Genomic DNA, 112,892 nt, shown 5'->3' with positions numbered 1-112,892 from the left:
GCCGGGTCCGGGAAGCGCAGCTTGGCGACCTTGTCGGAGACGCGGACGGCCTCCAGGCCGGAGAGCAGCCGCTCGGCGCGCTTGGCCATGTTCTGCGCGGCGACCGTCTTGGTGGCCTTGGCGCGCATCTTGTCGGCCTGCGAGTTCAGGGCCGCGGCCTTCTTCTCGGCGTTCTGGCGCTCGCGCTTGCGGCGCTTCTCGTCGGCCTCGCGCTGCTGCTGGTAGAGCTTCCAGCCCATGTTGTAGACGTCGATCTGGGCGCGGTTGGCGTCGAGGTAGAACACCTTGTTCACGACGGTCTCGACCAGGTCGACGTCGTGGGAGATCACGATGAAGCCGCCGCGGTAGTTCTTGAGGTAGTCGCGCAGCCAGACGATCGAGTCGGCGTCGAGGTGGTTGGTCGGCTCGTCGAGGAGCAGGGTGTCGGCGTCCGAGAAGAGGATCCGGGCGAGCTCGACGCGGCGGCGCTGACCGCCGGAGAGGGTGTGCAGCGGCTGGCCGAGCACCCGGTCGGGCAGGCTGAGGGCGGCCGAGATGGTGGCGGCCTCGGACTCGGCGGCGTACCCGCCCTTGGTGAGGAACTCGGTCTCCTGGCGCTCGTACTGCCGCAGCGCCTTCTCGCGGGTGGCGCCCGCGCCGGTGGCGATGCGCTCCTCGTTGGCGCGCATCTTCTTGATCAGTACGTCGAGCCCGCGCGCGGACAGGATCCGGTCGCGGGCGAGTACGTCGAGGTCGCCGGTGCGGGGGTCCTGCGGGAGGTAGCCGACCTCGCCGGAGCGGGCGATGGAGCCGGCGGCGGGCTGGCCCTCGCCGGCGAGGCACTTGGTGAGGGTCGTCTTGCCCGCTCCGTTGCGGCCGACCAGGCCGATGCGGTCGCCCTTGGCGATGCGGAAGGAGGCGGACTCGATGAGGACGCGGGCGCCGGCGCGCAGCTCGACGCCGGTGGCGGTGATCACGGAAATACTCCAGGGCGGGATGGGGACGGCGGAAGGCAGGGACGCGAAGCTTCGACGCCGCTAATCCGCGAGGAGATTTGCCATGGGAGACATTCTACCGGGCGTGCGCAACTAGTTTCCGGGCCGCCGGACGGCCGGCGTCCTTTCCGCCGACTGTCAGCGGCAGCTGCCATGCTGTGTCGTGGGTCACATTCACGTACGCACGAGAGGGGAGTGATCGTCATGGCAGGCGTTCCGAGCATCTATCCCACGCTGGTCTTCCGCGACGCGAAGGCGGCGATCAAGCTGCTGACCGAGGCTTTCGGATTCAGCCAGGTCGCGGTGTACGAGGGTGAGGACGGCTCGGTGGTCCACGCGGAGCTCTCGTACGGCAACGGCATGGTGATGCTGGGCAGCAAGGGCAGGGGCGGGGTCTTCGCCACGGCCATGGCGGACGGCGGCCCGGCGGGCGTCTACGTCGTGGTGGAGGACGTCGACGCCCATCACCGGCGGGCCGTGGAGCACGGCGTGGAGATCCTCATGGAACCCACCGACCAGAACTACGGCTCCCGTGACTACATCGCCCGGGACGGCGAGGGCAACATCTGGAGCTTCGGGACGTACGCGCCGCAGGTCTGAATCCCCCGTCCCCGCGGCGCGTACGCGCGTAGCTGACGCTCAGGCTCCGCCGGTGTGGACCTGGAAGGCCGCCCGGCGTACCGCCTTGGCGAGGGCCGGGTCGGGGTGAGCGGCCGCCAGGGCGACCAGGACCTGCACGGTGCGCGGGTGGCCGACCGCGCGGACCTCGTCCAGCAGCCGGGGGACGGTCGTGCGGACCGCGGAGTCGAGGTGACGGGCCAGCAGCTCGGCCTCGCCGTGGTCGGCGATGGCCGCCGCGGTGTCCACCCAGAGCCAGGTGGACTCCTCGGCGGTGAGCACGTCCTGGGCGTCGTCGGGGTCCACTCCGTCGTGCTCGGCGAGCCACAGCAGGGCGTAGGGCCGCAGGGCGGGTTCGCGTACGGCCGCGCGCACCTCGGACTCGGCCGGGGCGCCGACCACGCGCAGCGCCTCGAAGGCGAGCCCGCGCAGCAGGGCGTCCTCTCCCCGGGCGGCCTGCAGCAGCTCGGTGACGGCGTGTCCGACGGGCCGGGCCGCGAGCCAGGCCCGGTACTCGGCGCGGGCCGGTCCCGGGGTGAGCCGGGCGCAGCCGTGCAGCATGGCGGCGGCGGACTGCTCGATGTTCCCGGCCGGGCTCTGCGCGGCCACGCAGATCTGCTCCAGCTTGACCCAGACGGCCCAGCTGCCGAGGGGGGTGAGCGTGGCCCGGGCCGGGCCGAGGGTGACGGCGTCCACGGCGGCGAGTCCGCCGAGCGCCCAGCGCAGCAGGCGGGCGAGCGGGACGGGGGTCGGGGGCACGGCCTCCTGCGCGGCGGACGCGGCGGCGGTGCCGGTGGCGTCGGAGGTGCCGGCGTCGGAGGCGGCCTGCGCCGGGGCGTCGTAAGGGACTTCGCACCGTTCGTCGCGCAGTTCGGTGACCCGCTGGCCGAGCAGGTCCAGCAGATCGGGAACGGTCACGGGACCAGCGGACAGCTGGAGCAGGGACAGGAGTTGCGGCATCGCCTCGACCACCTCGGCGACGTCCGAGGGTGCGATGTCGGCGGGGGCCGGGTGGACCAGCGACCAGGCGTCGAACAGCGCGACCCAGCCGCGCAGTACGGCCGTGTCGTCCCGGTCCCAGGCGCGCAGCCGCCAGCCCGGCCGGGCATGGCCGCCGTGCACCTCGACCAGTCCGGCGAGCCGGGCGCGGTCCCAGCCGACCCGGATCTGGCCGTGCGTCAGGCACAGCTCCCCGGCGGCCCGTTCGACGTCGGCGACGGGCAACGCGCCTGCGGGGGCGGGTCGGCCCCCGTCGCCCGCCCCGAGGTTCAGCTCGGCCCAGCGGGCCAGCCGTACCGCGTCGGCGAGCGAGGCGCGCGCCCGGTTCGCCAGCTCGGCGGTGGCGGGCGTGCCCGCCGGAGGCCGGGGGGCGGGTCGGGTACGCCGGTCGGTCACCGCCTTGCGGGCCGTGGCGACGGAGCGCGGGGAGACGAGTCGGAGTCTGGAGTCGCGAGCCAACTGCTCATCAGGCTTTCGGGACGTCACGGAAGCAGTCTCGCCCGTCACTGCCCGAAAGCCCAAACGGAACGGGCCATTGCCACTGGCGGCGGCGAGAACGAGGCGAGAACAAGAGGGGAAAATCCGCCTTCGCGGCCCTGACTGCGGGGCCGAGGATTCACACGAGAGAGGTCAGGAAGCGCCGCAGCGCCTCCTCGTACCAGGCGGGATCGGCGTTCCACATCGCCCCGTGCGGGGCGTCGCGGACGGGGCGCAGGGTCACCAGGTCCGGGCGGGCCGCGGCCAGCCGCCGCGACGGCTCCCAGGGGGCGAGCGTGTCGTCCGGCCCGTGGAAGATGAGGACGGGCACGCGCAGCGCGCCGGGGTCCGCGCCCGGGGCCCGCCGGTCGGCCGTCCGCAGCCCCGCGCGGCCCTCGGCGGCCCGGATCGCGAGCGGCAGCAGCACGGCCGGGGAGCGGCGCGCGGCCATGAGCGCGCGCAGCGTCGTGTGCCAGTCGAGCACCGGCGAGTCCAGCACCAGTCCGGCGATCCGTCCGGCCAGCGCCGAGCGCTCGGCGGCGTGCAGGGCCATGGCGGCGCCGGTGGACCAGCCGTGCAGGACGACCCGGCGGGCGCCGTAGCGCAGCGCGTAGCGGATGGCGGCGTCCACGTCCCGCCACTCCGACTCGCCGAGGTGGCCGAGGCCGTCCGGGGAGACGGGGGCTCCGAGGTCGCCCCGGTAGGCCAGGTCGAGGACGGGAAGCTGGTGGCGGTGGAGGAAGGGCATCACCACCATCGGGTGCTCCCGGCCGGTGCCGAGCCCGTGGACGGTGATCACCCAGGTGTCGCGGGCTGCGGGCACGAACCAGGCCGGCAGCGCGCCGAGCTCCCCGGGAATGTCCACGTCGGCGTGGTCGAGCCCGAGGGCGGTGCCCGGGTTGCCCAGGTGGACCTGGGGGGTGAGCGCGACCCGGGTGCCGGGGTCGAGGCTGCCGTGGGTGACGGCGTGGAGTTCGCGGACGACAGTGTCCGGTGCGTGCGGGACGTCGGTGAGGACGGGGCCGACGACCGCGTGCACCCCGGGCGCGGTCAGTCCGTATGTACCGGGGCGCAGGGAGGAGAGCGAGCGGGTCAGGGCGACCCGGCCGTCGGCGGCGGCGTGGACGCTCAGCCTCGGCCCCTCCGGCAGGGGGCGGCCGGGCCGGGGCCGCAGGGCCGCGTCCGCGACGTACCGGCCGGCGGCGATCGCGGCCGCGCCGGCTCCCAGGAGGGTCGTCGTGACGGCCGCGGCCGTCACCGTTGCGGTGCGCACCGCTCCAGTGTCGGCGCGGGGGGTCACGGGGGCCACCGGAGCAGTTCCGTCCGCCGAGACCGGAACGAGAACCGGAACGGGAAGCGGAACGGGGACCGGAAGGAGAGGCCACGTGGATCGGAACGGGCGGCGCGAGGAGTGATCTAGGTCTCTTCGAGCGCCCCGCGCGGGCCCGGGTTCCCCCGGAAGTCCGCGACGGATCGGTTCATTCACCCGGCTTTGACGTGCATTAATCGATGTATCCACGATGGAATCAGGACGAAGGTCTCGATCGCGGGGCAGGGTGCTCCACCGCTCCGACCTCCTCAGTTCACCTTCCGTTCACCCAGGTTGCCTACGGTCGGCCTGCCACTGACGTCAAACAGAAGCCTGGGTAAATGGAGCACATAACGCTTCTCCTCGGGATCGTGATCATCACCGCTCTCGTGTTCGACTTCACGAACGGTTTCCACGACACAGCCAACGCGATGGCGACCACCATCTCGACCGGCGCCCTCAAGCCCAAGACGGCGGTGGCCATGTCCGCCGTGCTCAACCTCGTCGGCGCGTTCATGTCCGTGGAGGTCGCCAAGACGATCTCCAAGGGTCTGGTCAACGAGGAGGGCATCCAGCCAGAAGTGATCTTCGCCGCCCTGGTCGGCGCGATCCTCTGGAATCTCGTCACCTGGCTGGTCGGACTCCCCTCCAGCTCCTCCCACGCCCTGATGGGCGGCCTGATCGGTGCCGCGGTGGCCTCCGCCGGCCTCGGCGCGGTCAACGGCGACACGCTCGTCACCAAGGTGCTGATCCCGGCGATCGCGGCCCCGCTCGTCGCCGGTGTGGCGGCGATGCTGGCCACGAAGGTCACGTACAAGTTCGGCGACAAGGTCGGCGAGAAGACCTCGGCCAAGGGTTACCGCGCCGGTCAGATCGCCTCGGCCGGACTCGTCTCCCTCGCGCACGGCACCAACGACGCGCAGAAGACGATGGGCATCATCACCCTGGCGCTCATCGCGGGCGGCGCCATCGCGCCCGACGCGAACCCGCCGGTGTGGGTCATCCTCTCCGCCGGTCTCGCGATCGCGCTCGGCACCTACCTGGGCGGCTGGCGCATCATCCGCACCATGGGCAAGGGCCTGACCGACCTCCAGCCGCAGCAGGGCTTCGCCGCCCAGACCTCGGCCGCCACGGTCATCCTGGCCTCCTCGAACCTCGGCTTCTCGCTCTCCACCACCCACTCGTGCTCCGGCGCGGTCATGGGTGCGGGCCTGGGCCGCAAGGGCGGTGTGGTCCGCTGGTCCACCGCGACCCGCATGTTCATCGCCTGGGGCCTGACGCTTCCGGCCGCCGCCCTCGTCTCCGCGGGCGCCGAGCTGGTCATGCGCACCGGTGACATCGGCGTCGCCGCCGTCGTGGTCTTCCTGGTGGCCGCTTGCCTCGCCATCTGGTTCATCTCGCGCCGCCAGGTCATCGACCACCACAACGTCAACGACGTGCAGTCGGCCGACGCCGCGGAGCCGGGTGTCGTCACCACGGCCATCGCGGCCGTCACCGTCCCGCCGACCGCCGCGGCGGCCGGTACGACCGCCGCCGTGACGGACGAGGACCTCAAGGCCACCATCCCGGCCGCGACGGCGGCCCCTGCGGCTCCGGCCGCGGCGGTCTGACCCCGAGAACGACAGAGGAATCCGCAGTATGAAGATCGACTGGGAAGCACTCGGCTCCGTCTTCGGGGTCAGCCTCTCCGCCACCGTCGCCCTCGTGGCCCTGTTCACCCTGGGCCTGGTGGGCCTCTCCAAGCACGAGGCCGCCACCGAGCAGGGCGGGGCCGCCACCCTGGCCCGCAGCGGCGCGTACGCCTGCTTCGCGCTCTGCGCGGCGGCCGTGACGTACGGGATCTATCTGATCGTCGCTTAACACAGCCCGCACGACAGCTCCCTCCGGTTCGCCGGGGGGAGCTTTCGCGTGCCCCGGCGCAGGTCAACTGCGAGTTGACGGGCGTTCGCAGCGCGTGGTGGACTGCCCGAGCCAATACGGCGGCATGGAGAGGAAGTCCGGTGCGAATCCGGCGCGGTCCCGCCACTGTCACCGGGGAGCGCACGCGGCGCGTGGGCCCCCGGGAGCCAGGAACTCTCGCCGCCGGACACGTCGAACCAGGGCGCGGACCCTGAGTGAGGACATACCTGCCACCATGCGTGCCGATCGCGTCTACGCGTACGGCGCCGCGGCGGGCCTGATCGGCGACCGGATCCTCGGTGATCCGCGCCGAGGGCACCCCGTGGCCGCCTTCGGACGAGCCGCCGCCGCCGTCGAGCGCGCCCTGTGGCGCGACGACCGCGCCCGGGGCGCCGTCCACACCCTGCTGTGCGCCGGGGGCGCTGCCGCCGTCGGCGCGCTGGGCGCCCGCGCCGTGCGCTCCCGGCCCGCGGTGGCCCGGATCGCCCTCACCGCCGCCGCCACCTGGGCCGTCGTGGGAGGTACCTCGCTGGGCCGCGAGGCCCGGGCCATCGGCGGGGCGCTGGCCGCGGGGGACGCCGAGGTGGCCCGGGAGCGGCTGCCGCACCTGTGCGGGCGCGATCCGCAGGCCCTGGACGAGCAGCAGATGGCCCGCGCGGTGGTGGAGTCCGTCGCCGAGAACACCTCCGACGCGGTGGTCGGCGCCCTGGTGTGGGGCGCCGCGGCCGGCGTGCCCGGACTGCTGGCCTTCCGCGCCGTGAACACCCTGGACGCGATGGTGGGCCACAAGTCCCCCCGCTACCTGCGCTACGGCTGGGCCTCGGCCCGGCTCGACGATCTCGCCGGCTGGCCGGGGGCCCGGCTGACCGCCCTCGCCGCCGTACTGGCCGGCCCCGACCGGCGGGGGGCCGTACGGGCCTGGCGCGCGGACGCCGCCGAGCACCCGAGCCCCAACGCCGGGCCGGTGGAGGCCTCGTTCGCCGGGGCGCTCGGCGTCCGGCTGGGCGGAACGCTGGCGTACGGGGGCCGGGTCGAGCACCGGGCCGTCCTGAACGGCGAGGCGGGGCGGCCGGTGGAGGTCGCGGACATCGAGCGGGCGGTACGGCTGTCGCGGCAGGTGACGTGGCTGGCGCTGGGCACGTGTGTGGCACTGCGGTGTGCGGTGTCGCGTTGGTCCGGGAGCCGGTCGGGAAGTCGGTCCGGGACTCGGTCTGGGAGGGGACGCGCATGAGCGGCGCGAAGCTGGGCGGCGGACTCCTCGTCGCCGGCACGACATCGGACGCGGGCAAGAGCGTGGTCACGGCCGGCATCTGCCGCTGGCTGGCCCGGCAGGGCGTGAAGGTGGCGCCGTTCAAGGCGCAGAACATGTCGCTGAACTCGTTCGTGACGCGCGAGGGCGCGGAGATCGGGCGGGCCCAGGCGATGCAGGCGCAGGCCGCGTGCGTGGAGCCGACGGCGCTCATGAACCCGGTGCTGCTGAAGCCCGGCAGTGACCGCAGCAGCCAGGTGGTGCTGCTGGGCAAGCCGGTGGGCGAGATGAGCGCCCGCGGCTACCACGGGGGCAGGCAGGAGCAGTTGCTCGGCGTCGTCACGGACTGCCTGGAGCAGCTGCGGGGCACGTATGACGCCGTGATCTGCGAGGGGGCGGGCAGTCCGGCCGAGATCAACCTGCGGCGGACGGACATCGTGAACATGGGGATCGCGCGGGCCGCGCGCTTCCCGGTGGTCGTGGTCGGGGACATCGACCGCGGCGGGGTCTTCGCGTCGTTCTTCGGGACGACGGCGCTGCTGGCGCCGGAGGACCAGGAGCTGATCGCCGGGTACCTGGTGAACAAGTTCCGGGGGGACGTCACGCTGCTGGAACCCGGCATGGAGATGCTGCGCGGGCTGACGGGGCGGGCCACCTACGGGGTGCTCCCCTTCCAGCACGGGCTGGGCATCGACGAGGAGGACGGCCTGAGAGTGTCCCTGCGCGGCGCGGTGCGGGAGTCGGTGGTGGCTCCGCCGCTCGGCGAGGACGTGCTGCGGGTCGCGGTGTGCGCGGTACCGCTGATGTCGAACTTCACGGACGTGGACGCGCTCGCGGCGGAGCCGGGGGTCGTGGTGCGCTTCGTGGACCGGGCGGAGGAGCTGGCCGACGCGGACCTCGTCGTCGTACCCGGTACGCGGGGCACGGTGAAGGCGCTGGAGTGGCTGCGCGAGCGCGGGCTGGCCGACGCGCTGGCCCGGCGGGCGGCGGAGGGCCGGCCGGTACTGGGCATCTGCGGCGGGTTCCAGGTGCTGGGCGAGCACATCGAGGACGAGGTCGAGTCCCGGGCGGGGTCCGTCTCCGGCCTCGGGCTGCTGCCGGTGCGGGTCCGCTTCGCCGCGGAGAAGACCCTGGCCCGGCCGGTGGGCTCGGCGCTGGGCGAGCCGGTCGAGGGCTACGAGATCCACCACGGGGTGGCCGAAGTCCTGGGCGGGGAGCCCTTCCTGGACGGCTGCCGGGTCGGGTCGGTGTGGGGCACCCACTGGCACGGCTCGCTGGAGTCGGACGGCTTCCGCCGGGCGTTCCTGGGGGAGGTGGCCGCTGCGGCGGGCCGCCGGTTCGTCCCGGCCCCGGACACGTCGTTCTCCTCCCTCCGGGAGGAGCAGCTGGACCTGCTGGGCGACCTGATCGAGGAGCACGCGGACACGGATGCGCTGCTGCGGCTGATCGATGCCGGTGCCCCGGCGGGCCTCCCGTTCCTCCCCCCGGGCGCGCCGTGACGGCCCTGGCCCTGCGGGGCTGCGGTGCGGCGCCGCTGTCGGGGGCTCTGCCCCCGAACCCTCCCCCAGCTACCGCTGGGGGTACCCCCAGCGCCTCAAACGCCGGCGGGGCTGGAATTGCCCTGCGGGCAATCCAGCCGCGCCAGGCGGACGGCATCGGCCACCTCCAGCCTCGCCGGCGATTGAGGCGCGGGGTCTGGGGCGGAGCCCCAGCGGCGGCGGCGCACGCGGGCACGCGCAGCGGCCCCGGCAGAACACCCGGCCAGGCCCCGCCCAGGATCCGCACGTTCGAAGGAGTGAGCAACGCATGAGCACGCCCTACCCGTTCACCGCACTGGTCGGCCAGACCGATCTGCGGCTGGCGCTCCTGCTGAACGCCGTGAGCCCGGCGGTCGGCGGTGTGCTCGTGCGCGGCGAGAAGGGGACCGCCAAGTCCACCGCCGTCCGCGCGCTGTCCGCGCTGCTGCCTCAGGTGGACGTCGTACCCGGCTGCCGGTTCAGCTGCGCCCCGGCCGCGCCCGACCCCGCCTGCCCCGACGGCCCGCACGGGCCCGGGCCCGGTTCCGTGCGCCCCGCGCGGATGGTGGAGCTGCCCGTCGGTGCCTCCGAGGACCGCCTGGTCGGCGCCCTCGACATCGAGCGGGCCCTCGCCGAAGGCGTCAAGGCCTTCGAGCCCGGCCTGCTCGCCGACGCGCACCGCGGGATTCTCTACGTCGACGAGGTCAACCTCCTCCACGACCACCTCATCGACCTGCTCCTCGATGCCGCCGCGATGGGCGCCTCCTACGTCGAACGCGAGGGCGTCTCCGTCCGGCACGCCGCCCGGTTCCTCCTCGTCGGCACCATGAACCCCGAGGAGGGCGAGCTCCGCCCGCAGCTCCTCGACCGGTTCGGGCTCACGGTGGAGGTCGCCGCCTCCCGCGAGCCCGCGCAGCGCGTCGAGGTGGTGCGCCGCCGTCTCGCCTACGAGGACGATCCCGCGGGCTTCGCGACCCGGTGGGCCGGGGACGAGCACGACGTACGCGCCCGCGTGGTGGCCGCGCGGGCCCTGCTCCCGCAGGTCTCCCTCGGCGACACCGCCCTGATGCAGATCGCGGCGACCTGTGCCGGCTTCGAGGTGGACGGGATGCGGGCCGACATCGTGATGGCCCGGACCGCGACCGCGCTGGCCGCCTGGGCCGGGCGGACCGATGTCCGGAAGGAGGACGTCCGGCGGGCCGCCCTGCTGGCGCTCCCCCACCGGCGGCGCCGCAACCCGTTCGACGCGCCCGGGCTGGACGAGGACAAGCTGGACGAGATCCTGGACCGGTTCCCGGACGAGGAACCCGACGACGAGCCCGACAACGAGCCCGAGCCGGAGCCCGAGGGCCCGGATGACGGCGGTCCCGACGGGGACGGCGGTGGCGGCGGAGTTCCGCCGCAGGGCGGTACGCCGGAAGGGTCCGAGCGGTCCGAGCAATCCGAGCAGCCGGACCGGGCCGACCAGCCGGAGCACGCCCCCGAGGCCCCCGAGCCGCAGCCCTCCGCCCAGGAGACCGGTGGCGATGGCGCCGGAGCCGGAGCCGGGGCCGAACAGGCGGCCGTACGGGCCGCCGAGCCGTTCCGGACCAAGATGCTCAGCGTGCCGGGCCTCGGCGAGGGCGCGGCCGGCCGCCGCTCGCGCGCCCGCACCGCCCACGGCCGCACCACCGGCGCCCGGCGCCCGCGCGGCCAGCTGACGAAGCTGCACCTCGCCGCCACGGTCCACGCCGCCGCCCCGCACCAGAAGGCGCGCGGGCGCAGCGGGCGCGGGCTGGTGGTCCGCAAGGACGATCTCCGGCAGGCGACCCGGGAAGGGCGCGAGGGGAACCTCGTACTGTTCGTCGTCGACGCCTCCGGCTCGATGGCTGCCCGGCAGCGCATGGGCGCGGTCAAGGGCGCGGTCCTGTCCCTGCTGCTGGACGCCTACCAGCGCCGGGACAAGGTCGGCCTGATCACCTTCCGCGGGGCCACCGCCGAGCTGGCTCTGCCGCCCACCTCTTCCGTCGACGCCGCCGCGGCCCGGCTGGAGCGGCTGCCGACGGGCGGGCGCACCCCGCTGGCCGCGGGGCTGCTCAAGGCCCACGAGGTGCTGCGGATCGAGCGGCTCCGGGATCCGAGCCGCCGGCCGCTGCTCGTGATCGTCACCGACGGGAGGGCCACCTCGGCCGGGGCCCTGGGCGGCGACCCCCGGGAACTCTCGGGCCGCGGCGCCCGGCTGCTCGCGGCCGAGGGGATCGCCTCGGTGGTCGTGGACTGCGAGTCGGGGCCGGTCCGGCTGGGGCTGGCCGGGGCGCTGGCCGCCGACCTCGGCGGACCCGCCGTCACCCTCGACGGGCTGCGGGCGGACTCGCTGGCCGGGCTCGTGAAGAACGTACGTACCTCAGTGACATCTCAGTCATCCCACACCAACAGGAGGGCCGCGTAATGCCGCAGGGACAGCCGACCACCGTTCCGGACGACGGACTCACGACGCGCCAGCGCCGCAACCGCCCGCTCGTCTTCGTGCACACCGGCCCGGGCAAGGGCAAGTCGACGGCGGCCTTCGGGCTGGCGCTGCGCGCGTGGAACCAGGGCTGGCCGATCGGGGTGTTCCAGTTCGTCAAGTCGGCGAAGTGGAAGGTCGGCGAGGAGAACGCGCTCAAGGTGCTGGGCGCCTCCGGCGAGGGCGGCTCGGTCGTCTGGCACAAGATGGGCGAGGGCTGGTCCTGGGTCCAGCGCGACGCGCAGCTCGACAACGAGCAGGCGGCGAAGGAAGGCTGGGAGCAGGTCAAGCGCGATCTGGCCGCCGAGACGCACAAGCTGTACGTGCTGGACGAGTTCGCGTACCCGATGCACTGGGGCTGGATCGACGTGGACGAGGTCATCGAGGTGCTGCGGAACCGTCCCGGCACGCAGCATGTGGTGATCACGGGGCGCAACGCGCCGGAGAAGCTGGTGGAGTTCGCGGATCTGGTCACCGAGATGACCAAGGTCAAGCACCCCATGGACGCCGGCCAGAAGGGTCAGAAGGGTATCGAGTGGTGACGTCCCTGAACGTGCCGCGGCTGGTCATCGCCGCGCCGTCCTCCGGCAGCGGCAAGACCACCGTCGCGACGGGCCTGATGGCGGCCTTCTCGGAGCGCGGCCTCGCCGTGTCCCCGCACAAGGCCGGGCCCGACTACATCGACCCGGGCTACCACGCGCTGGCCACGGGACGGCCCGGGCGGAACCTGGACGCGTTCATGTGCGGGCCGGAGCTGGTCGCTCCGCTGTTCGCGCACGGGGCGGCGGGGTGCGACCTGGCGGTGGTCGAGGGCGTCATGGGGCTCTACGACGGTGCCGCGGGGCGGGGTGAGCTGGCGTCGACGGCGCAGGTGGCGAAGTTGCTGCGGGCGCCGGTGGTGCTGGTCGTCGACGCCTCGTCGCAGTCGCGGTCGGTGGCGGCGCTGGTGCACGGCTTCGCGTCCTTCGATCCGCAGGTGCGGCTGGGCGGGGTGATCCTGAACAAGGTGGGGTCCGACCGGCACGAGGCGATGCTGCGGGAGGCGCTGGAGGAGGCGGGGACGCCGGTACTGGGCGTCCTGCGGCGGGCTCCGCAGGTGGCCGCGCCGTCGCGGCACCTGGGGTTGGTGCCGGTCGCCGAGCGGCGGGCCGACGCGCTGGCGGCGGTGGCCGCTCTGGCCGACCAGGTCCGGGCCGGCTGCGACCTGGAGGGCCTCCTGGCCCTGGCCCGGACCGCCCCGGCGTTGGCCTGCGAGGCCTGGTCTCCGGCCACTGCGCTGGCGCGCAGCTGGGGCGCCGCCCCAAACCCCGCGCCTCAATCGCCGGCGGGGCTTGAATTGCGCTCCGCGCAATCCAGCCCCGCCGGGCGGGTTGCGCTGCGCGCACCTTCAGGCCTGCATCAGCCAAATCCAGCCTCGCCGGCGTTCGAGGCGCGGGGTCTGGGGCAGAGCCCCGGTCCACGGCCAAATCCAGCCTCGCCGGCGTTTGAGGCGCGGGGTCTGGGGCGGAGCCCCGGTCCACGGCCGGTGGTCGCGGTCGCGGGCGGGGCCGCGTTCACGTTTTCGTACGCCGAGCACACGGAGCTGCTGCAAGCCGCGGGGGCGGACGTCGTCACCTTCGACCCCCTCAGGGACGAGGCACTCCCCCCCGGCACCACCGGCCTGGTGATCGGCGGCGGGTTCCCCGAGGTGTACGCGCCCGAGCTGTCCGCCAACGAGCCGCTCCGCAAGGCCGTCGCGGACTTCGCCGCGGCCGGCGGCCCGGTCGCCGCCGAGTGCGCCGGGCTGCTGTACCTGGCCCGGTCGCTGGACGGCAAGCCCATGTGCGGGGTCCTCGACGCCGACGCGCGGATGTCGGAGCGGCTCACACTCGGCTACCGCGAGGCGGTGGCGGTGTCCGACAGCGCGCTCGCCGCCGTCGGCACCCGGCTGCGCGGGCACGAGTTCCACCGGACGGTGATCGAGCCCGGTGCCGGGGCCGCGCCTGCGTGGGGCTTCACGCATCCCGAGCGCCGTGTCGAGGGCTTCGTACAGCAGGGCGTGCACGCCAGTTACCTGCACACGCACTGGGCGGCGGAGCCTTCCGTGGCCCGCCGGTTCACGGAAGCGGCGGCGACAACGCCGGCGGCAGCAGCAGCCGCACGCCCTTGAACTCAGTCCGCGAGGCCCACCACGAGCCAGATCCCGGCCACTCCGCCCACCGTGCACATCAGCGTGGACAGGGCGGGGTGCTTGTGGTGCGCCTCGGGCAGGATCTCGGCGGCCGCCAGGTACAGCAGGACACCGCCGAAGAAGCCGAGGTACGCGCCGAGCGGTTCCTCCGGAAGGGTGAACAGCAGGGTGGACGCCGCTCCCACGACCGGAGCCACCGCGTCCGCGAAGAGCATCAGAAGGGCTTTCCGGCGCTCGTTCCCGTAGAGGCGGGTGAGCGTGTACGTATTGAAGCCGTCGGCGAAGTCGTGGGTGATGACGGCGAGCGTCACCGCCACGCCCATCCCGCCGCCGACCTGGAAGGCCGCGCCCAGGGCCACGCCGTCGGCGAGGCTGTGGCCGACCATCGCGGCGGCCGCCGTCAGCCCCACCTGGGGGACGCGGCCCCCGTTCTCGGCGCCGTGCGCGGCCTGACGTACCGCCAGCAGGCGTTCCGCCACGTGCGCGATCAGGAACCCGGCCACGAAGAGCAGCAGGGCCAGCGGGACGCCGAACACCTCGCGGCCCGCCGCATGCAGCGACTCGGGGAGCAGGTCGAGGCCGACCACGCCGAGCATCAGCCCGCCGGCGAGGCCCAGCACGAGGTGGCGGCGGTCGGTGACGCGTTGCGCCGTCCATCCGCCCGCCAGGGTCATCAGGAACGCGCCCAACGCGACGATCACGGCCATGTGCCCCTGAATACCGACTGTCGGCCGCGCGCGCACGTCCCCGCGCGGGCGGCGGGACACGAACTGTTGACGAGAGAAGGGTGATCCCGGTGGGCGAGTACGCGACGCGGCTGGTGGTCGGGGTCGGTGGACGCGCGGGGGTCTCCGTGGCCGAGGTGTGCGCGCTGGTCGAGGAGACGCTACGGGGGGCCGGGCTGCCCTCCGAGGCGGTGACGGCACTGGCCACGGTGGAGTCGAAGGTCCTGGAGGCCGGGATCACGGGTGCGGCGGAACGTTTCGGCGTACCGCTGATCGGCTACCCCGCCGAGGAGCTGGCCGCCGTCCACGTGCCGCACCCCTCCGATGCCGTACGGGACGCCGCCGGGACCCCCTCGGTGGCGGAGGCCGCGGCGCTCGCCGGCGGCGGGGAACTCCTCGTACCCAAGCGGCGGTCGGTGGCGGCGACCTGCGCGGTGGCCACGGCCCACGCGCACGATCTGCGCCACCACGGTGACGCGGAAGTGGTGGACGCGGGCGGCGCGCTGGTGGACCTGGCGGTGAACGTACGGTCGGACACGCCTCCGGAGTGGCTCAAGCAGCGGATCGCCTCTTCGCTCGGGGACCTCGCCGCGTACCCGGACGGCCGGGCGGCCCGCGCGGCCGTGGCGGGCCGGCACGGGCTGCCGGTCGAGCGGGTGCTGCTGACGGCCGGGGCCGCGGAGGCGTTCGTCCTGATCGCCCGGGCCCTGGGCGCCGTACGGCCGGTCGTGGTGCACCCGCAGTTCACCGAACCGGAGGCGGCCCTGCGGGACGCCGGGCACCAGGTGCGGCGGGTGCTGCTGCGGGCCGCGGACGGGTTCCGGCTGGACCCGGCGGCGGTACCGGAGGACGCCGACCTGGTGGTGGTCGGGAACCCGACCAACCCGACGTCGGTCCTGCACCCGGCGGCCACACTGGCCGCGCTGGCCCGGCCGGGCCGGATCCTGGTGGTGGACGAGGCGTTCATGGACGCCGTCCCGGGCGAACGGGAGGCCCTGGCGGGGCGGATGGACGTCCCCGGGCTGGTCGTCCTGCGGAGCCTGACGAAGACGTGGGGGCTGGCGGGGCTGCGGATCGGCTACGTGCTGGCGGAGCCGGAGGTGATCGCGAAGCTCGCGGCCGCGCAGCCGCTGTGGCCGGTGTCCACTCCGGCGCTGGTGGCGGCCGAGGCGTGCGTCGCTCCGGCGGCGCTGGCGGAGGCGGAGGCCGCGGCCCGGCGGATCGCGGTGGACCGGGCACATCTGCTCGCCGGTCTCGCGGAGTTCGACGAGATCACGGTGTCCGGGGTGGCGGAGGGCCCGTTCGTGCTGATCCGGGTGGCCGGCGCCGCGCAGGTACGGACCCGGCTGCGCGCCCTGGGGTTCGCCGTCCGCCGCGGGGACACCTTCCCGGGGCTGGACCACTCCTGGCTCCGGCTGGCGGTCCGCGACCGGGCGACGACGGGCCGGCTGCTGCAGGCCATGGACCACGCGCTGGCCCTGGCCGCGCACTGACGGAGCGAAGCGGGGGCAAGGGGACAGCAGGCAGGAGGACAGCGGGGGGCAGCCCGCCGTTCGCATGCGGAGCGCCCCCTGGGCGATGATCTGCACGACACGCAGGTCGACACCGGGGGGACAGAAGATGAAGGCATCGGCCAAAATAGCCGCGGCCGTGGCCGGGCTGGCGGTCGTGGGGGGCGGGATCTACGCCGTGCCCACGCTGCTCGACAAGGGCGGGAGCGCCGGCGAGCAGCGCCTCCAGGCGAAGCCGGGGACCAAGGCGGGGACCACGGCGGGCGCCCCCGCGCCCGAGGGGAAGCCGTTCACCCTGGTGGCGACGGGTGACATCATCCCGTACCCGTCGATCATCGAGCGCTCGGCCGTCGACGCCGGCGGCAAGGGCCACGACTTCCGCAAGATACTCGCGGGCGTGAAGCCCATCGTCTCCGCCGCCGACGTGGCGATATGCCACCACGAGATACCGTACGGGGAGCCGGGCGGGCCCTACACCGGCTACCCCACGTTCAAGGCCCCGCACGAACTGGCCGACGCCCTGAAGGACACGGGGTACGAGAGCTGCTCGACGGCCTCGAACCACACGCTCGACGCCGGTTACGCGGGACTCGCCCGCACGCTCGACCACCTCGACCGGGTGGGCATCAAGCACGTGGGCTCCGCCCGCGGCGCCGAGGAGGCCAAGGCCCCGGCCCTGGTGAGCGCGGGCGGCGCCAAGATCGCCCAGCTGTCGTACACGTACGGCACGAACGGCATTCCGCTCCCCCAGGACAAGCCCTGGTCCGTCAATCTGATCGACCAGAAGCGGATCATCGAGGACGCCCGCGCCGCCCGGGCGGCCGGCGCGCACGTGGTCGTGCTCAGCGTCCACTGGGGTACGGAGTGGCAGACAGCGCCCGACAAGCAGCAACGTGAGCTGGCGCAGGCGCTGACCGCCTCCAAGGGGACGGACGGACTCCCCGACATCGATCTGATCATCGGCACGCACAACCACGTGCCGCAGCCCTACGAGAAGGTCAACGGGACCTGGGTGGTCTTCGGCATGGGCGACCAGGTCGCCAGCTTCGTTCCGGCCGACAAGCTGCGCGGCAACCAGTCCTCGATCCCGCGCTTCACCTTCTCCCCGGCGACGGCGCATCCGGGCCGCTGGGAGGTCACGAAGGCCGAGTACCTCACGCAGTACTCGGACATGGGACCGCCGTTCCGCGTCGTCTGCGCCTCCTGCGCCCCCGCCGACAGCGGCATCGGCGCCGCCAAGCAGAAGGAGTACGCCGCCATCGACAAGCAGGTCAGCACGGCCGTGATGTCACGTGGCGCCGGCGACCAGGGGTTGGAGCACGCCACCCGCTGACGGACTCCCGTGCTACGAGGCGCGGCCGCGCCGGGCCACGACCAGCGCGCCCGCGCCGGCGCCGAGCAGGAGCACCGCGCCGCCCACCACGTACGGGGTGAGGGAACCGCCGCCGGTCTCGGCCAGGTTGGCCTGGGCCACGGTGGTCCCGGAGGTGCCGGAGGTGCCGGTGATGCCGGAGGTGCCGGTGGTGCCCGTCTGCGGCTTGATGCCGGGTTGCTTCGCGGACGGGTTCGGCCCCGGCCCCTTCGGGGACTCGCAATGCGCCTCGGCCAGCACGATCTCGCCCTCGACCTGCGCGACGTTCAGGTCCAGCGGGTTCACCGACACCTTGAGCCGGAGCGCGGCCGCGGCGGCGGTGGTCGAGGTGGTCCGGGCATCGGACAGCTCCAGGCTGACCAGGCCGACCTTGGGCACCTCGACCTTGGTCGGGCCGCCGGCCGAGAGGGTGACCTTCTTGCCGAGCACGGTCACCGCCCCGAGGACGTTCGCGCTCGCCACGGGCTTCGCGCCCGCCGCGCACACGGCCTTGGAGGTGACCTTCTCCAGCTGGATGAGGGAGAGCAACGGGAGCCCCGGCACGTGCACCTCGGCGTTGGCGAGATGCGCCTCCGCCTCGGCGCGCTTGTCGTCCGCCGTCGCTTTGGAAGTGGCGACGTCGGCGCGCAGGACACGCACCGGCTTCCCCCCTTCGACGCCGTCCAGGGTCACGCTGAGCGCCGCCTTCTCGGCCGTCGCCGGGGCGCTGACCTCGTTGAGTTCGGCCTTGAGCGGGACGTGCACGGTCTTGTTGAGCAGGCCCACGTCCAGCCCGGTCCGCAGGACGACGGCCCCAGCCTTGCCCTCGCCCCCGGCGGGGCCGCCTCCCGTGGCGAAGGCGGGCGGGGCGGCGAGCAGGGCGACCGCTCCCGTGGCGAGCAGAGCGGCCGCGGGCAGGCGGAAGGTATTGCTGTTCAAGGTGGTGAAACCCCCAAGGAGATGGATGCCGTCGCGGCGCCAATGGGGGACATCGCACGCGCCGACGGCTTCGACCCTCGGATTTTTACGCACTGTGAGTGAACAGGCAGCCACCTGGCGTGAGTTCACCCCAAAGGGTGGTTTCCGTGCGCACATTCGAATCACTGCGCCTCACGAGGAACGGGAGTTCCCTCCCGCCGCAGGGCTGACCGGTGCCCGCGCGCGCGTTGGCCCGGCACAGCCGTTCATAACGACCGTCCGGGCCTCGATGTCACGGCCCGTCAACCCGGGCGGCGCCACGCGCTCAGGCGCTCAGGCGATGACCTTGCCGTCGACGACCACGCGGAGCGGCTGCGCCAGGGCGCGTACGTCGGCTCGCGGGTCGTCGCCGTAGACCACCAGGTCGGCCGGCGCGCCCTCGGTCAGACCGGGTCTGCCGAGCCACTCGCGTGCCGCCCAGGCCGTCGCCGAGAGGGCGTCGAGCGGCGGGATGCCGGCGCGCACCAGCTCCGCAACCTCGGCGGCGACCAGCCCGTGCGGGAGGGAACCCCCCGCGTCCGTGCCGACGTACACCTGGATGCCCGCGTCGTAGGCGGCCCGGACGGTGTCGTACCGCCGCTCGTGGAGCCGGCGCATGTGGGCCGCCCAGCCGGGGAACTTCGCCTCGCCGCCGGCCGCCAGCTTCGGGAACGTCGCGATGTTCACGAGCGTCGGGACGATCGCCACCCCGCGCTCCGCGAACAGCGGGATGGTGTCCTCGGTGAGCCCGGTGGCGTGCTCGACGCAGTCGATGCCCGCTTCGACGAGGTCGCGCAGCGAGTCCTCCGCGAAGCAGTGCGCGGTGACCCGGGCGCCCAGCCGGTGGGCCTCGGCGATGGCCGCCTCGACCTCGGCGCGCGGCCAGCAGGCCGTCAGGTCGTCGGCGTCGCGGTCGATCCAGTCCCCGACCAGCTTCACCCAGCCGTCTCCGCGCACCGCCTCGCGCCCGACGTACTCGACGAGGTCGGCGGGTTCGATCTCGTAGGCGTAGTTGCGGGTGTAGCGGCGGGTGCGGGCGATGTGCCGGCCCGCCCGGATGATCTTCGGGAGGTCCTCGCGGTCGTCGATCCAGCGGGTGTCGGAGGGGGATCCGGCGTCGCGGATCAGGAGGGTGCCCGCGTCGCGGTCCGCGAGGGCCTGCCGTTCGGCGGTCCCGGCGTCGACCGGGCCGTGGGCGTCGAGTCCCACGTGGCAGTGCGCGTCGACCAGGCCGGGGAGGACCCAGCCGGTCACCGTGGTGATCTCGTGGGCGGCGGTGCGCGGGCGCTCGTACGAGACCCGGCCGCCGACCACCCAGAGCTCGTCGCGGACCTCGTCGGGCCCCACGAGCACCCGCCCCTTCACGTGCAGCACATCGCTCATATCGGCACTGTACGTGCGCGCTCGGCAGGCTCTGGCGGTACCCCCGGACGAAGACGCGGTGATCACCCACGGCAAGACGCCGCTGCCGCTGGAGACGTGCATCCGGTCGGGGGCCCGGCCCGACTCGGCGGCGCTGAACATCGTCACCGGCCCGGCGACGGCGGGGCGACGGTGATCGACCTGGCGGTGCGTCGATCGACTTCGTCTCGCCGGTGCACGCCGAGGCGGCGACCGGGAACACGAACCCGGTCGCGGAGATCGGTGAGGCGGTACGGGCCCACGGCGCGCTGTTCATACTGGACGTGGTGGCTTCGGTGGGGGCAGAGCCGCTGCTGCCGGACGAGCGGGGCGTGGACCTGTGCGTGATCGGCGCCCAGAAGGCCACGGGCGGCCGGCGGTGGTATCGGCCTGCCGGCCCGTGACGGCTCGCCTCGGAGGCCACCACGCTGCGGGTGGCGGAGGCCTCGCTGCTGATGGGGCGACGGCCCTGTCGGCAGACCCGGCGGCGTCCGTTGGCGGCGGGCGGCGGCGCACTGTCCGGGGAGATGTCGGCGCGGTCGGCGACGCTGCGCTGACCCGACGGGTGGGGCCCGACGGGTGGGGGCGGGCCGGGCAAATCCAGCCTCGCCGGCGTTTGAGGCGCGGGTCCGGGCGGAGCCCGGTGCCCGGCGAAGCCGGGTTCCCCCCAGCTACCTCCCCCAGACCCCCGCCTCAAACGCCGGCGAGGCTGGAAGTGGCGTGCGGCCCGAAGACCCGCGCCCTTCAACTCATCGCCGTTGACGGCCCCGAGGCCACGGGACCGTCAGCGGCGGACGGCGGGCGCGCGGACGCCGCGCGCGGGCGTCAGGCCTGGGGGACGGCGCAGGCGCCGTCGGGGTCGCAGGACTCGGCGCCGGCGGCCGGCTCCTCGACCTCGCGCCCGGCCCACGCCTGCTCCAGCGCCCCGGTGAACACCTCGGCCGGCTGGCCGCCGGAGATGCCGTAGCGGCGGTCCAGGACGAAGAAGGGCACGGCGTTCGCGCCCAGCTCGGCCGCCTCACGCTCGTCGGCCCGTACCTCGGCGGCGTAGGCGGAGTCGTCGGCGAGCACCGTGCGGGCCTCGGCCTCGTCCAGTCCGGCCTCGACTGCGAGCGCGACCAGCGTCTCGGGGTCGAAGACGGAGCGCTCCTCACCGAAGTTCGCCCGGTAGGCGAGGTCGAGCAGCTCCTCCTGGCGGCCGCGGGCGGCGGCCAGGTGCAGCAGCCGGTGGATGTCGAAGGTGTTGCCGTGGTCGCGCCCCTCGGTGCGGTACGTCAGCCCCTCGGCGCGGGCGCTGGCGGCGACGTGCTCCTCCATGCCGCGTGCCTCGTCGAGGGTGCGGCCGTACTTCTTGGCGAGCATCTCCACGACGGGAGCGGTGTCGCCCTTGGGGCTGGCCGGGTCGAGCTCGAACGACCGGAAGACGACCTCCACCTGGTCGCGGTGGGCGAACTCGGCCAGCCCCTTGGTGAAGCGGGCCTTGCCGATGTAGCACCAGGGGCAGGCGATGTCGCTCCAGATCTCGACGCGCATGTTCCTTCTTCTCTCCGGGTTCGGGACCAAATCAAAACGGTTCCGGCTTCAACCATCTAGCGGAGCGTCTCATTCCCCGGACTCCGGGGCGACGCTCAGCCACAGGGTGAGGTGCGAGCCCGAGCGGGTTCCCGCGAGGTCCGCGCGCCAGCCCTGGGCGGCGTAGAAGGCCTGTGCGCGCAGGTTGTGCGCGTAGACCTCCAGGCGGACACGGCGCACCCCGGCCCGGCGCCAGGCGTCGAGGCAGGCGGCGTGCAGGGCGGCTCCGGTGCCGCGCCGCCAGTGGTCCGGGTCCACGTGGAGCTGGGTGAGGGTGGTCTCCCCGGCGGCGGTGCGGAAGGCCGCGACGCCGGTGAGCGCGCCGTCCTGCTCGGCGCAGAGCACCCCGCCGTCGTCGGCGGCGCGGGCGACGGCCCGGGACCAGCCCTCGCGGGTCCGCGCGAGCTCGGCGTCACCCGCGTAGGCCTCCTCGGGGACGCGACCGCGGTAGTAGGTGGCGCGGGCCCGGGTGTGCAGGGCGGCGATGGCGTCGAGGTCGGCGGCGAGCGCGGTTCTGATCATGGAACGGGAAACGCACCGGGAACCCCTGTCGGTTCCCGGCGCGTCGGCCGCCTGTGCGAAGGGGGCTACTTCTTCAGCCAGGCCGCCATCATCTTCTGGGCGATGGGCGCGGCCAGCTTGCCGCCGCCGATCTCGGAGCGGTCGGTGTCCGAGTTCTCGATCACCACGGCGACCGCGATCTGCTTGCCGCCCGCCTTCGCGTACGAGGTGAACCAGGCGAGCGGCGACTTGCTGTTGTTCACGCCGCGCTGGGCGGTACCGGTCTTGCCGCCCACCTCGGCGCCGGCCACCTGGGCGGGCTTGCCGCCGCCCTCGGTGGCGACCGTCCGCATGGCGTCCTGGAGCATCGAGGCGGTCCGCTCCTTCATGACCTGGTCGGACTTCGGGTCCTTGAAGCTCTCCAGCACATTGCCGTTGGCGTCGGTGACCTCGGAGACCATGTGCGGGGCGACGAGCTTGCCGCCGTTCTCGATCGCGGCGGTCACCATCGCCATCTGGAGCGGGGTGGCCTGTACGTCGAACTGGCCGATACCCGTCTGCGCGACCTGGTCGATCGACATCTTCTTCGACGGGTACTTGCTCGGCGGGTTGGTGCGGACCGGGGTGTCGATCTGCGTGTTGAAGCCGAGCTTCTCGGCCATCGCGCGCATCTTGTCCTGGCCTAGCTTGGACGCAAGCTCCGCGAAGACGTTGTTGCAGGACAGCCGCAGGGCCGTGCGCGGGGACACGTTGTCGCAGGCCGCGGAGCCCGCCTCGCTGGGCAGCTGGGTGCGGGTGCCGGGGATCGTGTACGGGTCGGGGGTGCCCGTGGGCGTGTCGATGTCGGTGACCAGCCCGTTCTCGATGGCCGCCGCCAGGGTGACCAGCTTGAAGGTGGAGCCGGGCGCCTGGGGCTTGCGGAGCGCGACGTTCTCCATGGCCTTGCCCTGGTCGGCGGAGAGCTCCTGCCAGGCATCCTCGTCGTTGGCGCCCGCGATCCGACCGGGGTCGTACGAAGGGTTGTTCACCACGGCGAGGATCTCGCCGGTCGCCGGGTCGATGGCCACGGCGGAGCCCTGCTTGCCCTGGAGCGCGTCCCAGGCGGCCCTCTGCACGTCCTTGTCGATGGTGGTCAGCACGTCACCCGGGTCGGCCCGCTTGTTGGTGAGCGTGTCCATCACCGTCTTGAGCCGGTTGTCGGAGCCGTTGAGGACGTTCTTGAAGACGCCCTCCAGCATGGTCGTGCCGTAGGCCTGTGAGCTGTAGCCGGTGATCGGCGCGTAGAGCGGGCCGTCGGTGTACGTGCGCTTGTACCCGAAGTCCTTGCCGCCCGTCCTGGTCGAGCCGGTGATCGCCTCCCCTCCCACGATGATGTTACCCAGCGGGTTCTCGTACTGCCCGATGAGGTTCCGTCGGTTGTGCTCGTCGTCTGCGAGGGCCTGGCCTTGGTATGCCTGTACCCAGGTGACCCGCACCAAAAGGGCCAGCACCAGAAGCAGACAGAAGACCGACGCACGCCTGATCGTCTTGTTCATCCCCCAGAAGGACGCCCCGGCGGCCCCAGGCGTTCCGCTCTGCCCCTATTGTGGCCGGGTTCTCAGCTTTTCTTCATGAGGAAGCCTCCCTCGTAGGCCGCGATGACCGCCTGGGTGCGGTCGCGGGAACCGGTCTTGGCCAGGACGGCGGCGACATGGGTCTTGACCGTCTGCGGACCGACGCCGAGCCGCTCGCTCAGCTCGTGGTTGGACAGTCCGGTGGCCATCAGGCGCAGTACGTCGGCCTCCCGCTCGGTGAGCCGCGCCGCCCAGGCCGGGGCGGCGGGCGGCGCCGCGCTGGTGTGGGCGGCGGCCAGCGCGCGGACGGCGGCCGGGAAGAGCAGCGAGTCCCCGCGGGCGACGAGGCGGACCGCGCCGATCAGCTCGTCGGCGTCGGCCCGCTTGAGGAGGAATCCGGAGGCGCCCGCGCGCAGCGCGTCGTAGACGTAGGCGTCGTTCTCGAAGGTGGTGACGACCACGATCCGGGGTGGCTCGGACATGGTGGCGAGGATCTGCTCGGTGGCCCGGATGCCGTCGATCTCGGGCATGCGGACGTCCATCAGCACCACATCGGGGCCGAGGGAGCGGACGAGGGGGATGGCCTCGGCGCCGGAGGCCGCCTCCCCGACGACCTCCATGTCGGGTTCGGCTTCGAGGATGACCCGCAGGGCGGTGCGGACCATCCGCTCGTCGTCGGCGAGCACGATGCGCAGCGGCGGCCGGCTCACCGGGGGCGTCGGGGTCATCGGGGGCCTCCGCCGAGCGGGAGGACGGCCAGCAGCCGCCACTCTCCTTCGTGCGGGCCCGCCTCGACGCGGCCGCCGAGCAGCGCGGCCCGCTCGGCGGCGCCGTGCAGCCCTCGGCCCCCGGTGGTGCGGGACTCGCGGCCGACGGGGCTCGCGGGCGAGTTGGTCATGCTGATCTCCAGTTCACGGTGTCCGCTGCCTTCTCCTGCCTGCCGTACGGCGATCCCCAGCCGGACCGGGCCCGCGCCGTGGCGCAGGGCGTTGCTCAGGCCCTCCTGCACGATCCGGTACGCCTCGCGGGACGCGATGGCGGGCAGCTGCCCCCAGTCCCCGGCGGGTCCGGGGTCCTGGTGGGCGGTGATCACGGTGCCCCCGGCCCGGGTGCGGGCCAGCAGCCCGTCCAGGTCGGCGGCGAGCGTCGGCGCGGGGGCGGCGTCGGCCCGGGCCGGGTCGCCGTCGCGCAGCAGCCCCAGGACGGTGTCCAGCTCACCCACCGTCCGCCGGGTGGTGTCCTCGATGGCGGCCAGGGCCTCGCGTACGAACGCGGGGTCGCTGTCGAGCACCCGCCGGGCGGCGCCCGCCTGGAGGGTGACGGCGCTCAATGCGTGCCCGACCGCGTCGTGCAGCTCCCGGGCCAGCCGGTTGCGCACCGCCAGGTCGGCGGCCCGCTCCTCGGCCGCCGCCAGCCGGTCCGCCGCGGTCGGCCCGAGCAGTACGGGTGCCAGCCGGGCCAGCAGCTCCCCGGCTCCGGCGGCGCACAGGGCGAGCCCGGCCAGCAGGCCGATCCCGAGCAGGGCGCCTGCGTAGGGCTCGCCGGCGACGCCGAGCCAGTCACGCCCCATCTCGGCGGTCCGCAGGGCCTCCACGAACGGGAGGGCGATCAGCACCACCGCCATGGGCGGCACCGCGAGGCTCATCCCGCTGAGCACCGCGCCGAGCCCCAGGTGCAGGGTCCACCAGGCCGAGGCCCGACCCCGCGCCGCCCAGGACCGGGCCGGCCCCTCGGCCAGCCTCTCTCCCGGTACCCCGCACATGGCCCGTACGGCGGCCACCGACATCGGCCGCACCAGCCCGAACACCGCGGTGGCGGCGGCCAGCGGCAGCGAGACGGCGTAGGAGGCCAGGACCAGCGGGAAGGAGTTGAGGGCGTTGGTCCCGGCGACGAGGCCGACCACCACTTGGGAGAGCAGGAAGTAAGGCATCAGCAGGGCCCCGCCGAGTATCAGGTGCACCCAGCGCAGCCGAGCCCGCGCCCCCAGCAGCCGGGCCGCCGCCTTCCTCATCACCCGTCGCGGCGGGAGGTGAGGAACCGCGTGAGCACGGCGGCGGCGAGCAGTCCAGTGATCATCTGGCCAGCGTAGATCAACTGGACTGCGGCAGTGGGCTGTTCGCCGCCATCGAGCTGCGGACCCAGCGAGGCGATCAGCGTCCACAGCCCCCAGCTCAGGGCCGCCGCCGAGCCTGTCCAGGTGACGGCCAGCGGCCACCATGCCCGCCGACTGCCGCCCCGGGCCAGCAGCAGCGCCCCCGCGGCCGCGGCCAGCGCGCCTATCGCGTGCACCCCGGACACCACGCCCGCCGCCGCCGAGTGGGCGGCCGCCTGCTCCGCGCCCATCCCGGCCGTCCCGCCGAAGGCCCAGTACCCGTAGACGGCTCCGACCAGCAGGCCGCCCGCCGCCGCGGCTCCCGCCACCACCCCCGTGGGTGACGGGAGCCCGCGGCCCAGCACGCCCTGCCACCGCCGGCCCCAGCGCTCGCGCGCATAGGGCACGAACAGTCCGGCCAGGGCGAGTCCTTGGATGGTGAATCCGGTGTACACGACGGTGAAGACCCAGGAGTCGAGGAAGGGCCGCGCCGCCTCCCCGGCGGGCGCCCCCGAGCCCAGGCCCGCCGCCCGTATGAGCAGTTGGGCCGGGAACGCGGTGAGGATCGGGGTGAGCAGGCCGGTGGCGACGAAGGCGGGGACGGCGAGCAGCCAGGGAGGCACCCGCATCCCCCACGGTCTGGTGAGGACCAGGACGAGCAGGATCACGCTCGCGTCCATGGCCAGCGTGACGACGTTGGCCAGGGTGAGGAACATCCCGGGTTCCAACAGCGGGCTGCCGTCGGGAATCCCGGCCCGGCTCCCCGACAGCCAGGCGAACTTGAGCACCAGATAGGGCGCGGTGGCGGCCAGGGCCACCACCCGCAGGGCCTTCCGCCGGGCCCCGAGGGCGGGGCCCGACGGCTGCGGCGTACGTGTCGTACTCGGGGTACCCGGCCCCTGCGGGGTACCCGGCTTGCGCGGCATGTGAACGGCTCGTGTGGTCATGCGTCAACCATCGACTGTGCGGCGCCCCCGCCACGTCCCCCGTGAAGGGGAACCGCCTCCCCCATGCGGGGGAGGAAGGCCACGCCCACGCCTCGCCCACGCCTCGCCCACGCCACGTCCACGCCAACGTCCACCGCCTCACATGCGGCGCGTGACCACCGACAGCCGGTCCCGCGCCTCGAACAGCGCCGCCTTGATGACCTGTTCGTGCCCCGGCGTCAGCCGGGCCACCGGCACCGAGCAGCTCACCGCGTCCCGCGCGGGCGTCCGGTACGGCACCGCCACCCCGAAGCAGCGCAGCCCCAGCGTGTTCTCCTCGCGGTCCATCGCGTAGCCCTGTTCCCGCACCAGCGCCAGCTCCTCGATGAGCCGCTCCCGGTCGGTGATGGTGTGCTCGGTGACCGCCTCCAGCCGCTGCGGCAGCAGCCCCCGTACCTCTTCGTCCGTGTACGTGGCCAGCAGCGCCTTTCCAAGGGCGGTCGAGTGCACGGGCAGCCGCCGCCCGACCCGGGTGAAGGGCCGCAGGTAGTGCTGGGACTGCCGGGTGGCGAGGTAGACCACGCTGGTCCCGTCCATCCGCGCCAGGTGGATGGTCTCGGTCGTGTCGTCGGAGAGCCGGTCCAGGGTGGGCCTGGCCGCCGCGACCACCTCGTCCCCGTCGATGTACGAGCTGCCCACGAGCAGGGCCCGCACTCCGATCCCGTACCGCGTCCCCGACGCGTCCGTCTCCACCCAGCCCAGGTTCACCAGCGTACGCAGCAGCATGTAGAGGCTGGACTTGGGCAGCGAGAGGTCGTGCTGGATGTCGGCCAGACTGTGCAGCCCGGGCCGCGCCGCGAAGTGCTCCAGCAACAGGACCGTGCGCACGGCCGACTTGACGGCCGCCGGCGCGCCCGACGCGGGCCCCGCCGACTCCGCGGACCCAGCAGACCCAGCAGACTCAGCTGTCGTCATTCGCCTCGTGCCCCTCTTGTCGCTCGTTGTCTCTTGTCAACCCGGAAGACGCGGAAATAGAGTCCTCGATGGATGTGATCATTCATCCACAGGAACGGCGTTCAGAATACTGAACAACACCGCGCGGGTCAGCGTAGATCCAGGAGGCAGTGCGAGCCATGGCAGCGACACCAGTCTGGAGTGTGGACCCCCGCACCGGGAAGCAGCGCGAACAGGTCGGGTACGAGGCCACCGCCCGGGAGGTGGACGAGGCCGTACGCGCGGCCCACGCGGCGCGCGGCGCGCTCGCCGACCGGACCGTCCGCGCCGCGTTCCTGCGCACGGCCGCCGAGCTGCTCGACGAGGCCGCGGCCCGCGTGATCGAGGCGGCCGACGCCGAGACCGCGCTCGGCGCGGGCCGGCTCACCGGCGAGCTCGCCCGCACCACCGGCCAGCTGCGGGCCTTCGCCGACGCCGTGGACGAGGGCGAGTACCTCGACATCCGCATCGACCACGGCGACCCCGCCCTCTCCCCGCCGCGCCCGGAACTGCGCCGCTACAAGGTGCCGCTGGGGGTGGTCGCCGTCTACTCCGCCTCCAACTTCCCGCTCGCCTTCTCCGTGCCGGGAGGGGACACCGCGAGTGCGCTCGCCGCCGGCTGCCCGGTGGTCGTCAAGGCCCACCCCGACCACCCGGCCACCTCCGAACTGTGCGGCGCACTGCTGCGCCGGGCCGCCGTCGCCACCGGGCTCCCGGCCGACGCGGTCACTGTGGTCCACGGATTCGACGCCGGACTGGAGCTGATCCGCCACCCGCTCGTCTCCGCCGCCGGATTCACCGGTTCCGTCCGGGGCGGGCGGGCGCTGTACGACGCGGCCGCCGCCCGGCCCGTGCCCATCCCGTTCCACGGTGAACTCGGCTCCCTCAATCCCGTCGTGGTCACCCCGGCGGCCGCCGCCGAGCGCGCCGAGGAGATCGGTACCGGACTCGCGGGCTCGGTCACCCTCGGCGTCGGCCAGTTCTGCGTCAAGCCGGGCCTGGTCCTGGTCCCCGAGGGCGCGGCCGGGGACCGGCTCACCGAGGCGCTGGCCAAGGCGCTCGGGGAGACCGGGCCCGGAGTGCTGCTCGACCACCGGATGCGGGACAACTTCATCGCCGGGGTGCGCGAACGGGCCGCGCTGCCGGGGGTCGGCGCGCCCGTCCTCCCGGGTCCCGGCGGGGAGCACACCGTCGGCGCGGGCTTCCTGACCGTGCCGGCCGCCCGCCTCGCCGAGGGAGGGGCCCATGACCTGCTCCTGGAGGAGTGCTTCGGCCCCGTCACCGTCGTCGTACGGTACGAGGGCGGGCACGAGGCGACCGCCGTGCTCGAGCGGCTTCCCGGAAACCTGAGCGCCACGCTCCAGCTGTCGGCCGCCGAGGCCGAGGGCGCGCCGGCCGGGGCGGCGGAGCTGGTCGAGCGGGTCACGGCGCTGGCCGGGCGGATCGTGGTCAACGGCTGGCCGACGGGGGTCGCGGTGGCCCCGGCCCAGCACCACGGCGGACCGTACCCGGCGGCCACCTCCCACTCCACCTCCGTCGGCGGGACCGCGATCGAGCGCTGGCTGCGCCCCGTGGCCTACCAGTCGATGCCGGACGCGCTGCTTCCGGCGGAGCTGCGCGAGGCCAACCCGCTGGGGCTGCCGCGCCGGGTGACGGGCGTCGGCTGACGGAACACCTGGCGGACCTCTGACGCCGCCAGGCAGGCAGGCAGGGGCACCCGAGGGCAGGCGGCCGGGCAGCCGAGCAGGCCGGGCAGACTCTTAAATCCGTTGCCCGATCCGCCCGGCGGGGGCAGGCTGCGGCGCATGCCGAAGCCGAGCGGATTCACGTACAAGCGACTGGGCGACGACTCCGTCGTCATCACCCACCAAGGCCGGGCCGCCGGCACCCTGCGCGGCGGCCGGGCCGCGAAGTTCCTGGCCGAGGTCGAGTCCGGTGACGCCCAGCTGGTGATGGCCCGCTGGACCGGCGCCTACAAGTTCGGCAACGAGCGGACGGCCAGGAACCACCCGCGCAACCGACGCTGAGACCCCCGGGCCCGGCACCGCGCGAAAATCTCCCGCGAGAGTAAGGGAACGGCAAAGCGCCTCCGGTCGTTCTCCGGGCATGACCGCTATGACCCCTGGTTCCAACCTGCCGCTCAATACCGTCCGCGTGACGGTGGATGTGGCGGCTCCGGTGCGGCTCGACGTATCGGGGCTCCTCCTCGCGGCGGACGGCAAGGTGCGTTCCGACGCCGACTTCATCTTCTACAACCAGCCGTCCGGGCCCGGTGTCAGCCACCGGTCCGGCGGCGGCGCGGCGCCGGACTCGATCACCGTGGACACCGGCGCGCTGCCGCCGGGCATCGAGCGCATCGTGGTCACGGCCAGCCCCGACGCCGCCGGGCAGACCTTCCAGGGCATCGAGCCCACCGCCACCGTGCGCGACGCGGACGGGGGCTCGGTGATCGCCACCTTCACCCCGCCGCAGCTGGGTTCCGAGACCGCCCTCGTCGTCGTAGAGGTCTACCAGCGCGGGGGTGTGTGGAAGGTCCGCGCCGTCGGCCAGGGGTACGCGAACGGCCTCGCCGGCATCGCCACCGACTTCGGGGTCTCCGTGGACGAGGAGCCCGCGCCCACCCCGCCGCCCGCCACCGTCACCGCCGCACCGCAGGCGCCGGCCGCCCCCGCCTGGGGGCAGACCCCCGCTGCCCCCTCCGCCCCGGCCGCGCCGCCGTCCCCGTACCCCGCCTCCCCGTGGCTCGGCGGGGCGACGCCGGCCACCCAGGCCGCTCCGCCGCCGCCCGCCGCCGCGCCCGCCCCCGCAGCACCGGCCGCCGCCGGGAAGATCAACCTCGACAAGGGCCGCGTCAGCCTCCAGAAGAACCAGACCGTCTCCCTGGTCAAGGGCGGGCGCCCGCTGCTCTCGCAGGTCAAGATGGGCCTGGGCTGGGAGCCGGCGTTCCGCGGCCGCGACATCGACCTCGACGCGTCCGTCATCGCGTACGGCCCGCAGCGCAACCACATCGACAGCTGCTACTTCGGCAAGCTGTCGATCCTCGGCGGAGCCATCAAGCATTCCGGCGACAACCTGACCGGCGAGGGCGCCGGGGACGACGAGGTGATCGTCGTGGACCTCGGCCGGCTGCCCGCCGACGCCACCGGTCTGGTCTTCACGGTGAACTCCTTCTCCGGCCAGAAGTTCACGGAGGTGGCCAAGGCCTACTGCCGCCTGATCGACGCGGCGAGCGGCGAGGAGCTGGTGCGCTTCGACCTCACCACCGCCGAACCTCAGACCGGCGTCATGATGGCGAAGATGATCAAGCAGTTCTCCGGCGAATGGGAGATGACGGCCATCGGCGAGTTTGTGAAATCCCGCACAGTGCGCGGCATGGTCAAGCCCGCAGCGCAGGCACTCTGAGCAGGTGGGCGGGCACATGGAGCTACCGAGACAGCTTTCGGGTGAGCCATTCCACCCGGAAACCGGAGGTGACTGTCAGTGCCCGCCCTTAGCCTTGAACTCATGCACACGACACTCCAGCCCGCGGGTCCCGCCCGCCCGTCCGCCTCGGAGGCGAATGAGGCGATACGGCACCTCGTCGAGACGAGGGTGGACGACGAGTGGCCTTCCGCGGCGTACGAGTTCCTGCTTGAGGAGTGGGCCGCGGCCTCCCGCGCGGAGCTTTCCGCGGCCCAGTAGGCCGCCGGCGGCGCGGGCCCGCGCCTGTCCGCCGGCCCGCGCCCGCCCGACTGCCCGTCCCCGGCGGCCCGTCCCCGCCCGCCGGCCCGTCCCCGCCCGCCGGCCCGTCCCCGCGACCGTCAGTGGGCGCGCCGCCAGGGACCGGTGATGGCCAGCATGATGCCCGGGTCCTGGAGGTTGGCGTACAGGGTGCGCCCGTCCGGGGAGAAGCAGACCCCGGCGAACTCCGAGTACTCGGGCTCCTCGGCCGTCCCGATGTTCAGCTCGTTCCGCGCCAGCGGGTAGGTGCGGCCCGACTCGGTGGCGCCGAACAGGTGCTGGAGCCCCGAGCCGTCCTCCGCGATGACCAGGCCGCCGTACGGCGACACGGTGATGTTGTCCGGGCCGTCGTAGCCGCCCTCCGCCGACGGGTCGGCGTTCACGCCGATCAGGACCGTGAGTCGGACGGTGCGCCGCTTGGGGTCGTAGAACCACACCTGGCCGTCGTGCGCGGCGCCCGGGCTCTCCTCACGGGCGTACGAGGAGACGAAGTACGCGCCCCCGTCGGCCCACCACATGCCCTCCAGCTTGCGCGCCCGGGTCACGGCGCCCGCCGCGAACTGCTTGCGCACCGGCACCGTCCGGGCGTCCCGGTCCGCCACCTCCACCCAGTCGACCCCGTAGACGGTGCCGATCTTCGTCGCGCGCGAGAGGTCGTCCACGAACCGGCCCGCGCTGTCGAAGCACTTGGCGGCCGCGAGCACCCCCGCGTCGGCGGCGAGGTCGCGGAGCTTGCCGCGCCCGTGCCGGAATCCCCGCGGCGGAGTCCAGCGGTAGAGCAGCCCGTTGGGGCCCGAGGCGTCCTCCGTGAGGTACGCGTGACCCTGGCGCGGGTCGATGACGACGGCCTCGTGCGCGTACCGCCCGAAGGCCTTGACCGGCTTCGGCTCGCGGTTGGCGCGGCGGTCGTGCGGATCGACCTCGAAGACGTAGCCGTGGTCCTTGGTCATGCCGTTCTTGCCGGCGAGGTCCTCGTTCTCCTCGCAGGTCAGCCAGGTGCCCCACGGGGTGGAGCCGCCCGCGCAGTTGGTCGACGTACCCGCGATGCCCACCCATTCGGCGACCTCGCCGCCGCGCCGGACCTCGACGACCGTGCAGCCGCCGGCCGCGGCCGGGTCGTAGACGAGTCCCTCGGTGAGCGGCACGGGGTGCGCCCAGCGTGTACGCGGGCCCTTCAGCTCGTGGTTGTTGACGAGGAGGGTGACGCCGCGGTGGCCCTCGAAAGCGGCCGTCCCGTCGTGGCCGGACGGGGTGGACTCACCGGAGTCCAGCTTCGTGACACCGCTGTGGGTGATCACGCGGTACGTGAATCCGGCCGGCAGGGCGAGCAGTCCGGCGGGGTCGGGGCGCAGCGGGCCGTAGCCCGGCTCGCAGGGCCGACCGTGCTCGTCGCGCCGGGTGCTGTCGTCGGCCGCCAGCGCCCCCGGGGCGGTGGCGAGCGCGCCGACCGTCCCGGTGAGCGCGACTCCCGCACCGGCGATGACGGTGCGGGCGGTGAAGTCTCTACGGCTGAGCGGCATCGGGGTCTCCAGGGGTGGGGAGGTGGTGCGCCTGTGATGCGGTCGTCGGCGCACACGCTCCCGCCCGCACGTGAACGGCGGCTGAATTACCCAGGAACACGGTCGGACCCCTTGCCGGTGCGCGGAATGGCCAACTCCGTCGCCAAAAAAGGCGCGTTGTGCACGCCCCGGCCCAGCCGCCGCGCGCTTCCGGAAGGCCGACGCGGTCAGGCCTCGGTCGGGGCGCGGTCAGGCCTCGGTCGGGGCGCGCGGTCACGGGCCCGCTGTCAGGACCGCCGGGAGCGCGCCTTGAAGGCCGCCTTGCGGGCCTCCTTCGCGGCCTTCTTGTCAAGGTGCAGCCGGCCGATCGCCTCCAGCACGTCAGCCGTCGCGGGGTGCTCCACTCGCCAGGCCTGCTCGAAGAACCCGGAGTGGTGCGCCGTCAGGGACTCGATCAGGAGCGGCAGCTCCCGCGTCTCCCCGTCCGCCGCGAGCTGCGCCGCGATGGTGTCGATCGTGAGCCAGAACACCATCTCCGCGTCGGGCGCGGGTACGTCGCGCGCCCCGAGCTCCGCCAGCCAGACCCGGGCGAGGCCGCCCAGCTCGGCGTCGTCCAGCACGGAGCGGACCGCCGGCTCGGCGGCCGGCCCGGCGGCCGCGAGGGCCTGCTGGCAGCGCAGCCTCCGCAGCGGGGCGGCCTCGTCCTCACCGCGGGCGGCGGCCAGCAGCTCGGCGACCGCGGCGGGCAGGTCCCGGCCGGCCAGCCACTGCTCGATCTCGGCCTGGGCGGAGCCCTCGGGGTAGCGGGAGACCGTGTCGAGCAGGACGTCCGCGCCCTTCCCGGCAAGTTCCCCGATGGCGGGGGCCTCGACCCCGGCCTCCAGCATCCGGGCGCGGACCCCGTACAGGCCGAGGGGGGTCAGGCGGACCATCCCGTACCGGGACACGTCCTCGTCGTCGTATCCGGCCAGGTCGGGGGAGGCAGCCGCGAGGTCCTCGTCGGCCGCCTCCGCGAGCAGCGCCTCGTCGAGGGGCCGGAACTCGACCAGCCCGATCGGCTCCAGCTGCCGGAACTGGTCGTCGAGGCGCATCATCGTGTCGGAGACCCGTTCGAGCACCTCGTCCGTCGGCTCGCCCATCCCCTCCGGCACGACCATCGACGCGGCGAGCACGGGCAGGGGCACCGCGCCCTCGCCGGCCCCGCCTTCGGCGACGGTGAGCAGGTAGAGGTTGGCGAGGACCCCGTCGAGGAAGTCCGCCTCGCGCTGCGGGTTCCAGTCGAGCCGGTCGAAGTCGATGTCGCCGCCCGCGTCCAGGGCGTCGACGAGCTCGTCCAGGTCCGGTACGGCCGCGTCCGCGAGCACGCTGTCCAGGGCCGCCAGCCACAGGTCGAGTACGTCGCCGGGTGCGCCGCCGGTCACCAGCGCGAGGTCCTCGCCGGGCGCGGCGGTCCCGTATTCCGCTTCCGCGGCAGCTGCCGCGTCCGCCGCGCCTGCCGCATCCGCACCGCGTGTCGCGTCCGCACCGCGTGTCGCGTCCGCACAGCCCGGCGCGCCCGCGCCGTCCTCCTCGGGCTCGGTGACATCCACCAGCCCGGTGTCCACGGCGACCCGCCAGGCCCGGCTCGTGTGGACCGGCGCGTCCTCGTCGTCGGCGTCGAGCCCGAGCGCCGCGACGGCCTCGGGCAGCTGCGCGGCGGCGAGTTCGCCGCCGACCTCGACGCGGGTGCCGGGTCCGGCCCAGCGGGCGAGGCCTACGGCGCGGGCGAACAGCGGGGCGCCGAGGGCCTCGCGGGCCAGTTCCGCATCGGAGTGCAGCCGTACCGGCGGCAGCGTGTGGTGCGGCTCTGCGGACATGCGGTGGTTTCTCCTCGCTGATGTGGTGCGGCGATGGTGCGGGTGCGGCGGTGGTGCGGGTGCGTACGGCGACCCAGAGTAGACGCATTTCGGGCGCCCCTGGCGTGCCATCACCTTTGGTTCATCCCACAGTCAGCCGCCGTCTTCCCTGGAGGCCTTGACAACTTTGCCGCTCACACAGGAAATTGACGCGCGTAGACCTATCGGAACCCGCGAGACCACCGGGTTTCCGCTTCTCCTCCTCCACACACCGGAGTTCCTGCCCATGCGCTCCTCGCATCCCCGTTCCGCCGCCGTCGCGGCCCTCGTCGCCACCGCGCTGGCCACCGGCCTGCTCGCGGGCTCCGCCGGCGCGGCCGAAGGCGACGCGTCCGCCGAGCCGATACGCATCCACGACATCCAGGGCACCACCCGGATATCCCCGCTCGCCGGCAAGCAGGTCACCGGTGTCGCGGGCATCGTGACGGGCGTCCGCACCTACGGTTCGCGCGGCTTCTGGATGCAGGACCCCGACGCCGACGACAACGACGCCACCAGTGAGGGCGTCTTCGTCTTCACCAGCTCGGTCCCGACCGTCGCCGTCGGCGACGCGGTCACGGTCTCCGGCCTGGTCGGCGAGTACATCCCCGGCGGCGTCAACTCCGGCAACCAGTCGGTCACGCAGATCTCGAAGCCGGCCGTGACGGTGGTCTCCTCGGGCAACGCGCTGCCCGAGGGCGCCGCGATCACCGAGTACACGGTCCCCGCCGCGTACGCCCCGGCCGGCGACCCGGCCGCCGCCGGCAGCATCAACGGCCTGACCCTGGACCCCTCGCGCTACGCGCTGGACTTCTACGAGTCCCTGGAGGGCATGAACGTCCGTATCGGCACCTCCCGCGTGGTCGGCGCCACCGACCCGTACGCGGAGCTGTGGGTCACGGTGAAGGGCTGGGAGCACCCCGCCAAGCGCGGTGGCACGATCTACGGCTCGTACGAGTCCCAGAACACCGGCCGCCTCCAGATCCAGCAGCTCGCGCCCCTCGCGCAGCAGCCGTTCCCGGTCGCCAACGTCGGCGACAAGCTGACCGGTACCACCGAGGGCCCGCTGGACTTCAACCAGTTCGGCGGCTACACCCTCGTCGCCCGCACGCTCGGCACGGTCGCGGCGGGCACCCTCGCCCCCGAGAAGACCAAGGCGCAGTCCGAGGGCGAGCTCGCGGTGGCCACGTACAACGTCGAGAACCTCGACCCGACCGACCCGCAGTCGAAGTTCGACGCGCTCGCGAAGGCCGTCGTCGAGAACCTGGCCTCCCCCGACATCCTGGCCCTTGAGGAGATCCAGGACGACAACGGCGCCAAGAACGACGGCACCGTCTCGGCGGAGCAGACGCTCACGAAGTTCACCACGGCGATCACGGCGGCGGGCGGCCCGGCCTACCAGTGGCGGACCGTCAACCCGGAGGACAAGAAGGACGGCGGCGAGCCCGGCGGCAACATCCGCCAGGTGTTCCTCTTCAACCCGGCGCGGGTCTCCTTCACCGAGCGCGCCCCGGGTGACGCGGTGACGGCGACCGGCGTGGTCAAGGAGAACGGCAAGGCCGCCCTGACCCACTCCCCCGGCCGGATCGACCCCGCGAACCCGGCGTGGGCGGACAGCCGCAAGCCCCTCGCGGGCGAGTTCGTCTTCCGCGGCAGGACGGTCTTCGTGATCGCCAACCACTTCGGTTCCAAGGGCGGCGACGAGGGCCTGACCTCGCACCACCAGCCGCCGGTGCGCAAGTCGGAGGAGAAGCGACTGCTCCAGGCGCAGGCCGTGAACGGCTTCGTGAAGGAGGTCCTGGCGGCGGACAAGCACGCGAACGTCCTGGTCCTCGGCGACATCAACGACTTCGAGTTCTCGGCGACGACGGACGCGCTGGCCGACGGCGGGGCGCTGTACCCGGCGGTCAAGTCGCTGCCGAAGGCGGAGCGGTACTCGTACGTCTACCAGGGCAACGCGCAGGTCCTGGACCAGATCCTGACGAGCCCGGCGATCAAGAAGTTCACGTACGACAGCGTGCACATCAACGCGGAGTTCGCCGACCAGAACAGCGACCACGACCCGCAGGTGCTGCGCTTCCGCCCGTAACCGCGGTGCGGACCTGAAACGGGGGGGGCCGGGCTCCGTCCAGCCCGGCCCCCCTGCCACACTCCGGCCCATGATCTTCCGTACCGCGACGCGTCACGACCTGCCCGCCCTACTCGCCCTGCTGGCGGACGCCGGCGAAGAGCGGGCCGAGGTCGGCGAGGCGCACGAGCGGGCCTTCGCCGCCATCGAGGCGGACGCCCGCAACGAGATGCTGGTCCTCGTGGAGGACGCCGTTGTACTCGGCTGCCTCCAGCTGACGTACATCCCGGGCCTCGGCCAGGGCGGGCGCGAGCGGGCGCTGGTGGAGGCGGTACGAGTCCGCGCGGACCGGCGCGGTCACGGCCTGGGCGCCGAGCTGATGAGGCTGGCGGTGGATCGGGCCCGCGAGAGGGGCTGCGGACGGATCCAGCTGACCAGCGACAAGCAGCGGAGCGATGCCCACCGCTTCTACGAGCGGCTGGGTTTCGCCCGCAGCCACGAGGGGTTCAAGCTGCGACTGGCGGACTGACCAAGCCGACCGCAGGGATACTTCCGGGACACTTTCGGGACTTTCGGCACTGGCGTGACGCTCGACACATCCGCGCCGAACCGGGCGGTTCTGGTGTTGAGTATCTGCCACGCCCGATCACGTACCGCTCGCACTCTCCGGAGGACCGCGCGTGTTCCCCTCCATCACCCTCGCCCAGGAAATCGGTCTCGCCGTCCTGTTCGTGGCGGCCCTCGTCTGGGTGCTCGGCCTCGGCCACAAGCTGCGGAACAGCCGCTTCAACGACCGGGAGCCCGTCGCCTCCGAGGTCCTCCCGATGATCCCGACGCAGCGCGGCGCGGCCGCGCACCCGATGGAGTCGGTGGAACTGACCGAGGCGGAGGAACAGGCCTTCGCGGGCCTGATCCGCACGCTCCCGCAGAGCTGACGGCATACGCACAGCGCCCTCCCACCCCGACCGGGGTGGGAGGGCGCTGTCGCGACACCGGCCCGAGCGCCGTCCCGCGACGGATCGTCAGTTGTGGCTGTGCAGGACCTCGTTCAGGCCGTCCCAGACCGCGTTGTTCGGGCGGGCCTCGACGGCGCCGGTGACCGAGTTGCGGCGGAAGAGGATGTTGTTGGCGCCCGAGAGCGTCAGCGCCTTGACGATCTCGCCGTCCGGCAGGGTGACGCGGGTGCCCGCGGTCACGTACAGGCCGGCCTCGACGATGCACTCGTCGCCCAGCGCGATGCCGACGCCCGCCTCGGCGCCGATCAGGCAGCGCTCGCCGATCGAGATGATCTGCTTGCCGCCGCCCGACAGGGTGCCCATGGTGGACGCGCCGCCGCCGACGTCGGAGCCGTCGCCGATCACGACGCCCGCGGAGATGCGGCCCTCGATCATGGAGGTGCCGAGGGTGCCGGCGTTGAAGTTGACGAAGCCCTCGTGCATGACGGTGGTGCCCTCGGCGAGGTGCGCGCCGAGGCGGACGCGGTCAGCGTCGGCGATACGGACGCCCTTGGGGGCGACGTAGTCCGTCATCCGGGGGAACTTGTCGATCGAGGTGACCTGGAGGTGCAGGCCCTCGGCGCGGGCGTTCAGGCGGACGGTCTCGACCTCGTCGACCGCGACCGGGCCCAGGGAGGTCCAGGCGACGTTGGCCAGCAGGCCGAAGACCCCGTCCAGGTTCTGGCCGTGCGGCTTGACCAGGCGGTGGCTGAGCAGGTGCAGGCGCAGGTACGCGTCGTGCGCGTCGAGCGGCTTGTCCTCCAGCGAGGAGATCACCGTACGGACGGCCACGACCTCGACGCCGCGGACCGCGTCCTGGCGCAGCGCCTTCGCCGCGGCGGCGCCCAGCAGCTCCGCGGCCCGCTCGACGCCGAGGCGCTCGGAGCCGGCCGGGCCGGCCTCGGCGACCAGCTCGGGGGCGGGGAACCAGGTGTCGAGGACGGTGCCGTCGGCGGCGATGGTGGCAAGTCCGGCGGCGACGGCGCCGGTGGTACGCGTAGCAGTCATGCCTGAAACCTAACCGGCGACGGGCCGCGGTCGCGAACCGGTCTCATGTGCCGGTCGCGCCGGGCGTGCCGGTCGCGCCGGTCGCCGCCCCTCGCGCGCCGACATCCACAGCACGGCCGCGCCCGCCCCCGCCGCGAGGAGTGCGCACAGGGGCCACAGCAGGCCGGGGGCCGCCGAGTACAGCGCTCCGCCGAGCGGGGCACCGAGCACCACGCCGCTGACCGATACACCGGCGTAGAGGCTCTGGAACCGCCCGATCGCGTGCTCGGGTGCCTGGTCGGCGATGTACGCGGTGGCGGTGGTCTTGTAGAGGATCTCGCCGAGGCTGAGCAGCACCATCATGGCGACGGCCGTGCCGACGGCCACCCCGGCGAGCAGCGCCGCGTACCCAGCCCCCACGAGCAGCAGTCCGGTGCCGACGATCCGCAGCGGCGGGCGGTTGCGCAGGGCGACGGCCGCCGGGAGTTCCAGGACCAGGATGACGGCGCCGTTGAGGGCGAGGATCAGGCCGTAGGCGCGGGTGTCGAGGCCGTGGTCGGCGAGGAAGACGGGGAAGGTCGAGTACTGCTGCCGGTACACGACGTCGACGACGACGATCGCGCCGAGCAGCACGAGGACGGCGGGGCGCGCCCGCAGCTCGCGCCAGACTCCCCCGCGGCTCGCGCCCTCCGCCGTCGCGGCGCGCCGGGCAGTGCCCCTCGCCGGGACCGCGCGGGCGGTCCACAGAGCGAAGAGGAGGGTGCCGATGCCGTCGCCGACGAAGAGCCAGTCGTACGAGAGGCCGGTGGCGATCAGGCCGCCCAGCGGCGGGCCGAGGGTGAAGCCGCCGTTGGCGACGCAGCGCACGACGGCGAAGGCCTGGCGCCTGGCGCCCTCCGGGACGATCACCGCCACCAGGGCGGAGTTGGCGGAGCGGACGACCCCGAGGGTGTACTGGGCCAGGGGCAGGGCGACGTAGAGCACGGCGGTGGGCAGCAGCGGGAGCAGGGTGAGGGCGGCGCCGCCGAGGGCGGAGGCGGCGAGCAGCACGCGGCGGTGGCCGTAGCGGTCGCCGTACCAACCGCCGGTGAAGTTCCCGGCCACCACACCGATGCCGCCGATTCCGGTGACCAGGCCCGCCTCGGCGATGCCGAGACCGCGCGGGCCGGTCAGGTACACGAAGACGAAGATGAACGTGAAGCTGGCCACGGCGTTGACGAACACGCCGGCCGAGAGCAGCCACACCGCTCTCGGTACGTCCTTGAAACCCTGCAACACGCCCGGTCCCCCCAGGTCCCACGAGTCAGTTCCTTTTGGGAACGGACTATGTCAGCATGACAGCCTCGGGTCAACGGACAAAGGAGTGCCCATGGCCCAGCGCACACACCTCGGTGACGCGGACTGCTCCATCGCCCAGGCCCTCGACGTCGTGGGCGACTGGTGGACGCTGCTGATCGTGCGGGACGCCGCGCGGGGCGTGCACCGCTTCGACGAGCTCCAGCGGGAGCTGGGCGTGTCCCGGAAGGTTCTGGCCGAGCGGCTGAAGCTGCTGGTCGAGGCCGGGGTGCTGACGCGCGAGCCGTACCAGGAACGTCCGGTACGGCACGAGTACCGGCTGACCCCGCGCGGACGGGGGCTGCTGCCGGTCCTGGTGGCCCTCCAGGACTGGGGAGACACCTGGGTCCTGGGAGAGGGAGAGATGACCGCGACGACGGACGAGGCCTCGCGCGAGGCGGCACGGGTGCACGCGCTGCGGGGCACCAGGCTGCCGGAGCTGCTGCTGCCGGACCGCTTCGGCGAGCTCCGCGATCCGGTCGCGGACACGGATTTCACGGTGCTGTACGGCTTCCCCGGCGCTTACGCGCGCGCCGAGTCCTACCCGCCCGGCTGGGCCGGGATCCCGGGCGCGAAGGGCTGTACGTTCGAGTCGTGTACGTACCGGGACCAGCTGGCGGAGTTCACGGCGGCGGGGGCCACGGTCCACGGGGTGTCGACGCAGCGGCCGGACGAGCAGCGGGAGTTCGCGGAGAAGGAGCGGCTGCGCTTCCCGCTCCTCTCGGACGCGGATCTGGCCCTGACGGCGGCGCTGCGGCTGCCGACGTTCCGGGCGGCGGGGATGAGCCGGATGAAGCGGCTGACCCTGGTGGTGGACCGGGACCGCACGGTCCGCGAGGTGATGTACCCGATCCGGGACATCGAGGCCAGCGTCACGACGGCCCTGCGCACCATCCGCTCCGCCGCCGAGGCCTAGCCGGCCGGAACCCCCTTACGCGCCGCATCCGCCCGGGGGTTGAGCGCGGATCCCCCGCACTCCGCATCCCCGGGTACCGGCTACGCGGGAGCGGCAACCCCGGCCGCCGCAACCGCCGGAGCACGGCAGCCTCCGAGGTGTCGATACTCCGGGCGGCGCCGGACCCCCGGGGCGCGGCAGCGCAGGGGCGGCGCCGGACCCCCGGGGCGCGGCAGCGCCGGGGTGGCTACGCCCCGCGCAGGACGCGGCCGAGGATGTCGCGGGCGTACGACTCGTCGTACTCCGCGTCCGTCAGCAGCACCTGTAGGCAGATCCCGTCCATCACCGCCACCAGCGCCCGCGCCGTCACCGCGTCGGTCCACCGCGCGAGGGCGACGGCCACCGCCTCGCACCACTCCGCCGCCACCGGCCTCAGCGCCGGCCGCCGCAGCGCCGCCAGGTACAGCTCGTACTCCAGCTCCGCCCGCCCCCGGTCCGCGGCCAGCAGCTCGCCCAGCAGCCGGGCCAGGGACTCCGCCAGGTCCTCCCCCGGGGCGGCCGGAAGTGTCACCACGAAGGCCTCGTTGGCCTGCCGGAGCGCCGCCACCAGCAGGTCGTCGAGCGTCTTGAAGTGGTACGTCGTCGAGCCCAGCGGCACGTCCGCCTCGGCCGCCACGCTCCGGTGGCTCAGCCCGGCGATGCCCTTCGCGCCCACCACCCGGATCGCCGCGTCGATGATCCGCTGCCGCCGCTCGGGGTCGTACCTGCGCACACCCGCCGCGGCCATCAGTGCGCCCCGCCCAGATTCAGCAGGACCACCCCGGCGATGACCAGCACCAGCCCCGCCATCTTCGCGGCGGTGGCCGCCTCCCCCATGAAGAGCATGCCGATCGCGGCGATGGCGGCGGTGCCGACGCCCGCCCATATCGCGTAGGCGGTACCGACCGACATCGACTTCAGCGTCTGCGCGAGCAGCGTGAAGGCGATGAGATAGCCGGCCACCGTCGCCAGCGACGGCCACAGCTTCGAGAAGCCGTCGCTGTACTTCATGGCGGTGGTCCCGGCGACCTCGGCGGCGATGGCGGCGGCGAGCAGTGCGTAAGGGGGCATGCGTACAAAGGTACACATCGTTGCGTACGCTCGTACACATACGGCCCGGGCCGTCTCCCCCTCAGCCCCCCTCAGCCCCCCTCAGCCCGTCCGCCGGACGAACAGCGAGGGCCCCCGGCACGACCGTGCCGGGGGCCCTCGTACGCAAGGAGCGGTCAGACGTTGAAGCCGAGCGCGCGCAGCTGCTCACGGCCGTCGTCCGTGATCTTGTCCGGGCCCCACGGGGGCATCCAGACCCAGTTGATGCGAAGCTCGTTGACGATGCCGTCCGTCGCCGACTTCGCCTGGTCCTCGATGACATCCGTCAGCGGGCAGGCCGCCGAGGTCAGCGTCATGTCGAGGGTGGCGATGTTCGCGTCATCGATGTGGATGCCGTAGATCAGGCCCAGGTTGACGACGTCGATGCCCAGCTCGGGGTCGACCACGTCGTAGAGGGCCTCGCGGACCTCTTCCTCCGTAGCCGGCTTGGTCGACGCCTCGGGCGTCGCGTTGTCGGTCATGCCGTCTTCCTCTCCGCGTCGCCCAGAACCTGGGCGGTCGCGTCCTTCCACGCCATCCAGCTCAGCAGAGCACACTTCACACGCGCGGGGTACTTGGAGACACCGGCGAACGCGACCGCGTCCTCCAGCACCTCCTCCATCTCCTCGTCCGGCTCGACCTTGCCCTTGGACTGCATCAGCTCCAGGAACACGCCCTGGATCTTCCGCGCCTCGGACAGCTCCTTGCCGACGAGCAGCTCGTTCAGTACGGACGCGCTGGCCTGGCTGATGGAGCAGCCCTGGCCCTCGTAGGAGACGTCGGTGAGCGTCTCGCCGTCGTACTTCACGCGCAGCGTGATCTCGTCGCCGCACGTCGGGTTGACGTGGTGCACTTCGGCGTCACCCTCGCGCAGGCCACGCCCGTGCGGGTGCTTGTAGTGGTCCAGGATGAGTTCCTGGTACATCGAATCCAGCTTCACTGCGTCCTCGTCCTCGTCGCCCTCGGTCAGCCGAAGAAGTTCCGTACGTGCTCCAGACCATCGATCAGCGCGTCGACCTCGGCCGGAGAGGAGTACAAGTAGAAAGACGCTCGCGTCGTGGCAGGAATTCCGTACCGCAGGCAGACCGGGCGCGCGCAGTGGTGTCCCACGCGGACCGCGATGCCCTGCTCGTCCAGCACCTGGCCGACGTCGTGCGGGTGGATGTCGCCGAGCACGAAGGAGATCGCGGCGCCGCGGTCCTCAGCCGTGGTCGGGCCGATAATCCGCAGGTCGGGCACCTCCAGGAGGCGCTTCACCGCGTACTCGGTGATCGCGTGCTCGTGCGCGGCGATCTTGTCCATGCCGATCGCGGTCAGGTAGTCCACGGCCGCGCCGAGGCCGACGGCCTGGGCGATCGGGGGCGTGCCCGCCTCGAACTTGTGGGGCGCGGGGGCGTACGTCGAGGAGTGCATCGAGACGGTTTCGATCATCTCGCCGCCGCCCAGGAAGGGCGGCAGGTCCTCAAGCAGCTCCTGGCGGCCCCAGAGGACGCCGATGCCGGTCGGGCCGCACATCTTGTGGCCGGTGAAGGCCACGAAGTCGGCGCCGAGCGCCTGTACGTCCAGCGGCATGTGCGGAGCGGCCTGCGAGGCGTCGATCAGCACCAGGGCGCCGACCTCCTGCGCGCGCCGGACGATCGCGTCGACCGGGTTGACCGTGCCCATGATGTTGGAGACCAGCGTGAAGGAGACGATCTTCGTCTGCTCCGTGATGACCTCTTCGATGTTGGACAGGTCGAGCCGGCCGTCGTCGGTGAGGCCGAACCACTTCAGCTTCGCGCCGGTGCGCTGCGAGAGCAGCTGCCACGGCACGATGTTGGAGTGGTGCTCCATCTCGGTGATGGCGATCTCGGTGTCGCGGTCGACCCGGTAGGGCTCGTCCGCCCAGCCGAGCATGTTCGCGACCAGGTTGAGCGACTCGGAGGCGTTCTTCGTGAAGATGACCTCGTTGCGGCTCGGGGCGTTGATGAAGGCGGCGACCTTGTCGCGGGCACCCTCGTACAGCGCCGTGGCCTCCTCGGCGAGCACGTGCACGCCGCGGTGGACGTTGGCGTTGTGCTGCTCGTAGTACTCGTTCAGCGCGTCGAGCACCTGGCGCGGCTTCTGCGAAGTCGCCGCGTTGTCCAGGTAAACGATCTTCTTCCCGTCGTGGACCACACGATCCAGCAGGGGGAAGTCCTTGCGGATCGCCTCGATGTCGAGGAGGCCGGGCAACTGTGTCACGCGGTCGCGCCACCCTTCGTGCTGTACGCCTCGTAGCCTTCCGCCTCCAGCTTGTCGGCGAGCTCGGCGCCACCGGACTCGACGATGCGGCCTTCCGAGAAGACGTGAACGAAGTCGGGCTTGATGTAGCGGAGGATCCGCGTGTAGTGCGTGATCAGCAGCGTGCCGACCTCGCCGGTCGCGCGGACACGGTTGACGCCCTCGGAGACCTGGCGCAGGGCGTCGACGTCCAGGCCGGAGTCCGTCTCGTCGAGGATCGCGATCTTCGGCTTGAGGAGCTCCAGCTGGAGGATCTCGTGGCGCTTCTTCTCACCGCCGGAGAAGCCCTCGTTGACGTTGCGCTCGGCGAAGGCCGGGTCCATCTGGAGCTGCTCCATGGCGGACTTGACCTCCTTCACCCAGGTGCGCAGCTTCGGCGCCTCGCCGCGGATGGCGGTGGCCGAGGTGCGCAGGAAGTTGGAGACCGAGACGCCGGGGACCTCGACCGGGTACTGCATGGCGAGGAAGACGCCGGCGCGGGCGCGCTCGTCGACGGTCATCTCCAGGACGTCTTCGCCGTCGAGGGTCACGGTGCCACCGGTGATGGTGTACTTCGGGTGACCGGCGAGGGAGTACGCCAGGGTGGACTTGCCGGAGCCGTTCGGGCCCATGATGGCGTGCGTCTCACCCTGCTTGACCGTGAGGTCAACACCCTTGAGGATCTCGCGGGCGCCGTGCTCGGCTTCGACGGAGACGTGCAGATCGTGGATTTCAAGCGTTGCCATGGGTACCTCAGGACTCCTGGGTGAGGGAGACGAGCACGTCGTCCCCTTCGATCTTTACGGGGTATACGGGGACGGGGCGCGTCGCGGGCAGACCGGAGGGCTTGCCGGTGCGCAGGTCGAACGACGACCCGTGCAGCCAGCACTCGATCATGCAGTCCTCGACCTCACCCTCCGAGAGCGAGACGTTCGCGTGCGAGCAGATGTCGTTGATCGCGAACACCTCCCCCTCGGTGGAGACGATAGACACCGGCGTGCCGTCGATTTCCACCCGCTTGGGGGTGTTCTCCTCCAGCTCGCTCAGCGCGCACACCTTGACGTAGGCCATCAGACGGACGCCTGCAGCTCGGTCTCGATCTTGGCGAGCAGGCGCTCCTCGATGTCCGCGACACCGATCTGCTGCACGAGCTCCGCGAAGAAGCCGCGCACGACCAGGCGGCGGGCGTCGTCGGCCGGGATACCGCGGGCCTGCAGGTAGAAGAGCTGCTCGTCGTCGAAGCGGCCGGTCGCGGAGGCGTGGCCGGCGCCGACGATCTCGCCGGTCTCGATCTCCAGGTTCGGCACCGAGTCGACCCGCGCGCCGTCCGTGAGGACGAGGTTGCGGTTCATCTCGTACGTGTCGGTGCCCTCGGCGCTCTTCTCGATGAGGACGTCGCCGATCCAGACGGCGTGGGCGTCCTGGCCCTGGAGCGCGCCCTTGTAGACCACGTTCGACTTGCAGTGCGGCGCGTCGTGCGTGACCAGGAGGCGGTGCTCCTGGTGCTGGCCGGCGTCCGTGAAGTACAGGCCGAAGAGCTCGGCCTCGCCACCGGGGCCCGCGTAGCTGACCCGCGGGTGCAGGCGGACGACGTCGCCGCCGAAGGTGACCACGACCGACTTGAAGGTCGCGTCGCGGCCGACCAGCGCGTTGTGCTGGGAGCAGTGGACGGCGGTGTCGTCCCAGTCCTGTACGGACACGACGGTGAGCTTGGCGCCGTCGCCGACGAGGAACTCCACGTTGGCGGCGCGGACGCCGTCACCGGTGTGGTCGATGACGATCACGGCCTCGGCGAATGCCTGCACGTCGAAGACGGTGTGACCGAAGGTGGTGCCACCCTCGCCGTGCAGCGAGACGCGCACGGGCTCGGTCAGGACGGCCTCCTTGGGCACGGTGACGACCGTGGCCTTGGCGAAGGACGTGAACGCCTGGGCGGCGATCCGGTCCACCGGGGCGCCGGCCGTGCCGATGCGGGCGTCGTCGCGCTCCACCGACTCGACGGTGACGCCCTCGGGCGCGTCGATCTGGGCCTTCATGGAGCCGTTGGCGACCGCGGTGCCGTCGTGGAGACCACGCAGGCGGGCGAGCGGGGTGAACCGCCACTCCTCCTCGCGGCCGTGCGGAATCGGGAAGTCCGCCACGTCGAAGGACGGCGGCGCGCTCATCCGGGTGGCGACGGTGGACTCGGCGGCCACCGCGATCGAGCCGGCGGTGGTCGAACCCACCGGAATGTTCTGAGCCTCTGCCATGGCTGTCGTGTTGCTCGCTCTCTTAAAAAGCACTGCCTGCGTAAAGAATCTGCTGCGGGACTCGGGGCGGCCGGGTGTTAACCGACCGAGCCCTCCATCTGCAGCTCGATCAGCCGGTTCAGCTCCAGCGCGTACTCCATCGGCAGCTCACGAGCGATGGGCTCGACGAACCCGCGCACGATCATGGCCATGGCCTCGAACTCGGTCATGCCGCGGCTCATCAGGTAGAAGAGCTGGTCGTCGGAGACCTTCGAGACGGTCGCCTCGTGGCCCATGGACACGTCGTCCTCGCGGACGTCCACGTAGGGGTAGGTGTCCGAGCGGGAGATGGTGTCGACCAGGAGCGCGTCACACAGCACGTTGGACTTGGAGCCGTGCGCGCCCTCGCCGATCTCGACCAGGCCTCGGTAGGAGGTACGGCCGCCGCCTCGCGCCACCGACTTGGAGACGATGTTCGAGGAGGTGTGCGGCGCCATGTGGACCATCTTGGAGCCGGCGTCCTGGTGCTGGCCCTCGCCCGCGAAGGCGATGGACAGGGTCTCGCCCTTGGCGTGCTCGCCCATCAGGTAGACGGCCGGGTACTTCATGGTGACCTTGGAACCGATGTTGCCGTCGACCCACTCCATGGTCGCGCCCTCGTACGCCACGGCGCGCTTGGTGACCAGGTTGTAGACGTTGTTCGACCAGTTCTGGATGGTCGTGTAGCGGCAGCGGCCGCCCTTCTTCACGATGATCTCGACCACGGCGCTGTGCAGCGAGTCCGAGGAGTAGATCGGCGCGGTGCAGCCTTCGACGTAGTGGACGTAGGCGTCCTCGTCCACGATGATCAGCGTCCGCTCGAACTGGCCCATGTTCTCCGTGTTGATACGGAAGTAGGCCTGGAGCGGGATGTCGACCTTGACGCCCTTGGGCACGTAGATGAACGAACCGCCCGACCACACGGCGGTGTTCAGCGACGCGAACTTGTTGTCGCCGACCGGGATGACCGTGCCGAAGTACTCCTGGAAGAGCTCCGGGTGCTCCTTGAGCGCGGTGTCCGTGTCGAGGAAGATGACGCCCTGCTCCTCCAGGTCCTCGCGGATCTGGTGGTAGACGACCTCGGACTCGTACTGGGCCGCGACACCGGCGACGAGGCGCTGCTTCTCCGCCTCCGGGATGCCGAGCTTGTCGTACGTGTTCTTGATGTCCTCCGGCAGGTCCTCCCAGGACTCCGCCTGCTTCTCGGTGGACCGCACGAAGTACTTGATGTTGTCGAAGTCGATGCCGGAGAGGTCGGAGCCCCAGGTCGGCATGGGCTTCTTGGCGAACAGCTTGAGGCCCTTGAGGCGGAGCTTGAGCATCCACTCCGGCTCGCTCTTCTTCGCCGAAATGTCGCGGACTACGTCCTCGGACAGACCCCGCTTGGCAGCGGCACCGGCCGCGTCGGAGTCGGCCCAGCCGTATTCGTAGGTGCCCAGGCCATCGAGCTCAGGGTGAGCAGTCTCCGTGGTCATGCGGGGTTCCTCCCGGCCGTACTTGCAGATGCTGATGTGTCGGTCTGTGCGGCGCCGGCGCCTCGCGGGATGAACGTCGTGCACACCCCGTCGCCGTGGGCGATCGTGGCGAGACGCTGCACATGCGTCCCGAGCAGTCGGGAGAAGACCTCGGTCTCCGCCTCGCAGAACTGCGGGAACTGCTCGGCGACGTGTGCGACCGGGCAGTGGTGCTGGCAGAGCTGTTCTCCGCTGTGCGGACCGGGAGCGCTCTTGGCCGTAGCAGCGTACCCGTCCCCGGTCAACGCCTTGGCAAGGGCCTCGGTGCGCTCCGCGGGGGCGGCCGCTTCCACGGACTCCCGGTAGGTCTCCGCCTGTGCGGCCAGTCGCGCCCTGGCGAAGGCGGCGACGGCCGCCTCTCCCCGCTCGCCTCCGCCGGCGCCCTCTGCGATCCAGCGCAGGGCGTCCACGGCGAGCGAGTCGTAGGACTGGTCGAAGGCGTCGCGGCCGCAGTCGGTGAGCGCGAAGACCTTGGCGGGCCGACCTCGGGTGCGCGCGCCGTACACGCGCTGCTCACGGGGTGCGACCACGTCGTCGGCGACGAGCGTGTCGAGGTGGCGGCGGACGGCGGCCTGGGTCAGGCCGAGACGCTGGGCGAGGTCGGCGACGGTGGACGGGCCGTGGTCCAGGATGGAGCGCGCCACCCGGTTGCGGGTTGACCGCTCCCCGGTAGCGAGTTCCCCCTGAGGGGTCCCGATCATTCGTTCGCCGTATTTCACAACGCCATTGTTGCGTAATTAGTCGAGCGGCGACAAGCCGTGACGGACGACACTCCTGGTGGCCTCCATCACTAAGGGTTACCTTATTTATCTACGGAGAGTTAATCGGAGGGCAACGTTCTGCGCTCGTGACCGGTCCCCCTCCGGCGGCCGCCCAACGGGCCCCACCAGCCATCCCCCGCCCCGTGGCGAGCCGGGGCGCGGAGCGCCCGGGACACCGCCGAAAGTGACCGGAACCCGCTGGGCCGTCCAGGAGCCCGGGGCGAAAAAAGTCCCCTTCCGGCCCTCCGTAGACTCACCCGCATGAGCAACGACCCCGCCGTGGAGATCCGCGGACTGGTGAAGCGGTACGGCCCAAAAACAGCGGTGGACGGCCTGGACCTCACCGTCCGCGGCGCCTCGGTCACCGCGGTCCTCGGTCCCAACGGCGCGGGCAAGACGACCACCGTCGAAACCTGCGAGGGCTACCACCGTCCCGACGCCGGCACCGTCCGCGTCCTCGGCCTCGACCCCGTCGCCCAGGCCGGGGCCCTGCGCCCGCGCGTCGGCGTGATGCTCCAGTCCGGAGGCGTGTACTCCGGCGCCCGCGCCGTCGAGATGCTCCGCCACATGGCCACGCTGTACGCCGATCCGCTGGACGTGGACACCCTGGTGGAACGCCTCGGACTCGGCAGCTGCGGCCGCACCCCCTACCGGAGGCTCTCCGGCGGGCAGCAGCAGCGGCTGGCCCTCGCCATGGCCGTCGTCGGCCGCCCCGAGCTGGTCTTCCTCGACGAACCGACCGCCGGCCTGGACCCGCAGGCCCGCCGCGGCACCTGGGACCTCGTACGGGAGCTGCGCGCCGACGGGGTCTCCGTCGTCCTCACCACCCACCACATGGACGAGGCCGAGCAGCTCGCCGACGAGGTCGCGATCATCGACGCCGGCCGGGTCATCGCCCTCGGCACCCCCGAGGAGCTCTGCCGGGGCGGCGCCGAGAACACCCTGCGCTTCACGGGCCGCCCGTCCCTCGACCTCGCCTCGCTGCTCAAGGCCCTGCCCGACGGCACCGAGGCCGCCGAGCTGACCGCGGGCGTCTACCGGGTCACCGGCGACGTCCACCCGCAGCTGCTGGCCACCGTCGCCTCCTGGTGCGCGCAGCACGGGGTGATGCCGGACAGCCTCGCGGTGGAGCGGCACACCCTCGAAGACGTCTTCCTCCAGCTCACCGGTAAGGAGCTGCGCGCATGAGCGCCGGTACGTTCACCCCCCGCCCGGGGGCCGCGCCCGTGTCCCGCATGATCCTCGCGCAGACGGCTCTGGAGACCCGGATGCTGCTGCGCAACGGGGAGCAGCTGCTGCTGACCGTGATCATCCCGGCGCTGCTGCTGGTGCTCTTCTCGGCCGTGGACATCGTCACCCTGCCCGTTGGAGAGGGGGGCACCGGCAAGTCCGTCGACTTCCTCGCGCCGGGCATCCTCGCCCTCGCCGTGATGTCCACGGCCTTCACCGGCCAGGCCATCGCCACCGGGTTCGACCGCCGCTACGGGGTGCTCAAGCGGCTCGGGGCCTCGCCGCTGCCGCGCTGGGCGCTGATGGCCGCCAAGACCCTGTCCGTGCTGGTCACCGAGGTGCTGCAGATCGCGCTTCTGACGGTGATCGCCTTCGCGCTGGGCTGGTCCCCGCAGGGGAACACGCTGTCGGTCGCGGTGCTGCTCCTGCTGGGCACGGCCGCGTTCTCGGGGCTCGGGCTGCTGATGGCGGGCACGCTCAAGGCCGAGGCGACCCTGGCCGCCGCCAACCTGGTGTTCCTGCTGCTGCTGGTCTGCGGCGGGGTGATCGTGCCGCTGGACAGGTTCCCGGGCGCGGTGCAGTCGGCACTGGGGCTGCTGCCCATCGCGGCGCTGTCCGACGGGTTGCGCGAGGTGCTCCAGCACGGGGCCTCGCTGCCGTGGGGGGACGCGGCCGTGCTGGCCGGCTGGGCGGTACTGGGGCTGGGCGCCGCGGCGCGGTTCTTCCGCTGGGACTGACCCTTCCGCGGCCCGGGCCCCCGGGCCCGGGCCGCCCAAGCCCTTCACTCTCCCCACCTCTCCCCTCACGTCGCGGGAACTCCTTCCACCCGGCGGGGCGTTCCCACGAGGACGGAAGCATCCACTTCTGAGGTGGAAACCACGAAGCCGGGGGGCGGGCATGGCGCAGCGGGAAGCCGTTCTACGGCTGGACGAACAATGGGCACGGGTCCGGTCGGGGGCCGTGGCCGCCGAGCCCGGTGAGCGCGACCGGCTGCTCGGGGAACTGATCACCGCCCTGCGGGCGCTGCCGGGGGACCCCGAATGCACGGCCCGGCTGGGGCTGCGGCTCGCCGACCAGGCCGCGGTGCGGTTCGCCGCCGGGGACCGGGCCTCCGCCCTCGCCACGATCGAGGAGGCCCTGCGGAGCTCCGAGCGCGCGGCCCCGTACTCCCCGGAGTACGCCCGCTGGTACGCGCGGGGGCTGATCAACCAGGGCGTCTGGCTGGCGTGGCCGCTGAGCGACGCGGACCGGCTGCCCCGGCACCCGCTGGGCCCGGGCGCCGAGGAGGGCCCGAGCGCCATGGAACGGGCGGCGGGCGAGCGCGCCCGTGACGCGACCCGCGCGGCGGTGGCCCTCTGGGAGTCCCTGGACCAGCACGACCCGGTCAACCGCCGGGGCCTGGCGCAGGCCAAGGTCTTCCTCGGGGACCGTCTGGCGGAGCTGGGCTTCGCCGCCGACGCGGTGGCCTGGGCGGTGGACGCGGAGTCCGACTTCCGGAAGCTGCTGCTCTCCCATCCCGGCTCCGAGGAGTCCCTGGAGGCGGAGGACGCGCTCGACCACATCGGCCGCCAGCTGGAACTGCGGCTGCGCTTCCTGGACTTCGACTCCCTGGTCGGGCTGCGCGCCGAGGGGCTGCTGCCCGAACGGCTGCTGCCGCGGGCCGTGGCGGCCGCCCGGATCTGCGGGGTGCCGGCGGCCGAGATCGCGGCCCGGCTGCGCCTGAGCGCCGACCAGGTGGCCACGATGCTGGAGGTCACCTCCTGGCTCGCGGTGTGGCGCATCGACGTGCGGGGAGCCGACGGATTGTGGGACATAGCGGGATATCCCTGGCGTGACTCCGCAGAAGTGCGCAATAGGTCAGCCAGTGAGATAGGGGGCGAATTGCTGAAGGGGTTCATGAATTCCGCGGACTGCCCCCGCGAGGGCGGCTATTGGCGCGTCCACGTCTGGTGGCAGCAGGAGGGCGATCCGGCCGGCGCCGTGTTCCGGCGGATCATCGGCCCCGAATCTGCCGCGCCGACCCCCTCGTGAAACTTTGCACAAGGCGCCGATTACGATAGGCGCCGTGTTGAACCCCCTCGCATACATCGCCAGCCGCTGGACTCCGTCACCCCGGATCGTCCAGCGGGCCGCGTTCGCCGCACTCGTGATGAGCGTGGCCATCGTCGTCACCGGCGGCGCGGTGCGGCTGACCGGATCCGGTCTCGGCTGCGACACCTGGCCCAAGTGCACCGACGACAGCCTGATCACGACTCAGGCCCAGGGCCTGCACGGAGTCATCGAATTCGGCAACCGGATGCTGACGTACGTGCTCTCCGCGGCCGTCGGCTGGGGCATCATCGCCGCCCGCTCGGCCGATCCCTGGCGGCACGCGCTGACCAGGCTGGGCTGGCTGCAGTTCGTCATCGTGATGGCCAACGCCGTCCTCGGCGGCATCACCGTCATGACGGGGCTCAACCCGTACAGCGTGGCCGGGCACTTCCTGCTCGCCACCAGCCTGATCGCGGTGACCACCGTCACCTGGCAGCGCACCCGCGAGGGCGACGGCGCGCCCCGGCCGCGGGTGCCGGGTCCGGTGCGCAAGCTCTCGTGGGCGATGCTCGCGACCACTTTCGTGCTGATCGCGGCGGGCACGGTGGTCACCGGTGCCGGCCCGCACGCCGGCGACAGCAGCGAGATCAAGCGCATGCCGCTCGACTGGGCCGGCATCGCCCATGTGCACGCCGTCTCCGCCTGGCTGGTGTGCGCGCTCGCCGTCGCGATGTGGCTGGTACTGCGGGTGGTGGACGCCCCCGCCGACACCCGGGCGCGCGCCCGCGACCTGCTGATCGTGCTCCTCGCGCAGGGCGCCGTCGGCTACGTCCAGTTCTTCACCGAACTGCCCGAGCTCCTGGTCGCGGCGCACATGCTCGGCTCCTGCCTGGTGTGGATCGCCGTGCTCCGCGTGGCGCTGAGCCTGCGCGAGCGGACGGCGGACCCGGTCGGGACCGCCGTACGGGACGACGCCCAGCTCTCGGCGGTCTGACGGGCGGGCCGGAGCCGCTCAGCCGCGCTCGTCCAGCCGGTAGACGCGGCGGGCATTGTCCGCCGCGATCATGGCCGCCACCCGGTCCGCGTCCCGCCAGGACCAGGCCCCGTCGGCGACCCAGCCGCCCAGGACCCGCCCCAGCGCCTCACGGAACACCAGGGCGCCCACCGCGTGCAGCTCGGGCAGCCGCCGCCCGCCGCTGGAGTACAGCAGCTTCCCGAAGGGCGCGACCTCCAGCAGCTCGGCCAGCACCGCGGCCGCCCGGGCCCCGGTGTACGCGAGGGCCAGGCCGAGATCCACGTGCACGTGCGGGAAGACGGCCGCCAGCCGCGCCGCCTGCCGGTGGTACGGGTGACCGCCGAGCAGCACCAGCCGCGTCCCCAGGCCCGCGGTGGCCCGTACGAACGCGGTCAGCGACGCCGGATCGCCCCGCTCCGGCGCCCCCTCCTCCCCCGTGCCCGTGTGCAGCTGGAGCGGCAGCCCGGACGCCACCGCGCTCCACAGCAGATGCCGCAGGAGTACGGGATCCCGTACCGCCTCGCCCTTGGCCCGCCCGGCCAGCCACCGCCCGGCGGCCCCGCGCACCTCGCCGGGACCGGGCGGTTCGGGCGCGAGGGCGAGGGCGGCGCCGAGGGAGGGGGACCCGGCTCCCGCGTCCGCGCCGCAGGTGAAGGCGACCGCCCCGGCGGCGGCGTGGTGGAGGGCCTCGGAGAGATTGGCGAGGAAGGCGGCCACCGTCCCGGAGGTGTCGGCGACCTGCTCGGCCAGTAACTCCAGCCGTACGAGCTCGTGCGCCTCGGCGTCCCCGGCCAGGGACAGCTCCTTGGGGCCGGTGAGGTCCCCGGGCGCCCCCGTGTCGACCAGATAGGCGGAGGTCCCGGAGCCGCGCAGCAGCCGCCGCCCGGCCTCGACCACGCCGAGCTCGCGCCGCCGGGCCAGATAGCGGACGGGCGCGCAGTGGGGTTCCAGCCCCAGCAGCGGCGGGCACCAGCGGCGCACGGCGAAGCCGGCCTGGGTGTCGAAGAAGGTGGTTCCCGCGGCGGGCGGACCGGCCGAGGGGATCAGCTGGGACTCGAAGGTGCCGAGTCCCAGCTCCGTACGGAGCACTCCGTGGCAGTACTGGTCCACCAGGGGCGGCGTTTCGATCATCCGGGCATCCCGTTGCGGACGTGAGGAAGGGGCTTCCACACGTCCTAACGGGTGAGCGGGGTGCGAGGTGTTGCTCGCGCTGTTGACCGAGACGGCGAAGGGGACCTCACGCCGCCCGGTTCGGGGTCCCGCCGAGCTGGATTCCCGCCATCCGCGTCCACTCGTACGGGCCCGTCTTCACCCGTGCGGCGAACTCGCCGTCGAACTCCTCGTGGAGGGTGAGCCCGGCCTTCTCCGCGGCCAGCTGGGCGGTCGCGTAGGCCGGAGCCACCAGGTCGCCCCAGGCGCCGTCCGTACCGACGAGCACGATCCGGGTGCCGGCCTGGCCCATGTGCGCGAGCTGGCCCTCGGCGCCGCCGTGTTCCTTGGCGAACGCGCCGATCTGCCGGGCCAGCTTCGCGGCCTTGCGGTCCTGCTTCTTGGCCGCGGCGCCTGCGGTGCCCTCGGTGCCTGCGGTCTCTGCGGTGGTGTCTGCCATGTACACCATGCTACCGGCGAGTAATCAGCGGAGGAAGGGATCCACGGCGACGGCGACGAAGAGGAGCGACACATAGGTGATGGACCAGTGGAACAGCCGCATCTCCTTGAGCTTCGCGCCCGTCACCCCGGCCTTGGCCCGCGCGTTCAGCGCGTGCGCCTCCCACAGCCACCAGCCGCCCGACACGAGCGCGACCGCCGTGTAGAACCAGCCGGTGTACCCCAGCGGGGTGAGCAGCAGCGAGACCGCCACCATCACCCAGCTGTAGAGGACGATCTGGCGCGCCACGACCTTGTTGCCGGCCACGACCGGCAGCATCGGCACGCCGACCCGCGCGTAGTCGTCCTTCACCTTCATCGAGAGCGGCCAGTAGTGCGGCGGCGTCCAGAAGAAGATGACGAGGAAGAGGATGACGGCGGCCCAGGAGACCTCGTCCTTCACGGCCGACCAGCCGATGAGCACCGGCATGCAGCCCGCGATGCCGCCCCAGACGATGTTCTGGGTGGTGCGCCGCTTCAGGAGCATCGTGTAGACGATGACGTAGAAGAGGAGCGCGCCGAGCGCGAGGGCGGCCGACAGCCAGTTGACGAGCAGGCCGAAGAACAGGGTGGAGACCACCCCGAGGCTGATGCCGAAGACCAGGCACTCCCGCGGGCTGACCATGCCGGTCACCAGCGGCCGCTGCGAGGTGCGGTCCATCAGGGCGTCGATGTCGCGGTCGATGTACATGTTCAGCGCGTTGGCGCCGCCCGCGGACAGGTAGCCGCCGAAGCAGGTCGCGAGGACCAGCCACAGCGAGGGCACGCCCTGCTCGGCCAGGAACATCACCGGGACTGTGGTGATCAGCAGAAGTTCGATGATCCGCGGCTTGGTCAAAGCCACGAAAGCCATGACCCGGGCCCCGAACGGCCGGCGACCGGGGCTCGTCCCGAGTACCCCCGCTGGACGGGATTCGACGGCCGTCACGCACACCCCTGAGAGAGAATCCAGCAAGCTCCGACTCGGACCCTTCAAGAGTGAAGGCCCGGTAAAGGCTTGCGCGTACCACGCCACTCTAGACGTTGCCCTCAGGTCGCCCCGCGCGGGGGTCGCCTCGTGTTGGGCCGATCGGACCGGGCCGAGTGGCGGCTGTCAGGTGAGTGGGGCAGGCCCCGTTTGAGCAACGGCTTAAGACCTGATGAAGCACAGGTCGATCTCGAATAGCCGCACACCTTTGCGGGGGTAGGCTCGGAATCGCGCCGGTGCACCGTTCGTCACCGGGAAACGACATGTGGAGAGGAGCCCTGACTCACGGTGAGCACCAAGCCGACGACCACAGAGCTCGAGTGGACCGAACTGGACCAGCGGGCCGTCGACACCGCCCGCATCCTGGCCGCGGACGCGGTCCAGAAGGTGGGCAACGGCCACCCCGGTACGGCGATGAGCCTGGCCCCCGCCGCGTACACCCTGTTCCAGAAGGTGATGCGGCACGACCCGGCGGACCCCGAATGGGTCGGCCGTGACCGCTTCGTGCTCTCCGCAGGGCACTCGTCCCTCACGCTCTACACACAGCTCTACCTGGCCGGCTTCGGCTTGGGGCTCGACGACCTGAAGGCGTTCCGCACCTGGGGCTCCAAAACGCCCGGTCACCCGGAGTACGGCCACACGGCCGGCGTCGAGACCACCACCGGCCCGCTGGGCCAGGGCATCGCGAACGCGGTGGGCATGGCCATGGCCGCCCGCTACGAGCGCGGTCTGTTCGACCCGGAGGCCGCCCAGGGCGCCTCCCCCTTCGACCACATGGTCTACACGATCGCGGGTGACGGCTGCCTCCAGGAGGGCCTCTCCCACGAGGCGTCCGCGCTGGCCGGCCACCAGAAGCTGGGCAACCTCGTCCTGCTGTGGGACGACAACCACATCTCCATCGAGGGCGACACGGAGACGGCCGTCTCCGAGGACACCCTGGAGCGCTACGAGGCGTACGGCTGGCACGTCCAGCGCGTCGCGCAGCAGCCGAACGGCGACCTCGACCCGAAGGCGCTGTTCGAGGCCCTCCAGGCCGCCAAGGCCGAGACGGAGCGCCCCTCCTTCATCGCGATGCGCTCGATCATCGCCTGGCCGGCCCCGCACGCCCAGGGCACCGAGGCCTCGCACGGCTCGGCCCTCGGTGACGACGAGGTCGCCGCCACCAAGCGTGTCCTCGGCTTCGACCCGGAGCAGACCTTCGAGGTCTCCGACGAGGTCATCGCGCACACCCGCAAGGCGCTGGACCGCGGCCGCGAGGCCAAGGCCGCCTGGGAGAAGGACTTCTCCGCCTGGCGCACCGCCAACCCGCGTCGCGCCACCGAGTTCGACCGCATCAACGCCAACGAGCTGCCCGCGGGCTGGGAGGACGAGCTCCCCGTCTTCGAGGCCGGCAAGGGCGTCGCCACCCGCGCCGCGTCCGGCAAGGTGCTCGCCGCGCTCGGCCCGGTCATCCCCGAGCTGTGGGGCGGCTCGGCCGACCTGGCCGGCTCCAACAACACCACCATCGACAAGAACTCCTCGTTCCTGCCGAAGGGCAACCCGCTGCCGGAGGCCGACCCGTACGGCCGCACCCTCCACTTCGGCATCCGCGAGCACGCCATGGCCGCGTCCATGAACGGCATCGCGCTGCACGGCCACACCCGCGTCTACGGCGGCACCTTCCTGGTGTTCTCCGACTACATGCGCAACGCCGTCCGCCTCTCCGCGCTGATGCACGTGCCGGTCACCTACGTGTGGACGCACGACTCCATCGGCCTGGGCGAGGACGGCCCGACCCACCAGCCGGTCGAGCACCTCGCCTCGCTGCGCGCCATCCCGGGCCTGAACGTCGTCCGCCCGGCCGACGCCAACGAGACGGCCATCGCCTGGCGCGAGATCCTCAAGCGCCACACCAAGGTGTTCGGCAAGGGCGCCCCGCACGGTCTGGCGCTGACCCGCCAGGGCGTGCCCACGTACGAGCGCAACGAGGACGCCGCCAAGGGCGGTTACGTGATGTTCGAGGCCGACGGCGGCACGCCGCAGGTCGTCCTCATCGGCACCGGCTCCGAGGTGCACGTGGCCGTCGAGGCCCGCGAGCAGCTCCAGGCCGAGGGCATCCCCACCCGGGTCGTCTCGATGCCGTCCGTCGAGTGGTTCGAGGAGCAGGACCAGGCGTACAAGGACAGCGTCCTGCCGCCGTCGGTGAAGGCGCGTGTCGCGATCGAGGCGGGCATCGGCCTGACCTGGCACCGCTACGTCGGCGACGCCGGCCGCATCGTCTCGCTGGAGCACTTCGGTGCCTCGGCCGACGCCAAGGTGCTGTTCCGCGAGTTCGGCTTCACCCCGGAGGCCGTGACCGCCGCCGCCAAGGATTCGTTCGCCGCCGCCGCGCGCTGACGCCGGTACCAGAACCAAGGAGGAGATGTAACCCATGACAGACGCACTCAAGCGCCTCTCCGACGAGGGCGTGGCGATCTGGCTGGACGACCTGTCCCGCAAGCGCATCACGTCGGGCAACCTGGCCGAGCTCATCGACCAGCAGCACGTGGTCGGTGTCACCACCAACCCGTCGATCTTCCAGAAGGCGATCAGCAGCGGTGACGGTTACGAGCAGCAGCTCGCCGACCTCGCCGCCCGCAAGGTCACCGTCGACGAGGCCATCCGCATGATCACGACGGCGGACGTCCGCGACGCCGCCGACATCCTGCGCCCGGTCTACGACGCCACCGAGGGCCAGGACGGCCGCGTGTCGATCGAGGTCGATCCCCGTCTGGCGCACGACACCGTGGCGACCATCGCCGAGGCCAAGCAGCTCGCCTGGCTGGTGGACCGCCCGAACACCCTCATCAAGATCCCGGCGACCGAGGCCGGCCTGCCGGCGATCACCGAGGTCATCGGCAGGGGCATCAGCGTCAACGTGACGCTGATCTTCTCGCTGGAGCGCTACCGCGCGGTCATGGACGCGTACCTGGCGGGTCTGGAGAAGGCGAAGGCCGCGGGCCTGGACCTCTCCAAGATTCACTCGGTCGCCTCCTTCTTCGTCTCCCGCGTGGACTCGGAGATCGACAAGCGCCTCGACGCCATCGGCACCGACGAGGCCAAGGCCCTGAAGGGCAAGGCTGCCCTCGCCAACGCCCGGCTGGCCTACGAGGCCTACGAAGAGGTGTTCGGCAGCGAGCGCTGGGCCGCCCTGGACAAGGCGCAGGCCAACAAGCAGCGTCCGCTGTGGGCCTCGACCGGCGTCAAGGACCCGGCGTACAAGGACACCCTGTACGTGGTCGACCTGGTCGCCCCCGGCACGGTGAACACCATGCCCGAGGCCACCCTGGAGGCCACCGCCGACCACGGCGAGGTCTCCGGCGACACCATCCGCGGCACCTACGAGCAGGCGCGCGCCGAGCTCGGCGCGGTCGCGAAGCTGGGCATCTCGTACGACGATGTCGTTCAGCTGCTTGAGGACGAGGGCGTCGAGAAGTTCGAGGCGTCCTGGAACGACCTGCTGAAGTCGACCGAGGCGGAGCTTGAGCGCCTCGCCCCCACGGAGGCCTGAACACCTTGTCTGTAAACGGAGCGAACCCGCTTCGTGACGCACAGGACCGGCGGCTCCCGCGCATCGCGGGGCCGTCCGGCCTGGTCATTTTCGGCGTTACGGGTGACCTGTCGCGCAAGAAGCTGATGCCTGCCGTCTACGACCTGGCCAATCGCGGCCTGCTCCCGCCGGGCTTCTCGCTGATCGGCTTCGCCCGCCGCGAGTGGGAGCACGAGGACTTCGCCCAGGAGGTGTACGAGGCTGTCAAGGAGCACTCGCGCACGCCGTTCCGGGAGGAGGTCTGGCAGCAGCTGGTGCAGGGCTGCCGGTTCGTGCAGGGCGACTTCGACGACGACGCGGCCTTCGAGACCCTGAAGGCGACGATCGACGAGCTCGACAAGGCGCAGGGCACGGGCGGCAACTTCGCCTTCTACCTGTCCGTCCCGCCGAAGTTCTTCCCCAAGGTGGTCCAGCAGCTCAAGGACCACGGTCTCGCGCAGAAGGAAGGCTCCTGGCGGCGCGCCGTCATCGAGAAGCCCTTCGGCCACGACCTGAAGAGCGCCGAGGAGCTCAACAAGGTCGTCCACGAGGTCTTCCCCCGGGACGAGGTCTTCCGGATCGACCACTACCTCGGCAAGGAGACCGTCCAGAACATCCTGGCGCTCCGCTTCGCCAACACGATGTTCGAGCCGATCTGGAACCGGTCGTACGTCGACCACGTGCAGATCACCATGGCCGAGGACATCGGCATCGGTGGCCGGGCCGGGTACTACGACGGCATCGGCGCGGCCCGCGACGTCATCCAGAACCACCTGCTCCAGCTGCTCGCGCTGACGGCGATGGAGGAGCCCGGCTCCTTCCACCCCAAGGCGCTGGTGGCGGAGAAGCTCAAGGTGCTGACCGCCGTGCAGCTGCCCGAGGACCTGGGCAAGCACACCGTGCGCGGCCAGTACGCGGCGGCCTGGCAGGGCGGCGAGAAGGTCGTCGGGTACCTCGAAGAGGACGGCATCGACCCCAAGTCGAAGACCGACACCTACGCGGCCATCAAGCTGGAGATCAACAACCGCCGCTGGGCGGGCGTCCCGTTCTACCTGCGGACCGGCAAGCGCCTGGGACGCCGGGTGACCGAGATCGCGGTGGTCTTCAAGCGGGCCCCGTACCTCCCGTTCGAGTCGGGCGCGACCGAGGAGCTGGGGCAGAACGCCCTGGTCATCCGGGTCCAGCCGGACGAGGGCGTGACGGTGCGCTTCGGCTCCAAGGTGCCGGGCACCTCGATGGAGGTCCGGGACGTCACGATGGACTTCGCTTACGGCGAGTCCTTCACGGAGTCCAGCCCCGAGGCGTACGAGCGGCTCATCCTCGACGTGCTCCTCGGCGACGCGAACCTCTTCCCGCGTCATCAGGAGGTCGAACTGTCCTGGAACATCCTCGACCCGATCGAGGAGTACTGGGACAAGCACGGCAAGCCCGCGCAGTACCCGGCGGGCACCTGGGGGCCGGTCGAGGCCGACGAGATGCTCGCACGAGACGGACGGAGCTGGCGTCGGCCATGAAGATCGACCTCACGGAGACAACCTCCAGCAAGATCAACGCCGCGTTGGTGCAGGCGCGCCGGGACATCGGCACGCCTGCCATCGGCATGGTCCTCACGCTGGTGATCGTGACGGACGAGGAGAACGCGTACGACGCGCTCAAGTCGGCGAAGGACGCGTCCCACCAACACCCTTCGCGGATCGTCGTCGTGGTCAAGCGGGCCAGCCGTTCCGTGCGCAGCCGCCGCGATGCCCGTCTCGACGCGGAAGTCCGCGTCGGGGCGGACTCGGGCACCGGCGAAACGGTGGTGCTCCGCCTCCACGGTGAACTGGTCGACCACGCCCAGTCGGTGGTTCTCCCGCTCCTCCTGCCGGACGCCCCCGTGGTCGTCTGGTGGCCGGACGGCGCTCCGACGGACCTGGCGGGCGACCCGCTGGGTGCGCTGGGGCAGCGCCGGATCACGGACACGCACGCCTGTGAGGACCCGATCGGGTCCCTCGCCGCCCGCGCGGCGGCATACGCGCCCGGTGACACGGACCTGGCCTGGACCCGGATCACACCGTGGCGCTCGATGCTGGCGGCCGCGCTGGACCAGCAGACCGTCTCGGTCGTCTCGGCGGTCGTCGAGGGCGAGGACGAGAACCCGAGCTGCGAGCTGCTGGCCATGTGGCTGGCGGACCGCCTCCAGGTCCCGGTCAAGCGGACGTTCTCGGCGGGCCCCGGCCTGACCGCGGTGCGGCTGCGGACCAAGGACGGGGAGATCGTCCTGGACCGCGCGGACGGGGCTCTCGCCACGCTGTGCATGCCGGGCCAGCCCGACCGGGCGGTGGCGCTCAAGCGCCGCGACACGGCCGAGCTGCTGGCGGAGGAACTCCGTCGGCTGGACCCGGACAACACGTACGAGTCCTCGCTGAAGTTCGGCGTGGCCCGGCTGGACACGTCTGCCGACCCGGCGGCCGAGGCCGAGGCGGCCCCGGCGGCGGCTCCGGCCAAGAAGGCCGCGGCCAACGAGGCCCCGCCGGCGAAGCCGGCCCCCAAGCCGGCCAAGAAGGCCGCGACCAAGTAACACCACCCGCTGCGCGGAGCCTCTCCCCGCCCCGCCCTTTCACCGTTCCCCGGGCTCTGCCCGGACCCGGCCCTCAAACGCCGGGCAGGCTGAAAATTCAGCCTCGCCGGCGTTTGAGGCGCGAGGTCTGGGGCGGAGCCCCAGGGAACGGAGGAAGGGCGGGGCGGGGAGAGGCTCCGCGCAGCGGCATCGAACCACACAAGAAGGCGGCGAAGCCATGGGTATGACGACACCTCAGGTCGTCGTCCACCGGGACAAGGAGCTGATGGCCCAGGCCGCGGCGGCCCGGCTCATCACGAAGATCGTGGACGCCCAGGCGGCCCGCGGCACCGCCTCGGTGGTCCTGACCGGCGGCCGCAACGGCAACGGGCTGCTCGCGGCCCTCGCAGCCGCGCCCGCGCGGGACGCGATCGACTGGGCGCGGCTGGACCTCTGGTGGGGCGACGAGCGGTACGTCCCCGCCGACGACCCCGAGCGCAACCACACGCAGGCCCGCGAGGCCCTCCTGGACGCCGTCCCGGTGGACCCGGCCCGCGTGCACGTGATGCCGGCCTCGGACGGCCCGTACGGGTCGGACGTGGACGCCGCGGCCGCCGCGTACGCGGAGGAGCTCCGCGCGGCCGCCGGCCCGGAGGACCACGGCCCGGTGCCGCGGTTCGACGTACTGATGCTGGGCGTCGGCCCGGACACCCACGTGGCGTCCCTGTTCCCGGAGCACCCGGCGGCGCACGAGACGGAGCGCACGGTGGTCGGCGTCCACGGCGCGCCGAAGCCTCCGCCCACCCGGGTCTCGCTGACCCTCCCGGCGATCCGGGCGGCCCGCGAGGTCTGGCTCCTGGCGGCCGGCGCGGACAAGGCCGGCGCGGTGGCCATCGCCCTCGGCGGCGCGGGCGGTGTCCAGGCCCCGGCGGCGGCCGCCTACGGCCGCTCCCGCACCCTGTGGCTCCTGGACCGCGCGGCCGCCGCCAAGCTCCCGGCGGCCCTGTACCCCCCGGCGTCGGCCTGAACGGGGAATGACCGGGGTGGGGGGGGGGGGGCCCCCCCCCCCCCCCCCCCCCCCCGGCCGGCCCCCCCCCCCCCCCCCCCGGGGGGGGGCGGCCGGCCCCCGCCCCGCCCGCGCCGCGGCGGCCCCGGCCCCGCGGCCCCCCGCCCCGCCCCCGGGCGGCCCGCCCCCCCCGCGCGGGCCCCTCCCGGGGCACGCCGGGGGGGGGGGGGCCCCCCCCCCCCCACCCCGGGACTCCCGACGGTCAGTCCCGCCCGCGCAGCGACCGGTACGTGGCGACCAGCGCCCGCGTCGACGCGTCCAGGCTCTCCACGTGCGAGCCCTCCTTCAGTGCCGGCTCGACCCGCTTGGCGAGGACCTTCCCCAGCTCCACGCCCCATTGGTCGAACGAGTCGATGTTCCACACGGCCCCCTGGACGAACACCTTGTGCTCGTAGAGGGCGATCAGCTGGCCGAGCACCGAGGGCGTCAGCTCGGTGGCCAGGATCGTGGTCGTCGGGTGGTTGCCCTGGAAGGTCTTGTGCGGGACCAGTTCGTCCGCCACGCCCTCCGCACGCACCTCCTCGGCCGTCTTGCCGAAGGCCAGCGCCTGCGTCTGCGCGAAGAAGTTCGCCATCAGCAGGTCGTGCTGGGCCTCCAGCGCCGACGGCAGCTCCCGCACCGGCCGCGCGAACCCGATGAAGTCCGCCGGGATCACCTTCGTCCCCTGGTGGATCAACTGGTAGTACGCGTGCTGCCCGTTGGTGCCCGGGGTGCCCCACACCACCGGCCCGGTCTGCCAGTCCACCCGATTGCCCTGCCGGTCCACGGACTTGCCGTTCGACTCCATGTCCAGCTGCTGCAAGTACGCCGTGAACCGCGAGAGGTAGTGGCTGTACGGCAGCACCGCGTGCGACTGCGCGTCGAAGAACGCCCCGTACCAGATCCCCAACAGGCCCATCAGCAGCGGCGCGTTCTCCTCCGGCGGCGCCGTCCGGAAATGCTGGTCCATCCGCGCGAAGCCGTCCAGCATCTCCCGGAAGGCGTCCGGGCCGATGGCGACCATCAGCGAGAGGCCGATCGCGGAGTCGAAGGAGTAGCGGCCCCCGACCCAGTCCCAGAACTCGAACATGTTGGCCGGATCGATGCCGAACTCGGTGACCTTCTCGGCGTTCGTCGACAGGGCCACGAAGTGCCGTGCCACCGCCGCCCGGTCCCCGCCCAGACCGGCCAGCAGCCACTCCCGCGCCGACGTGGCGTTGGTGATGGTCTCGATCGTCGTGAAGGTCTTCGACGCGATGATGAACAGCGTCTCGGCCGGGTCCATCCCCAGCACCGCTTCGTGCAGGTCCGCGCCGTCCACGTTGGACACGAACCGCAGGGTCAGATCCCGGTCGGTGAAGGCGCGCAGCGCCTCGTACGCCATCGCCGGGCCCAGATCGGAGCCGCCGATGCCGATGTTGACGACGTTCTTGATGCGCTTGCCGGTGAAGCCGGTCCATTCCCCCGACCTGACCTGGCGGGAGAAGGCCGCCATCGTGTCGAGGACCGCGTGGACGGCCGGGACGACGTTCTCGCCGTCCACCTCGACGACCGCGTCCCGCGGCGCGCGCAGGGCGGTGTGCAGGACGGCCCTGTCCTCGGTCGTGTTGATCTTCTCCCCGCGGAACATCGCCTCGCGCAGTTCGGCCACGCCCGTGGCGGAGGCCAGTTCGCGCAGCAGTTCCAACGTCTCGTCCGTCACGAGGTGCTTCGAATAATCGATGTGCAGGTCGCCGACCCGCAGGGTGTAGCCGGTGCCCCGGCCCGGATTCGTCTCGAACAGGTCCCGCAGACGCGTCTGCCCCAGCTCTTCCCGGTGCTTGCCGAGTGCCAGCCACTCGGGAGTCCGGTTGAGCCTCGCACGGCTTTCTGCGTTCATCTCGGACATCAGACCTCTTCCATCCTGTCGTGCCCCGCCGGTCACCAACCTAAGGGATCGGAAGAGGGGCAACGCACACAAAGAGGCCCGGCCCGCAGGAGAGGATTCCTGCGGGCCGGGCCACATGTCACACGCACATTCGGATGTTCAGATCTCACCGCGGAGTTTGGCGAGCGCCTCGGCGAGGATGGCCTCGCCGTCGGCGTCGGTGCGCCGCTCCCGCACGTACGCCAGGTGCGTCTTGTACGGCTCGGTGCGCGGCGGCGCGGGTGGGTTGTCCCGGTCCTGGCCGGCCGGGAACCCGCAGCGCGGGCAGTCCCAGGTGTCGGGCACCTGCGCGTCGCTGGCGAAGCTCGGCTGCGTCTCGTGCCCGTTAGAGCACCAGAAGGAGATGCGCAGGCGGGGCGCGGACTCGCCACGCTCTGCCTCACCCATCGGCCCCGCTCCGACCCGGCTTCCACGGATCGCGTTGCCACTTGCCACGGTCGTAACTCCCTGCGTGATGGTGCCGCGGAGCGTGAGTGGAATTTCCGCTGCGGGCGCCCCAGTCTACGGAAGGCCCAACGCACGTCCAGTGACCGGAGTTACTCGCTCCGGAGTACGGGCGCCGGTCCCCATGATAGGCAGGGGGGAACGGGCCGGACGGCCGGAATGGCCAGAACCGTCAGCTGCCCGACTTCATCAGCAGGCCGAGCGCGACGATGCACGCGAACCAGAACAGGCCGATCACGACGGTGATCCGGTCCAGGTTGCGCTCCGCGACCGAGGAGCCTCCGACGGACGACTGCATACCGCCGCCGAACATGTCGGAGAGGCCGCCGCCCTTGCCCTTGTGCATCAGCACGAGCAGCATCAGCAGGGCGCTGAACACGATCAGGGCGATCGAGAACCCCATAATCACGGCTGATTCCTACTTTCTGGCTTTCTGGCTTTTCGGCTCTGCTGGGATGTGCACGGGGGCCAGTGGCTGGTGGTTCAGCCTCCTGGCCCCCGCAAGGGTACGACGGATCCGTCCTACCGCATACTCACGGCGATCGTCTCTTCGCTCACTGGTCGCGGAAGCGGACGATCTTGACGAACTCGTCCACGTCCAGCGCGGCGCCGCCGACCAGGGCGCCGTCCACGTCGGGCTGGGCCATGATCGCGGCGATGTTGCCGGACTTGACCGAGCCGCCGTACTGGATGCGGACCTTGTCGGCCAGCTCCTGCGAGTAGAGCTCGGCGAGGCGGCCGCGGATCGCCCCGCAGACCTCCTGCGCGTCCTCGGGGGTGGCGACCTCGCCGGTGCCGATCGCCCAGACGGGCTCGTACGCGATCACGATGGACTCGACCTGCTCGGCCGGGATGTCCTTGAGGCCGCCGTCGATCTGCTCCAGCGTGTACGGGACCTGCCGGCCGGCCTTGCGGACGTCCAGGCCCTCGCCGACGCACAGGATCGGGGTGATCCCGTGCCGGTAGGCGGCCTTGACCTTGGCGTTGCAGAGCTCGTCGCTCTCGCCGTGGTACTGGCGGCGCTCGCTGTGGCCGACGGCCACGTACGTGCAGCTCAGCTTGGCCAGCATGGAGCCGGAGATCTCGCCGGTGTAGGCACCGGAGTCGTGCGCCGAGAGGTCCTGGGCGCCGTACTTGATCTTCAGCTTGTCGCCGTCGACCAGGGTCTGGACCGAACGCAGGTCGATGAAGGGCGGCAGCACCGCGACCTCGACGGCGTCGTAGTCCTTGTCGGCCAGGGCGAAGGCGAGCTTCTGGACGTGGGCGATGGCCTCAAGGTGGTTGAGGTTCATCTTCCAGTTGCCCGCCATCAGCGGGGTGCGGGTGCTCATTAAGGGTCAGTCCTCCAGTGCGGCGAGGCCGGGGAGCGTCTTGCCCTCGAGGTATTCGAGGGAGGCGCCGCCACCGGTCGAGATGTGGCCGAAAGCGTTCTCGTCGAAGCCGAGCGTACGTACGGCCGCGGCCGAGTCGCCGCCGCCTACGACGGTGAAGGCGCTGCTGTCGATCAGCGCCTGCGCGATGGCCTTGGTGCCGTTCGCGTAGTCGGGGTGCTCGAAGACGCCGACCGGGCCGTTCCAGAAGACGGTCTCGGCGTCGGCGATCTTCGAGGCGTACAGCTCGCGGGTCATGGGACCGATGTCCAGACCCTCCTTCTCGGCAGGGATCTTGTCCGCGTCGACGGTGACGTACTCGGCCGGGGTCTTGCCCTTGAGGTCGGGGAAGTCCGCGGAAGCCAGGATGTCCACCGGGAGGACCAGCTCGACGCCGTTGGCCTCGGCGCGGGCCATGTACTCCGTGACGACCTCCACCTGGTCCTTCTGGAGCAGGGAGATGCCGACCTCGTAGCCCTTGGCGTAGAGGAAGGTGTACGCCATGCCGCCGCCGATGAGGATGCGGTCGGCCTTGCCGAGCAGCTGGTCGATGACGGCGAGCTTGTCGGAGACCTTGGCCCCGCCGAGGACGACCACGTACGGGCGCTTGACCTCGGCGGTGAGCTTCTTCAGGACGCCGACCTCGGTGGCGATGAGGTAGCCGGCCGCGTGCGGAAGGCGCGCGGGGAGGTCGAAGACCGAGGCGTGCTTGCGGTGGACGGCGCCGAAACCGTCGCCGACGTAGATGTCGGCCAGCTCGGCGAGCTGATCGGCGAAGGCGCCGCGCTCGGCGTCGTCCTTCGCGGTCTCACCGGCGTTGAAGCGCAGGTTCTCGATGACGGCGACCTGGCCGTCGGCGAGGGCCGCGACGGTGGCCCTGGCGGAGGATCCGACGGTGTCGGTCGCGAAGGCGACGTCCTGGCCGAGCAGTTCGCCCAGCCGCTTGGCGGCGGGCGCCAGCGAGAAGGCCGGGTCCGGCTCGCCCTTGGGGCGGCCCAGGTGCGAGGCGACGATCACGCGGGCGCCGGCCTCGGCGAGCTTCGCGATGGTCGGCTGGACGGCGCGGATGCGGCCGTCGTCGGTGATGGTGGCGCCGGCGAGCGGCACGTTGAGGTCGGCGCGGACGAACACCCGCTTGCCTGAGACACCTTCGGCGAGAAGTTCGTCGATGGTCTTCATGCTGTTCTACTCCTTATACCGGTCCGGGGCTGATACCCGCGTGCCGGGCCAGGTCGGACGAGGCAAGCAACAGGGCCCGTGCGGCGCTTCGTCGCGCTGCCCGGACCCTGTGCTCACATCGTGCTGCCTTGCCCGAGGGACTTGTTAGAGCTGGCCGCCGACGAAGACGGTGAGGTCGACGAGACGGTTGGAGTAGCCCCACTCGTTGTCGTACCAGCCGACGACCTTGACCTGGTTGCCCTGAGCCATGGTCAGGGAGGAGTCGAAGGTGCAGGAGGCCGGCCAGTTCACGATGTCGGAAGAGACGATCGCGTCCTCGGTGTAGTCGAGGATGCCCTTGAGCTGGCCCTCGGCGGCCTTCTGGAAGGCGGCGTTGATCTCGTCCTTGGAGACCTCGCGGTCGAGCTCCAGGACCAGGTCGGTGACCGACCCGGTCGGGACCGGGACGCGCATCGCGATGCCGTCCAGCTTGCCCTTGAGCTGCGGGAGGACCAGCGCGGTGGCCTTGGCGGCACCCGTCGAGGTCGGGATGATGTTCTCGGCGGCGGCGCGGGCGCGGCGCAGGTCCGAGTGCGGGAAGTCCAGGATGCGCTGGTCGTTCGTGTACGCGTGGACCGTCGTCATCATGCCCTTGACGATGCCGAAGTTCTCGTCGAGGACCTTGGCCATCGGCGCCACGCAGTTGGTGGTGCAGGAGGCGTTGGAGATGACGTGGTGCTTGGCCGCGTCGTACTTGTCCTGGTTGACGCCCATCACGATCGTGATGTCCTCGTCCTTGGCCGGAGCCGAGATGAGGACCTTCTTCGCGCCGGCGGCGATGTGCTTGGCGGCGTCGGCCTTCTTGGTGAAGATGCCGGTCGACTCGATGACGATGTCGGCGCCCAGCTCGCCCCAGGGGAGCTTCGCGGGGTCGCGCTCGGCGTACGTCTTGAAGGTCTGGCCGCCGACGGTGATGCTGTCGTCGGTGTGGGAGACCTCGGCCTTGAGGCGGCCCAGGATGGTGTCGTACTTGAGCAGGTGCACCAGGGTGGCGTTGTCAGTCAGGTCGTTGACACCGACGATCTCGATGTCCGCTCCCTGCTCCAGGAGCGCCCGGAAGTAGTTGCGGCCAATTCGGCCAAAACCGTTGATACCTACGCGGATCGTCACGAACCGATCTCCTCGTATGTGCGCCGGTAAGTGCGCCGGCGAGCTGTATGGGATGTCCCCGACCGCTTACGACCCTACCTCTCCGTGAGCTTGGGAGTGACATCGGCCGGGGCCTGACACTCCCCCCGCTTGGCGGGGGGATCCCCGGCTGTCCTGTACCAATGGCGCCGGCACAGGACGCCGGGGACCTTCGCCCTCGTCACCCACGGTGAGCGGTGACGGGGCCGCCGATCAACGATTCAGCGAACGGAGCGCCTTACCGACGAGTACGGCTCGATCGGCCGCGGCCGGCAGGTGTTCCAGGCCGAACCCGAGGAGCACCGTGTTACCCGTAGTGATGGACGCGTAGGACGTGAACAGTTCCCCGGAGCGAGACCAGTCGCCGGGAACCTCGGGGCTTCCGGCGGGTGCGCCCTGGGCCGACCAGCCGCCCAGCGAGCTCTCGAAGCCCTCCGCGGCCTGGTCGGCGCCGCCCACGGACAGCCGCGCCTCGTCCGCGAAGACCCCGCGACCGCCCGAGCCGGGGTCGGTGATGGAGGACAGGGCGAGTTCCACCTTCTTGCCGGCGTACGCGCTCAGGTCGAAGGAGACCTGCTTCCAGCCGCCGGAGGAGCCGGTGAAGCTGTTCCACGCGCCGCTGCTGCCCTTCGGGGTGCAGCCGCCGGCGTCGAGCGTGAGGTAGCGGCGCAGGAACGGGTGGCCGTTCATGAAGAACCCGGCCGCGCACTCCTCGGGGACGGTCGGGCTGCTCAGGCCGCCCGCCTCGGGCAGCGTGGTCCAGTCGTCGGCGCCCGCCGTGTGCGCCTCCAGGGCGGCGTGGTCGTAGCCCTCCTCGATGTTCCAGTTGAGGGCCATCTTCAGCTGCGGCTTGTCGGCGGCGGTGACCCCGGTCAGGTCGATCGTGCGGACCAGCCGCTTCCAGTCGTTGTCGTCATGGGTGGCCGAGGCCATCCCGGTGCCGGCGAAGGGGGCGTACGGATTCACGACCCCGGCGTACTGGCCCGCCTGCGCGCTCTTGAACTGCGGGAACTGCGCCGCGGCGAGGGTGTCGGAGGTCGCGGTGTAGGCGCCGGGGGCGTCGAGCGGGTTGCCCGCCGCGTCGCCGAGGCCGCCCTTGGCCCCGGCCAGGGTGCCCGCGCCGGTGAAGCCGGTGGCGCCGCTGACGCTCGTACGGCTGTAGGCGCCGAGGTAGTACTGGCTGAAGTCGTTGGTCACGGCGCGGCCGACCTGGGCGTTGCCGCCGGCCAGCTCACCGGCCTCGATCAGCTTGCCGCCCTCGTTGAGGAAGTCCCGTAGCGCGAGCTGGGTGTCGCCGCCGGGGGTCTTGGCGCCCGTGGAGTGGACGGCCGTACGGAAGTGGGAGAGCACGCCGAGGTGGTGCGGGGCGCCCTGGGTGGCGACGTCCCAGACCGCCGCGGACCTGCCGTTGGCGCGCAGGGCGTCCACGTACGTCTGGGCGTGCTGGGCCTTGGCACCCTCCTCGGCGATCACCAGCACGTCCGCACGCGGCCGCTGGGCCACCGTGTAGGTGAAGTGTTCGCTGGAGACCTGCCGGCCGGAGCGGTCGCGGCCGGTGAACCACACCTCGACCTTGTCGCCCGGCCTGGCGCCGTCCACCTTCGCGCGGTACTCGTCGAACCAGTTGTTGTCCTCGCCGCCGTAGACGTCGCCGCCCTTCCAGGCCTTGAGCCCGTCGTCGTGCGTGCGGCCGCCGTTGATACGGAACTTCAGCTGCTTGTCCCGGAGCGCCTTGCGGGCGGTCACGGAGACGGTCTGGTCCTCACCGCGGGCCACGTAGGAGGTGGTGAAGGGGTCCAGGGTGAAGTCCGCGGCGCTCAGGCCCACGGAGGACACCGGCCGGTCCGGGCGCGCGGCGCTCTCGCCGACGGACAGCGCGAAGGCGATGTTCTTGGCGAACTCCGCCTGGATGAGTTTCTCGTCGTCCGGGAAGTTGAAGCCGGAGGCGCAGTCCTCGGGTTTCCACCGGTCGTCCGGGTCGATCGCGGAGGCCGTCCGGCAGGTGGTCATCTCCGGGGTGAACATCATGATGCCGTTGGCGTTGGAGGCGTGGCCGTCGGCCTCGCCGTTGGTGGTGTAGAGCTCGGAGGACACCTGCGGGTAGTAGCCGGGGACGGCGGGGTGCTCCGGGGTACCGGCGAGCGCCTTGTAGGCCACGTCGTCCGGGGTCGGGGTGGCCACCTGCCAGCCCACGCCGTAGAGCAGCAGTTCGGCCGCGGAGTGGTAGTTGATGGCGTACGTGAAGCCGATGCGCTTCTCGAACGCGTCGAGGGCGACGGTCTCGGGCTCGGAGGACGCCGTGGGGCCCCGGTAGGTCTCGCTCGACGGGCTGGGGGAGGAACCCTCGTTGTCGTAGCCCCACTTGTAGGCGAAGTTGCGGTTGAGGTCCACGCCGTCGCCGGCGGTGATCTTGCCGTCGCCGTTGTTGTCGTGCAGGTTCTTGCGCCACAGCCGCTCGCCGTCGGGGGCGTGCGTGTAGTCGTACCCGTCCGGGTTGGCGGTGAGCAGGAACCACAGCTCGGTGGAGTCCACCAGCTGGGTGATCCGCTGGTCCTTGCCGTAGTTGTCCAGGGTGTGGTGCATCAGCCGCCGGGTCATCTCGGGGGTGATCCACTCGCGGGCGTGCTGGTTGGACATGTACAGCACGGACGGCTTGTCGCCGTCGGGGGTCTTCTTCGCGTTCTTGGTGACCTTGAGGGCGAGGATGTCCTTGCCCTGCACGGTCTTGCCGATGGAGACGACCTTGGTGAGGCCGGGGTTCTCCTGGGCGGTCCGGAGGATCTCCTCCTGGAGGCCGCCCTTCCCGCTGTACGGGCGGAAGACCCCGTCGCCGGCGGCCTCCGAACGGGCCGAGGCTTTGGCGGGAACCTTTCGCTCGGCGAGCTTGACGCCCTGGGCGGCGAGGTCCTTGGCCTGGCCACCCGTGAGGAAGAGTTCGACCTTGGCGGTCCCGGACTCCGGGGCGCGCTCGGAGAGTTCGTGGGCGTCCTGGCCGGCGGCGAGGACGAGCGGGACCTGTTCACGGGTGATGTCGGCGTCGTAGACCCGTACCTCGTCGGCGTCGGACGCGGTACCGGACGATGGCTGGGCCCCGGCCGCGACGGGAAGCGCGGCCAGTGTGGTTCCGAAGACGAGTGCGCTTGCGGCGAGGATCGATCTCGCGCGGTGCCTCATATGCCCCCCTGGGCGTCGTCAGTGCCACCAAAGCGTTCGCACGACAGGCTCACGATCAGTCCATGCCCATGTCAATGGGGCATGCCGAAAGGGGCCCGCGCGATCACTCGCACGGGCCCCTTCCCAGCGGTACGGCGCTCCGCGGCTAGCCGGCCATGTTGTCGGCCAGCTCCTCGCTGAGGTCGAGGTTCGACTCGGTACCGGGGATGCCGAGGTCCTGGGCCCGCTTGTCGGCCATCGCCAGCAGCCGGCGGATCCGGCCCGCGACCGCGTCCTTGGTCAGCGGCGGGTCGGCGAGCGCGCCGAGTTCCTCCAAGGAGGCCTGCTTGTGCTCCATGCGCAGCCGGCCGGCCGCCGCGAGGTGCTCGGGGACCTCCTCACCGAGGATCTCCAGGGCACGCTGGACGCGGGCTCCGGCGGCCACCGCCGCGCGTGCCGAGCGACGCAGATTGGCGTCGTCGAAGTTGGCCAGGCGGTTGGCGGTGGCGCGGACCTCGCGCCGCATCCGCCGCTCCTCCCACGCCAGCACCGACTCGTGCGCGCCGAGCCGGGTCAGCAGGGCGCCGATCGCGTCGCCGTCGCGGACCACGACCCGGTCCACACCGCGCACCTCGCGCGCCTTGGCGGCGATGGAGAGCCGACGGGCGGCGCCCACCAGGGCCAGGGCGGCCTCCGGACCGGGGCAGGTGACCTCCAGCGAGGAGGACCGGCCCGGCTCGGTGAGCGAACCGTGGGCCAGGAAGGCGCCGCGCCAGGCGGCCTCCGCGTCGCAGGTGGCCCCGGAGACCACCTGCGGGGGAAGACCTCGGATCGGACGGCCGCGGCCGTCCACGAGCCCCGTCTGGCGCGCCAGCTGGTCACCGCCCGCCACGACGCGGACGACGTACCGGCTGCCGCGGCGCAGTCCGCCGGGCGCCATGACCACCAGGTCGGAGGAGTGGCCGAAGATCTCCAGGATGTCCTTGCGCAGGCGTCTGGCCGCGATCCCCGTATCCAGCTCCGCCTCGATGACGATGCGGCCGCTCACCAGGTGCAGCCCGCCCGCGAAACGAAGAATCGCCGAGACCTCAGCCTTCCTGCAGCAGGTCCGGGTGACGGGGAGGCGGGAAATCTCATCCTTCACCGCGGGCGTCATCGCCATGGGCCGATCCTTCCATGCATCCGAAAAATACGGTCGTACGCGGCGGCCAGCAGCTCCGGATCATGCTTCGGACTGCCGTCCTGCCCGGCCACCGGCGCCAGCTCGACCGCCGCACCGAACCGTTTCGCGGCATCGGCGAGGGACTCGCGGTCGGGCACGGCGGCCTCGTCGGCCAGCACCACGTCGAGGGCGAGTTTAGGGGCGTGTCGGGCCAAAACCTCCAAATGACGCTGCGGAGAGAAGCCCTCTGTTTCGCCGGGCTGCGGAGCGAGGTTCAGCGAGAGCACCCGCCGGGCCTTCGTCTCGATCAGCGCGTCGAGCAGTTCCGGCACCAGCAGGTGCGGGATGACGGAGGAGAACCAGGACCCTGGACCGAGTACCACCCAGTCGGCGTCCAGGACGGCCGCGACGGCCTCCGGCACGGCCGGCGGGTTGCCGGGCACGACCTGTACGGAGAGCACCTCGCCGGGGGTGAGGGCCACCGTGGCCTGCCCCCGTACGGTGTCCACGTCCTCCGGGCGCGCCGGATCGTGGCCCTTGACCAGGGCCTGGAGCTCCAGCGGCACGGCGGACATGGGCAGCACCCGGCCCTGCGCGCCGAGCAGCCTGCCGACCAGGTCGAGGGCCTGGACGGGGTCCCCGAGCTGCTCCCACAGGGCGACGATCAGCAGATTTCCGACCGCGTGCTCGTGCAGGTCGCCGGCCGACTGGAAGCGGTGCTGGATGACGCGGGCCCAGGTCTGGCCCCAGTCGTCGTCCCCGCACAGCGCGGCCAGTGCCTTGCGCAGGTCGCCGGGCGGGAGCACGCCGAGCTCCTCGCGGAGCCGGCCGCTGGAGCCGCCGTCGTCGGCGACGGTGACCACCGCGGTGAGCTCACCGGTGATCCTGCGCAGGGCGGTGAGGGAGGCCGAGAGGCCCTGCCCGCCGCCGAGCGCCACGACCTTGGGTGCCGCGCCGCGGCGGCGGCCGGTGCGGCCGCCGCCGTCGTCGCCCCGGCCTGTGGTGAGCCGACGCAAGCGGCGCAGCCGCAGGCTCCGTCCGGTCACTCTCGCCCCATGTCCCGGTGGACCACGACGGTCTCGACCCCCTCGGAGGCGAGGCGGGCGGCGAGCTTCTCGGACATGGCCACACTGCGGTGCTTGCCGCCGGTGCAGCCGACCGCGATGGTCACGTACCGCTTGCCCTCGCGGCGGTAGCCGGTGGCGATGAGCTGGAGCAGTTCGGTGTAGCGATCGAGGAACTCCTTGGCGCCGGGCTGGCTGAAGACGTAGCCCGACACCTCCGGGTTCAGCCCGGTGAAGGGGCGCAGCTCGGGAACCCAGTGGGGGTTGGGGATGAAGCGGCAGTCGACGACGAGGTCGGCGTCGACGGGCAGGCCGTACTTGTAGCCGAAGGACATGACGGTGGCCCGCAGCTCGGGCTCCTCGTCGCCCGCGAACTGGGCGTCCATCTTGGCACGCAGCTCGTGCACGTTGAGGCTGGAGGTGTCGATCACCAGGTCGGCGTCACCGCGCAGCTCGCGCAGCAGGTCGCGCTCGGCGGCGATGCCGTCGACGATGCGGCCCTCGCCCTGGAGCGGGTGCGGGCGGCGGACCGACTCGAAGCGGCGCACCAGCGCGTCCTCGGAGGACTCCAGGAAGACGATGCGCCGGGTGACCCCGCGGGCCTCCAGGTCGGCGAGGGACTCGCGCAGCGCGTCGAAGAACTGGCGGCCGCGCACATCGACGACGACGGCGATGCGCGCCACGTTGCCCTGGGAGCGGGCGCCCAGCTCCACCATGGTGGGAATCAGGGCCGGCGGAAGGTTGTCGACGACGAACCAGCCGAGGTCCTCCAGGCACTTCGCCGCCGTACTGCGGCCGGCTCCGGACATACCGGAGATGATCACCAGCTCGGGGATGGCTGCCTCGGCGGCCTCGCCGGGCTCCACTGTCGTGCCCGTACTCACCTGTGCTCCGTCTCGGTCGTGCGCGGCTTCTCGGTCGTGCGCGGCTTCTCGGTCGTGCGCGGTGTCTCGGTCGTGCGCGGTCTCGTGCTCGGTCATTGCTCGGTCCCCCGTTCGAACGATGTTCCCGCATGCGCGGGCGTCTCATCCTCAATGATCTCTCCTGTCGCCGTGTTGACGGCAGGGCCGGCGGGGACCGCCCGGGCGAGGGCCGCGGCCACGGTCTCGGCCGTCTTGCGGCCTATCCCCGGGACCTCGCAGATCTGGTCGATTGTCGCCTGTCTCAGCTTCTTCACCGAACCGAAATGCTTGATCAGGGCCTGCTTGCGGCTCTCGCCGAGGCCGGGCACCTCGTCCAGCGGGCCGGACTTCAGCCGTTTGCCGCGCTTGTTGCGCTGGTACTGGATGGCGAACCGGTGGGCTTCGTCACGTACGCGCTGGAGCAGGTAGAGGCCCTCGCTGGTGCGGGGCAGCACGACCGGGTCGTCATCGCCGGGCAGCCAGACTTCCTCCAGCCGCTTGGCCAGGCCGCACACGGCCACGTCATCGACCCCGAGCTCCTCCAGGGCCCGCTTGGCGGCGGCGACCTGCGGCTGACCGCCGTCGACCACGACGAGCTGCGGCGGGTACGCGAACCGCCTGGGCCGCCCGTCCTCCTCCACCGGGTCCTCCCCGTCCCCGGGGGACCACTCCCCGGTCTTCAGCTTCTCCTGGAGGTAGCGCCTGAAGCGCCGGGAGACCACCTCGTGCATGGAGCGGACGTCGTCCTGCCCGGGATGCGATCTGATCTGGAAGCGCCGGTACTCGCTCTTGCGCGCCAGCCCGTCCTCGAAGACGACCATGGAGGCCACGACGTCGTCACCCTGGAGGTGGGAGATGTCGAAGCACTCGATGCGCAGCGGGGCGCTGTCCAGCTCCAGCGCCTCGGCGATCTCCTCCAGGGCCCGGGAGCGGGTGGTGAGGTCGCTGGCGCGCTTGGTCTTGTGCAGGGCGAGGGACTGCTGCGCGTTGCGGTGGACGGTCTCCATGAGGGACTTCTTGTCGCCGCGCTGCGGAATCCGCAGGCTGACGAGGGCGCCGCGCCGCTCGGCGAGCCACTGGCTCAGCGCCTGCGCGTCGTCGGGGAGCGCCGGGACCAGTACCTCCTTGGGGACCGCCTCGCCCTTCTCCTCCCCGTACAGCTGCTGGAGGGCGTGCTCGACGAGGCCGGCCGTATCCACGGCCTCGACCTTGTCGGTGACCCAGCCGCGCTGGCCGCGGACCCGGCCGCCGCGCACGTGGAAGATCTGCACGGCGGCTTCGAGCTCGTCCTCGGCGACCGCGATCAGATCGGCGTCGGTGGCGTCGGCGAGCACGACGGCGTTCTTCTCCATGGCGCGGCGCAGCGCCCCTATGTCGTCGCGCAGCCGGGCGGCCTTCTCGTACTCCATCTCCTCGGCCGCCTCGTGCATCTCCTTCTCCAGCCGGGAGAGGTAGGTGCCGGTGCGGCCGGCCATGAAGTCGCAGAAGTCCTCGGCCAGTTCGCGGTGCTCCTCGGGGGTGACGCGGCCGACGCAGGGCGCGGAGCACTTGCCGATGTAGCCGAGCAGGCAGGGCCGGCCGATCTGCGCGGAACGCTTGAACACGCCCGCGGAGCAGGTCCGTACCGGGAACACCCGGAGCATCAGGTCAACGGTCTCGCGGATCGCCCAGGCGTGCCCGTACGGACCGAAGTAGCGCACGCCCTTCCTCTTGGGCCCCCGCATGACCTGGACGCGCGGGAACTCCTCATTCATGGTCACGGCGAGGGAGGGGTAGCTCTTGTCGTCCCGGTACTTGACGTTGAACCGGGGGTCGAACTCCTTGATCCAGGAGTATTCGAGCTGGAGCGCCTCGACCTCGGTGGAGACCACGGTCCACTCGACGGAGGCGGCCGTGGTCACCATCGTGGCGGTACGGGGGTGCAGGCTCGCCACGTCCTGGAAGTAGTTGGCCAGGCGCTGGCGCAGGCTCTTGGCCTTCCCGACGTAGATCACCCGGCGGTGCTCGTCGCGGAACCTGTAGACGCCCGGGGAGTCAGGAATCTGGCCCGGCTCGGGGCGATAGCTGGAAGGGTCGGCCATGCCTTCCACCCTACTGGCGAGGACCGACAACGAACCGTACCCCTCGACCCCGACGCCGGGGCCTGCCCTCAAACGCCGGCAGGCTGAAAATCAGCCTCGCCGGCGTTTGAGGCGCGGGGTCTGGGGCGGAGCCCCTGGGGGTACCTCCCAGCGGTAGCTGGGGGAGGAACGGTGAAAGGGCGGGTCGGGGACAGCTCCGCGCAGCGGGACCGACTACGACGGGGGGCGCGTGCAGCTCGCCGCCCGCCGGGAGCGTAGGTCAGGCCTCCACGCGGCCCCGGCGTGACCTCCGTACGGCGGCGGTCACCCCGAGCGCCACCGCACCGGCGGCCATCACCGGCACACCGAGCCCCGCCGCAGGCGGCACGGCGGCGCCGGAAGTCACCGGCACACCCTGCTCCGCCGCAGCCGGCACGGTGGTCTCGTCGCTGAAGCCGCCCGCCTCGCCGGCCTTGGCGTAGGCCGAGCCGGGGAGCTTGTCCCCGTACGCCTTCACCACCCGCGCCCGGTACGCGACAAGGCTGGTCCCGTCGCCCACGGCTCGTATGGCGTCCTCGTCCAACGGCAGGACCCGCCCGCCCTCGGCCACGTACCACGCGTCGATCTGCGGCTCCCGGAACACCACCCCGCCGGGAAGTTTCGCCGCGCCGAGCTGCGCGTAGCGGAACTCGTCATCGCCGGTCGCGATGTTCACGACCTGCCAGCCCGCCCCGGTCTCGGCGGTCCACAGCGCCGCGCGCTGCCCGTCGGAGGAGACCGCCTCGCTGGCGAGGAACTCCAGCCGGGCGACCGGGGCCCCGGCCTTCCCCGCCACGAAGTCCGGCGAGAGGTAGTGCACCGGTATCGCCTCGCCCGCCACCCGCGGCCGCGCGGCGGTCGCGGAGACCTTGCCCTCACGGGCGAAGAACCGGGAGAGCGTGGCCAGGGTCTCGGGGGCGGCGGCCGCCCGCGCGGCCTCCGCCCTGTCCTCGGCGGTGGCGGACCGCGGCCCGGGCACGGGGGCCGCGGTGGCGGCGACGGCCGGCGGGGCCAGCACGATGACGGCGGTGGCGACGGTGGCGACGCTGGCGGCGGCCGCGGCGAGCACCGCGGCGGCGGAAGCGGGCGTCCTCATGGCGGTCACGCCCCGATCCGGTAGAGCGAGTGGGTCCAGGAGAAGGTGCTGTTGTCCACGTACCAGGCGTGCGAGGCCCAGTTGTAGCGGTCGCTGGAGGGCCAGGGGTCGCCCCAGTAGACCCAGCTGCCGGCGGTGTCGTAGCCGTAGACGACGTGCATGTGCCCGCCGCCGTTGGACCACTGGATCCGGGTCTCGACGGGCCGGTTGGCGTTGATCTCGGTCTGGACGGTCGGGTAGCGGAGCCATCCGCTGACGTAGGAGCCGGAGTTGATGCCGGCCCAGTCCAGGGCGGTCTGGACGTTGCCGAGGGTGGCCTGGTTGTTGGGGCAGTCGTAGCCCTGCTGGCGGTTGAAGGCGGCGTTGCAGAACTGGTTCTGGGTGTAGTTCCGGCCGAACCAGGTGGCGATGGTGTTGCCGCCGGCGGCCCAGCACCAGTTGGTCTTCTGCTGCGCCTGCATGGTGATGTCCAGACGCTTGTAGGCCAGGACGGAGTCCGTACCGGCGTCGGCGGCGGTTGCCGTGCCGGTGCCCGGGGACAGGGCGAGGAGCAGGGCGGTGACGAAGGCGGCGGCTGGGGAAAGCCGCCGGTTGGGGTGGCGCATCGCGTTCCTCCCGACGTGGGGATGTGGGGGTGGAGGAGCGCGTCCGGACGCTGTGGAGGAGCATCGGGGAGTTGTCGCGATCAGGTCAACCGGCTTCAATACGCCGTGACATTGCAGTGTGAACGGTGGGTCTGCGGTGTGAACGGTTGCCAGCGTTCCACCTGGCCCCCCGGAGTCATCGGCCCGGCCCCCACCCGGTGCGTGTGAATGTTCACAGAGGAGTCGCCATGCGACGGCCCGGCGACCAGACCGAACTCGGACAGCTGCTGCGTGGCGGACCGTTCCACCTGGCCCTGCGCGCCGCGCTCACCGCCCGCGGGCTGCCCCTGCACCGGGTGCAGCACCGGCTCGCGGCACGCGGCATCAAGGTCGGTGTGACCAGCCTCAGTTACTGGCAGCAGGGCGCCCGGCGGCCGCGCCGCCCGGAGTCCCTGAGGGCCGTACGGGCGCTGGAGCAGATCCTGGAACTGCCCGAGGGGACCTTGCTGCGCCTGCTGGCCGCCCCCGACGGCGCCCGGCCCGGGACGCTCCGCCCGCCGGCCCGGTCGTACCGGGCACTGGTCAGCGTGGGCGCGGCGGTGGAGGAGCTGCTGGCCGGGATGGAACTCCCCACCGACGGAGGCCTGCACACCGTGGGCCACCACGAGCGGGTGCGGGTCGGGGCGGGCGGCGAGCTGCTGGGCCGCAGCTCGCAGCACGTGGTACGGGCCCACCGCGACGGGGTCGACCGGTACCTCGCCGTCCACCACGGAGATCCGGGCTGCGACCCGGCCCGGGTCCGGGTGCGGGCGGAGGAGAACTGCCGGACCGGGCGCGTCCGGTGGCACCGGGAGGCCGAGGTGCTGGTCGCGGAGCTGCTCTTCGACGCCAGGCTTCGCGCCGGGGACACGTACGTCTTCGGCTACGGCTTCGAGGACGGCACCGGCGGCCGCTGCACCGAGTACGTCCGGGGTTTCAGCTACAGCGGCGGCCAGTACGTGCTCCAGGTCCGCTTCGACGAGGCGGCCCTGCCGGTACGCTGCCGGCGGTTCAGCCGGACCGGCCCGGGTGCGCCGCGCGGCGGGCTCGCCGACCTCACGCCGAGCGGGCGGCACCGGGCCGTGCACCTGGTGGAGCCCGCGGTGCGGCGCGGGCTCCTGGGGATCGCCTGGGACTGGGACTAGGGGGTGTTTCTCGGGGACCGCCGTCAGCCGGCGATGAGCTTGCCGCCCTCGGCCCGGACCGGGACGGCGGGCAGCGGGTCGGTGGCCGGGCCGCGCAGCACCTTGCCGGTGGCCGCGTCGAAGCGGCTTCCGTGGCAGGGGCAGTTGCCCTCCCCCTCGACGATCTTGTCCAGGACGCAGCCCGCGTGCGTGCACTGGGCGCTGAACGCCTTGTACTGGCCCTCCGCCGGGCAGCTGACGATCAGCTTCCGCTCGCGGAACAGCTTGGCCCCGCCGACCGGGACCTCGGTCGCGGCGCCCAGCTCCACCGGCTCGGCCGGGACCGCCGGGGAGCCGGCGCCGCTGTTGGTCTCGGTGGAGCAGGCCGCGAGGGTCAGCCCGGCCCCGGCGGCCCCGGCGAGGGCGGCGGCGCCCTTGAGCACGGTACGGCGGGCCGGGGGCACCTCCCGGCGGTAGCTGGGGGAGGACTGCGACGCGGACATGCGGATCTCCTGGCGTGACGGCTTGGCTCGGCCCACCCGACGATACCGCCGCCGGATGGGGTACTTTCCCCCGCGTGATCGTCGTCGCCGGAGAAGCCCTGATCGACCTGGTGCCCGTGGCGGAGCCGCCGGGCGCCCTGCTGCCACGGCCGGGCGGCGGGCCGTACAACACCGCACTCGCCCTGGGCCGGCTCGGCGCGGAGGTGGCCTTCTGCTCCCGGGTCTCGGCGGACGGCTTCGGCGAGGGCCTGCTGTCCGGGCTGCGGGGCGCCGGGGTGGACCTGTCGCTGGTCCAGCGCGGGCCCGAGCCGACCACCCTGGCCGTGGCCTCGCTGAGCCGGGACGGCTCGGCGGCGTACGGCTTCTACGTCGAGGGCACGGCGGACCGGCTGTTCACCCTGCCCCCCGCGTTGCCGGCCGGTGTACGGGCCCTCGCGCTCGGGACCTGCTCGCTGGTGCTGGAGCCGGGGGCGAGCGCCTACGAGGCCCTGCTGCGCCGGGAGTCGGAGCGCGGGCTGCTGACCCTGCTCGACCCGAACATCCGGCCGGCGCTGATCGCCGATCCGGCGGCGTACCGGTCGCGCTTCCTGGGCTGGCTGCCGTACGTGTCCGTGCTCAAGCTGTCGGAGGACGACGCGGCCTGGCTCGGCGGGCGGGTCTGCGACTGGCTGGCCGCGGGGCCCTCGGCGGTGGTGCTCACCCGGGGAGCCGGGGGCCTGACGGTCTGGACCCGGGAGGGCGCGGAGCACTCGGTGCCGTCCCGCCGGGTCGCCGTGGCGGACACGATCGGCGCGGGCGACACGGTCAACGCCGCCCTGCTGCACCGGCTTTCGGGGGCGCGGGGGGGCCCGGTGGACTGGCCGGACGTCCTGCGGTACGCGGCGCACGCGGCGGCCCTGACCTGCACCCGGGCGGGCGCGGAGCCGCCGTACGCGGCGGAGCTCAACCGATAGCCGCCCACAGGGTCCGGGCCACCGCCACGGGCCGCGCGGTGGGCGTGGCCTCCTGACCCCGGCTCCGACCAAGCTCCTGGGGCTCTGCCCCCAGACCCTTCCCCCAGCGGTAGCTGGGGGAAGGGTCTGGGGGCAGAGCCCCAGGGAACGGCGCCGCGTGCGCAAGGGGCCCCGCCGCCGGGCGGGCCCCTTCGTCGCGCAAGATCAGGCCGGGCTACGCCTTACGGGCCCGCGCCGTCGTCTTCTTGGCCGGGGCAGCGGCCTTCTTGGCGGCCACGGCCTTCTTGGCAGCCAGGGGCTTCTTTCCCGCGACCACCGCCGGAGGCGACCCCGCGTCGGAGACCCGTTCCGCCCCCAGGATGTCCCGCAGGAACTTGCCCGTGTGGCTCGCGCCCACCGACGCGACCTGCTCCGGGGTGCCCTCGGCGACGACGAGCCCGCCCCCGTAGCCACCCTCCGGGCCCATGTCGATGACCCAGTCGGCCACCTTGATGACATCCAGGTTGTGCTCGATGACGATCACCGAGTTCCCCTTGTCCACCAGCCCCGACAGCACCTTGATCAGCTTCGAGATGTCGTCGAAGTGCAGACCCGTCGTCGGCTCGTCCAGCACGTACACCGTCCGCCCCGTCGAACGCTTCTGCAGCTCCGACGCCAGCTTCACGCGCTGCGCCTCACCGCCCGACAGCGTCGGCGCCGACTGCCCGAGCCGGACGTACCCCAGCCCGACCTCGTTCAGCGTCCGCAGATGCCGCGCGATCGTCGGCACCGCCTCGAAGAAGTCCAGCGCCTCCTCGATCGGCATGTTCAGGACTTCCGCGATGGACTTGCCCTTGTAGTGCACCTCCAGCGTCTCCCGGTTGTACCGGTCGCCATGGCACACCTCGCACGGGACGTACACGTCCGGCAGGAAGTTCATCTCGATCTTGATCGTGCCGTCACCGGAGCAGTTCTCGCACCGGCCGCCCTTCACGTTGAAGGAGAAGCGGCCCGGCAGGTAGCCGCGCACCTTCGCCTCCATGGTCTCCGCGAAGAGCTTGCGCACGTGGTCGAAGACACCGGTGTACGTCGCAGGGTTCGACCGCGGCGTCCGCCCGATCGGCGACTGGTCGACATGGACGACCTTGTCGACCAGGTCGTCCCCGTCCACCCGGGTGTGCCGCCCCGGCACCGACCGGGCGCCGTTCAGCTCGCGCGCCAGGTGCGTGTACAGGATGTCGTTGACCAGCGTCGACTTGCCCGAGCCCGATACACCCGTCACCGCCGTGAGCACGCCGAGCGGGAAGGACACGTCGATGTCCTGGAGGTTGTTCTCCCGGGCGCCGTGGACGGTCAGCTTCCGCTCCCCGTTCACGGGCCGGCGCATGTCCGGAATCGCGATGGACCGCTTGCCCGACAGGTACTGCCCGGTCATCGACTCGGTGTTCTTCAGCAGCTCCTTCAGCGAGCCGCTGTGCACCACCTTGCCGCCGTGCTCGCCCGCGCCGGGGCCGATGTCCACGACCCAGTCGGCCACCTTGATGGTGTCCTCGTCGTGCTCGACGACGATCAGCGTGTTGCCCATGTCCCGCAGCCGCACCAGCGTCTCGATCAGCCGGTGGTTGTCCCGCTGGTGCAGGCCGATGGAGGGCTCGTCCAGTACGTACAGCACGCCGACGAGGCCGGAGCCGATCTGCGTGGCCAGGCGGATGCGCTGGGCCTCGCCGCCCGACAGGGTGCCCGCGGCGCGGTTCAGCGAGAGGTAGTCCAGGCCGACGTCCACGAGGAAGCGGAGCCGCTCGTTGACCTCCTTGAGGACCCGCTCGGCGATCTTCTTGTCGCGGGCGTCGAGCTTCAGCCGGCCCAGGAATTCCGCGCACTCGCTGATCGACATCGCCGCGATCTCGGCGATGGACCGCTCCATGACCGTGACCGCGAGCACGACCGGCTTGAGCCGGGTGCCCTCACAGGTCGGGCAGGGCACCTCGCGCATGTAGCCCTCGAAGCGCTCGCGGCTGGCGTCGCTCTCGGACTCCGCGTGGCGCCGCTTGACGAACGGCACGGCACCCTCGAAGGCCGTCGTGTACGCCCGCTCCCGCCCGTACCGGTTGCGGTAGCGGACCTCGATCTGCGTCTTGTGCCCGTAGAGCAGGGCCTTCCTCGCGCGCAGCGGCAGCCCCGCCCACGCGATGTCCGTACGGAAGCCGAGCTCCCCGGCGAGCGCGCCGATCAGCCGCTGGAAGTAGTCCTTGGTGTGGCCGAGCGACCACGGCGAGACCGCGCCCTCGTCCAGGGACTTGTCCTCGTCCGGAACGATCAGCTCCGGGTCCACCTCCATGCGCGTACCGATACCGGTGCACTCGGGGCAGGCTCCGAAGGGCGAGTTGAAGGAGAAGGAGCGCGGCTCCAGCTCCTCGAAGGACAGGTCGTCGTACGGGCAGTAGAGGTGCTCGGAGTACATCCGCTCACGCTCGGGGTCGTCCTCGGCGAGGTCGACGAAGTCCAGGATCACCATGCCGCCGGAGAGGCCCAGCGCGGTCTCCACCGAGTCGGTGAGCCGGCGCTTGGCGCTGTCCTTGACGGTGAGGCGGTCGATGACCACCTCGATGGTGTGCTTCTCCTGCTTCTTCAGCGTCGGCGGCTCGGAGAGCTGGATGGTCTCCCCGTCCACCCGCGCGCGGCTGTAGCCCTTGGTCTGGAGGTCGGAGAAGAGGTCCACGAACTCGCCCTTGCGCTCGCGCACCAGCGGCGAGAGCACCTGGAAGCGGCTGCCCTCGGGCAGCGAGAGCACCTTGTCGACGATCGCCTGCGGCGACTGCCGCGAGATCGGCCGGCGGCACTCGGGGCAGTGCGGCTTGCCGATGCGGGCGAAGAGCAGGCGGAGGTAGTCGTAGACCTCGGTGATGGTGCCCACGGTGGAGCGCGGGTTGCGCGAGGTCGACTTCTGGTCGATCGAGACGGCCGGCGAGAGGCCCTCGATGAAGTCGACGTCGGGCTTGTCCATCTGCCCGAGGAACTGTCGGGCGTACGACGAGAGCGACTCGACGTAGCGGCGCTGGCCCTCGGCGAAGATCGTGTCGAAGGCCAGGGAGGACTTGCCCGACCCGGAGAGTCCGGTGAAGACGATGAGTGAGTCGCGGGGCAGGTCGAGCGAGACATTCTTGAGGTTGTGCTCGCGAGCGCCACGAACGATGAGACGGTCGGTCACGCCGGTCCGCACCTTTCTTGAGAGAGCGGGGGCACGGGGCCCCCGTCCCAGGGTAGGGGGGCCGCCTCTGCGATGGAGTTGGAGAGTGGACTTCCGAGCGTATAGCACGCGCATTCGATTTACGGCACTCCGCAGACCGCTTCACCCGATCGTGTGGCGGGAGGCCCGGGAGCACTAGGCTCGGACCCATGACTGATCATGTGCACGACCTGCGATCTGTACGTGAGGCCACCGACCGACTGCTCACCGCCGTCGCGAAACTGGACAACGCCGCCCTGGCCGAGGAGTCACATCTCCCCGGCTGGACGCGGGGCCACATCCTGGCCCACCTCGCCCGCAACGCGGACGCCCTCGTGAACGTCCTGGAGGGCCGCCCCATGTACGCGAGCGCCGAGGCCCGCGACCGCGACATCGAGCGAGACTCCTCGCGCCCGCTGGAGGTCCAGCTCGCCGACCTACGGGAGACCAGCGAGCGCTTCCTGGCCCAGGAGGGCGCGGACCAGGACTGGTCCCGCACCGTCGAGTTGCGCAACGGGGTCACCGACCTCGCCTCGAACGTGCCGTTCCGCCGGCTCGTCGAGGTCGAGCTCCACCACGTCGACCTGAACATCGGCTACGAGCTCGAAGACCTCCCGGACGAGTTCACCGGCCGGGAGATCGAGTTCCTCGCCGACCGCTGGGCCGGGCGCCCCGAGGTCCCGCCGACCGCCCTGGTCGCGGCGGACGGGCGCGGCTGGCGGACCGGCTCCGCCGGGGACCCGGCCGTCACCGTGTCCGGCACCGCCGCCGGGCTGCTGGCCTGGCTGGCCGGCCGCGCCGACAAGGGCGCTTCCCTGACCACCGCCGGCGGGCCCCTCCCGGCCCTCCCCCCGCTCTAGGATCGGTTTCATGACGTACAGCGGAGCGGTCAAGGTCGGCGGTCCGGCCGACGTGCACGAACTCCCGGACCTGATGATTTCCAAGGTCGCGGTGGGCCCCATGAACAACAACGCGTACCTGCTGCGCTGCCGGGCCACCGACGAGCAGCTGCTGATCGACGCGGCCGCGGAGCCGGAGACCCTGCTGCGGCTGATCGGTGACGACGGCATCGCGTCCGTCGTCACCACCCACCGGCACGGCGACCACTGGGGCGCGCTCGCGGACGTCGTCGCGGCCACCGGCGCGCGGACCTACGCGGGCGCCCACGACGCCGAGGGCATCCCGGTGGCGACCGACGTGCTCGTGGCGGACGGGGACACCATCCGCGTCGGGCGGGTCGAGCTCACCGCCCGCCACCTGGTCGGGCACACCCCCGGGTCGATCGCCCTGATCTACGACGACCCGCACGGGCACGCCCACGTGTTCACCGGCGACTGCCTCTTCCCGGGCGGCGTCGGCAACACCTGGGGCGACCCGAAGGCCTTCGCCCGCCTCGTCGACGACGTGGAGCACAAGCTCTTCGATCAGCTGTCCGACGAGACCTGGGTCTACCCGGGGCACGGCAACGACACCACCCTCGGCGCCGAGCGGCCGCATCTGGCCGAATGGCGCGAGCGCGGCTGGTAGGTCTCGGCCGATCCGGCCGTCAACACCGTGAAGGACCGCACTCCTTCCGGTCGATGACGGCCGAACGCACGTCCTGGAGGTACGGGGCGGGGTAGTTGCTGCACCATGCGATACGACCCCGCCCCTACCGCCCCTGCCTCATCGGACTCCTCGCGCGCCCCCTCGATGCTGCGGCTCGCCTCGGCCTCCCTCGCCGGCACCGCCATCGAGTTCTACGACTTCTTCGTCTACGGCACGGCCGCCGCCCTGGTGCTCGGCCCGCTCTTCTTCCCGTCCTTCTCCCCGCTCGCCGGGACCCTCGCCGCTTTCGGCACCTTCGGCGTCGGCTTCCTCGCCCGGCCCCTGGGCTCGGCCGTCTTCGGGCACATCGGCGACCGCTACGGGCGCCGTCCCGTACTGCTCGGCTCCCTGCTGCTCACCGGCCTGGCCACGGTGGCGGTGGGCTGCGTGCCCTCGTACGGCTCGATCGGCGTGGCCGCGCCGGTCCTGCTGCTCCTGCTGCGCTTCCTCCAGGGGCTCGGCCTCGGCGGCGAGTGGGGCGGCGCGGTGCTGCTGACCGCCGAACACGCACCCGAGGGCCGGCGCGGGCTGTGGTCGAGCTTCCCGCAGGCCGGCCCGGCGGTGGGCTTCCTGCTGGCGAACGGCCTGATGCTCGGCCTGTCCGCGAACCTGACCGACGGGCAGTTCACGTCCTGGGGCTGGCGGGTGCCGTTCTGGGCGGCCGGGCTGCTCGCGCTCGCCGGGCTGTGGCTGCGGCGGTCGGTCGAGGAGACGCCGCAGTTCCGCGCTCTCGCCGAGACCGGCCGACGGGCCGAGGCGCCCCTGACCGAGGTGGTACGGGGCCACTGGCGGCTGCTCCTGCTGACCGGCGGGGCCCTCGCCGTGGGATACGCCGTCTTCTACGCGGTCACCACCTGGTCCCTCGCCTACGCCACCGAGCACCTGCGCGTGGACCGCACGGTCATGCTCGCCTGCGTCATGGCGGCCGTCGCGCTCAAGGGCCTGGCGACCCCGCTGATGGCGCTGCTCGGCGACCGCTACGGGCGGCGTCCGGTGTCCCTGGCCGGCTGTGCGGCCTGCGCCCTGTGGATGTTCCCCTTCGTGGCGCTGCTGCGCACGGCCGACCCGCTGCTGATGACCCTGGGCTGCGTCGGCGCGCTGCTGGGCATGGTCGCGATGTTCGCGGTGGTGGGCGCGTACCTCCCGGAGCTGTACGCCCCGCGGATCCGCTGTACGGGCGCCGCCGTCGGCTACAACCTCGGCGGGGTCCTGGGCGGTGCGCTGACCCCGATCGTGGCGACGGCCCTGGCGGACGGCTCCGGTCCGCCGTGGGGCGTCGCGGTGTACCTGACCGGCGTCGCCCTGACCAGTCTGGTGTGCTTCGCGCTGCTGCCGGAGACCAATCCGGCGGTCGTACAGGCACGGACGGCGGACGCGGACGCGGGTACGGTAACGGGGGCGGCCGAAGCGGCCGCCCCCGCGTAGTCCCCGAGGACCGCGTTACGCGTCGATGGTCTCCCGGCGGGCGCCGGTCTCGTCGGCGGCCGCCTGCTTCTTCGAGGCCGTCAGGCTGGTGATCGTGGTGATCACCAGGACGCCGCAGATGACGCCCAGCGAGACCGGGATGGAGATCTGCGGGACGTGGACCCCGGACTCGTGCAGGGCGTGCAGCACCAGTTTGACGCCGATGAAGCCCAGGATGACGGACAGGCCGTAGCTGAGGTGGACCAGCTTCTTGAGCAGGCCGCCGATGAGGAAGTAGAGCTGGCGCAGACCCATCAGGGCGAAGGCGTTGGCGGTGAAGACGATGTACGGGTCCTGGGTGAGGCCGAAGATCGCGGGGATCGAGTCCAGGGCGAACAGCACGTCGGTGGTGCCGATGGCGAGCATGACGACCATCAGCGGGGTCAGGACGCGCTTGCCGTTGTCCCGGATGAAGAGCTTGGTGCCGTGGTAGCGGTCGGCGACGCCGAATTTCTTCTCGACCGACTTGAGGAGGCGGTTCTCCTCGAACTCCTCCTCGGCGGACCCTTCGTCCTTGCGGGCCTCCTGGATCAGCTTCCAGGCGGTGTAGATCAGGAACGCGCCGAAGAGGAAGAAGACCCACGAGAAGCTGGTGATGATCGCGGCGCCGGCCGCGATGAAGATCGTGCGGAGCGCCAGGGCGATCAGCACGCCCACGAGCAGCACGCGCTGCTGGAGGTGGGAGGGCACCGCGAACTTCGCCATGATCAGGACGAAGACGAAGAGGTTGTCCACGCTCAGGGACTTCTCGGTGATGAAGCCGGCGAAGAACTCCTGGGAGGCCTGGCCGTTGCCGAAGACCAGCAGGCCGAGGCCGAAGAGCGCGGCGAGGACGATCCAGACGACCGTCCAGATGCCGGCTTCCTTCACGGACACGTCATGGGGTGTGCGGCCGATGAGGAAATCGGCGCCGATGAGGATGCCCAGACCGAGAACGGTCAGCATCCAGAGGGTCAACGAAACATCCACTGTTTTCAGGCCTCCGGCAGATGGCTCAGCACTTCGTCAGCGTCATGGCTGCCGGAGGTCTCTTCCACCCGGGCGACCTGGAGGCCGTGGGCCGGCGCCCCGGGACCGACTGCGTTCAGATAACCGACTGCGGTTACATGACCGAAGTGTCCGTATTGACGGGTACGTCGTAGCAGGGATGCAGGAATACTCCCCTCCGCGGTCCCCAGAGTACCGGCCGGAGGCGGAAAAGGTAAAAGGATCCCCAAGAACTGGTCAGCGGCGGGTCACCGGACGGTCATCGACCGGCCAGGACCCGCCCCCCGCGGTCAGGGGCGGGCCCCTCGCCGGGCCGCCACGATCCGGTCGAGTGCCTGGTCGAGGACCCGGCTGCCCGGCGGGGGCAGATCCGGCTCGAAGGTCCAGGCGTGGCCGACCCAGGGATCGGCGAGGTGGCTGTCCGGGACCGGTGAAAGCCGCATCAGCGAGCGCCACAGGGGGTCCAGCAGCGGCCCGTACGCCGAGGCCTCGTCACGGTCGGCGACCATCAGCAGATGCACGCCGACCGCCGGGCCCTCGTCGGCCAGGTAGCGCAGCTGCGTGACGGCGCGGTCGTCGAACCCGTGCGGGAAGTCATGGACGATCAGCAGCTGCTCGGCGGTGTCCACATCCGGCGGCAGATCCTCCGGGGCCCCGGCGCGCAGCGCCATCTGTACGAGGTCCACCCGCCGGGTCAGCGCGGCCAGTGTCCGGGTGACCGCGTCGGGGCCGGCGGCGGGCGGCCCGGCCAGCACCCCGGACCGGACGAGCGGGACCAGCGAGGCGGCACCCGCCCCGGCCGCGTCGATGACGTGGACGGTGAGCCGGTCGCCCGGGTGGACCGCGAGCAGCCGGACGGCGTGCGCGACGGCCATGTCCATCGCCGCCCGGCGCAGCCGGTCGGTGTCCATCGTCATGGCGGCCTCGGAACCGGTGCGGCCGTTGTCGATCCAGAGGCCGCGCTCCAGCGGGAGGCGCATCAGCATCGGGATGCGCAGGTCGGGCCGCTCGGGCAGGTGCAGGTCCCCGAGGCGCAGGGCCAGCGGGCTCTCCTCGGGCAGGCCTGCCGCGCTGCCGCTGTGCCAGACGGGGTTGCTCCAGCGGGCGTACGCGGCCGGCAGCGCGGGCTCGACGACCTCGGTCTCCGCGACCAGCTGGGCGAGGTCCCGGTCGAGGACGGCCTGAGCCCGGTCGACGAGCTCGTCGCGGCGGGCCCGCGCGGCGTCGCGGGCCGCGTTGCCGGACCCTCCGATGCGGTGGCGGGGGTCGGACAGGGCCTCGTCGAGCTCCCGGTCCATCCGGGAGTCGGCGAACTCGACGGCGCCGCGGTAGGCGGCGACCGTGCGGGCCAGGTCCTCGAACATGCCCCAGACCTGGTTGTAGAGCCGCTCCTCCATGGACCAGCCGCCGGCGTCCCCGGCGACGGGGCGCGGCGGCTCGCCCGGCCGCGCGGGCTCGGCCGGCCGCGGCGCCGGCTCGGGCGGCTCGGTGCTGGTCCGGCGGCGGCGCGGGTGGGCGTAGCTGATGGTGGGCGGCCCGTCGGGGGTGTCCGCCGGCGCGGGACCGGGCGTACCGCCGTACGGGACCGCGGAGACGGGGACCGGCTCCGGCGGCTCCGGCGCGGAGGGGACCGGCGGGACGGGCGCGACGGACGGCGTGGACGGGACGGGAGCGGGCCCGTCGGGCCCGGAGTCCCGCCCGGCAGGCCCGGCGTCCCGCGGCGCCCGCAGGTCCCGCGCCACCGTCGGGGCGGCGGTGGGAGCCGGATCGGGCGCGACCGCGCGCAGCGCCGCCGCGGCCACGGTGGCGGCGGCCGGGCCGGGGAGCCCGGCGCCGGACAGCAGCGCGCCGAGCCCGTCGGCGTACCCCTGGCCCACCGCGCGGACCTTCCAGGCGCCCTGGCGCCGGTACAGCTCCAGCGCCACGACGGCGGTCTCGGAGTCCAGCCCGGTCAGGGTGTACCCGGCGAGCTCGGCGCCCTCCGGGTCGGCCACCGCGACGTAGGACGCGGGAACCGCGCCGAAGCGCACCGGGCCGCCGGGCGGCAGGACGAGCACCACCTCGACCCGGTGCACGGCGGGCCCGACGGCGTCGAGGTCCACGGTGAACCGGTGCTGACCGGCCACCGCCCCGGGGACCTCCAGCCCGGGCAGGGCGCGGGCACCGGGGTGGGCCACCGCCTCGGGGCCGGCGGGCCGGCCCTCGTCGTCGCCGGCGAAGGCCAGGGCCAGCACGGGCGTGCCCGCCGAAACCCTGACCTCCACCCGGCTATGGGACAGGGGGTGGTTCTGCCCCCGGACCAGTTCGGCCGTCATCGTGCAGCCCTCCCCCGTGCCTTTTCCTCTGTTGTTCCGGTGCTGCTTACAGGTGCGGCAGGATCGACGGCATCAGGTCCTGGAACGTACGGCCGTTGGCCGGGTTGCCGAGGGCCGTCATCTGCCAGCCGCTGCCGACGCGGGACACCTTCGCCATGATCTGGGCCGTGTACTGGCCGCCGCCGTCGAGGGTGTAGCGGGCCAGCTCCTGGCCGTTGGTCTCGTCGACGATGCGGCAGAACGCGTTCTGCACTTCCTGGAAGGTCTGGCCGGTGAACGAGTTCACCGTGAAGACGATCTGGTCGATGTGCACCGGCACGCGCTGGAGGTCGACGAGGATCGACTCGTCGTCCCCGCCCTGGCCGGCGCCGCCGACCAGGTTGTCACCCGTGTGCCGGACCGAGCCGTCGTCGCTCTGCAGGTGCCGGAAGAACACGACGTCCACGGGCTGCTTGTCGGCGAACAGAACCGCCGACGCGTCCAGGTCGATCTCCCGGGTCCGCGTACCGAACAGTCCGCGGCGCTTCGCCGCCTGCCAGCCGAGGCCCATGCGGACCGCGGTCAGCGTGCCCCCGTCCGCCTTCTGCAGACTGATGGCCTGACCCTTGGTCATGTTGATCGTCACGCGCTGTCCCCTCTCCTTAGCCCGCCCCAATACCTTGCGCGCAGCGTGTACCTGCGGCCGTGTGCCACCCTACTGACGACCCCCGGGTCAGGCGAGGCCCGCCTCCTTCATCTGCCGCAGCTCCTTCTTCAGCTCGCTGACCTCGTCCCGGATCCGGGCCGCCACCTCGAACTGGAGCTCGGCCGCGGCCCCCCGCATCCGCTCGGTCATCTGCTCGATGAGCGAGGCCAGTTCCTCGGCCGGCCGGTCGGTGAGCACCTCGACGGCCTTGGCGCCCTTGGCGCCCTTGGCCCCCTTGCCCGCCTTTGCCCCCTTCGCACCCTTGGCCTGGGCCGCCGTGCCGCCGAGCGCGGGCACCGGGGCCTTGGGACCCTTGCCGTCCTTCCCCTGCCGGTACCCGGTCCCGAGCAGCTCCTCGGTGTCGAGCTCCTCGCGGGCGATGGTGGCCACGATGTCGTTGATCTTCTTGCGCAGCGGCTGCGGGTCGATCCCGTTGGCCGTGTTGTACGCGATCTGCTTCTCGCGGCGCCGGTTGGTCTCGTCGATGGCCTTCTCCATCGCCGGGGTCATCTTGTCCGCGTACATGTGGACCTGGCCGGAGACGTTGCGCGCGGCGCGGCCGATGGTCTGGATCAGGGAGGTCCCGGAGCGCAGGAAGCCCTCCTTGTCCGCGTCGAGGATGGCCACCAGTGACACCTCGGGCAGGTCGAGGCCCTCGCGCAGCAGGTTGATGCCGACCAGGACGTCGTACTCGCCGGACCGCAGCTCGCGCAGCAGCTCGATGCGGCGGAGGGTGTCCACGTCGCTGTGCAGGTAGCGGACCTGGATCCCGAGCTCCAGGAAGTAGTCCGTGAGGTCCTCGGACATCTTCTTGGTGAGCGTGGTGACGAGGACCCGCTCGTCCTTCTCGACACGCCGGCGGATCTCGTGCACCAGGTCGTCGATCTGACCCTCGGTCGGCTTGACCACGACCTCCGGGTCGACGAGACCGGTGGGGCGGATGATCTGCTCGACGAAGCCGTCCGAGCGCGAGAGCTCGTACTTGCCGGGGGTGGCCGAGAGATAGACCGTCTGGCCGATCCGCTTCTGGAACTCCTCCCACTTCAGCGGCCGGTTGTCGAGCGCCGACGGCAGCCGGAAGCCGTGGTCGACCAGGGTCCGCTTGCGCGAGGCGTCACCCTCGTACATCGCGCCGATCTGCGGGACGGTGACGTGTGACTCGTCGATGACTAGGAGGAAGTCCTCGGGGAAGTAGTCGATGAGGGTGTTGGGCGCGGAGCCCCGCTCACGGTCGTCCAAGTGCAGCGAGTAGTTCTCGATACCGGAGCAGGAGCCGATCTGACGCATCATCTCCAGGTCGTACGTGGTGCGCATACGCAGCCGCTGCGCCTCCAGCAACTTGCCCTGCTTCTCCAGCTCGGCCAGGCGCTCCGCCAGCTCGGCCTCGATGCCGGCGATCGCCTTCTCCATGCGCTCGGGGCCGGCGATGTAGTGGCTGGCGGGGAATACGTACAGCTCGCGGTCCTCGCTGATGACCTGGCCGGTCAGCGGGTGCAGGGTGGAGAGGGCCTCGATCTCGTCGCCGAACATCTCGATGCGGACGGCCAGTTCCTCGTAGACCGGGAAGATCTCGATCGTGTCGCCGCGCACGCGGAAGGTTCCCCGGGTGAAGGCCACGTCGTTGCGCGTGTACTGGATGTCGACGAAACGGCGCAGCAGCTGGTCCCGGTCGATCTCCTCGCCCACCTTGAGGGAGACCATCCGGTCGACGTACTCCTGCGGGGTGCCGAGGCCGTAGATGCAGGACACGGACGCGACGACGATGACGTCCCGCCGGGTCAGCAGCGAGTTGGTCGCGGAGTGGCGCAGCCGCTCCACCTCCTCGTTGATCGAGGAGTCCTTCTCGATGTACGTGTCCGACTGCGGTACGTAGGCCTCGGGCTGGTAGTAGTCGTAGTACGAGACGAAGTACTCGACGGCGTTGTTCGGCAGCAGCTCGCGGAACTCGTTGGCCAGCTGGGCGGCGAGGGTCTTGTTCGGGGCCATCACCAGCGTGGGCCGCTGGAGCCTCTCGATCATCCACGCCGTGGTCGCCGACTTGCCGGTGCCGGTCGCCCCCAGCAGGACGACGTCCTTCTCACCTGCACGGATGCGCTTCTCCAGCTCGGCGATGGCCGCCGGCTGGTCGCCGCTGGGCTGGTAGGGACTGACGACCTCGAAAGGCGCCACCGTGCGTTCGATCTTCGATACGGGCCGCATAGGTCAACCGTACGACCCCCCACTGACACTCATACATTCCTGCGGGTCCCCGCAGGTGCGGGCGGTTCGCCGCGCCGGGGGTCCGGTATACGGCGCTCTGGTCCGTTTGTCGTAGTTCAGTGGCGGCTCGGTGATCTTCAACGCCATGATCGCCATGAGATGTCCGCATCAGATCCGCCCCGTGAAGTGCATCGCCGCAACGTCTGCCGTTCCACGCCCGCTTGAGGCGGGGACCCAGGGCTCACGACCCGAGGAGAACGCACATGTACGTCCGACCCGCCGCCGCGGCCGCAGCCGCGGTCCTGGGCTTCACCCTCACCCTGCTGGGCGGGACGGCCTCGTCCGCCGCCTCCGGTCCTGTCCGCGGGCTCCCCGGCCCCTTCTCGACCCCCGTCGTGTACGCCCACCGGGGGGCTTCGGCGTACGCGCCGGAGAACACGCTCGAAGCGATCGACCTCGCGATGCGGCTCGGTTTCGACTGGGTCGAGAACGACGTCCAGCGCACCAGGGACGGCGTGCTGGTGGTGGTCCACGACGACACCCTCGCCCGCACGACCGACGTCGAGCAGCGCTTCCCCGACCGCAAGCCCTGGAGGGTCAGGGACTTCACGGCGGAGGAGATCGCCGCGCTGGACGCCGGCAGCTGGTTCTCCGAGGAGTACGCGGGCGCCCGGGTGCCGACCCTGCGGGAGTACCTCGCCCGGGTACAGCGCAACCAGCAGCGGCTGCTGCTGGAGATCAAGAAGCCCGAGCTCTACCCCGGGATCGAGCGCGAGACCCTGTACCTGCTGGACGAGGCCGGCTGGCTCGATGAGCGCCACGTGACGGGCAGCCTGGTGGTGCAGAGCTTCAGCGCCGACTCCGTACGGATCGTGCACGACATGCGCCCGGACATCGTGACCGCGTTCCTCGGCACCCCGACGGTGGCGGACCTGCCGAAGTACGCCCGGTTCACCGACCGGATCAACCCGTGGCACACCACCATTTCGGCCGACTACGTCACGGCGGTGCACAACCTGCTCGGCGCCCACGGCAAGGCCATGGAGGTGGACACCTGGATCGTGGACGACCCGGCGACCGCGCGGAAGGTGCAGGACATGGGGGTGGACGGGATCATCAGCAACGCCCCCGATGTCGTACGGGAGGCGATCGGCGGCTTCTGAGCACGGGCGCGGCGCGGGCGCGGCACGGGCGGCGCGGGCGCGGCACGGGCGCTGTCAGTGGGGCGCCGTACGGTGGACGCGTGGACAGCTCCGAGCGGCCCCGCGGGCCGCATCTCGAATGGACCGTCGTCGCGAGCGACATCGGCCCCCTGCTCCTGGCGGCGACCCCTGAGGGTCTGGTCCGGGTCGAGTTCCATGCCGCCCCGGACCGGGCCGACAAGATGATCGGCTCGCTCGTCTCCCGGCTCGGCGCCGACGCGTGGCGGCCGGCCCCGGGCGAGGAGGTGCTGCTGGCCGAGCCCATACGTCAGCTGACCGCGTACTTCGCCGGTTCGCTACGGCGTTTCGACCTGCCTCTCGACTGGCGGCTCAGCTCCGGCTTCAACCGCCAGGTGCTGCTGGAGCTGGACCGCTCCGTGCCCTACGGCGCCGTCGTCGGGTACGGGGAACTGGCCGCCCGCGTCGGCCAGCCGGGCGCGGCCCAGGCCGTGGGCAACGCCATGGGGTCGAATCCGCTGCCGGTGGTGGTCGCCTGCCACCGGGTCGTGGAGAACGACGGCGGGATCGGGGGCTTCGGCGGCGGGGTCGAGACCAAGCGGCGGCTGCTGGCGCTGGAGGGCGTCCTCCCACAGCCCCTGTTCTGACCTCCGGCCCCTGGTCCGGACCCGCCCTTCGCGCGCGGCGGCCAAGCGGTCCGGCGCGCTGCTCCCGCGCGCCTCCGTACGGCGCGTATGCCCGGTTCCGCCCCGCGGTGGGGGGTGCGACACTGCGCCGGTGAGCACTCGCGCCGTCTCAGGCCCCACCGAGTCCGTACGCCGCCTCCCGCGCCCGCGAGGAGGTACGGCGTGACCGCCACACCCGGCACCGACCGCCCGATTCCGCCGGTCGATCGGGCGGCGCTGCCCCAGCTCCAGCGGCGCACCTCCGCCGTGCTGATCGCCAGCCAGATGCTGGGCGGCGTCGGCGTGCCCGTCAGCATCGCCCTGGCCCCGGTGCTGGCGACGCAGGTCAGCGGCACCGAGGCGCTGTCCGGCTTCGCCTCCACCGCCTCGGTGATCGGTGCCGCCCTGGTCTCGCTGCCGCTCGCCGCGCTGATGACCGCGCGGGGGCGCCGGCCCGGGCTGGTCGTGGCCTACGCGATCGGCGCGGCGGGCGCCGCCATGGTCGTCCTCGCCGCCGTGGTCAAGAGCTTCCCGCTCCTGATGCTCGGCATGGCCTGCTTCGGCGCGGCCTCCTCCGCCAACCTCCAGGCCCGGTTCGCGGCCGCCGACCTGGCCGCCCCGGACCGCCGGGCCCGGGCGATCTCGGTCGTCGTCTGGGCCTCCACCATCGGCGCGGTGCTCGGCCCGAACCTGTCCGCCCCCGCCAGCCGCAGCTTCGCCGGTACCTCCATACCCGAGACGGCGGGCCCCTTCGTGTGGGCCGGAGCCGTCTTCGTACTCACCGGCGCGCTGATCGCCGTACTCCTGCGGCCGGACCCGCTGCTCACGGCCCGTGCCCTGGCCGCGCCCGAGGAGCGGACCGGGGCGGGCCGCTCGCTGCGCGCCGGGTTCGCCGCCGTCAAGGCCTCGCCCCGGGCCAGGCTCGCGCTGGTCACCGTCGCGGTGTCCCACACCACCATGGTCTCGATCATGGTGATGACCCCCGTGGACCTGGGCCACCACGGCGCCGGGCTGGAGCTCGTCGGCCTGGTGATCAGCGGTCACATCGCGGGCATGTTCGCCTTCTCCCCCGTCATGGGGTGGCTCGCGGACCGGCTCGGCCGCCTGTCGGTGATCGGCCTGGCCGCGGGGCTGCTGTCGGTCGCCACCCTGCTCGCCGGCACGGCCGGGCCCCACCACGGGCAGAGTGCGCTCGGACTGTTCCTGCTCGGCCTGGGCTGGTCCGCCGGGATGGTCTCCGGCTCGGCGCTGCTGACCGACTCGGTGCCGCAGCCCGCGCGGGCCGCCGTACAGGGCCTGAGCGACCTCACGATGAACACGGCAGCGGGCGTGGGCGGAGCGGCCGCCGGCCTGGTCATGTCCCAGGCCGGCTACGGCTGGCTGAACGCCATCGGAGCCGCCCTGCTGCTGCCGATGGCGGCCCTCGCCCTGTTCACCGCGCGCCGCCACCCGGTGCCTGCGAAGGCGGCGGTCCAGGGCGCTCAGTAGCTGATGTGGTAGGCCTTGCGCAGCGTTTCGCGCACGGTCCAGGTGGTCTTGTCGCCCTCGCGGAGCACGCAGGCGGAACCGGGGCCCACCTCCAGGGTCTCGCCGCCCTCCACCTCGATCGTGGCGCGGCCGCTGACCACCACGAACAGCTCGTTGGCCTCGGTGTCGGTGACCACGCCCGGGGTGATCTGCCAGATCCCGCGCACCTGCGAGCCGTCCGGGGCCTCCCACAGCACCTTGCCCGTCACGACCGGTGCGCCGGAGACGATCTGCGCGGGGTCGAGCTCCTCGACCTCCAGTTCCGCGTCCGGGACGTCCGGTACGGAGACGGCGAAGGAGGCGGGGGCCGGGTTGGAGGCGGAGGTGGCGGCAGAGGCAGGGGCGGCGGCCGCGGTGTGATCACTGGTGCTCATGGCGCGCCAGCGTAATCCGGCGGGGCCGCACGGCACGGTGGCCAGAGCGTCCAGGTTCGGCCCGGCGGACGAGTCACCCTGTCCAGCCCGCGTCTGCGGGGCGCGTGCTCAGAGGGATCGCTCCTCGGACAGGTTGTGACGGGTGTGACGGGTGAGCGTTTGGGGGCGTGGATTCCGTGCCATGGATGGGGACATGTCACAGCACACAGCATCTCCGCGGCCCCGTTCGACACCCCTGTCCGGCGGACCGGTCCTGTCGGAAGAAGTACGCGAGGCGCTCGCGCGGCGGCGGCCCGTGGTGGCCCTGGAGTCGACGATCATCGCGCACGGCCTGCCCCGCCCCCGCAATCTGGCGGTAGGCCTGGAACTGGAGGCCCTGGTTCGGGCGGAGGGAGCCGTTCCGGCGACGATCGCGGTCGTCGACGGGGTGGCGTACGCCGGGCTCGACAAGACACAACTGGAGCGGATCGCGAGCGGCGAGGGCGTGCGGAAGCTCGGCCACCGGGATCTGGCGCCCGCGCTCGCGACGGGGGCGACGGGCGCGACGACGGTGTCCGCGACGGCCCTTCTGGCCGCGCGGGCCGGGCTTCGGGTCTTCGCGACGGGCGGGCTGGGGGGCGTACACCGGGAGTACGCGCAGACGCAGGACGAGTCGGCGGATCTGTCGCTGCTGGCACGGACGCGGATCACGGTGGTGTGCGCGGGGGTGAAGTCGATCCTGGACGTACCGGCCACCCTTCAGCGGCTGGAGACGCTGGGGGTGGGGGTGCTGGGTTTCGGGACGGATCGTTTCCCAGGGTTCTACCTGGCCAGTTCCGGTGAGCCGGTGGACTGGACGGTGCACCGGCCGGAGGAGGTCGCGGCGGTGATGGCGGCTCAGGACTCGCTCGGCGGACCGGAGTCGGCGCTGCTGGTCGCCAACCCGGTCGCGGAATCGGAGCAACTGGATCCGGAGCTGCACGACCGGGTCCTGGCCGAGGCCCTCGCCGAGTGCCGCGAGCGCGGGATCACGGGGCAGGCGGTGACCCCGTTCCTGCTGGGGTTCCTCGTACGGGCGACCGGCGGGGCCTCGCTGGAGGCCAACCTGGCGGCGGTACGGGGCAATGTGCGCCTCGGGGCCCGCATCGCGGCGGCCTGGACGGCCCGGCCGTGACCGGCGCCGGGGCGGGCGCGGAGGCGGTCTCGGAATCGGTCTCGGAGGCAGAAGCGGGGGCGGAAGCAGGCGCGGAAGCGAGGGCGGAAGCATGCGCGGAGGCGAGGGCGGAAGTGGGCGCGGGAGCGAGGGCGGGGGCTGAGGCGGGCACGGACGGCCTCGCGGAGGCGGAAGCGGGGGCGGGCGCGGAGGCGGGGACAGGCGCGGAGGCGGGCACGGGCACGGAAGCGGGCACGGGCACGGAAGCGGGGGCGGCGCGCGTCGCGGGGGCGGGCGCGCTGCTCGTCGTCGGGGACGTCGTGACCGATGTGGTGGCCGTGCACCCGGAGCCGCTGGCTCCGGCCACCGACACCGCCGCCCGGATCCGCACCCTGCCCGGCGGCGCGGGCGCCAACGCGGCCTGCTGGGCCGCGTACGCGGGCGCGGCCGACGTACGCCTCCTGGCACGGGTGGGCACGGAATCGGCGCGCTGGCACGAGCGGGCGCTCCTGGACGCGGGGGTACGGCCGCGGCTGGTGATCGACCCGGCCGAGCCGACCGGGACGGTGGTCGCCCTGGTCGGCAAGGACACGGAGCGGACGTTCCTGACCGACAGCGCGGCCTCGCTGCGCCTCTCGCCCGCCGACTGGGCGCCGGCCCTGCTGGAGGGGGCGGCCCATCTGCACCTCTCCGGGTACCTGTTCTTCGCGGACAGCAGCCGGGAGCTGGCCCTGGTCGCGCTGCGGGCCGCGCGGACCCGGGGGATACCGGTGAGCGTGGATCCGGCCTCGGCCGGGTTCCTGCTCACCCTGGGGCCGCGGCGGTTCCTCGACGCCGTGGCGGGGGCCGGCGTACTGCTGCCCAACGAGGACGAGGCGCGGCTGCTCGCAGGACTGCCGGAGCGGGCCGGGGCGGCCCGGGCGGCGGCGGAGCTGAGCCGGCGGGTGCCGCTGGTCGTGGTCACCCGGGGCGCGGGCGGGGCACTGGTGGCCGAGGCGGGCCGGATCACCGCCGAGGTCGGCGCGGAGTCGGTCGAGGCGGTGGACTCCACGGGCGCGGGGGACGCGTTCACCGGCGGGTTCCTCGCGGCCCGGCTCGCCGGCGCGGACCCGGCGGAGGCCGCCCGGGCGGGGTGCCGGACGGCCGCGGTGGCGGTGACCCGGCTGGGCGGACGGCCCTGACCCGGCGTTCAGGCCGTGCCGGGGCGGATCCCGGTCCAGGCGGGACGGCGGGGGTCGTCCGCCCGGACCAGGGCATCGGCCAGCACCGCCGGGTCGATCTCGGCCTCGTAGCGCGCGAAGGCGGGCAGGGTCCACCGCGCGGACGGCTCGGTGCGGCGGGCCAGCGCCCCCGGGGAGAGCCGGATGTGCACGCTGAGGTCGAAGGGGAACCAGTGGCCCAGCAGCAGCGGGCCGTGCACGATCAGCACGCCGCCCGCCGGGAGTTCGGTGTACGGGCTGCGGGTGGCCCGGTCGGTCACCGGGTCCCACAGGTCGGGCAGCACCCGCCCGGTGCCGCCGGGGTCGGTCGGCCCGAAGACCTCCCGCCAGAGCGCGGCGGTGTCGTACCAGCCGCCGAGGTACGCGTCCACGTCCTCGCGGCCGAACTCGAAGCGGAGCGACGCCGGCCGCAGGAACCCCTCGGCCGGGACCACCGGCGCCGGACGGCCGCGCCCGCGCAGGGCGTCCGCGAGGTGTCCGGCGAGCACACCGGTGCCGGCGGCGGGCGCGCCGTCGATGCCCACCCGCTGCCAGGCTCCCTGGCCGGAGGCGGTGCGGTGTTCGTCGAGGTGTTGGTCGAGGTGGCCGGCGAGGCGCTCGGCCATCCGCTGCCATGTGATCGCTTCCAGCTGCACGAGCCCATTGTCAGTGGTCGGCCTTAGCGTTTTTCACGAGGGATCACCGGCGCGACAGGAGCCGGCGGCCCGGCCTTGGGGAGGGGTCTGTCATGGCTCGGGAGACGACGTATCTGGAGCTGTCGCAGGATGGCGGCGGAGCGCACAAGTTCTACGAGGTGACCGTGGACGGCACCGCGGTCTCGGTGCGGTACGGGCGCATCGGCGCGGACGGCCAGATGCAGAACTCCTCGTTCCCGACGGCCGAGAAGGCCCGGGCGGCCGCCGCGAAGAAGATCGGGGAGAAGGTCCGCAAGGGGTACGCCCCGGCCGTGCGCGGGCAGCGCGCCGCGCGGTCGGTGACCCGCCGCCAGGTGACCTCCGCGCCGTCGACGGCGCGCGCGGTGGCCCCGGTGCTGTGGCGTTTCCGTACGGGTTCCTCGGCCTTCGGGATCCATGTGGACGAGGACCGCTGCTGGGTCGGCAACCAGGCGGGGGACGTCTACACGCTGAGCCACGGCGGCGAGGTGCTGGCCCGCTACTCCCTGCCGGAGGGGGTGAAATGCCTGGTCGCGGACGAGTTCTGGATATACGCGGGCTGTGACGACGGCACGGTGTACGACCTGTCGTCGAAGGTGCCGTTCGGGGCGTACGACATCGCGGCGGATGTGGACATCTACTGGCTCGACATCCACGAGGGCGTGCTGAACGTGTCGGACGCGGGCGGTGGCCTGACGGTCATCGACCACGAGGACGAGTTCCAGTGGTCCCGCAAGTCCGGGGGGATCGGCGCCTGGATGGTCCGCGCCGACGAGGCGGCCGTCTACCACGGCCACAGCGGCGGTGTGACGGCGTACGCCTCGGACGGCACCAGGGAGCTGTGGCACACCCCCACCAACGGCTCGGTGCTGTTCGGCTGGCAGGAGGAGCACGCGGTGTACGCGGGCACGGGCCGCAAGGTCGTACAGCGGCTGTCGAAGGCCACCGGGGCCATCGAGGCCTCGTACGGGTGCGACGCGGCGGTGTACTCGTGCGCGACCTCGCCGGACGGGCGGTACGTCTTCGCCGGCGACTCGTCCTCCTCCGTGTACTGCTTCGACGCCGACGGGCGGCGGCTGTGGAAGCTGGGCACGGGCGGCGGGTCCGCGCTGTCCATGCAGTACCTGGACGAGCGGTTGTACCTGGTCACCACGGACGGTTCGCTGGTGTGCGTGGACGCGAGCGAGGCGGCGATCACGGCGGCCCAGCGGGGCTCGGTTCCGGTGGCGGTGGATGTGAAGTCGGCGGCGGCGCTTCCGGTGTTCACCCCGGCCGCGTCGGCCGCGTCGGTGGCGACCGTCTCGGTGGCCGCGGCCCCGGCGGGCGCGGTGGTGGTGGAGTGCGTGCAACAGGGCGGCCGAATGCGCGTCCAGGTGGTCTCCGGCGACTACGAGCCTTCGTGGAACGTGCAGTTCCCGCGCGGGATCCGGGAGGTCGGGGCCCGGTATGTGGTGGACGGGCTGCATGCGGCCTCGGGCGGCTTCTACCGGGTGCGCGGGGAGATACGCCGACTGGTGTGACGGGCCGGTTCACGGGGGCGGGGGGCCGGGCCGGTTCACAGGGCGGGGCCGGAGCAGGCGCAGGGCGTGGAGCCGGGTGGGGCCGGGCTGGGTATGGAGAACTCGGCGCCCTCGGGGAGCGCGTCGCAGGTCACGTACAGCACGACCGGTTCGGCGCCGAGGTTGCGTCCGAGGTGGATGTGGGCGATGCCCGCGGGTTCGATGAAGCTGGTCCCGGCCCGGTGCACCACGACCGAGTCGTCGTGCAGGATCCGGGTCAGCGTCCCGGATCTCACCACCGCGATCAGCTCCACCCGGTGGTAGTGCCAGCCGGTGCAGCCCCCGGGCGCTATGACGATCTCGCGACCCTCCAGGTCGGCGTGAGTCTCGGCATGAGTTTCCGCCATCCCCGGGCGCCGCGCCGTTGCCTGCCGTCCACCCATGTGCTCCTCCTCCACGGGCTCCGGCTTTGGCCCGTGCGTCACAGTAGGTGGACATCCGCCATTCCAGTGAGGATTGGCGAAACCCCAACAAACCTGCGCCGCAAGGTGATATGGGGTCTGGGCGGCGGTATCAATCCGGCATGAGTCTCGTGGTGTTCGAGTCGGTGAAACACATCCACTGCGCGGAGTGCCGGCGCGGCCCGATCCGGCACGTGGTCCGCGAGGCCGGCGTGCCCCGCTGCCTGGACTGCGCCGACCTGGGGCACCTGGTCTACCTGCCGCGCGGCGACGCGGCGCTCACCCGCCGTGCCCGTGAGGCCAGTTCACTCTCGGCGGTCGTGCTCCGCCTCCACAAACGCCGCCGCCGCTACGAACGCCAGGGCCTGCTGGTCGAGGACACCGCCCTGGCCCGCGCGGAGCGCGCCTGCCTCGCGGACGCCGACGCGCGGGCCCGCCGCCGCGAGCGCGACCGGCTGCGCCGCGCCGCCGAGGACACCCGCTTCACAGCTGCCTTCGCCGCCGAGATACGGCGGCTGTTCCCCGGATGCCCGGCCGACCGCGCCCAGGCGATCGCCGCCCACGCCTCGCTCCGCGGCAGCGGCCGGGTGGGCCGCACCGCCGCCGGCCGGGCCCTCGACGAGCAGGCGGTGTCGATGGCGGTCCGGGCGGCCGTGCGCCACACCGACACGGAGTACGACGCCCTGCTGATGGCGGGCATCCCCCGCTTCGCCGCCCGCGCCCGGCTGGCGGCGCGGATCGACGCGATCCTCGACGGATGGCGCACGGGCGGCCCGGAAGGCGCTAGTTGAGCCGGAAGCGGCGGTACAGCAGCACGCCGCCGAGGAGCAGCGCGCCGCCGCCGGGGAGGAGGTAGCCGACGGCGTCGGCCCCGGTGTGGGCGAGCGCGGAGGTGTCGCGAGGCGGAGCGGGCGTGACCGCCGGAGCCGGCGGGGTGACGGGCCGGACGGCGGGCGGCTGGACGGGCTTGCCGACGCTGGGCTCCCCGTTGACGGAGGTGTTGCCGCTGGAGGCGTTGCCGGCACCGACGACGCTCACCGCGTTACCACTGATGTTCAGCGGTACTTCGATCGGGAGCTGGATCCCATTGCCGGACAGCACCCCCGGTGAATCCTTTCCCCGCCCCGTGGCACCGGCGCCGGGTTTGGACGGATGCGCGCGCTGGGACGGATCCGAGGGCCTCGGCCCCGGCGACCCGTGGTCCCCCGGGCTCTCGTTGACACACCGGTTCCCGGCGGCCGAGTTGAGCAACCCGACCACGCTCACGGTGTTGCCGCACACGTTCACCGGCGCGCTCACGGGCAGTTGCACCAGATTCCCCGACAGCAGACCCGGGGAGCGCTCGGCCTGTCCGCCCGCCTCCGCATCGGCGTAGGCGAAACCGCTCACCCCCGCTACGGCCAGTCCGCCACCCGCGACCACCGCCGCGATCAAGCCATTCCGACGACTGTGACGCATCAGCTTTCCTGCCTTCCGGAAGGTTCACGGGCGCTGCGCCCGCACCGGAGACAACGCGGGTCAACCCATTCGGGTTATAGAGCCGGTACGCATTTCACTCCATCGTGTACTGGGTACTTCCTTCTTCATGACTGTTCGCCCGCTGCTCCTCCTCGATGTGGACGGCCCTCTCAACCCCTTCCGGTCCCGTCTCGCCGGGCTGCGCGGATACACGAGTCACCGCATGCGCCCGGCGGTCTGGATGTCCGGCCGCGCCCCGGATTCCCGCAGCGCCCGGCGCGGCCTGCGCGTGCGCCTCCACCCCGCCCACGGCGCCCGGCTGCTGGCGCTCCCCTTCGAACTCGCCTGGGCCACCGCCTGGACGGATGACGCCAACACGATGATCGCCCCGCACATCGGACTTCCCGCTGATCTTCCTGTCATCGAATGGCCGGAACTCTTCGCCCACGACCCCGACGGCCTCTTCTGGAAAACCCGCCCGCTGCTCGACTGGGCGGCCGGCCGCCCCTTCGCCTGGGTCGACGACATGATCAACCCCCGCGACCGCGCCTGGGTCCGCACCCACCACCCGGCCCCGGCGCTCCTCCTCCGCATCCACCCCCGCCACGGCCTCCGCGACCGCGACTTCACCGCTCTGACGCGCTGGGCCGCCGACCTGCCCGGGTGAACCTCGCGCGCCCGGCCGCTCACAACCCGAGGGCTGCGACCGGGTCCGGGGCGGGGCGGCCCTTCGGCCACCAGTCCTCGTCGCCCAGGCGGGACTCGTAGGCGTACCAGAGGCCCTCGCGGCTCAGGCGGAGCTGGCGGTTCAGGCAGGTGAGGCGGTTGCGGTCGGGGCGGAAGGAGCCCTGGCCGGCCGCCAGGAGGGCCGGGCGGGCCCGGTCGAAGGGGCCGGCCGGGGGGTCCCAGGGCTCGTCGAGGGCGACCAGGGCGAGCAGGCCGCCCTGGCGCCAGGCGGCGGCGCCCCGGGCGAGGTCGGTGGTCGTACGGCCGGTGGCGCGAGCCAGGTCCCGGTAGAGGCTCCGGGCCGGGCCGGTGAGCCCGGCCGTGGGGTGCGCGGACGCCAGCCGGACAGCGTCCTGCCAGAGGGTGAGACCGGCGATCGGGTCCTCGCCGGTGGTGAGCAGGGCGAAGGCCCGGGTCGCGGCGTCGGTGGCGAGCTGGTCCAGGGCGAGCGGGTCCGGGGCCGCGGGATCGCCCGGGTAGGCCGGCGGCAGTCCCACGCCGGCGGGCGCGGCGAGCGGGGCGGGCAGCGGCGGCAGGACGGCGCGGGCCAGCGCCGCGCGGGCCGGGACCCCGGGGAAGTCCGGCGCCGCGTCGGGCTGTTCGCGCGCGGCGTGGGCGGCATTGCGGCGGGTCAGCTCATCGAGCAGCTCCCGCTCACCGCGGCCGCGCAGGAGCAGCAGGACGAACGGGTCCTCGTCGAGCAGCCGGGCCGCCCGGTAGCAGAGGGCCGCCGCGTGCTTGCACGGAGGGCGCGCGATGTCCGGGCAGGAGCAGCGCGGGACGAGCTCGCCAGCGCCGGGCAGGATCGACTCCGCCAGAGATTGCGGAACCTCCCTCTCCAGCAGCGCCGCGAGGGCTGCGGGGTCGGCCGCGACCGCCTCCAGGAGTTCCCCCCATTCGGCGTCCGCGAAGGCGTTCAGCGACAGCTCGGTGCGGTAGGGGCGGGGCCTGCTGCCCCGTACGTACGCGACGATCCGGCCGGGCGTGATCGTGACGGCGTCGACATGGCCCTGCTCGGCATACGCGCGGCCGCGCCCGAGGCGTGCCGCGTCGCGGGAGCGCTCCTCCAGGGCGGCCACCCAGGCCCGGCCCCACCAGGTGACGGCCTCCACCCCGGCGGGCACGGTCTCGAAGGTGCGGCGGCGGTCGTCCCGCGCGGTGATCACGCCGGCCTCCGCAGGGAGACGAGGTCGGCGAGCTCGCGGTCGGTCAGCTCGGTCAGCGCCGACTCGCCGGAGCCGAGGACGGCGTCGGCCAGGGCCCGCTTCGCCTCCAGCATCTCCGCGATCCGGTCCTCGACCGTGCCCTCGGCGATGATCCGGTGGACCTGCACGGGCTGGGTCTGGCCGATCCGGTACGCGCGGTCGGTGGCCTGCTCCTCGACCGCCGGATTCCACCACCGGTCGAAGTGGATGACGTGCCCGGCCCGGGTCAGGTTCAGCCCGGTACCGGCCGCCTTCAGGGACAGCAGGAACACGGGCACCTCACCCGCCTGGAACCGGTCCACCAGCTCCTCCCGGCGCGCCACCGGGGTACCTCCGTGCAGCAACTGGGTGGCGACGCCCCGAGCGGCGAGGTGCCGCTCGATGAGCCGGGCCATCGTCACGTACTGGGTGAAGACCAGCACCGAGCCGCCCTCGGACAGGATCGTGTCGAGCAGCTCGTCCAGCAGCGCCAGCTTGCCCGAGCGGTGCGCGATCCGCGGCTGCTCTTCTTTCAGGTACTGCGCCGGGTGGTTGCAGATCTGCTTGAGCGAGGCCAGCAGCTTCATGATCATGCCGCGCCGCTCTATGCCCTCGCTCTCCTCGATCACGGCCATCGCCTCGTCCACGGCCGCCTGGTACAGCGAGACCTGCTCGCGCGTGAGGGACACGGGATGGTCGGTCTCCGTCTTCGGCGGGAGCTCGGGCGCGATCCCGGGATCGGACTTCTTGCGGCGCAGCAGGAACGGCCGTACGAGCGCGGCCAGTCGGGCGACCGCCGCCTCATTGCCGCCGTCCTCCTCCTGCTGGTGCTCCACCGGACGGGCATGGCGCGCCCGGAACGCGGTGAGCGGGCCCAGCAGGCCGGGTGTGGTCCAGTCGAGCAGTGCCCACAGCTCGGACAGGTTGTTCTCCACCGGGGTGCCGGTCAGCGCCACCCGGGCCGGGGCCGGGATCGTGCGCAATGCCTTCGCCGTCGCCGAATGGGGGTTCTTGACGTGCTGCGCCTCATCGGCGACGACCATGCCCCAGCTCTGCTCGGCCAGCCGGGCGGCGCCGGCGCGCATCGTCCCGTACGTGGTGAGCACGAACCCCCTGTCGAGATCCGCCATCCCGTCGAGGCTGCGGCCGGCCCCGTGGTAGCGGCGCACGGGCGTGCCGGGCGCGAACCTCTCGATCTCCCGCTGCCAGTTGCCCAGCAGGGACGCCGGACACACGACGAGCGTCGGCTCGGGGCGGTCCCGGTGCAGGTGCAGCGCGATCAGCGTGACCGTTTTGCCCAGGCCCATGTCGTCGGCGAGGCATCCGCCGAGGCCGAGCGAGGTCATCAGATCCAGCCAGGCCAGGCCGCGCGCCTGGTAGTCGCGCAGGGTGGCCTTCAGACCGGCCGGCGGCGGAAGCGGGGCCAACTCCCCCGTCAGCCGCTCCCGCAGGGCCGCGAGCGCCCCCACCGGTACCGCCGCCACCGGCTCCCCGTCCACCTCGGCGGTCCCCGTCAGTACGGTGGCCAGCGCATCCACCGGGTCCAGCAGGCCGAGCTCCCGCTTGCGCGCCTTGCGCACCAGCTCCGGATCGACCCGCACCCACTGGTCGCGCAGCCGCACCACGGGCCGGTGGGCCTGCGCGAGCGCGTCCATCTCCCCCGGGGTGAGCCGGTCGCCGCCGAGCGCGAGCTCCCAGGAGAAGGCGAAGAGGTGCTGCGCGTCGAAGAAAGCGGTGCCGTCGGTGGCGGAACCCGGCGCGGTGGACCGTACGACGGCGGTCGCGGACAGCGTACGAGCCAACTCGCGCGGCCAGTGGACCACGACCCCGGCGGCGGCCAGCCGACTCGCGACCGCGCCCAGCAGGTCTTCCAGCTCGGGATCCGACAGGGCCAGCGCATCGGGAACCGGCTGGTCCAGCAGCCGGAGCAGCGGCGGCCAGATCCGGGCGGCCCGACGCAGCGCGAGCACCGCGTCGATCCGGGCACGCGGCCCGAAGCCGGCGGCGGCCGTGCCCGCCCACAGCGCCCCGGCGTCGGTGACCAGGGTGGGGTCGGCGAGGCTGTGGACCTGGACGACGGCGGCGCCCGCGCGGCGGGTGTCGTCCTCCTCGGCCTCGTCGAAGATCCGGAAGGAGGACAGGTCGAGCCGGAGCGAGATCCCGACCCCGATGTCGGCGCCGGCCGCGACCTGCGCGGCCCAGTCCCGTATCCCGGAGACCCGCTGCGGCTCCCGCGCGGCGAACGGCCGCCCGGCCGCCACGGGCGCGGCCGGGGTACGGGGCAGGCTGTCGGCGACGGCGTCGAGGAACGCCCGGACCAGGGCCTCCGGTTCGGGCAGCTGGAGCGGGCGGCGGCCGGCCAGCGGGGTGGCGTACCCCTCGTGGGGAAGCGCGGCGGCGATCGCGCGGAGGTGGCCGAGGTCCTCGGCGCCGAGCGGGCCGACGCGCCAGGCGTCGATGCCGTCGGGGGTGAGCCCGGGCAGCAGGCGGCCCCGGGCGACCAGGGTGAGCGCCTGCGTCGCGGCGGTGCCCCAGGCGCGGGTGGCGGGGTGAGCGGCGGCGCTGTGCGGGGCCTGGGCCAGCAGCGGCAGGGCCGCGGTGACGGACAGCGCCAGGCCGGGGACGGTCCGGGTGCGGACCCCGTCACCATACGGCCGGACGAGCGCGAGCGGTGTCGCCTCCCCCGGGAGCGGGTCCCCGGGGAGCGGGTCCCCGCCGGGGGCCCAGAACACGACCCGGCCTTCACGGGGCACAGCGGCGGGCAGGAAGACGGCGGCATGCCGCAGCAGCGCGCGGGCGGCTGCCGGTGTCTGCGGTGTCATGCGTCCCCCTCCTCCCTGTCCGCTGCCTGTCGGACTGCCTCAGCCCCACTGTCGACGAGTCTAGGCGCGGCCACTGACAACGCCGCTGACCTGCGCATACGGGGTGGGCTGGGGGGTCAGGTCAGCGGGACCAGCGGCCCTGTTCGTGCGCGAAGCCGTACACCGGGCGGTTCGGGGCGGCGCTCGTGCGCCACGGACGGCCGTTGTCGTCGAGGCGGAGGGTGCCGGAGCCGGTGGGGGCGGACCAGCGGAGGTCGAGGGACCAGTCGCAGTCGCACCCCGTCGTGGTGGCCTCCACCCGCAGTACGACCGGCTCGGCCGCCGAGACCCGCAGGGGGAACGCGGGAGCCGGGAGCGCGTCCCCGGTGTCCTTGCCGGCCACCGGGCGGGCCAGCGGACGAGGCGCGTCCAGGTTGACCGCGAACCCGGCGGGGGTGAGGGCGCCGCCGCAGCCCTGGGACATCTGGTACACGTTCCAGGCAGGCGGAGTACGCCGCGCTGCCACCCGTACCTCCAGGTCCTCCAGGACCACGGCCTGCGCCCCGGGGCCCGCGCCGTGCAGAGTCACCTCCACGATCTGCGTCCCCGCGTGCACCGCCCGCTGTGCGGACGCCCATACGGGCGCGTCCGCCTCCACCGGGGGCGGGGGCACGTCCGCCGGGCCCTGCCGGGCCAGGTACGCGTGGTCGCAGCCCGCGGCCCACACGTGCGACCGCACCGCCGCCCGAAGAGGCGCCGTCGCGGACGGAGCCGGCTTCGAGCCCGGGTCCGAGGGCGACGTCGAAGCCGGGCTCGGCGTCGGGCCGGCGCTCGGGGGCGAGGTCCGCGCCGGGCTCGGGCCGGGGTTCGGAGCCGCCGACGCGGCCGCGGGTGAGGCAGCCGTCCCCCGCCCCCGGCCGGCGCCCGCCGCCGTCAGGCCCACGACGGCCACCCCCGCTGCCGCCACCCCCGCGACGGCCACCACCACCGCCCGCCGACTCCGATACCACCGCACCGACAACCCCGGCCCCGCGCCCCGCACCGGCTCCGAGTCCGAGCCCTGCTCCCCCACCGACGCCGGCTCCAGGCCGCGCCCCCGCTCCGGCTTCCGCTCCGCCTCCGGGACCGGTTCCGGCGCGCGCCCCGGTGTGAGGCGGGGGTTCGTCAGTGAGCGGCGGCGGGCGTCCGCGAGGAGCCATGCGCGGTGCAGATCCACCGCCTCCGGCCGCGTCGCCCCGCACGCCCGCGCGAAGCGGTCCACCACCGCGAACTCCGTCGGCACCGCCTCCCCGTTGCAGTAGCGGTGCAGGGTCGACGTACTCGTGTGCAGCCGGCGCGCCAGCGCCCCGTAACTCAGCCCCGCCCGTTCCTTCAGCTCCCGCATCAGCCGCGCGAACCGCTCCGCCTCGCCCACGGCGTTCCCCCCGTCCCGTGACGTCGTTCCATGCAAGGGGTGTTCCCCCAGGTGACGGCACGTATGGCCGTTCCAGTGTCCCGAATCCGCCGCGTCCCGTCGCCCGACACCCCGCCCTGGGTAAAGGCTCTGCACACAGACCGGCCCACCGATCACACCACGGGGAGAAACAGACCATGTTCCGACGCACGATCGCCGCCACCACGACCGCGCTCGCCGCTGCGGCCGCCGCCCTGCTCCTCACGACTTCGGCCACCGCCACGGCCGCCGCCACCACCGCCCCCGGCTTCCTCAAGGGCGCCGACCTCCCGCCGCACCCGAGCTCGCCCTGGTACGCCGGCGCGGTCACCAAGGGCCTGCCCGAGTTCGCCCCCTTCTGCCTGGACGGCGTGCTCCCGGCGGCAGGCAGCTGGCACCGCGACCTCGGCACCGAGTTCGACACCAACGCCGTACAGATCTCCGTACGCGCCTCCTCCGCCGCCGCGGCCGCCGACCTCACCGCCACCCTTGAGCGCAAGGTCGCGGCCTGCGCCGCCGACTGGCTGCGCATGACCCCGGGCGGGACGGCGTCGTGGCAGGACTACGGCCGGATCAGCGTCGAGGAGGGCGCGCACGTCTACGGCGTACACACGTCGGTCCCGGAATCCGAGCCCGGCGTGCACCTCTTCGGAATCGGCCGCGACGGCTCCACCGTCACCGTCGTGCGGTGGGGCCAGATGGGCCACCTCACCGACGCCCCCGTCCCGGCCTTCAAGAAGACGACCACGACGGCTGTGAACAGGCTCAATCCCTGATCACGAGCGGCCCGCGGGCGGCGCCGGTGGGACCATGGACAGTGAGGCGAGGCGATGCCCATGCGATCCGGAAACGAGCCGGTGACCGCCCGCAGTCCGTTGCGGCTGCGGTTCTGGCTGAGCCTGTGGGGGCTGATCTGGGCCGCCGGCGGGGCGGCCGCGTTCGCGCTGGCCGACCGCGCCGGGTGGGCCGCATTCTGCGCCGTCGTCTTCGTGCTGGCGGCGGTGGACCTGGTCGTCGTACTCCGCCACATCCGCCAGGGCCCGCACTACCAGCCCGGCCCGGACGTCCCCCCGTACGAGCCCCCGCGCCACCGCTGACCCGGCCGGGGGATCACCCTTCAGCCGCGGATCAGTTCTCGAAGCGGGCCGCCGCCAGATAGTCCGGTTGCGGATCGAGGGCGGCCGCGAGCCGGAAGTGCTTGCGCGCCTGCTCGGGCCGCCCGGACCGCTCGTGCGTGCGGGCCAGTGCGAAGTGCGCGAACGCGTTGTCCGGCTCCCGCTCCAGCACCAGCTCGAACTCAAGTGCCGCCGGCCGGAGTTGGGCCGCCGCGAAGAAGGCCCGGGCACGCAGCAGCCGGGCCGCCGTGTTCTCCGGGTGCGCGGCTATCACCGAGTCGAGGAGCTTGACCGCGCCGCGCGGGTCACGGGCGGCAAGGAGGTGCTCGGCGGCCCGGTAGTCGATGACGTGCGTCTCCGGGCTGCCGGCCCCTGAGGATGACGGCTGCGACGGACGGGACGGCGGCCTGGTGTCGGACACGATCAGATCCTTCCCTCTGCGGCGCTTTCCACGCCCCCACCCTGCTTGCTCTTCCATGTGCACGTCAGACCCAGCCGCCACCCCGAGCCCGCTCGACCCGAGCCCGCTCGGCCCGACCCCAGTCCGCCCATCAGCCCAGCCGCCCAGCCGCCCCGTCAGGCTTCGGAAGCCGACGCCGCGGCCGCCCGCGCCGTGAGTTCCTCCCACACCTTGCGCACCTGCGGCTCCAGCGCCTCCAGCGGCCCGTCGTTGTCGATCACGAGCGTGGCCACCGCCAGCCGCTGCTCCCGCGTCGCCTGCGCGGCCATCCGGGCCCGCGCCTCCTCCTCGGACATCCCCCGCAGCGAGGTCAGCCGCGCCAGCTGCGTCTCCGGCGCGGCGTCCACCACGACCACCAGGTCGTACAGCGGCGCAAGGCCGTTCTCCGCCAGCAGCGGTACGTCGTGCACCACGATCGCGTCGGGCCCCGCGGCCGCCTCCAGCTCGGCGGACCGGGCCCCGACCAGCGGGTGCACGATCGCGTTGAGGGTCTGGAGCTTCGCCGGGTCGGCGAACACGATCGAGCCCAGCTTGGGCCGGTCCAGCTCCCCCTCCGGCGTCAGCACCGACTCCCCGAAGGCCGCGACCACGGCCGCGAGCCCGGGTGTGCCGGGCGCCACGACCTCCCGCGCGATGCGGTCGGCGTCCACGATGACCGCCCCGTACCCCGCCAGCAGCCGCGAGACCTCGCTCTTGCCGGCTCCGATTCCGCCCGTCAGGCCAATCTTCAGCATGCCCGGCACACTAGCCCCCGCGTCCCGGCCCACCTATAGCCCCCTAGCCCCCGGCGTCGGGGAACGCTCAGAGCGCTCAGCCCTCGCCCTCGCGCTCCGCCAGGAACCGCTCGAACTCGCGCCCGATCTCATCCGCCGACGGGATCTGCGCGGGTTCGGCGAGCATGTTCCCCCGCGTCTCGGCACCGGCCGCCGCGTCGTACTGGTGCTCCAGCCCCTGGACCAGGGTGACGAGCTCTTCGTCGCCCTCCCGGATCTGCCGGTCGATCTCCGTCTGCGTGCGGTGCGCCTCGGTCCGCAGGGCGTGCGCCACCGCCGGCAGGACCAGCCCGGTCGCCGCGGTGATGGCCTCCAGAGTCGTCAGCGCCGCGTCCGGGTACGGGGAGCGGGCGACGTAGTGCGGAACGTGAGCGGCGACGCCCAGCACGTCGTGCCCGGCCTGCGCGAGCCGGAACTCGACCAGCGACTCCGCGCTGCCCGGGACCTGCGCCTCGTCGAA

The 112,892-nt window shown here is 72.5% G+C and carries 101 protein-coding genes, 1 pseudogene and 1 riboswitch (2 of these 103 cut by a window edge); of the genes and pseudogenes, 43 read left to right on the top strand and 59 right to left on the bottom strand.

All coding sequences use genetic code 11. The features are described from left to right. Positions 1 to 956 carry the 5' portion of an ABC-F family ATP-binding cassette domain-containing protein gene (locus tag MTF65_RS23840; RefSeq protein WP_243630955.1) on the bottom strand. 643 nt of this gene lie to the left of the window's left edge, so the window shows 956 of its 1,599 coding nt (coding positions 1-956); it begins with the start codon at positions 954 to 956; the stop codon falls past the left edge of the window. A gap of 222 nt (positions 957 to 1,178) precedes the next feature. Here MTF65_RS23840 and MTF65_RS23835 point away from each other — a divergent pair, with 222 nt between their 5' ends. Further along, entirely contained in the window at positions 1,179 to 1,574 is a 396-nt protein-coding gene (locus MTF65_RS23835; RefSeq protein ID WP_243630954.1) for a VOC family protein, read from the top strand. A 39-nt stretch (positions 1,575 to 1,613) separates the two neighbouring features. Here MTF65_RS23835 and MTF65_RS23830 read toward each other — a convergent pair whose 3' ends face one another. Both MTF65_RS23830 and MTF65_RS23825 read right to left on the bottom strand, forming a co-directional pair. Then, positions 1,614 to 3,077, bottom strand: a complete 1,464-nt coding sequence (locus tag MTF65_RS23830; protein ID WP_374207289.1) for a hypothetical protein — start codon at positions 3,075 to 3,077, stop codon at positions 1,614 to 1,616. Positions 3,078 to 3,207: 130 nt separating this feature from the next. Next, positions 3,208 to 4,341, bottom strand: a complete 1,134-nt coding sequence (locus MTF65_RS23825; RefSeq protein WP_243630953.1) for a S9 family peptidase — start codon at positions 4,339 to 4,341, stop codon at positions 3,208 to 3,210. 377 nt (positions 4,342 to 4,718) lie between these two features. Here MTF65_RS23825 and MTF65_RS23820 point away from each other — a divergent pair, with 377 nt between their 5' ends. From MTF65_RS23820 to MTF65_RS23790, 7 genes are all read left to right on the top strand, one after another. Continuing rightward, the gene (locus MTF65_RS23820) at positions 4,719 to 5,987 is read left to right on the top strand and encodes an inorganic phosphate transporter (RefSeq protein ID WP_243630952.1); all 1,269 of its coding nucleotides are present in this window, start codon (positions 4,719 to 4,721) and stop codon (positions 5,985 to 5,987) included. 28 nt (positions 5,988 to 6,015) lie between these two features. Continuing rightward, the gene (locus MTF65_RS23815) at positions 6,016 to 6,237 is read left to right on the top strand and encodes a hypothetical protein (protein WP_243630951.1); all 222 of its coding nucleotides are present in this window, start codon (positions 6,016 to 6,018) and stop codon (positions 6,235 to 6,237) included. A 128-nt stretch (positions 6,238 to 6,365) separates the two neighbouring features. After that, positions 6,366 to 6,453, top strand: a riboswitch (cobalamin riboswitch). A 58-nt stretch (positions 6,454 to 6,511) separates the two neighbouring features. Continuing rightward, positions 6,512 to 7,507 carry a cobalamin biosynthesis protein gene (locus tag MTF65_RS23810; protein ID WP_243630950.1) on the top strand — a complete coding sequence of 332 codons (996 nt, stop codon included), beginning with the start codon at positions 6,512 to 6,514 and terminating at the stop codon, positions 7,505 to 7,507. Beyond that, positions 7,504 to 9,024 carry a cobyric acid synthase gene (locus tag MTF65_RS23805; protein WP_243630949.1) on the top strand — a complete coding sequence of 507 codons (1,521 nt, stop codon included), beginning with the start codon at positions 7,504 to 7,506 and terminating at the stop codon, positions 9,022 to 9,024. The genes MTF65_RS23810 and MTF65_RS23805 overlap by 4 nt, the downstream gene beginning before the upstream one ends. 307 nt (positions 9,025 to 9,331) lie before the next feature. After that, positions 9,332 to 11,470: a putative cobaltochelatase gene (locus tag MTF65_RS23800; RefSeq protein WP_243630948.1), complete on the top strand. Its 2,139-nt coding sequence runs from the start codon at positions 9,332 to 9,334 to the stop codon at positions 11,468 to 11,470. Then, on the top strand, positions 11,470 to 12,069 hold the full coding sequence (gene cobO / locus MTF65_RS23795) for a cob(I)yrinic acid a,c-diamide adenosyltransferase (RefSeq protein ID WP_243630947.1): 600 nt from the start codon (positions 11,470 to 11,472) through the stop codon (positions 12,067 to 12,069). Before MTF65_RS23800 ends, cobO begins: the two co-directional genes overlap by 1 nt. After that, positions 12,063 to 13,676: a cobyrinate a,c-diamide synthase gene (locus tag MTF65_RS23790; protein WP_374207288.1), complete on the top strand. Its 1,614-nt coding sequence runs from the start codon at positions 12,063 to 12,065 to the stop codon at positions 13,674 to 13,676. Before cobO ends, MTF65_RS23790 begins: the two co-directional genes overlap by 7 nt. Positions 13,677 to 13,678: 2 nt before the next feature. Here MTF65_RS23790 and MTF65_RS23785 read toward each other — a convergent pair whose 3' ends face one another. Continuing rightward, positions 13,679 to 14,404 carry a ZIP family metal transporter gene (locus tag MTF65_RS23785; protein WP_243630945.1) on the bottom strand — a complete coding sequence of 242 codons (726 nt, stop codon included), beginning with the start codon at positions 14,402 to 14,404 and terminating at the stop codon, positions 13,679 to 13,681. 89 nt (positions 14,405 to 14,493) lie between these two features. Here MTF65_RS23785 and cobC point away from each other — a divergent pair, with 89 nt between their 5' ends. After that, the gene (gene cobC / locus MTF65_RS23780) at positions 14,494 to 15,915 is read left to right on the top strand and encodes an Rv2231c family pyridoxal phosphate-dependent protein CobC (protein ID WP_243630944.1); all 1,422 of its coding nucleotides are present in this window, start codon (positions 14,494 to 14,496) and stop codon (positions 15,913 to 15,915) included. 127 nt (positions 15,916 to 16,042) lie between these two features. Further along, positions 16,043 to 17,266: a CapA family protein gene (locus tag MTF65_RS23775; protein ID WP_243630943.1), complete on the top strand. Its 1,224-nt coding sequence runs from the start codon at positions 16,043 to 16,045 to the stop codon at positions 17,264 to 17,266. Between the two features lie 12 nt (positions 17,267 to 17,278). On the opposite strand, the gene MTF65_RS23770 is transcribed toward MTF65_RS23775, so the two are convergent. Next, positions 17,279 to 18,223, bottom strand: a complete 945-nt coding sequence (locus tag MTF65_RS23770) for an SCO1860 family LAETG-anchored protein (RefSeq protein ID WP_243630942.1) — start codon at positions 18,221 to 18,223, stop codon at positions 17,279 to 17,281. Between the two features lie 312 nt (positions 18,224 to 18,535). After that, complete coding sequence (locus tag MTF65_RS23765; RefSeq protein WP_243630941.1) at positions 18,536 to 19,624, bottom strand: amidohydrolase family protein; 1,089 nt, start codon at positions 19,622 to 19,624, stop codon at positions 18,536 to 18,538. Between MTF65_RS23765 and MTF65_RS23760 the strand changes: the two are divergent. After that, positions 19,623 to 20,040: pseudogene (locus tag MTF65_RS23760) on the top strand (aminotransferase class V-fold PLP-dependent enzyme); the annotation flags it as partial. The gene MTF65_RS23765 and the pseudogene MTF65_RS23760 sit on opposite strands and share 2 nt — an antisense overlap. Before the next feature lie 427 nt (positions 20,041 to 20,467). On the opposite strand, the gene MTF65_RS23755 reads toward MTF65_RS23760, so the two are convergent. The 7 genes from MTF65_RS23755 to MTF65_RS23725 form a co-directional block, all read right to left on the bottom strand. Continuing rightward, the gene (locus MTF65_RS23755; RefSeq protein ID WP_243630940.1) at positions 20,468 to 21,175 is read right to left on the bottom strand and encodes a DsbA family oxidoreductase; all 708 of its coding nucleotides are present in this window, start codon (positions 21,173 to 21,175) and stop codon (positions 20,468 to 20,470) included. Positions 21,176 to 21,244: 69 nt separating this feature from the next. Then, positions 21,245 to 21,736 (bottom strand): GNAT family N-acetyltransferase, encoded by a 492-nt coding sequence (locus MTF65_RS23750; RefSeq protein ID WP_243630939.1) that lies wholly within the window; start codon positions 21,734 to 21,736, stop codon positions 21,245 to 21,247. 65 nt (positions 21,737 to 21,801) lie between these two features. After that, a complete protein-coding gene (locus tag MTF65_RS23745) occupies positions 21,802 to 23,250 on the bottom strand; it encodes a penicillin-binding protein 2 (protein WP_243630938.1) in 1,449 nt (482 codons plus the stop codon). Positions 23,251 to 23,312: 62 nt separating this feature from the next. Then, positions 23,313 to 23,996 (bottom strand): response regulator transcription factor, encoded by a 684-nt coding sequence (locus MTF65_RS23740; protein WP_243630937.1) that lies wholly within the window; start codon positions 23,994 to 23,996, stop codon positions 23,313 to 23,315. Next, the gene (locus MTF65_RS23735; RefSeq protein WP_243630936.1) at positions 23,993 to 25,279 is read right to left on the bottom strand and encodes a sensor histidine kinase; all 1,287 of its coding nucleotides are present in this window, start codon (positions 25,277 to 25,279) and stop codon (positions 23,993 to 23,995) included. The genes MTF65_RS23740 and MTF65_RS23735 overlap by 4 nt, the downstream gene beginning before the upstream one ends. Continuing rightward, positions 25,279 to 26,307, bottom strand: coding sequence for a hypothetical protein (locus tag MTF65_RS23730; RefSeq protein WP_243630935.1), 1,029 nt, complete (start codon positions 26,305 to 26,307; stop codon positions 25,279 to 25,281). Before MTF65_RS23730 ends, MTF65_RS23735 begins: the two co-directional genes overlap by 1 nt. Before the next feature lie 138 nt (positions 26,308 to 26,445). Continuing rightward, on the bottom strand, positions 26,446 to 27,261 hold the full coding sequence (locus tag MTF65_RS23725; RefSeq protein ID WP_243630934.1) for an IclR family transcriptional regulator: 816 nt from the start codon (positions 27,259 to 27,261) through the stop codon (positions 26,446 to 26,448). Positions 27,262 to 27,419: 158 nt separating this feature from the next. On the opposite strand from MTF65_RS23725, the gene MTF65_RS23720 reads away from it, so the two are divergent. The 4 genes from MTF65_RS23720 to MTF65_RS23705 all read left to right on the top strand — a co-directional run bounded on the left by MTF65_RS23720 (position 27,420) and on the right by MTF65_RS23705 (position 30,960). Further along, on the top strand, positions 27,420 to 28,946 hold the full coding sequence (locus MTF65_RS23720; RefSeq protein ID WP_243630933.1) for an aldehyde dehydrogenase (NADP(+)): 1,527 nt from the start codon (positions 27,420 to 27,422) through the stop codon (positions 28,944 to 28,946). Positions 28,947 to 29,084: 138 nt separating this feature from the next. Then, positions 29,085 to 29,306, top strand: coding sequence for a hypothetical protein (locus MTF65_RS23715; protein WP_243630932.1), 222 nt, complete (start codon positions 29,085 to 29,087; stop codon positions 29,304 to 29,306). 88 nt (positions 29,307 to 29,394) lie between these two features. Then, on the top strand, positions 29,395 to 30,681 hold the full coding sequence (locus MTF65_RS23710; protein WP_243631016.1) for a TerD family protein: 1,287 nt from the start codon (positions 29,395 to 29,397) through the stop codon (positions 30,679 to 30,681). A 102-nt stretch (positions 30,682 to 30,783) separates the two neighbouring features. Beyond that, complete coding sequence (locus MTF65_RS23705) at positions 30,784 to 30,960, top strand: hypothetical protein (protein ID WP_243630931.1); 177 nt, start codon at positions 30,784 to 30,786, stop codon at positions 30,958 to 30,960. Between the two features lie 119 nt (positions 30,961 to 31,079). On the opposite strand, the gene MTF65_RS23700 is transcribed toward MTF65_RS23705, so the two are convergent. Both MTF65_RS23700 and MTF65_RS23695 read right to left on the bottom strand, forming a co-directional pair. Continuing rightward, a complete protein-coding gene (locus MTF65_RS23700) occupies positions 31,080 to 32,519 on the bottom strand; it encodes an alkaline phosphatase PhoX (RefSeq protein ID WP_243630930.1) in 1,440 nt (479 codons plus the stop codon). Between the two features lie 266 nt (positions 32,520 to 32,785). Then, entirely contained in the window at positions 32,786 to 34,354 is a 1,569-nt protein-coding gene (locus MTF65_RS23695; RefSeq protein ID WP_243630929.1) for a hypothetical protein, read from the bottom strand. Positions 34,355 to 34,619: 265 nt separating this feature from the next. Between MTF65_RS23695 and MTF65_RS23690 the strand changes: the two genes are divergently transcribed. From MTF65_RS23690 to MTF65_RS23680, 3 genes are all read left to right on the top strand, one after another. Further along, positions 34,620 to 36,461 carry an endonuclease/exonuclease/phosphatase family protein gene (locus MTF65_RS23690; protein WP_243630928.1) on the top strand — a complete coding sequence of 614 codons (1,842 nt, stop codon included), beginning with the start codon at positions 34,620 to 34,622 and terminating at the stop codon, positions 36,459 to 36,461. A gap of 70 nt (positions 36,462 to 36,531) precedes the next feature. Further along, positions 36,532 to 36,969 (top strand): GNAT family N-acetyltransferase, encoded by a 438-nt coding sequence (locus tag MTF65_RS23685; protein ID WP_243630927.1) that lies wholly within the window; start codon positions 36,532 to 36,534, stop codon positions 36,967 to 36,969. 151 nt (positions 36,970 to 37,120) lie between these two features. After that, positions 37,121 to 37,375: a hypothetical protein gene (locus MTF65_RS23680; protein WP_243630926.1), complete on the top strand. Its 255-nt coding sequence runs from the start codon at positions 37,121 to 37,123 to the stop codon at positions 37,373 to 37,375. A gap of 87 nt (positions 37,376 to 37,462) precedes the next feature. Here MTF65_RS23680 and dapD read toward each other — a convergent pair whose 3' ends face one another. Continuing rightward, positions 37,463 to 38,443, bottom strand: a complete 981-nt coding sequence (gene dapD, locus MTF65_RS23675) for a 2,3,4,5-tetrahydropyridine-2,6-dicarboxylate N-succinyltransferase (protein WP_243630925.1) — start codon at positions 38,441 to 38,443, stop codon at positions 37,463 to 37,465. Positions 38,444 to 38,452: 9 nt separating this feature from the next. Beyond that, positions 38,453 to 39,697, bottom strand: coding sequence for an MFS transporter (locus MTF65_RS23670; protein ID WP_243631015.1), 1,245 nt, complete (start codon positions 39,695 to 39,697; stop codon positions 38,453 to 38,455). 94 nt (positions 39,698 to 39,791) lie between these two features. Here MTF65_RS23670 and MTF65_RS23665 point away from each other — a divergent pair, with 94 nt between their 5' ends. Then, positions 39,792 to 40,673 carry a winged helix-turn-helix transcriptional regulator gene (locus tag MTF65_RS23665; RefSeq protein ID WP_243630924.1) on the top strand — a complete coding sequence of 294 codons (882 nt, stop codon included), beginning with the start codon at positions 39,792 to 39,794 and terminating at the stop codon, positions 40,671 to 40,673. A 226-nt stretch (positions 40,674 to 40,899) separates the two neighbouring features. Here the strand turns inward: MTF65_RS23665 and MTF65_RS23660 are convergent, their stop codons facing one another. The 10 genes from MTF65_RS23660 to MTF65_RS23615 form a co-directional block, all read right to left on the bottom strand. After that, complete coding sequence (locus MTF65_RS23660) at positions 40,900 to 41,439, bottom strand: TetR/AcrR family transcriptional regulator (RefSeq protein WP_243630923.1); 540 nt, start codon at positions 41,437 to 41,439, stop codon at positions 40,900 to 40,902. Then, on the bottom strand, positions 41,439 to 41,762 hold the full coding sequence (locus tag MTF65_RS23655) for a multidrug efflux SMR transporter (protein ID WP_243630922.1): 324 nt from the start codon (positions 41,760 to 41,762) through the stop codon (positions 41,439 to 41,441). The genes MTF65_RS23660 and MTF65_RS23655 overlap by 1 nt, the downstream gene beginning before the upstream one ends. A 155-nt stretch (positions 41,763 to 41,917) precedes the next feature. Further along, positions 41,918 to 42,262 carry a metal-sulfur cluster assembly factor gene (locus MTF65_RS23650; protein ID WP_243630921.1) on the bottom strand — a complete coding sequence of 115 codons (345 nt, stop codon included), beginning with the start codon at positions 42,260 to 42,262 and terminating at the stop codon, positions 41,918 to 41,920. Beyond that, complete coding sequence (gene sufU, locus MTF65_RS23645) at positions 42,259 to 42,720, bottom strand: Fe-S cluster assembly sulfur transfer protein SufU (RefSeq protein WP_243630920.1); 462 nt, start codon at positions 42,718 to 42,720, stop codon at positions 42,259 to 42,261. The genes MTF65_RS23650 and sufU overlap by 4 nt, the downstream gene beginning before the upstream one ends. Before the next feature lie 26 nt (positions 42,721 to 42,746). After that, complete coding sequence (locus MTF65_RS23640) at positions 42,747 to 44,003, bottom strand: cysteine desulfurase (protein WP_243630919.1); 1,257 nt, start codon at positions 44,001 to 44,003, stop codon at positions 42,747 to 42,749. Continuing rightward, a complete protein-coding gene (sufC, locus tag MTF65_RS23635; RefSeq protein ID WP_243630918.1) occupies positions 44,000 to 44,767 on the bottom strand; it encodes a Fe-S cluster assembly ATPase SufC in 768 nt (255 codons plus the stop codon). Before sufC ends, MTF65_RS23640 begins: the two co-directional genes overlap by 4 nt. 7 nt (positions 44,768 to 44,774) lie before the next feature. Further along, complete coding sequence (locus MTF65_RS23630; RefSeq protein WP_243630917.1) at positions 44,775 to 45,092, bottom strand: bifunctional 3-phenylpropionate/cinnamic acid dioxygenase ferredoxin subunit; 318 nt, start codon at positions 45,090 to 45,092, stop codon at positions 44,775 to 44,777. After that, entirely contained in the window at positions 45,092 to 46,270 is a 1,179-nt protein-coding gene (sufD, locus tag MTF65_RS23625; RefSeq protein ID WP_243630916.1) for a Fe-S cluster assembly protein SufD, read from the bottom strand. The genes MTF65_RS23630 and sufD overlap by 1 nt, the downstream gene beginning before the upstream one ends. A gap of 77 nt (positions 46,271 to 46,347) precedes the next feature. Then, positions 46,348 to 47,763 carry a Fe-S cluster assembly protein SufB gene (sufB, locus tag MTF65_RS23620; protein WP_243630915.1) on the bottom strand — a complete coding sequence of 472 codons (1,416 nt, stop codon included), beginning with the start codon at positions 47,761 to 47,763 and terminating at the stop codon, positions 46,348 to 46,350. Further along, entirely contained in the window at positions 47,760 to 48,521 is a 762-nt protein-coding gene (locus MTF65_RS23615; protein ID WP_374207287.1) for a helix-turn-helix transcriptional regulator, read from the bottom strand. The genes sufB and MTF65_RS23615 overlap by 4 nt, the downstream gene beginning before the upstream one ends. Positions 48,522 to 48,824: 303 nt before the next feature. Between MTF65_RS23615 and MTF65_RS23610 the strand changes: the two genes are divergently transcribed. From MTF65_RS23610 to MTF65_RS23595, 4 genes are all read left to right on the top strand, one after another. Continuing rightward, positions 48,825 to 49,751 (top strand): ABC transporter ATP-binding protein, encoded by a 927-nt coding sequence (locus MTF65_RS23610; protein WP_243630913.1) that lies wholly within the window; start codon positions 48,825 to 48,827, stop codon positions 49,749 to 49,751. Beyond that, positions 49,748 to 50,530: an ABC transporter permease gene (locus tag MTF65_RS23605; RefSeq protein WP_243630912.1), complete on the top strand. Its 783-nt coding sequence runs from the start codon at positions 49,748 to 49,750 to the stop codon at positions 50,528 to 50,530. The genes MTF65_RS23610 and MTF65_RS23605 overlap by 4 nt, the downstream gene beginning before the upstream one ends. A gap of 160 nt (positions 50,531 to 50,690) precedes the next feature. Further along, positions 50,691 to 51,824, top strand: a complete 1,134-nt coding sequence (locus MTF65_RS23600) for a hypothetical protein (protein ID WP_243630911.1) — start codon at positions 50,691 to 50,693, stop codon at positions 51,822 to 51,824. Positions 51,825 to 51,828: 4 nt separating this feature from the next. Further along, on the top strand, positions 51,829 to 52,818 hold the full coding sequence (locus tag MTF65_RS23595; protein WP_243630910.1) for a heme A synthase: 990 nt from the start codon (positions 51,829 to 51,831) through the stop codon (positions 52,816 to 52,818). 18 nt (positions 52,819 to 52,836) lie between these two features. Here MTF65_RS23595 and MTF65_RS23590 read toward each other — a convergent pair whose 3' ends face one another. The 3 genes from MTF65_RS23590 to MTF65_RS23580 form a co-directional block, all read right to left on the bottom strand. Next, positions 52,837 to 53,970 (bottom strand): amidohydrolase family protein, encoded by a 1,134-nt coding sequence (locus MTF65_RS23590; RefSeq protein ID WP_243630909.1) that lies wholly within the window; start codon positions 53,968 to 53,970, stop codon positions 52,837 to 52,839. A 106-nt stretch (positions 53,971 to 54,076) separates the two neighbouring features. Next, entirely contained in the window at positions 54,077 to 54,448 is a 372-nt protein-coding gene (locus MTF65_RS23585) for a hypothetical protein (protein ID WP_243630908.1), read from the bottom strand. A 24-nt stretch (positions 54,449 to 54,472) separates the two neighbouring features. Continuing rightward, a complete protein-coding gene (locus tag MTF65_RS23580; protein WP_243630907.1) occupies positions 54,473 to 55,414 on the bottom strand; it encodes a heme o synthase in 942 nt (313 codons plus the stop codon). Positions 55,415 to 55,741: 327 nt separating this feature from the next. Between MTF65_RS23580 and tkt the strand changes: the two genes are divergently transcribed. The 5 genes from tkt (at position 55,742) to pgl (ending at position 62,566) form a co-directional block, all read left to right on the top strand. Continuing rightward, complete coding sequence (gene tkt, locus MTF65_RS23575; protein ID WP_243630906.1) at positions 55,742 to 57,829, top strand: transketolase; 2,088 nt, start codon at positions 55,742 to 55,744, stop codon at positions 57,827 to 57,829. A 34-nt stretch (positions 57,830 to 57,863) separates the two neighbouring features. Further along, a complete protein-coding gene (gene tal, locus MTF65_RS23570) occupies positions 57,864 to 58,982 on the top strand; it encodes a transaldolase (protein ID WP_243630905.1) in 1,119 nt (372 codons plus the stop codon). 5 nt (positions 58,983 to 58,987) lie between these two features. Further along, positions 58,988 to 60,514 carry a glucose-6-phosphate dehydrogenase gene (gene zwf / locus MTF65_RS23565; protein WP_243630904.1) on the top strand — a complete coding sequence of 509 codons (1,527 nt, stop codon included), beginning with the start codon at positions 58,988 to 58,990 and terminating at the stop codon, positions 60,512 to 60,514. Then, complete coding sequence (gene opcA / locus MTF65_RS23560) at positions 60,511 to 61,560, top strand: glucose-6-phosphate dehydrogenase assembly protein OpcA (protein ID WP_243630903.1); 1,050 nt, start codon at positions 60,511 to 60,513, stop codon at positions 61,558 to 61,560. Before zwf ends, opcA begins: the two co-directional genes overlap by 4 nt. 223 nt (positions 61,561 to 61,783) lie before the next feature. After that, positions 61,784 to 62,566: a 6-phosphogluconolactonase gene (pgl, locus tag MTF65_RS23555; RefSeq protein WP_243631014.1), complete on the top strand. Its 783-nt coding sequence runs from the start codon at positions 61,784 to 61,786 to the stop codon at positions 62,564 to 62,566. Between the two features lie 241 nt (positions 62,567 to 62,807). Here pgl and pgi read toward each other — a convergent pair whose 3' ends face one another. The 13 genes from pgi to MTF65_RS23490 all read right to left on the bottom strand — a co-directional run bounded on the left by pgi (position 62,808) and on the right by MTF65_RS23490 (position 78,752). Next, complete coding sequence (gene pgi, locus MTF65_RS23550; protein WP_243631013.1) at positions 62,808 to 64,463, bottom strand: glucose-6-phosphate isomerase; 1,656 nt, start codon at positions 64,461 to 64,463, stop codon at positions 62,808 to 62,810. Positions 64,464 to 64,610: 147 nt separating this feature from the next. After that, positions 64,611 to 64,946, bottom strand: coding sequence for an RNA polymerase-binding protein RbpA (locus MTF65_RS23545; RefSeq protein ID WP_007263454.1), 336 nt, complete (start codon positions 64,944 to 64,946; stop codon positions 64,611 to 64,613). Positions 64,947 to 65,127: 181 nt separating this feature from the next. Continuing rightward, on the bottom strand, positions 65,128 to 65,358 hold the full coding sequence (gene secG / locus MTF65_RS23540) for a preprotein translocase subunit SecG (protein ID WP_243631012.1): 231 nt from the start codon (positions 65,356 to 65,358) through the stop codon (positions 65,128 to 65,130). A gap of 151 nt (positions 65,359 to 65,509) precedes the next feature. Next, positions 65,510 to 66,286 (bottom strand): triose-phosphate isomerase, encoded by a 777-nt coding sequence (tpiA, locus tag MTF65_RS23535; RefSeq protein WP_243630902.1) that lies wholly within the window; start codon positions 66,284 to 66,286, stop codon positions 65,510 to 65,512. Between the two features lie 6 nt (positions 66,287 to 66,292). Next, complete coding sequence (locus MTF65_RS23530; protein WP_243630901.1) at positions 66,293 to 67,504, bottom strand: phosphoglycerate kinase; 1,212 nt, start codon at positions 67,502 to 67,504, stop codon at positions 66,293 to 66,295. Between the two features lie 144 nt (positions 67,505 to 67,648). Next, a complete protein-coding gene (gene gap / locus MTF65_RS23525) occupies positions 67,649 to 68,653 on the bottom strand; it encodes a type I glyceraldehyde-3-phosphate dehydrogenase (RefSeq protein ID WP_243630900.1) in 1,005 nt (334 codons plus the stop codon). 231 nt (positions 68,654 to 68,884) lie between these two features. Beyond that, positions 68,885 to 71,845 carry a M14 family metallopeptidase gene (locus MTF65_RS23520; protein ID WP_243630899.1) on the bottom strand — a complete coding sequence of 987 codons (2,961 nt, stop codon included), beginning with the start codon at positions 71,843 to 71,845 and terminating at the stop codon, positions 68,885 to 68,887. A 145-nt stretch (positions 71,846 to 71,990) separates the two neighbouring features. After that, entirely contained in the window at positions 71,991 to 72,986 is a 996-nt protein-coding gene (gene whiA / locus MTF65_RS23515) for a DNA-binding protein WhiA (protein ID WP_037792880.1), read from the bottom strand. Beyond that, positions 72,977 to 74,032 (bottom strand): uridine diphosphate-N-acetylglucosamine-binding protein YvcK, encoded by a 1,056-nt coding sequence (gene yvcK / locus MTF65_RS23510; RefSeq protein ID WP_374207286.1) that lies wholly within the window; start codon positions 74,030 to 74,032, stop codon positions 72,977 to 72,979. The genes whiA and yvcK overlap by 10 nt, the downstream gene beginning before the upstream one ends. After that, positions 74,029 to 75,030, bottom strand: coding sequence for an RNase adapter RapZ (gene rapZ, locus MTF65_RS23505; protein ID WP_243630898.1), 1,002 nt, complete (start codon positions 75,028 to 75,030; stop codon positions 74,029 to 74,031). The genes yvcK and rapZ overlap by 4 nt, the downstream gene beginning before the upstream one ends. Further along, entirely contained in the window at positions 75,027 to 77,033 is a 2,007-nt protein-coding gene (gene uvrC, locus MTF65_RS23500; RefSeq protein ID WP_243630897.1) for an excinuclease ABC subunit UvrC, read from the bottom strand. Before uvrC ends, rapZ begins: the two co-directional genes overlap by 4 nt. A 259-nt stretch (positions 77,034 to 77,292) precedes the next feature. Then, complete coding sequence (locus MTF65_RS23495) at positions 77,293 to 78,147, bottom strand: hypothetical protein (protein WP_243631010.1); 855 nt, start codon at positions 78,145 to 78,147, stop codon at positions 77,293 to 77,295. A gap of 5 nt (positions 78,148 to 78,152) precedes the next feature. After that, positions 78,153 to 78,752, bottom strand: a complete 600-nt coding sequence (locus tag MTF65_RS23490) for a papain-like cysteine protease family protein (protein WP_243630896.1) — start codon at positions 78,750 to 78,752, stop codon at positions 78,153 to 78,155. A 227-nt stretch (positions 78,753 to 78,979) separates the two neighbouring features. On the opposite strand from MTF65_RS23490, the gene MTF65_RS23485 reads away from it, so the two are divergent. Continuing rightward, positions 78,980 to 79,915 (top strand): hypothetical protein, encoded by a 936-nt coding sequence (locus MTF65_RS23485; RefSeq protein ID WP_243630895.1) that lies wholly within the window; start codon positions 78,980 to 78,982, stop codon positions 79,913 to 79,915. Positions 79,916 to 79,938: 23 nt separating this feature from the next. Here MTF65_RS23485 and MTF65_RS23480 read toward each other — a convergent pair whose 3' ends face one another. Further along, the gene (locus tag MTF65_RS23480) at positions 79,939 to 80,397 is read right to left on the bottom strand and encodes a Rieske (2Fe-2S) protein (protein WP_243630894.1); all 459 of its coding nucleotides are present in this window, start codon (positions 80,395 to 80,397) and stop codon (positions 79,939 to 79,941) included. 74 nt (positions 80,398 to 80,471) lie between these two features. Between MTF65_RS23480 and MTF65_RS23475 the strand changes: the two genes are divergently transcribed. Further along, positions 80,472 to 81,350: a carbohydrate kinase gene (locus MTF65_RS23475; RefSeq protein WP_243630893.1), complete on the top strand. Its 879-nt coding sequence runs from the start codon at positions 80,472 to 80,474 to the stop codon at positions 81,348 to 81,350. Between the two features lie 214 nt (positions 81,351 to 81,564). Here MTF65_RS23475 and uvrA read toward each other — a convergent pair whose 3' ends face one another. Beyond that, the gene (gene uvrA / locus MTF65_RS23470) at positions 81,565 to 84,537 is read right to left on the bottom strand and encodes an excinuclease ABC subunit UvrA (RefSeq protein ID WP_243630892.1); all 2,973 of its coding nucleotides are present in this window, start codon (positions 84,535 to 84,537) and stop codon (positions 81,565 to 81,567) included. A 188-nt stretch (positions 84,538 to 84,725) separates the two neighbouring features. Here uvrA and MTF65_RS23465 point away from each other — a divergent pair, with 188 nt between their 5' ends. From MTF65_RS23465 to MTF65_RS23455, 3 genes are all read left to right on the top strand, one after another. Further along, positions 84,726 to 85,415 carry a maleylpyruvate isomerase family mycothiol-dependent enzyme gene (locus MTF65_RS23465; protein WP_243630891.1) on the top strand — a complete coding sequence of 230 codons (690 nt, stop codon included), beginning with the start codon at positions 84,726 to 84,728 and terminating at the stop codon, positions 85,413 to 85,415. Between the two features lie 10 nt (positions 85,416 to 85,425). Further along, entirely contained in the window at positions 85,426 to 86,082 is a 657-nt protein-coding gene (locus tag MTF65_RS23460) for an MBL fold metallo-hydrolase (protein WP_243630890.1), read from the top strand. Positions 86,083 to 86,247: 165 nt separating this feature from the next. Continuing rightward, complete coding sequence (locus MTF65_RS23455) at positions 86,248 to 87,567, top strand: MFS transporter (protein ID WP_243631009.1); 1,320 nt, start codon at positions 86,248 to 86,250, stop codon at positions 87,565 to 87,567. Between the two features lie 15 nt (positions 87,568 to 87,582). Here MTF65_RS23455 and MTF65_RS23450 read toward each other — a convergent pair whose 3' ends face one another. The 4 genes from MTF65_RS23450 to uvrB form a co-directional block, all read right to left on the bottom strand. After that, a complete protein-coding gene (locus MTF65_RS23450; protein WP_243630889.1) occupies positions 87,583 to 88,575 on the bottom strand; it encodes a TerC/Alx family metal homeostasis membrane protein in 993 nt (330 codons plus the stop codon). Positions 88,576 to 88,883: 308 nt separating this feature from the next. Beyond that, positions 88,884 to 90,908 carry a TerD family protein gene (locus MTF65_RS23445; RefSeq protein ID WP_243630888.1) on the bottom strand — a complete coding sequence of 675 codons (2,025 nt, stop codon included), beginning with the start codon at positions 90,906 to 90,908 and terminating at the stop codon, positions 88,884 to 88,886. Positions 90,909 to 90,954: 46 nt separating this feature from the next. Beyond that, positions 90,955 to 91,533, bottom strand: a complete 579-nt coding sequence (locus tag MTF65_RS23440; protein WP_243630887.1) for a TerD family protein — start codon at positions 91,531 to 91,533, stop codon at positions 90,955 to 90,957. An 87-nt stretch (positions 91,534 to 91,620) separates the two neighbouring features. Further along, positions 91,621 to 93,792: an excinuclease ABC subunit UvrB gene (uvrB, locus tag MTF65_RS23435; protein WP_243630886.1), complete on the bottom strand. Its 2,172-nt coding sequence runs from the start codon at positions 93,790 to 93,792 to the stop codon at positions 91,621 to 91,623. A gap of 263 nt (positions 93,793 to 94,055) precedes the next feature. Here uvrB and MTF65_RS23430 point away from each other — a divergent pair, with 263 nt between their 5' ends. The 3 genes from MTF65_RS23430 to MTF65_RS23420 all read left to right on the top strand — a co-directional run bounded on the left by MTF65_RS23430 (position 94,056) and on the right by MTF65_RS23420 (position 97,105). Beyond that, entirely contained in the window at positions 94,056 to 94,955 is a 900-nt protein-coding gene (locus MTF65_RS23430; RefSeq protein WP_243630885.1) for a glycerophosphodiester phosphodiesterase family protein, read from the top strand. Between the two features lie 80 nt (positions 94,956 to 95,035). Further along, the gene (locus MTF65_RS23425) at positions 95,036 to 95,599 is read left to right on the top strand and encodes a methylated-DNA--[protein]-cysteine S-methyltransferase (RefSeq protein ID WP_243630884.1); all 564 of its coding nucleotides are present in this window, start codon (positions 95,036 to 95,038) and stop codon (positions 95,597 to 95,599) included. Between the two features lie 201 nt (positions 95,600 to 95,800). Beyond that, on the top strand, positions 95,801 to 97,105 hold the full coding sequence (locus MTF65_RS23420; protein ID WP_243630883.1) for an MFS transporter: 1,305 nt from the start codon (positions 95,801 to 95,803) through the stop codon (positions 97,103 to 97,105). Here the strand turns inward: MTF65_RS23420 and MTF65_RS23415 are convergent. Beyond that, positions 97,099 to 97,518 (bottom strand): cupin domain-containing protein, encoded by a 420-nt coding sequence (locus MTF65_RS23415; protein ID WP_243630882.1) that lies wholly within the window; start codon positions 97,516 to 97,518, stop codon positions 97,099 to 97,101. The two genes, MTF65_RS23420 and MTF65_RS23415, sit on opposite strands and share 7 nt — an antisense overlap. A gap of 193 nt (positions 97,519 to 97,711) precedes the next feature. Between MTF65_RS23415 and MTF65_RS23410 the strand changes: the two genes are divergently transcribed. Together MTF65_RS23410 and MTF65_RS23405 are read left to right on the top strand one after the other, a co-directional pair. After that, a complete protein-coding gene (locus tag MTF65_RS23410) occupies positions 97,712 to 98,671 on the top strand; it encodes a pseudouridine-5'-phosphate glycosidase (RefSeq protein WP_243630881.1) in 960 nt (319 codons plus the stop codon). 278 nt (positions 98,672 to 98,949) lie between these two features. Next, positions 98,950 to 99,831 carry a carbohydrate kinase family protein gene (locus MTF65_RS23405; protein WP_243631008.1) on the top strand — a complete coding sequence of 294 codons (882 nt, stop codon included), beginning with the start codon at positions 98,950 to 98,952 and terminating at the stop codon, positions 99,829 to 99,831. Between the two features lie 8 nt (positions 99,832 to 99,839). Here the strand turns inward: MTF65_RS23405 and MTF65_RS23400 are convergent, their stop codons facing one another. After that, entirely contained in the window at positions 99,840 to 100,505 is a 666-nt protein-coding gene (locus MTF65_RS23400) for a uridine kinase (protein WP_243630880.1), read from the bottom strand. 92 nt (positions 100,506 to 100,597) lie between these two features. Between MTF65_RS23400 and MTF65_RS23395 the strand changes: the two genes are divergently transcribed. Further along, positions 100,598 to 102,043: a WGR domain-containing protein gene (locus MTF65_RS23395; protein ID WP_243630879.1), complete on the top strand. Its 1,446-nt coding sequence runs from the start codon at positions 100,598 to 100,600 to the stop codon at positions 102,041 to 102,043. Between the two features lie 35 nt (positions 102,044 to 102,078). Here MTF65_RS23395 and MTF65_RS23390 read toward each other — a convergent pair whose 3' ends face one another. Further along, the gene (locus tag MTF65_RS23390) at positions 102,079 to 102,429 is read right to left on the bottom strand and encodes a cupin domain-containing protein (protein WP_308407211.1); all 351 of its coding nucleotides are present in this window, start codon (positions 102,427 to 102,429) and stop codon (positions 102,079 to 102,081) included. Between the two features lie 176 nt (positions 102,430 to 102,605). Here MTF65_RS23390 and MTF65_RS23385 point away from each other — a divergent pair, with 176 nt between their 5' ends. Beyond that, positions 102,606 to 103,274 (top strand): DUF2293 domain-containing protein, encoded by a 669-nt coding sequence (locus MTF65_RS23385; RefSeq protein WP_243630878.1) that lies wholly within the window; start codon positions 102,606 to 102,608, stop codon positions 103,272 to 103,274. Here the strand turns inward: MTF65_RS23385 and MTF65_RS23380 are convergent. Continuing rightward, a complete protein-coding gene (locus MTF65_RS23380) occupies positions 103,267 to 103,941 on the bottom strand; it encodes a chaplin (RefSeq protein ID WP_243630877.1) in 675 nt (224 codons plus the stop codon). The two genes, MTF65_RS23385 and MTF65_RS23380, sit on opposite strands and share 8 nt — an antisense overlap. A 127-nt stretch (positions 103,942 to 104,068) precedes the next feature. Between MTF65_RS23380 and MTF65_RS23375 the strand changes: the two genes are divergently transcribed. Next, positions 104,069 to 104,608: a hypothetical protein gene (locus MTF65_RS23375; protein ID WP_243630876.1), complete on the top strand. Its 540-nt coding sequence runs from the start codon at positions 104,069 to 104,071 to the stop codon at positions 104,606 to 104,608. Positions 104,609 to 104,627: 19 nt separating this feature from the next. On the opposite strand, the gene MTF65_RS23370 is transcribed toward MTF65_RS23375, so the two are convergent. The 3 genes from MTF65_RS23370 to MTF65_RS23360 form a co-directional block, all read right to left on the bottom strand. Then, positions 104,628 to 105,833, bottom strand: a complete 1,206-nt coding sequence (locus MTF65_RS23370; RefSeq protein ID WP_243630875.1) for an SWIM zinc finger family protein — start codon at positions 105,831 to 105,833, stop codon at positions 104,628 to 104,630. Then, a complete protein-coding gene (locus MTF65_RS23365; protein ID WP_243630874.1) occupies positions 105,830 to 108,673 on the bottom strand; it encodes a DEAD/DEAH box helicase in 2,844 nt (947 codons plus the stop codon). The genes MTF65_RS23370 and MTF65_RS23365 overlap by 4 nt, the downstream gene beginning before the upstream one ends. Before the next feature lie 121 nt (positions 108,674 to 108,794). Next, complete coding sequence (locus MTF65_RS23360) at positions 108,795 to 110,066, bottom strand: helix-turn-helix transcriptional regulator (RefSeq protein ID WP_243630873.1); 1,272 nt, start codon at positions 110,064 to 110,066, stop codon at positions 108,795 to 108,797. Positions 110,067 to 110,242: 176 nt separating this feature from the next. On the opposite strand from MTF65_RS23360, the gene MTF65_RS23355 reads away from it, so the two are divergent. Then, a complete protein-coding gene (locus MTF65_RS23355) occupies positions 110,243 to 110,860 on the top strand; it encodes a hypothetical protein (RefSeq protein WP_243630872.1) in 618 nt (205 codons plus the stop codon). A 60-nt stretch (positions 110,861 to 110,920) separates the two neighbouring features. Further along, entirely contained in the window at positions 110,921 to 111,181 is a 261-nt protein-coding gene (locus MTF65_RS23350; RefSeq protein WP_243630871.1) for a DUF6343 family protein, read from the top strand. A gap of 31 nt (positions 111,182 to 111,212) precedes the next feature. Here the strand turns inward: MTF65_RS23350 and MTF65_RS23345 are convergent, their stop codons facing one another. The 3 genes from MTF65_RS23345 to MTF65_RS23335 form a co-directional block, all read right to left on the bottom strand. Beyond that, a complete protein-coding gene (locus MTF65_RS23345) occupies positions 111,213 to 111,620 on the bottom strand; it encodes a tetratricopeptide repeat protein (RefSeq protein ID WP_243630870.1) in 408 nt (135 codons plus the stop codon). Positions 111,621 to 111,775: 155 nt separating this feature from the next. After that, a complete protein-coding gene (gene coaE / locus MTF65_RS23340) occupies positions 111,776 to 112,393 on the bottom strand; it encodes a dephospho-CoA kinase (protein ID WP_243630869.1) in 618 nt (205 codons plus the stop codon). A 76-nt stretch (positions 112,394 to 112,469) separates the two neighbouring features. Further along, a protein-coding gene (locus MTF65_RS23335) for a PAC2 family protein (RefSeq protein WP_243630868.1) crosses the window boundary here: on the bottom strand, positions 112,470 to 112,892 show its end. 516 nt of this gene lie beyond the right edge of the window; the window shows 423 of its 939 coding nt (coding positions 517-939); its start codon lies beyond the right edge, outside the window; it ends in the stop codon at positions 112,470 to 112,472.

The organism is Streptomyces sp. APSN-46.1 (assembly GCF_022815725.1).
In the GTDB taxonomy this organism is placed as follows: domain Bacteria; phylum Actinomycetota; class Actinomycetes; order Streptomycetales; family Streptomycetaceae; genus Streptomyces.
This window is presented reverse-complemented; position numbering and strand designations above follow the sequence as displayed.

Excerpts from the sequence above, each read along its gene's own strand:
- MTF65_RS23835 (WP_243630954.1), top strand. The coding sequence starts at position 1,179 with ATGGCAGGCGTTCCGAGCATCTATCCCACGCTGGTCTTCCGCGACGCG.
- MTF65_RS23820 (WP_243630952.1), top strand. The coding sequence starts at position 4,719 with ATGGAGCACATAACGCTTCTCCTCGGGATCGTGATCATCACCGCTCTC.
- MTF65_RS23815 (WP_243630951.1), top strand. The coding sequence starts at position 6,016 with ATGAAGATCGACTGGGAAGCACTCGGCTCCGTCTTCGGGGTCAGCCTC.
- MTF65_RS23810 (WP_243630950.1), top strand. The coding sequence starts at position 6,512 with ATGCGTGCCGATCGCGTCTACGCGTACGGCGCCGCGGCGGGCCTGATC.
- MTF65_RS23805 (WP_243630949.1), top strand. The coding sequence starts at position 7,504 with ATGAGCGGCGCGAAGCTGGGCGGCGGACTCCTCGTCGCCGGCACGACA.
- MTF65_RS23800 (WP_243630948.1), top strand. The coding sequence starts at position 9,332 with ATGAGCACGCCCTACCCGTTCACCGCACTGGTCGGCCAGACCGATCTG.
- cobO (WP_243630947.1), top strand. The coding sequence starts at position 11,470 with ATGCCGCAGGGACAGCCGACCACCGTTCCGGACGACGGACTCACGACG.
- MTF65_RS23785 (WP_243630945.1), bottom strand. The coding sequence starts at position 14,404 with ATGGCCGTGATCGTCGCGTTGGGCGCGTTCCTGATGACCCTGGCGGGC.
- MTF65_RS23775 (WP_243630943.1), top strand. The coding sequence starts at position 16,043 with ATGAAGGCATCGGCCAAAATAGCCGCGGCCGTGGCCGGGCTGGCGGTC.
- MTF65_RS23765 (WP_243630941.1), bottom strand. The coding sequence starts at position 19,624 with ATGAGCGATGTGCTGCACGTGAAGGGGCGGGTGCTCGTGGGGCCCGAC.
- MTF65_RS23755 (WP_243630940.1), bottom strand. The coding sequence starts at position 21,175 with ATGCGCGTCGAGATCTGGAGCGACATCGCCTGCCCCTGGTGCTACATC.
- MTF65_RS23750 (WP_243630939.1), bottom strand. The coding sequence starts at position 21,736 with ATGATCAGAACCGCGCTCGCCGCCGACCTCGACGCCATCGCCGCCCTG.
- MTF65_RS23745 (WP_243630938.1), bottom strand. The coding sequence starts at position 23,250 with ATGAACAAGACGATCAGGCGTGCGTCGGTCTTCTGTCTGCTTCTGGTG.
- MTF65_RS23740 (WP_243630937.1), bottom strand. The coding sequence starts at position 23,996 with ATGACCCCGACGCCCCCGGTGAGCCGGCCGCCGCTGCGCATCGTGCTC.
- MTF65_RS23735 (WP_243630936.1), bottom strand. The coding sequence starts at position 25,279 with ATGAGGAAGGCGGCGGCCCGGCTGCTGGGGGCGCGGGCTCGGCTGCGC.
- MTF65_RS23730 (WP_243630935.1), bottom strand. The coding sequence starts at position 26,307 with ATGACCACACGAGCCGTTCACATGCCGCGCAAGCCGGGTACCCCGCAG.
- MTF65_RS23725 (WP_243630934.1), bottom strand. The coding sequence starts at position 27,261 with ATGACGACAGCTGAGTCTGCTGGGTCTGCTGGGTCCGCGGAGTCGGCG.
- MTF65_RS23720 (WP_243630933.1), top strand. The coding sequence starts at position 27,420 with ATGGCAGCGACACCAGTCTGGAGTGTGGACCCCCGCACCGGGAAGCAG.
- MTF65_RS23715 (WP_243630932.1), top strand. The coding sequence starts at position 29,085 with ATGCCGAAGCCGAGCGGATTCACGTACAAGCGACTGGGCGACGACTCC.
- MTF65_RS23710 (WP_243631016.1), top strand. The coding sequence starts at position 29,395 with ATGACCCCTGGTTCCAACCTGCCGCTCAATACCGTCCGCGTGACGGTG.
- MTF65_RS23705 (WP_243630931.1), top strand. The coding sequence starts at position 30,784 with ATGCACACGACACTCCAGCCCGCGGGTCCCGCCCGCCCGTCCGCCTCG.
- MTF65_RS23700 (WP_243630930.1), bottom strand. The coding sequence starts at position 32,519 with ATGCCGCTCAGCCGTAGAGACTTCACCGCCCGCACCGTCATCGCCGGT.
- MTF65_RS23695 (WP_243630929.1), bottom strand. The coding sequence starts at position 34,354 with ATGTCCGCAGAGCCGCACCACACGCTGCCGCCGGTACGGCTGCACTCC.
- MTF65_RS23690 (WP_243630928.1), top strand. The coding sequence starts at position 34,620 with ATGCGCTCCTCGCATCCCCGTTCCGCCGCCGTCGCGGCCCTCGTCGCC.
- MTF65_RS23685 (WP_243630927.1), top strand. The coding sequence starts at position 36,532 with ATGATCTTCCGTACCGCGACGCGTCACGACCTGCCCGCCCTACTCGCC.
- dapD (WP_243630925.1), bottom strand. The coding sequence starts at position 38,443 with ATGACTGCTACGCGTACCACCGGCGCCGTCGCCGCCGGACTTGCCACC.
- MTF65_RS23665 (WP_243630924.1), top strand. The coding sequence starts at position 39,792 with ATGGCCCAGCGCACACACCTCGGTGACGCGGACTGCTCCATCGCCCAG.
- MTF65_RS23660 (WP_243630923.1), bottom strand. The coding sequence starts at position 41,439 with ATGGCCGCGGCGGGTGTGCGCAGGTACGACCCCGAGCGGCGGCAGCGG.
- MTF65_RS23655 (WP_243630922.1), bottom strand. The coding sequence starts at position 41,762 with ATGCCCCCTTACGCACTGCTCGCCGCCGCCATCGCCGCCGAGGTCGCC.
- MTF65_RS23650 (WP_243630921.1), bottom strand. The coding sequence starts at position 42,262 with ATGACCGACAACGCGACGCCCGAGGCGTCGACCAAGCCGGCTACGGAG.
- sufC (WP_243630918.1), bottom strand. The coding sequence starts at position 44,767 with ATGGCAACGCTTGAAATCCACGATCTGCACGTCTCCGTCGAAGCCGAG.
- MTF65_RS23630 (WP_243630917.1), bottom strand. The coding sequence starts at position 45,092 with ATGGCCTACGTCAAGGTGTGCGCGCTGAGCGAGCTGGAGGAGAACACC.
- sufD (WP_243630916.1), bottom strand. The coding sequence starts at position 46,270 with ATGGCAGAGGCTCAGAACATTCCGGTGGGTTCGACCACCGCCGGCTCG.
- sufB (WP_243630915.1), bottom strand. The coding sequence starts at position 47,763 with ATGACCACGGAGACTGCTCACCCTGAGCTCGATGGCCTGGGCACCTAC.
- MTF65_RS23610 (WP_243630913.1), top strand. The coding sequence starts at position 48,825 with ATGAGCAACGACCCCGCCGTGGAGATCCGCGGACTGGTGAAGCGGTAC.
- MTF65_RS23605 (WP_243630912.1), top strand. The coding sequence starts at position 49,748 with ATGAGCGCCGGTACGTTCACCCCCCGCCCGGGGGCCGCGCCCGTGTCC.
- MTF65_RS23600 (WP_243630911.1), top strand. The coding sequence starts at position 50,691 with ATGGCGCAGCGGGAAGCCGTTCTACGGCTGGACGAACAATGGGCACGG.
- MTF65_RS23590 (WP_243630909.1), bottom strand. The coding sequence starts at position 53,970 with ATGATCGAAACGCCGCCCCTGGTGGACCAGTACTGCCACGGAGTGCTC.
- MTF65_RS23585 (WP_243630908.1), bottom strand. The coding sequence starts at position 54,448 with ATGGCAGACACCACCGCAGAGACCGCAGGCACCGAGGGCACCGCAGGC.
- tal (WP_243630905.1), top strand. The coding sequence starts at position 57,864 with ATGACAGACGCACTCAAGCGCCTCTCCGACGAGGGCGTGGCGATCTGG.
- opcA (WP_243630903.1), top strand. The coding sequence starts at position 60,511 with ATGAAGATCGACCTCACGGAGACAACCTCCAGCAAGATCAACGCCGCG.
- pgl (WP_243631014.1), top strand. The coding sequence starts at position 61,784 with ATGACGACACCTCAGGTCGTCGTCCACCGGGACAAGGAGCTGATGGCC.
- pgi (WP_243631013.1), bottom strand. The coding sequence starts at position 64,463 with ATGAACGCAGAAAGCCGTGCGAGGCTCAACCGGACTCCCGAGTGGCTG.
- secG (WP_243631012.1), bottom strand. The coding sequence starts at position 65,358 with ATGGGGTTCTCGATCGCCCTGATCGTGTTCAGCGCCCTGCTGATGCTG.
- tpiA (WP_243630902.1), bottom strand. The coding sequence starts at position 66,286 with ATGAGCACCCGCACCCCGCTGATGGCGGGCAACTGGAAGATGAACCTC.
- MTF65_RS23530 (WP_243630901.1), bottom strand. The coding sequence starts at position 67,504 with ATGAAGACCATCGACGAACTTCTCGCCGAAGGTGTCTCAGGCAAGCGG.
- MTF65_RS23520 (WP_243630899.1), bottom strand. The coding sequence starts at position 71,845 with ATGAGGCACCGCGCGAGATCGATCCTCGCCGCAAGCGCACTCGTCTTC.
- whiA (WP_037792880.1), bottom strand. The coding sequence starts at position 72,986 with ATGGCGATGACGCCCGCGGTGAAGGATGAGATTTCCCGCCTCCCCGTC.
- rapZ (WP_243630898.1), bottom strand. The coding sequence starts at position 75,030 with ATGACCGAGCACGAGACCGCGCACGACCGAGACACCGCGCACGACCGA.
- uvrC (WP_243630897.1), bottom strand. The coding sequence starts at position 77,033 with ATGGCCGACCCTTCCAGCTATCGCCCCGAGCCGGGCCAGATTCCTGAC.
- MTF65_RS23495 (WP_243631010.1), bottom strand. The coding sequence starts at position 78,147 with ATGAGGACGCCCGCTTCCGCCGCCGCGGTGCTCGCCGCGGCCGCCGCC.
- MTF65_RS23490 (WP_243630896.1), bottom strand. The coding sequence starts at position 78,752 with ATGCGCCACCCCAACCGGCGGCTTTCCCCAGCCGCCGCCTTCGTCACC.
- MTF65_RS23485 (WP_243630895.1), top strand. The coding sequence starts at position 78,980 with ATGCGACGGCCCGGCGACCAGACCGAACTCGGACAGCTGCTGCGTGGC.
- MTF65_RS23480 (WP_243630894.1), bottom strand. The coding sequence starts at position 80,397 with ATGTCCGCGTCGCAGTCCTCCCCCAGCTACCGCCGGGAGGTGCCCCCG.
- MTF65_RS23465 (WP_243630891.1), top strand. The coding sequence starts at position 84,726 with ATGACTGATCATGTGCACGACCTGCGATCTGTACGTGAGGCCACCGAC.
- MTF65_RS23460 (WP_243630890.1), top strand. The coding sequence starts at position 85,426 with ATGACGTACAGCGGAGCGGTCAAGGTCGGCGGTCCGGCCGACGTGCAC.
- MTF65_RS23455 (WP_243631009.1), top strand. The coding sequence starts at position 86,248 with ATGCTGCGGCTCGCCTCGGCCTCCCTCGCCGGCACCGCCATCGAGTTC.
- MTF65_RS23445 (WP_243630888.1), bottom strand. The coding sequence starts at position 90,908 with ATGACGGCCGAACTGGTCCGGGGGCAGAACCACCCCCTGTCCCATAGC.
- uvrB (WP_243630886.1), bottom strand. The coding sequence starts at position 93,792 with ATGCGGCCCGTATCGAAGATCGAACGCACGGTGGCGCCTTTCGAGGTC.
- MTF65_RS23430 (WP_243630885.1), top strand. The coding sequence starts at position 94,056 with ATGTACGTCCGACCCGCCGCCGCGGCCGCAGCCGCGGTCCTGGGCTTC.
- MTF65_RS23415 (WP_243630882.1), bottom strand. The coding sequence starts at position 97,518 with ATGAGCACCAGTGATCACACCGCGGCCGCCGCCCCTGCCTCTGCCGCC.
- MTF65_RS23410 (WP_243630881.1), top strand. The coding sequence starts at position 97,712 with ATGTCACAGCACACAGCATCTCCGCGGCCCCGTTCGACACCCCTGTCC.
- MTF65_RS23395 (WP_243630879.1), top strand. The coding sequence starts at position 100,598 with ATGGCTCGGGAGACGACGTATCTGGAGCTGTCGCAGGATGGCGGCGGA.
- MTF65_RS23390 (WP_308407211.1), bottom strand. The coding sequence starts at position 102,429 with ATGGCGGAAACTCATGCCGAGACTCACGCCGACCTGGAGGGTCGCGAG.
- MTF65_RS23385 (WP_243630878.1), top strand. The coding sequence starts at position 102,606 with ATGAGTCTCGTGGTGTTCGAGTCGGTGAAACACATCCACTGCGCGGAG.
- MTF65_RS23380 (WP_243630877.1), bottom strand. The coding sequence starts at position 103,941 with ATGCGTCACAGTCGTCGGAATGGCTTGATCGCGGCGGTGGTCGCGGGT.
- MTF65_RS23375 (WP_243630876.1), top strand. The coding sequence starts at position 104,069 with ATGACTGTTCGCCCGCTGCTCCTCCTCGATGTGGACGGCCCTCTCAAC.
- MTF65_RS23365 (WP_243630874.1), bottom strand. The coding sequence starts at position 108,673 with ATGACACCGCAGACACCGGCAGCCGCCCGCGCGCTGCTGCGGCATGCC.
- MTF65_RS23355 (WP_243630872.1), top strand. The coding sequence starts at position 110,243 with ATGTTCCGACGCACGATCGCCGCCACCACGACCGCGCTCGCCGCTGCG.
- MTF65_RS23350 (WP_243630871.1), top strand. The coding sequence starts at position 110,921 with ATGCGATCCGGAAACGAGCCGGTGACCGCCCGCAGTCCGTTGCGGCTG.
- coaE (WP_243630869.1), bottom strand. The coding sequence starts at position 112,393 with ATGCTGAAGATTGGCCTGACGGGCGGAATCGGAGCCGGCAAGAGCGAG.